The 114,370-nt window shown below is 69.9% G+C and carries 102 protein-coding genes, 1 tRNA gene and 1 pseudogene (2 of these 104 only partly in view); 54 read left to right on the forward strand and 50 right to left on the reverse strand.

The window, feature by feature from the left end:
* The 3 genes from H295_RS0104720 to H295_RS0104730 form a co-directional block, all read right to left on the reverse strand.
* Positions 1–774, reverse strand: the beginning of a protein-coding gene (locus H295_RS0104720; protein ID WP_043217110.1) for a Stp1/IreP family PP2C-type Ser/Thr phosphatase. It extends 792 nt beyond the left edge of the window; the window shows 774 of its 1,566 coding nt (coding positions 1–774); its start codon is at positions 772–774; its stop codon lies off the left edge, out of view.
* A gap of 98 nt (positions 775–872) precedes the next feature.
* Positions 873–1,385 carry an FHA domain-containing protein FhaB/FipA gene (locus tag H295_RS0104725; RefSeq protein ID WP_020134183.1) on the reverse strand — a complete coding sequence of 171 codons (513 nt, stop codon included), beginning with the start codon at positions 1,383–1,385 and terminating at the stop codon, positions 873–875.
* 10 nt (positions 1,386–1,395) lie between these two features.
* The gene (locus H295_RS0104730) at positions 1,396–2,259 is read right to left on the reverse strand and encodes an FhaA domain-containing protein (protein WP_020134184.1); all 864 of its coding nucleotides are present in this window, start codon (positions 2,257–2,259) and stop codon (positions 1,396–1,398) included.
* Between the two features lie 464 nt (positions 2,260–2,723).
* On the opposite strand from H295_RS0104730, the gene H295_RS0104735 reads away from it, so the two are divergent.
* Positions 2,724–2,810, forward strand: a tRNA-Leu gene (locus H295_RS0104735).
* Positions 2,811–2,992: 182 nt separating this feature from the next.
* Here the strand turns inward: H295_RS0104735 and H295_RS0104740 are convergent.
* Together H295_RS0104740 and H295_RS0104745 are read right to left on the reverse strand one after the other, a co-directional pair.
* The gene (locus H295_RS0104740) at positions 2,993–4,789 is read right to left on the reverse strand and encodes a hypothetical protein (protein WP_043217055.1); all 1,797 of its coding nucleotides are present in this window, start codon (positions 4,787–4,789) and stop codon (positions 2,993–2,995) included.
* Positions 4,786–5,709, reverse strand: a complete 924-nt coding sequence (locus H295_RS0104745; RefSeq protein ID WP_063741181.1) for a hypothetical protein — start codon at positions 5,707–5,709, stop codon at positions 4,786–4,788. Before H295_RS0104745 ends, H295_RS0104740 begins: the two co-directional genes overlap by 4 nt.
* Positions 5,710–5,892: 183 nt before the next feature.
* Between H295_RS0104745 and H295_RS0104750 the strand changes: the two genes are divergently transcribed.
* The gene (locus H295_RS0104750) at positions 5,893–6,117 is read left to right on the forward strand and encodes a helix-turn-helix domain-containing protein (protein ID WP_020134187.1); all 225 of its coding nucleotides are present in this window, start codon (positions 5,893–5,895) and stop codon (positions 6,115–6,117) included.
* 251 nt (positions 6,118–6,368) lie between these two features.
* Here the strand turns inward: H295_RS0104750 and H295_RS0104755 are convergent, their stop codons facing one another.
* Positions 6,369–6,821, reverse strand: coding sequence for a hypothetical protein (locus H295_RS0104755; RefSeq protein WP_020134188.1), 453 nt, complete (start codon positions 6,819–6,821; stop codon positions 6,369–6,371).
* Positions 6,822–8,265: 1,444 nt separating this feature from the next.
* Positions 8,266–8,889 (reverse strand): TetR/AcrR family transcriptional regulator, encoded by a 624-nt coding sequence (locus H295_RS0104760; RefSeq protein ID WP_020134189.1) that lies wholly within the window; start codon positions 8,887–8,889, stop codon positions 8,266–8,268.
* Between the two features lie 384 nt (positions 8,890–9,273).
* Between H295_RS0104760 and H295_RS0104765 the strand changes: the two genes are divergently transcribed.
* From H295_RS0104765 to H295_RS0104775, 3 genes are all read left to right on the forward strand, one after another.
* The gene (locus H295_RS0104765) at positions 9,274–10,461 is read left to right on the forward strand and encodes an FAD-dependent monooxygenase (protein WP_020134190.1); all 1,188 of its coding nucleotides are present in this window, start codon (positions 9,274–9,276) and stop codon (positions 10,459–10,461) included.
* Between the two features lie 124 nt (positions 10,462–10,585).
* Positions 10,586–11,521, forward strand: a complete 936-nt coding sequence (locus H295_RS0104770; protein WP_020134191.1) for an alpha/beta fold hydrolase — start codon at positions 10,586–10,588, stop codon at positions 11,519–11,521.
* Positions 11,522–11,804: 283 nt separating this feature from the next.
* Positions 11,805–12,812, forward strand: coding sequence for an NAD(P)H-binding protein (locus tag H295_RS0104775; RefSeq protein WP_020134192.1), 1,008 nt, complete (start codon positions 11,805–11,807; stop codon positions 12,810–12,812).
* Between the two features lie 750 nt (positions 12,813–13,562).
* On the opposite strand, the gene H295_RS0104785 is transcribed toward H295_RS0104775, so the two are convergent.
* Both H295_RS0104785 and H295_RS0104790 read right to left on the reverse strand, forming a co-directional pair.
* Positions 13,563–14,285 (reverse strand): methyltransferase domain-containing protein, encoded by a 723-nt coding sequence (locus tag H295_RS0104785; protein WP_020134194.1) that lies wholly within the window; start codon positions 14,283–14,285, stop codon positions 13,563–13,565.
* A gap of 158 nt (positions 14,286–14,443) precedes the next feature.
* A complete protein-coding gene (locus H295_RS0104790) occupies positions 14,444–15,067 on the reverse strand; it encodes a TetR/AcrR family transcriptional regulator (RefSeq protein ID WP_020134195.1) in 624 nt (207 codons plus the stop codon).
* Between the two features lie 139 nt (positions 15,068–15,206).
* On the opposite strand from H295_RS0104790, the gene H295_RS0104795 reads away from it, so the two are divergent.
* The 8 genes from H295_RS0104795 (at position 15,207) to H295_RS0104835 (ending at position 26,840) form a co-directional block, all read left to right on the forward strand.
* A complete protein-coding gene (locus H295_RS0104795; RefSeq protein WP_028809049.1) occupies positions 15,207–16,022 on the forward strand; it encodes an oxidoreductase in 816 nt (271 codons plus the stop codon).
* 35 nt (positions 16,023–16,057) lie between these two features.
* Positions 16,058–17,776 (forward strand): response regulator, encoded by a 1,719-nt coding sequence (locus H295_RS0104800; protein WP_051135506.1) that lies wholly within the window; start codon positions 16,058–16,060, stop codon positions 17,774–17,776.
* Positions 17,773–19,257, forward strand: coding sequence for an ATP-binding protein (locus H295_RS0104805; RefSeq protein WP_028809051.1), 1,485 nt, complete (start codon positions 17,773–17,775; stop codon positions 19,255–19,257). The genes H295_RS0104800 and H295_RS0104805 overlap by 4 nt, the downstream gene beginning before the upstream one ends.
* On the forward strand, positions 19,254–19,604 hold the full coding sequence (locus H295_RS0104810; protein ID WP_020134199.1) for a UBP-type zinc finger domain-containing protein: 351 nt from the start codon (positions 19,254–19,256) through the stop codon (positions 19,602–19,604). Before H295_RS0104805 ends, H295_RS0104810 begins: the two co-directional genes overlap by 4 nt.
* A 230-nt stretch (positions 19,605–19,834) precedes the next feature.
* The gene (locus H295_RS0104820) at positions 19,835–20,713 is read left to right on the forward strand and encodes an alpha/beta fold hydrolase (RefSeq protein WP_020134201.1); all 879 of its coding nucleotides are present in this window, start codon (positions 19,835–19,837) and stop codon (positions 20,711–20,713) included.
* Positions 20,714–20,794: 81 nt separating this feature from the next.
* The gene (locus tag H295_RS0104825; RefSeq protein ID WP_028809052.1) at positions 20,795–24,565 is read left to right on the forward strand and encodes a PD40 domain-containing protein; all 3,771 of its coding nucleotides are present in this window, start codon (positions 20,795–20,797) and stop codon (positions 24,563–24,565) included.
* A gap of 249 nt (positions 24,566–24,814) precedes the next feature.
* Entirely contained in the window at positions 24,815–25,681 is an 867-nt protein-coding gene (locus tag H295_RS0104830; RefSeq protein ID WP_020134203.1) for a hypothetical protein, read from the forward strand.
* A gap of 181 nt (positions 25,682–25,862) precedes the next feature.
* Positions 25,863–26,840, forward strand: a complete 978-nt coding sequence (locus H295_RS0104835) for a ribosome-inactivating family protein (RefSeq protein ID WP_078616565.1) — start codon at positions 25,863–25,865, stop codon at positions 26,838–26,840.
* 57 nt (positions 26,841–26,897) lie between these two features.
* Here H295_RS0104835 and H295_RS47100 read toward each other — a convergent pair whose 3' ends face one another.
* Together H295_RS47100 and H295_RS47105 are read right to left on the reverse strand one after the other, a co-directional pair.
* Positions 26,898–27,065: a hypothetical protein gene (locus H295_RS47100; RefSeq protein WP_020134205.1), complete on the reverse strand. Its 168-nt coding sequence runs from the start codon at positions 27,063–27,065 to the stop codon at positions 26,898–26,900.
* Positions 27,066–27,295: 230 nt separating this feature from the next.
* Positions 27,296–27,475, reverse strand: coding sequence for a hypothetical protein (locus H295_RS47105; protein WP_158691017.1), 180 nt, complete (start codon positions 27,473–27,475; stop codon positions 27,296–27,298).
* Positions 27,476–27,735: 260 nt separating this feature from the next.
* Between H295_RS47105 and H295_RS0104850 the strand changes: the two genes are divergently transcribed.
* From H295_RS0104850 to H295_RS46540, 3 genes are all read left to right on the forward strand, one after another.
* Entirely contained in the window at positions 27,736–28,716 is a 981-nt protein-coding gene (locus tag H295_RS0104850; RefSeq protein ID WP_020134207.1) for an NAD(P)/FAD-dependent oxidoreductase, read from the forward strand.
* A 91-nt stretch (positions 28,717–28,807) separates the two neighbouring features.
* Positions 28,808–30,307 (forward strand): MFS transporter, encoded by a 1,500-nt coding sequence (locus H295_RS0104855; protein WP_020134208.1) that lies wholly within the window; start codon positions 28,808–28,810, stop codon positions 30,305–30,307.
* Between the two features lie 88 nt (positions 30,308–30,395).
* Positions 30,396–30,527: a hypothetical protein gene (locus H295_RS46540; protein ID WP_324606048.1), complete on the forward strand. Its 132-nt coding sequence runs from the start codon at positions 30,396–30,398 to the stop codon at positions 30,525–30,527.
* 157 nt (positions 30,528–30,684) lie between these two features.
* On the opposite strand, the gene H295_RS0104860 is transcribed toward H295_RS46540, so the two are convergent.
* The gene (locus tag H295_RS0104860) at positions 30,685–31,770 is read right to left on the reverse strand and encodes a TniQ family protein (protein WP_158691018.1); all 1,086 of its coding nucleotides are present in this window, start codon (positions 31,768–31,770) and stop codon (positions 30,685–30,687) included.
* 712 nt (positions 31,771–32,482) lie between these two features.
* On the opposite strand from H295_RS0104860, the gene H295_RS0104875 reads away from it, so the two are divergent.
* Positions 32,483–32,944, forward strand: a complete 462-nt coding sequence (locus H295_RS0104875) for a hypothetical protein (RefSeq protein ID WP_020134210.1) — start codon at positions 32,483–32,485, stop codon at positions 32,942–32,944.
* A gap of 20 nt (positions 32,945–32,964) precedes the next feature.
* Here the strand turns inward: H295_RS0104875 and H295_RS44675 are convergent, their stop codons facing one another.
* The 3 genes from H295_RS44675 to H295_RS0104890 all read right to left on the reverse strand — a co-directional run bounded on the left by H295_RS44675 (position 32,965) and on the right by H295_RS0104890 (position 36,588).
* Positions 32,965–35,211, reverse strand: coding sequence for a protein kinase domain-containing protein (locus H295_RS44675; RefSeq protein ID WP_106960773.1), 2,247 nt, complete (start codon positions 35,209–35,211; stop codon positions 32,965–32,967).
* Positions 35,212–35,649: 438 nt separating this feature from the next.
* A complete protein-coding gene (locus H295_RS0104885; RefSeq protein WP_020134212.1) occupies positions 35,650–36,222 on the reverse strand; it encodes an ImmA/IrrE family metallo-endopeptidase in 573 nt (190 codons plus the stop codon).
* Positions 36,223–36,228: 6 nt separating this feature from the next.
* Entirely contained in the window at positions 36,229–36,588 is a 360-nt protein-coding gene (locus tag H295_RS0104890) for a helix-turn-helix domain-containing protein (protein WP_028809054.1), read from the reverse strand.
* Between the two features lie 106 nt (positions 36,589–36,694).
* On the opposite strand from H295_RS0104890, the gene H295_RS0104895 reads away from it, so the two are divergent.
* From H295_RS0104895 to H295_RS47455, 4 genes and pseudogenes are all read left to right on the forward strand, one after another.
* Positions 36,695–36,973, forward strand: coding sequence for a multiubiquitin domain-containing protein (locus H295_RS0104895; RefSeq protein WP_020134214.1), 279 nt, complete (start codon positions 36,695–36,697; stop codon positions 36,971–36,973).
* A 13-nt stretch (positions 36,974–36,986) separates the two neighbouring features.
* The gene (locus H295_RS0104900; protein ID WP_028809055.1) at positions 36,987–37,367 is read left to right on the forward strand and encodes a hypothetical protein; all 381 of its coding nucleotides are present in this window, start codon (positions 36,987–36,989) and stop codon (positions 37,365–37,367) included.
* On the forward strand, positions 37,349–38,800 hold the full coding sequence (locus H295_RS0104905) for a ThiF family adenylyltransferase (RefSeq protein WP_020134216.1): 1,452 nt from the start codon (positions 37,349–37,351) through the stop codon (positions 38,798–38,800). The genes H295_RS0104900 and H295_RS0104905 overlap by 19 nt, the downstream gene beginning before the upstream one ends.
* A gap of 610 nt (positions 38,801–39,410) precedes the next feature.
* Positions 39,411–39,656, forward strand: a pseudogene (locus H295_RS47455) (DALR domain-containing protein); the annotation flags it as partial.
* A 142-nt stretch (positions 39,657–39,798) separates the two neighbouring features.
* Here the strand turns inward: H295_RS47455 and H295_RS44680 are convergent.
* The 8 genes from H295_RS44680 to H295_RS0104955 form a co-directional block, all read right to left on the reverse strand.
* Positions 39,799–40,626, reverse strand: a complete 828-nt coding sequence (locus H295_RS44680) for an NAD(P)-dependent oxidoreductase (protein ID WP_020134218.1) — start codon at positions 40,624–40,626, stop codon at positions 39,799–39,801.
* The gene (locus H295_RS0104925; RefSeq protein ID WP_020134219.1) at positions 40,623–41,348 is read right to left on the reverse strand and encodes a hypothetical protein; all 726 of its coding nucleotides are present in this window, start codon (positions 41,346–41,348) and stop codon (positions 40,623–40,625) included. Before H295_RS0104925 ends, H295_RS44680 begins: the two co-directional genes overlap by 4 nt.
* A 98-nt stretch (positions 41,349–41,446) precedes the next feature.
* The gene (locus tag H295_RS0104930; RefSeq protein ID WP_028809057.1) at positions 41,447–42,661 is read right to left on the reverse strand and encodes an ATP-grasp domain-containing protein; all 1,215 of its coding nucleotides are present in this window, start codon (positions 42,659–42,661) and stop codon (positions 41,447–41,449) included.
* Positions 42,658–44,151, reverse strand: a complete 1,494-nt coding sequence (locus H295_RS0104935) for a hypothetical protein (protein ID WP_020134221.1) — start codon at positions 44,149–44,151, stop codon at positions 42,658–42,660. The genes H295_RS0104930 and H295_RS0104935 overlap by 4 nt, the downstream gene beginning before the upstream one ends.
* A complete protein-coding gene (locus tag H295_RS0104940; RefSeq protein ID WP_020134222.1) occupies positions 44,148–45,770 on the reverse strand; it encodes a class I adenylate-forming enzyme family protein in 1,623 nt (540 codons plus the stop codon). The genes H295_RS0104935 and H295_RS0104940 overlap by 4 nt, the downstream gene beginning before the upstream one ends.
* A complete protein-coding gene (locus tag H295_RS42785) occupies positions 45,767–46,048 on the reverse strand; it encodes a phosphopantetheine-binding protein (RefSeq protein WP_020134223.1) in 282 nt (93 codons plus the stop codon). Before H295_RS42785 ends, H295_RS0104940 begins: the two co-directional genes overlap by 4 nt.
* 212 nt (positions 46,049–46,260) lie before the next feature.
* Positions 46,261–47,901 carry a pyridoxal phosphate-dependent aminotransferase gene (locus tag H295_RS0104950; RefSeq protein WP_020134224.1) on the reverse strand — a complete coding sequence of 547 codons (1,641 nt, stop codon included), beginning with the start codon at positions 47,899–47,901 and terminating at the stop codon, positions 46,261–46,263.
* Positions 47,898–48,788 carry a TauD/TfdA family dioxygenase gene (locus H295_RS0104955; protein ID WP_158691019.1) on the reverse strand — a complete coding sequence of 297 codons (891 nt, stop codon included), beginning with the start codon at positions 48,786–48,788 and terminating at the stop codon, positions 47,898–47,900. Before H295_RS0104955 ends, H295_RS0104950 begins: the two co-directional genes overlap by 4 nt.
* 377 nt (positions 48,789–49,165) lie before the next feature.
* On the opposite strand from H295_RS0104955, the gene H295_RS42790 reads away from it, so the two are divergent.
* The gene (locus H295_RS42790; protein WP_020134226.1) at positions 49,166–50,092 is read left to right on the forward strand and encodes a 2OG-Fe(II) oxygenase family protein; all 927 of its coding nucleotides are present in this window, start codon (positions 49,166–49,168) and stop codon (positions 50,090–50,092) included.
* On the opposite strand, the gene H295_RS0104965 is transcribed toward H295_RS42790, so the two are convergent.
* A complete protein-coding gene (locus tag H295_RS0104965) occupies positions 50,089–51,081 on the reverse strand; it encodes an LLM class flavin-dependent oxidoreductase (protein ID WP_234021565.1) in 993 nt (330 codons plus the stop codon). The genes H295_RS42790 and H295_RS0104965 overlap by 4 nt on opposite strands.
* 29 nt (positions 51,082–51,110) lie before the next feature.
* Here H295_RS0104965 and H295_RS0104970 point away from each other — a divergent pair, with 29 nt between their 5' ends.
* On the forward strand, positions 51,111–52,106 hold the full coding sequence (locus tag H295_RS0104970) for an aldose epimerase family protein (protein WP_020134228.1): 996 nt from the start codon (positions 51,111–51,113) through the stop codon (positions 52,104–52,106).
* A gap of 6 nt (positions 52,107–52,112) precedes the next feature.
* On the opposite strand, the gene H295_RS0104975 is transcribed toward H295_RS0104970, so the two are convergent.
* Complete coding sequence (locus H295_RS0104975; protein ID WP_028809059.1) at positions 52,113–52,757, reverse strand: Type 1 glutamine amidotransferase-like domain-containing protein; 645 nt, start codon at positions 52,755–52,757, stop codon at positions 52,113–52,115.
* Between the two features lie 25 nt (positions 52,758–52,782).
* On the opposite strand from H295_RS0104975, the gene H295_RS0104980 reads away from it, so the two are divergent.
* Complete coding sequence (locus H295_RS0104980; RefSeq protein ID WP_199788556.1) at positions 52,783–53,604, forward strand: BtpA/SgcQ family protein; 822 nt, start codon at positions 52,783–52,785, stop codon at positions 53,602–53,604.
* Entirely contained in the window at positions 53,601–54,665 is a 1,065-nt protein-coding gene (locus H295_RS0104985; protein WP_020134231.1) for an SIS domain-containing protein, read from the forward strand. Before H295_RS0104980 ends, H295_RS0104985 begins: the two co-directional genes overlap by 4 nt.
* Positions 54,666–54,738: 73 nt before the next feature.
* Here H295_RS0104985 and H295_RS42795 read toward each other — a convergent pair whose 3' ends face one another.
* The 5 genes from H295_RS42795 to H295_RS47110 are packed head-to-tail and all read right to left on the reverse strand — an operon-like array spanning position 54,739 to position 61,250.
* Positions 54,739–56,001 (reverse strand): ATP-grasp domain-containing protein, encoded by a 1,263-nt coding sequence (locus H295_RS42795; protein WP_020134232.1) that lies wholly within the window; start codon positions 55,999–56,001, stop codon positions 54,739–54,741.
* Complete coding sequence (locus H295_RS44685; RefSeq protein ID WP_158691021.1) at positions 55,998–56,960, reverse strand: NAD(P)/FAD-dependent oxidoreductase; 963 nt, start codon at positions 56,958–56,960, stop codon at positions 55,998–56,000. The genes H295_RS42795 and H295_RS44685 overlap by 4 nt, the downstream gene beginning before the upstream one ends.
* A 53-nt stretch (positions 56,961–57,013) precedes the next feature.
* A complete protein-coding gene (locus tag H295_RS0105000) occupies positions 57,014–58,795 on the reverse strand; it encodes an ATP-binding cassette domain-containing protein (protein ID WP_020134234.1) in 1,782 nt (593 codons plus the stop codon).
* On the reverse strand, positions 58,792–60,720 hold the full coding sequence (locus tag H295_RS42805; RefSeq protein ID WP_051135499.1) for an ABC transporter ATP-binding protein: 1,929 nt from the start codon (positions 60,718–60,720) through the stop codon (positions 58,792–58,794). Before H295_RS42805 ends, H295_RS0105000 begins: the two co-directional genes overlap by 4 nt.
* Before the next feature lie 2 nt (positions 60,721–60,722).
* Entirely contained in the window at positions 60,723–61,250 is a 528-nt protein-coding gene (locus H295_RS47110; protein WP_020134236.1) for a hypothetical protein, read from the reverse strand.
* Between the two features lie 521 nt (positions 61,251–61,771).
* On the opposite strand from H295_RS47110, the gene H295_RS42810 reads away from it, so the two are divergent.
* Positions 61,772–62,941, forward strand: a complete 1,170-nt coding sequence (locus H295_RS42810) for a GNAT family N-acetyltransferase (protein WP_020134238.1) — start codon at positions 61,772–61,774, stop codon at positions 62,939–62,941.
* Positions 62,942–63,346: 405 nt separating this feature from the next.
* Positions 63,347–64,255, forward strand: a complete 909-nt coding sequence (locus H295_RS42815; RefSeq protein ID WP_234021574.1) for a ParB/RepB/Spo0J family partition protein — start codon at positions 63,347–63,349, stop codon at positions 64,253–64,255.
* A 238-nt stretch (positions 64,256–64,493) separates the two neighbouring features.
* On the opposite strand, the gene H295_RS0105030 is transcribed toward H295_RS42815, so the two are convergent.
* Positions 64,494–66,941: an FtsX-like permease family protein gene (locus tag H295_RS0105030; protein WP_020134241.1), complete on the reverse strand. Its 2,448-nt coding sequence runs from the start codon at positions 66,939–66,941 to the stop codon at positions 64,494–64,496.
* Complete coding sequence (locus tag H295_RS0105035) at positions 66,935–67,678, reverse strand: ABC transporter ATP-binding protein (RefSeq protein ID WP_020134242.1); 744 nt, start codon at positions 67,676–67,678, stop codon at positions 66,935–66,937. Before H295_RS0105035 ends, H295_RS0105030 begins: the two co-directional genes overlap by 7 nt.
* A gap of 399 nt (positions 67,679–68,077) precedes the next feature.
* Between H295_RS0105035 and H295_RS0105040 the strand changes: the two genes are divergently transcribed.
* From H295_RS0105040 to H295_RS0105060, 5 genes are all read left to right on the forward strand, one after another.
* Positions 68,078–69,358, forward strand: coding sequence for a sensor histidine kinase (locus H295_RS0105040; protein WP_020134243.1), 1,281 nt, complete (start codon positions 68,078–68,080; stop codon positions 69,356–69,358).
* A gap of 17 nt (positions 69,359–69,375) precedes the next feature.
* The gene (locus H295_RS0105045) at positions 69,376–69,990 is read left to right on the forward strand and encodes a response regulator (RefSeq protein ID WP_020134244.1); all 615 of its coding nucleotides are present in this window, start codon (positions 69,376–69,378) and stop codon (positions 69,988–69,990) included.
* A 221-nt stretch (positions 69,991–70,211) separates the two neighbouring features.
* Positions 70,212–71,723 (forward strand): DUF2252 domain-containing protein, encoded by a 1,512-nt coding sequence (locus H295_RS0105050; protein WP_078616571.1) that lies wholly within the window; start codon positions 70,212–70,214, stop codon positions 71,721–71,723.
* Positions 71,724–71,875: 152 nt separating this feature from the next.
* Entirely contained in the window at positions 71,876–72,691 is an 816-nt protein-coding gene (locus tag H295_RS0105055) for a J domain-containing protein (RefSeq protein WP_028809061.1), read from the forward strand.
* Positions 72,692–72,747: 56 nt separating this feature from the next.
* On the forward strand, positions 72,748–73,077 hold the full coding sequence (locus H295_RS0105060; protein ID WP_020134247.1) for a rhodanese-like domain-containing protein: 330 nt from the start codon (positions 72,748–72,750) through the stop codon (positions 73,075–73,077).
* Between the two features lie 77 nt (positions 73,078–73,154).
* On the opposite strand, the gene H295_RS0105065 is transcribed toward H295_RS0105060, so the two are convergent.
* Complete coding sequence (locus H295_RS0105065) at positions 73,155–74,300, reverse strand: acyl-CoA dehydrogenase family protein (protein WP_020134248.1); 1,146 nt, start codon at positions 74,298–74,300, stop codon at positions 73,155–73,157.
* A 359-nt stretch (positions 74,301–74,659) separates the two neighbouring features.
* Between H295_RS0105065 and H295_RS0105070 the strand changes: the two genes are divergently transcribed.
* From H295_RS0105070 to H295_RS0105080, 3 genes are read left to right on the forward strand one after another with little or no spacing between them, the layout of a single operon-like run.
* The gene (locus H295_RS0105070) at positions 74,660–75,538 is read left to right on the forward strand and encodes a DUF5819 family protein (protein WP_020134249.1); all 879 of its coding nucleotides are present in this window, start codon (positions 74,660–74,662) and stop codon (positions 75,536–75,538) included.
* A complete protein-coding gene (locus H295_RS0105075) occupies positions 75,535–76,902 on the forward strand; it encodes an HTTM domain-containing protein (RefSeq protein WP_020134250.1) in 1,368 nt (455 codons plus the stop codon). Before H295_RS0105070 ends, H295_RS0105075 begins: the two co-directional genes overlap by 4 nt.
* Entirely contained in the window at positions 76,899–77,654 is a 756-nt protein-coding gene (locus H295_RS0105080; RefSeq protein ID WP_020134251.1) for a TrmH family RNA methyltransferase, read from the forward strand. Before H295_RS0105075 ends, H295_RS0105080 begins: the two co-directional genes overlap by 4 nt.
* Here H295_RS0105080 and paaN read toward each other — a convergent pair.
* Positions 77,651–79,342: a phenylacetic acid degradation protein PaaN gene (gene paaN, locus H295_RS0105085; protein ID WP_020134252.1), complete on the reverse strand. Its 1,692-nt coding sequence runs from the start codon at positions 79,340–79,342 to the stop codon at positions 77,651–77,653. The two genes, H295_RS0105080 and paaN, sit on opposite strands and share 4 nt — an antisense overlap.
* Before the next feature lie 160 nt (positions 79,343–79,502).
* On the opposite strand from paaN, the gene H295_RS0105090 reads away from it, so the two are divergent.
* From H295_RS0105090 to H295_RS0105100, 3 genes are read left to right on the forward strand one after another with little or no spacing between them, the layout of a single operon-like run.
* Positions 79,503–81,020 carry a 3-hydroxyacyl-CoA dehydrogenase gene (locus tag H295_RS0105090; RefSeq protein ID WP_020134253.1) on the forward strand — a complete coding sequence of 506 codons (1,518 nt, stop codon included), beginning with the start codon at positions 79,503–79,505 and terminating at the stop codon, positions 81,018–81,020.
* A complete protein-coding gene (locus tag H295_RS0105095; RefSeq protein ID WP_020134254.1) occupies positions 81,017–81,607 on the forward strand; it encodes a TetR/AcrR family transcriptional regulator in 591 nt (196 codons plus the stop codon). The genes H295_RS0105090 and H295_RS0105095 overlap by 4 nt, the downstream gene beginning before the upstream one ends.
* Positions 81,608–81,611: 4 nt before the next feature.
* On the forward strand, positions 81,612–81,992 hold the full coding sequence (locus H295_RS0105100; RefSeq protein ID WP_020134255.1) for an SMI1/KNR4 family protein: 381 nt from the start codon (positions 81,612–81,614) through the stop codon (positions 81,990–81,992).
* 3 nt (positions 81,993–81,995) lie between these two features.
* Here H295_RS0105100 and H295_RS0105105 read toward each other — a convergent pair whose 3' ends face one another.
* Positions 81,996–82,481: an Lrp/AsnC family transcriptional regulator gene (locus tag H295_RS0105105; protein ID WP_020134256.1), complete on the reverse strand. Its 486-nt coding sequence runs from the start codon at positions 82,479–82,481 to the stop codon at positions 81,996–81,998.
* Positions 82,482–82,670: 189 nt separating this feature from the next.
* Here H295_RS0105105 and pdhA (H295_RS0105110) point away from each other — a divergent pair, with 189 nt between their 5' ends.
* The 6 genes from pdhA (H295_RS0105110) (at position 82,671) to H295_RS0105135 (ending at position 89,727) form a co-directional block, all read left to right on the forward strand.
* Positions 82,671–83,816, forward strand: coding sequence for a pyruvate dehydrogenase (acetyl-transferring) E1 component subunit alpha (gene pdhA, locus H295_RS0105110; RefSeq protein ID WP_020134257.1), 1,146 nt, complete (start codon positions 82,671–82,673; stop codon positions 83,814–83,816).
* Positions 83,813–84,817: an alpha-ketoacid dehydrogenase subunit beta gene (locus H295_RS0105115; RefSeq protein ID WP_020134258.1), complete on the forward strand. Its 1,005-nt coding sequence runs from the start codon at positions 83,813–83,815 to the stop codon at positions 84,815–84,817. Before pdhA (H295_RS0105110) ends, H295_RS0105115 begins: the two co-directional genes overlap by 4 nt.
* Positions 84,817–86,154 (forward strand): dihydrolipoamide acetyltransferase family protein, encoded by a 1,338-nt coding sequence (locus H295_RS0105120; protein WP_020134259.1) that lies wholly within the window; start codon positions 84,817–84,819, stop codon positions 86,152–86,154. Before H295_RS0105115 ends, H295_RS0105120 begins: the two co-directional genes overlap by 1 nt.
* A gap of 107 nt (positions 86,155–86,261) precedes the next feature.
* A complete protein-coding gene (locus H295_RS0105125) occupies positions 86,262–87,197 on the forward strand; it encodes an NTP transferase domain-containing protein (RefSeq protein ID WP_020134260.1) in 936 nt (311 codons plus the stop codon).
* Positions 87,194–88,624 (forward strand): molybdopterin molybdotransferase MoeA, encoded by a 1,431-nt coding sequence (locus H295_RS0105130; protein ID WP_020134261.1) that lies wholly within the window; start codon positions 87,194–87,196, stop codon positions 88,622–88,624. The genes H295_RS0105125 and H295_RS0105130 overlap by 4 nt, the downstream gene beginning before the upstream one ends.
* The gene (locus tag H295_RS0105135; protein ID WP_020134262.1) at positions 88,621–89,727 is read left to right on the forward strand and encodes an NAD-binding protein; all 1,107 of its coding nucleotides are present in this window, start codon (positions 88,621–88,623) and stop codon (positions 89,725–89,727) included. The genes H295_RS0105130 and H295_RS0105135 overlap by 4 nt, the downstream gene beginning before the upstream one ends.
* 33 nt (positions 89,728–89,760) lie before the next feature.
* On the opposite strand, the gene H295_RS0105140 is transcribed toward H295_RS0105135, so the two are convergent.
* Positions 89,761–90,618, reverse strand: coding sequence for an ABC transporter permease (locus H295_RS0105140; protein WP_020134263.1), 858 nt, complete (start codon positions 90,616–90,618; stop codon positions 89,761–89,763).
* Positions 90,615–91,631 carry an ATP-binding cassette domain-containing protein gene (locus H295_RS0105145; protein WP_020134264.1) on the reverse strand — a complete coding sequence of 339 codons (1,017 nt, stop codon included), beginning with the start codon at positions 91,629–91,631 and terminating at the stop codon, positions 90,615–90,617. The genes H295_RS0105140 and H295_RS0105145 overlap by 4 nt, the downstream gene beginning before the upstream one ends.
* A gap of 172 nt (positions 91,632–91,803) precedes the next feature.
* Here H295_RS0105145 and H295_RS0105150 point away from each other — a divergent pair, with 172 nt between their 5' ends.
* Positions 91,804–92,784, forward strand: coding sequence for an NAD(P)H-quinone oxidoreductase (locus tag H295_RS0105150; protein WP_028809063.1), 981 nt, complete (start codon positions 91,804–91,806; stop codon positions 92,782–92,784).
* Between the two features lie 35 nt (positions 92,785–92,819).
* Here the strand turns inward: H295_RS0105150 and H295_RS0105155 are convergent, their stop codons facing one another.
* A complete protein-coding gene (locus H295_RS0105155) occupies positions 92,820–93,518 on the reverse strand; it encodes a hypothetical protein (RefSeq protein ID WP_020134266.1) in 699 nt (232 codons plus the stop codon).
* 136 nt (positions 93,519–93,654) lie between these two features.
* On the opposite strand from H295_RS0105155, the gene H295_RS0105160 reads away from it, so the two are divergent.
* Entirely contained in the window at positions 93,655–94,197 is a 543-nt protein-coding gene (locus H295_RS0105160) for a bacterial proteasome activator family protein (RefSeq protein WP_020134267.1), read from the forward strand.
* Between the two features lie 398 nt (positions 94,198–94,595).
* Entirely contained in the window at positions 94,596–96,152 is a 1,557-nt protein-coding gene (locus H295_RS0105165) for a protein kinase domain-containing protein (protein WP_028809064.1), read from the forward strand.
* 108 nt (positions 96,153–96,260) lie between these two features.
* On the opposite strand, the gene H295_RS0105170 is transcribed toward H295_RS0105165, so the two are convergent.
* Positions 96,261–97,307, reverse strand: coding sequence for a phosphotransferase (locus H295_RS0105170; protein ID WP_043217058.1), 1,047 nt, complete (start codon positions 97,305–97,307; stop codon positions 96,261–96,263).
* Between the two features lie 472 nt (positions 97,308–97,779).
* On the opposite strand from H295_RS0105170, the gene pdhA (H295_RS0105175) reads away from it, so the two are divergent.
* From pdhA (H295_RS0105175) to H295_RS0105185, 3 genes are read left to right on the forward strand one after another with little or no spacing between them, the layout of a single operon-like run.
* On the forward strand, positions 97,780–98,928 hold the full coding sequence (pdhA, locus tag H295_RS0105175; protein WP_020134270.1) for a pyruvate dehydrogenase (acetyl-transferring) E1 component subunit alpha: 1,149 nt from the start codon (positions 97,780–97,782) through the stop codon (positions 98,926–98,928).
* Positions 98,929–98,930: 2 nt separating this feature from the next.
* Positions 98,931–99,911: an alpha-ketoacid dehydrogenase subunit beta gene (locus H295_RS0105180; protein WP_030320104.1), complete on the forward strand. Its 981-nt coding sequence runs from the start codon at positions 98,931–98,933 to the stop codon at positions 99,909–99,911.
* A gap of 10 nt (positions 99,912–99,921) precedes the next feature.
* A complete protein-coding gene (locus H295_RS0105185; protein ID WP_020134272.1) occupies positions 99,922–101,367 on the forward strand; it encodes a dihydrolipoamide acetyltransferase family protein in 1,446 nt (481 codons plus the stop codon).
* 93 nt (positions 101,368–101,460) lie between these two features.
* Here the strand turns inward: H295_RS0105185 and H295_RS0105190 are convergent, their stop codons facing one another.
* Together H295_RS0105190 and H295_RS0105195 are read right to left on the reverse strand one after the other, a co-directional pair.
* Positions 101,461–102,438, reverse strand: coding sequence for a Bro-N domain-containing protein (locus H295_RS0105190; RefSeq protein ID WP_020134273.1), 978 nt, complete (start codon positions 102,436–102,438; stop codon positions 101,461–101,463).
* A gap of 166 nt (positions 102,439–102,604) precedes the next feature.
* Positions 102,605–103,441: a D-alanyl-D-alanine carboxypeptidase family protein gene (locus H295_RS0105195; protein WP_234021575.1), complete on the reverse strand. Its 837-nt coding sequence runs from the start codon at positions 103,439–103,441 to the stop codon at positions 102,605–102,607.
* A gap of 279 nt (positions 103,442–103,720) precedes the next feature.
* Between H295_RS0105195 and H295_RS0105200 the strand changes: the two genes are divergently transcribed.
* Both H295_RS0105200 and H295_RS0105205 read left to right on the forward strand, forming a co-directional pair.
* Positions 103,721–104,371 carry a GntR family transcriptional regulator gene (locus H295_RS0105200; protein ID WP_028809065.1) on the forward strand — a complete coding sequence of 217 codons (651 nt, stop codon included), beginning with the start codon at positions 103,721–103,723 and terminating at the stop codon, positions 104,369–104,371.
* Positions 104,368–105,666, forward strand: a complete 1,299-nt coding sequence (locus tag H295_RS0105205) for an MFS transporter (RefSeq protein WP_020134276.1) — start codon at positions 104,368–104,370, stop codon at positions 105,664–105,666. Before H295_RS0105200 ends, H295_RS0105205 begins: the two co-directional genes overlap by 4 nt.
* 5 nt (positions 105,667–105,671) lie before the next feature.
* On the opposite strand, the gene H295_RS0105210 is transcribed toward H295_RS0105205, so the two are convergent.
* Positions 105,672–106,451 (reverse strand): SAM-dependent methyltransferase, encoded by a 780-nt coding sequence (locus tag H295_RS0105210; RefSeq protein ID WP_020134277.1) that lies wholly within the window; start codon positions 106,449–106,451, stop codon positions 105,672–105,674.
* A gap of 78 nt (positions 106,452–106,529) precedes the next feature.
* Positions 106,530–107,354, reverse strand: coding sequence for a maleylpyruvate isomerase family mycothiol-dependent enzyme (locus tag H295_RS0105215; protein WP_020134278.1), 825 nt, complete (start codon positions 107,352–107,354; stop codon positions 106,530–106,532).
* A gap of 182 nt (positions 107,355–107,536) precedes the next feature.
* Here H295_RS0105215 and H295_RS0105220 point away from each other — a divergent pair, with 182 nt between their 5' ends.
* A complete protein-coding gene (locus H295_RS0105220; RefSeq protein WP_020134279.1) occupies positions 107,537–108,310 on the forward strand; it encodes a carbon-nitrogen family hydrolase in 774 nt (257 codons plus the stop codon).
* 34 nt (positions 108,311–108,344) lie between these two features.
* Here the strand turns inward: H295_RS0105220 and H295_RS0105225 are convergent, their stop codons facing one another.
* A complete protein-coding gene (locus tag H295_RS0105225) occupies positions 108,345–108,842 on the reverse strand; it encodes an LURP-one-related/scramblase family protein (protein WP_028809066.1) in 498 nt (165 codons plus the stop codon).
* Entirely contained in the window at positions 108,839–109,822 is a 984-nt protein-coding gene (locus H295_RS0105230; protein ID WP_020134281.1) for a GlxA family transcriptional regulator, read from the reverse strand. The genes H295_RS0105225 and H295_RS0105230 overlap by 4 nt, the downstream gene beginning before the upstream one ends.
* Before the next feature lie 52 nt (positions 109,823–109,874).
* Between H295_RS0105230 and H295_RS0105235 the strand changes: the two genes are divergently transcribed.
* Positions 109,875–110,267: a cupin domain-containing protein gene (locus tag H295_RS0105235; protein WP_020134282.1), complete on the forward strand. Its 393-nt coding sequence runs from the start codon at positions 109,875–109,877 to the stop codon at positions 110,265–110,267.
* Positions 110,268–110,326: 59 nt separating this feature from the next.
* On the opposite strand, the gene H295_RS47460 is transcribed toward H295_RS0105235, so the two are convergent.
* The 5 genes from H295_RS47460 to H295_RS0105260 form a co-directional block, all read right to left on the reverse strand.
* Positions 110,327–110,485 carry a hypothetical protein gene (locus tag H295_RS47460; RefSeq protein WP_020134283.1) on the reverse strand — a complete coding sequence of 53 codons (159 nt, stop codon included), beginning with the start codon at positions 110,483–110,485 and terminating at the stop codon, positions 110,327–110,329.
* 18 nt (positions 110,486–110,503) lie between these two features.
* A complete protein-coding gene (locus tag H295_RS0105245; protein WP_020134284.1) occupies positions 110,504–111,544 on the reverse strand; it encodes a glycosyltransferase in 1,041 nt (346 codons plus the stop codon).
* Between the two features lie 288 nt (positions 111,545–111,832).
* On the reverse strand, positions 111,833–112,081 hold the full coding sequence (locus H295_RS0105250; protein ID WP_020134285.1) for a DUF6458 family protein: 249 nt from the start codon (positions 112,079–112,081) through the stop codon (positions 111,833–111,835).
* Positions 112,082–112,169: 88 nt separating this feature from the next.
* Entirely contained in the window at positions 112,170–113,462 is a 1,293-nt protein-coding gene (locus H295_RS0105255) for a M18 family aminopeptidase (protein WP_020134286.1), read from the reverse strand.
* A gap of 668 nt (positions 113,463–114,130) precedes the next feature.
* A protein-coding gene (locus tag H295_RS0105260) for an acyl-CoA dehydrogenase (protein WP_020134287.1) crosses the window boundary here: on the reverse strand, positions 114,131–114,370 show its final stretch. The gene runs 1,587 nt beyond the window's last position; only the last 240 of its 1,827 coding nucleotides appear in the window; the start codon falls outside the window, past its right edge; it ends in the stop codon at positions 114,131–114,133.

Here is a 114,370-nt window from a genome sequence, read left to right on the forward strand (position 1 = left end):
GCCGGCGAGGGTGTCGCCGGTGTCGAGGTCGAGGACGTCGGCGACGATGACGGTGATGTTGTCGGGGCCGCCGCCGCGCAGCGCGAGCTCGATGAGCTGCTGCACGGTCTCCTGGGGCCCCTGGTAGCTGGCGAGGGTGTCCTCGAGGGTCTGGTGGGAGACCACGCCGGACAGGCCGTCGGAGCAGATCAGATAGCGGTCGCCGGCCCGGACCTCGCGGATCGACAGGTCGGGCTCGACATGCTCGCCGCTGCCCAACGCCCGCATCAGCAGGGAGCGTTGGGGGTGGGTGGTGGCCTCTTCCTCGGTGATGCGGCCCTCGTCGACCAGGCGCTGCACCCAGGTGTGGTCCTGGGTGATCTGGGTGAGGACGCCGTCGCGCAGCAGGTAGGCGCGCGAGTCGCCGACGTGGACGAGGCCGAGGCGCTGGCCGGTCCACAGCAGGGCGGTGAGCGTGGTGCCCATGCCTTCGAGCTGGGGGTCCTCCTCGACCATGGAGCGCAGCTGGTCGTTGGCGCGCTGGACGGCGTGGCCGAGGGAGGTGAGGACGTCGGAGCCGGGGACGTCGTCGTCGAGGGCGACGATGGTGGAGATGGCCTCGGAGGAGGCGACCTCGCCGGCGGCGGCGCCGCCCATGCCGTCGGCGATGGCGAGCAGGCGGGGCCCGGCGTATCCGGAGTCCTCGTTGCCCTCCCGGATCATGCCTTTGTGCGATCCGGCGGCGAAGCGCAGTGACAGACTCATGCGCACCTCGCCCGTCGGCTCCGGATACATCCGCACGGTGCCCACCCTCCGGTCGGGAGCGCGCCGGGGCCCGGAGTGGGGGCCCACGCCGCGTGCTCGCTCCGCTCGCGCCTATTCATGATGTAGCACTACTTCCGCAGCTCGATGACGGTCTTGCCGATACGGATCGGCGCGCCCAGCGGAATCGGTGTGGGAGTCGTCAGCCGGCTCCGGTCGAGGTACGTGCCGTTGGTCGAGCCCAGGTCCTCGACGATCCAGTTGCCGTCGCGGTCCGGGTAGATCCTGGCATGCCGGCTGGAGGCGTAGTCGTCGTCCAGCACGATGGTGCTGTCGTGCGCGCGGCCCAGGGTGATGGTCTGGCCCTGGAGCGCGACGGTGGTGCCGGTGAGGGTGCCCTCGGACACGACCAGCTTGGTGGGGGCGTTACGGCGCTGGCGGCCCCCGGCGGCCGGCTGCTGGCGCTGCTGCGGGGGCGCCTGGCGCTGGGCCTGCTGGGCCCGGCCGGCCTCCCGGCGCGAGCCGCGCTGGGTGACGCGCGTACCGAACAGGTCGCTGCGGATGACCTGCACGGCCACGATCACGAACAGCCACAGTACGGCCAGGAAACCCAGCCGCATGACCGTGAGGGTCAGCTCTGACATTGCCCCCGCTTCACCCTTCGGCTTGCCGGTAAATGATGGTGGTGCTGCCCACGACGATCCGCGAGCCGTCGCGGAGCGTAGCGCGGGTGGTGTGCTGCCCGTCCACCACGATGCCGTTGGTGGATCCGAGATCCTGGATCGTCGAGGGCGTTCCGGTCCGGATCTCGCAGTGCCGGCGGGAGACGCCGGGGTCGTCGATCCGCACGTCGGCTTCGGTGCTGCGGCCCAGCACCAGCGTGGCGCGGGAGATCTGGTGGCGGGTGCCGTTGATCTCGATCCAGTGGCGGGTGCGGGAGCCGGGGGCGGGTGCGCCGACCGGGCCGCCCGCGCCGGGGCGCTGTGCCTGGGCGGCCGGCGGGTAGCCGTAGCCGCCGCGGCCGCCGGGCGGCGGGGCGGCGGGCATGGGCGGGGCACCGGCCGGGGCGGGCGGCGGGTAGCCGTACCCGCCGGCTCCGGGACGGCCCGCCGGGGCGGCGGTGCCGGGGGCCTGCTGGTCGGTGGATCCGGCGAGCGTGCGGCTGCGCACCCGGTACAGACCGGTGTCGAGGTCGTCCGCCTTCTCCAGGTTGACCTTGATCGGGCCCATGAAGGTGTAGCGCTGCTGCTTGGCGTAGTCGCGGACCATGCCGGCGAGCTCGTCGCCGAGCTGGCCGGAGTAGGGGCTGAGCCGCTCGAAGTCGGGCGTGCTCAGTTCCACGATGAAGTCATTGGGGACGACCGTGCGGTCGCGGTTCCAGATAGTGGCGTTGTTGTCGCACTCCCGCTGGAGTGCGCCCGCGATCTCCACGGGCTGGACCTCGGACTTGAACACCTTGGCGAAGGTGCCGTTGACCAGACCTTCGAGGCGCTGCTCGAACTTCTTCAGGACTCCCATGAGGCACCTCCTCCGTCCTTGCCGTCCTGGGTACTGCGCCGGCTGCTTGGCTGGTACTGCTTACTGATCGTATCCACGCGCCGGTGAATCGGCTGGTTCCCCCTGTCGGCACGGTCGACGGGTGTCGACGCCTCCGAAGTTCCCTGTGGAGCTCCCCTTCGAACTCCGCTGTCGAACTCCTTCGTCAAGGATCGTAGAGGCGGCCGCAGACAAGTGTCCCGCACCTGACTGTGGACCCCTACCGGCTCCTGGGCGTACGGGGACTACCGGTACGAGGTTGATACGTGATCCGGCACGGGTCGATACGTGGCGGAGGCACCCCGGGTTCGGCGGGTGCGTGCGTACCCGCTGGTGGGCGGCTGCCCGCGGATAAGCGATGTGAACCCACCCCCTCCAGCGTGCTAATGTTCTGCGTGTCGGAAGGCGCCGGACCGCAAGGCGAGGAGCCAGAGGACACACCCAATGCGCGGGTGGCGGAATAGGCAGACGCGCTGGATTCAGGTTCCAGTGCCCGCAAGGGCGTGGGGGTTCAACTCCCCCCTCGCGCACCATGAAGAACCGACGGAACGGGTCTTCACCAGTGACGAAAGTCATGGTGGGGGCCCGTTCCTCGTTGGCGGGTCAGATCTGACCCTCGCAGGGACGTGACAGGGCCCCGGCGGTGAGGTATCTCACGGTCGGGGCCCTGCTTTGTGGTGGTTGTTTTCCGGGTGGGGCTGCGGCGTTGGCCGGCTCAGGCGGCCGACGGCAGATGGCCGGTTGGTGTCCAGGCTCCGCGCTTTTTGATCTTTCGCCTGTGGTGGGTGCGGCGGCGGGGACGCTCGCCCCCGAGCGCGAGGGTCTCAAGCCACTTGGCGATCTTGCGACGGTTCGCGTGGGCGAGCTGGAAGGCCAGGAGGATCGTCTGGGCCGCGATGCCGCGGATGCGGCGGGAGCCGGCGGCCTCGATGGCTTCGGCGAGCGGGTTCTTGGCGTAGCCGTTGTAGCCCTCGACGCTGTTGCGGAGCCGGAAGTAGATCTTCTGCCATTCCGGGCCGCCGTATTCCAGGGCCTGCCACTGCTTGGCGCCGGCTTCCGGGCTGACGGTGATGGCCTTCTGGCGGCAGACCTTGACCGGGCCGACCGGGCTGGGCTCGGGGTCGACGAGGGGGAGGTGGATGCCGCGGCCCAGGGTGTGGGGCTTGATGAGGCACTGGGCCTTGCCCGCCTCGGCGGGGCACATCATCCGCTGATAGCCCTCGGCGTCGGCGTGCTGTTTCGGCATGAGGCGGTATCCGCGGCGAGCGGCGATCAGCCGGACCCACGTCTCACGGTCGATGCGCTCGGCGTACAGGTCGATGGTGGCGTTGATGAGCGGCTCGGGCATGGAAGGGCAGTACCAGCGGCCCTCGACGAGGATCGCTCCCTGAGTTCCGTCCTGCTTGCCGAGCTGGTCCGCGCGGTAGTCGTAGACGGGCTTGTAGCCCATGGCCCGGATGGGGAGCTGCCATTCCGCAGGCTCGGAGTTGTTGTAGGCGCGGTCGCCGGCGAGATAGCCGGGTTTGTATCCCCGCTCCTGGAGCCGGTCGAGGACCTTCAGGCCGTTGTACGCGGGGCGCTGGCCGGGCTTGTCGAGGGCGAGGCCGAGGACGACGACTGGCAGGACGCCGGGGTTCGGGGTGCCGTCGTCGAGGAGCACGGCGTCGTGTTCGGTGTCACGGGTCACGATGAGGTGCGCGTCGTAGCCGTAGAGGTACTTCTTCTTGAGCGACGTCTTCTTGACCAGAGACGTCTTGGCCTTGCCCTTCCTGGCGGGCGGTGCAGGCGGCCGCATGGCGTCGGAGACCAGCGCATCCGGGTCGCGGTGGTCGCCTTCGCGTACGTACCAGCCTGCGTCCGGGTCGGTGGCGAGCTCGGGTCCGTTCGTACGGCGGCCGCGGGAGAAGGTGCGGACGGGGGTGGCGTCGATGCCCAGGGAGACCTCGGCCAGTTCTGCCAGCAGATCGTGGAGGGGGCGTACGGAGGCGTCCAGCACGAACTCGGTGAACAGCGCCAGCCGTCTCTCCCGCTCCGCCAGGTCGTCGACGTCGGCGGCCGCCGTCAGCGCGTTCGCCTCCGCGCGTGAGAGGTGCCCGTTGGAGGGCAGCGGGGAGGGGTTCATCGCGTCCTTCATGGCGTGGAAGATCCGCCGGACGACGGCGTAGGCGGCCTCGAATCCCTGGTCGTGGTCTTCGTACTCGGGTATGCCGAGACGCGTACGCAGTTGGGGGCTGAGGCGGAAGTACAGGATGTCCGTGACCCGTTCCAGGACGATCTTTCCGCCGGTGTCCTGGGTGCAGAGATGAAGGCCGACCAGGAGACTTCTGAGGTGCAGGGAGCGGTGCCGGCCTCGCGGGAGGTGCACGAACTCCTCCAGCAGAGGGACGAGTTGGCTTTCGTCGACCTCCTCGATCGCTGTCTCGACGTCGGCGTCGTCGAAGAATCTGCGACTGGCGCGCATCGACAGGAGACGCTCGTGGCGATCGCTGGACAGGCTGCGAGGAGCGGTCATTTGCTGCCTCGCAGCAGGTGGGCGGCTTCCTCGGCGGGGACCGCGGTCAGAAACGGCAGGATGCGGGAGAGGCCGTGCAGGGTGTCGACGCCGGCCGCTGCCACGATGACGGTGATGGGAAGCCGCTCTTCGAAGAGCTCGACCAGCCATGTGGATCTGAGACGGCCCATGACCAGGCGAGGGACATTTGGACTGAGCGGGGCGCGTGCCAGGAAGTTCGTGACGGTGTTGGTGCCGCGGCTGTGGGAGTTGGGGCGGAACAGATACTGGGCGGCGCCCGTGGTGTCGAGACGGTCGGCGGCGGAGGCCAGAACCCCTTCCCAGGAACGGCGGCAGAGGATCTCCCGCTTCCTGGACCCGCGCGTTACCACGACGACCGGACCGGCACCTGCCGAGGATCTGCGGATGTCGTGGACACGAACCCGGATGACCTCCGGTGAGTCGAGGCCGACACCGAGCCCGAGCGCCATGAGCGTCTTGCAGCCCCAGCGAAGCTCTTCGGTGGGCAGGCCACCGACCCAGCCCCACAGGTCGGCGAGCTCGGTCCGGGTGTAGGGACTGTTGGGAACCGAGGCCGACAGCTTGGCTGGTTTCCCGGTACGGCATTCGCCGCCCAGGACGATCTCGCTGAGCCGCAGGAGCCTGGTCCTGTAGTTGCCGCGGGTGCTCTCCCGCACGTTGGGGCAGCCGACCGCGATGAACCTTTCGATGACCTCCCGGGAGAGCCACACCTCGGCTTTCCCGGGTAGGCCCTCGCCGTTGCAGAAGAGCGCCAACTGGGCCAGCGCGGAGAGTAGTTCGCGGGCCCTGTAGGACGTCAGGGGATCCGCGAGCCGGACGACACGGCGCACTTCGTCGCCGACGCGGCTCCACCCCGCGGGGGAGCCGGACGGGCCGTAGGAATCAATCCGCTGACTCATCACATGTCGCCAAACCAACACCCCAGCCGGAGGGATGCTATTCGAATAACATGTAGCTGTGGCAGCAGCCGCGCGCGACCGGGGAGGACCGGATGGGTCAGACTTCACCTCATGCCCCAAGGAGATGCCCGCCGACTGCCGCCGCGCGCGTACTGCGCCGGCGGCGCGTGGCCTGAGGCCGTCATGGAGGAGCACCACGGGGCGCGGGTCGCCCAGGCCATGGCTGCTCGGCTCAGGGCTGCGCTCGACGGGCGGGGCTGGTCCGTCGCTCAGTTGTCGCGAGAAAGTGGCGTGGCCCGCTTCACGATCGCCAAAGCGCTCGCCGGTGAGGCGTGGCCCGACCTGCTGACCATTGCCAATCTCGAAAAGGCGCTGGACTGCGATCTCTGGCCCGGCCGGGAAGTGTGAAGCGGGCCGCTGCGGGGAGCCGCCGGTATACGGACATGGGGCACGGAATGGCTGTTCGAAACCGAACTTGCGGGCGGTCATCCCTTCGGGCGAAGGGCGGGACCATATTTCGTCGTGCGCTACCGGCGGCCCTCGGCCGCTCGTAAAATGCAACGTGACGAACTGATCCGGCACTGTGGAAGGTTCTAGGTGGGTTCGTCGCCGTTGGCCGTCACCTTGGACTGGACTCCTTGGTGGCGGCCTTCTTTTGTTTAAGGCTGCTGGGGTGGTGCGTACTGGTAGAAGGCATTCGGCAGCTTGATCAAAGATCCGGCTTTGGCCAGTTCATCCGCTGCCACGCGAACGCTTTTGATCTTGTCGGCTTCGTTGAGTGCGTTGGCCACTTCGAGGGCTTTCCACTGCCGCAGTGGATCCTGCGCCATCAGCCGCAAGATACGGGTCTTGCGGGGCACGGCCTGGAAGCCGCCGGTTGCCGTTGCCGGCTCGGCGTCGTCGGAGTCTGTGTCGGACTGTCGCTGTTCAGGGATGCCCGATGTCCGCCACTCGTCTGCGATCTGCATCTGCTTCTTTACCTGACGTACGAGGCGAAGCTCCTGGCGGACCTTGAAAATATCGCGCTGCAGTTCGACCTCCTTCTCCTCCAAGAGCTGGATGTACTTGTCGGGATTACCGGCTACTTCTTCCCATGGAAGGGTTTCGATCATTGCAGAACCCTACCTATGAGAATGCATAAGTTACCCCTCTCGCAAGGGGTGCTTCACTCGAAGTAGCGACAAGGTCAATTACCTGTCGGGTTGCCTGTCCGAACGGTATCGAAAATTCACGTTTTGCTATCCAGGGCCTGTCCGGGGTGGAGGAACGTTTCGCTGTCTCGCTTGAAAGGAAGGGCTGTTCAATCGGGCTTGTATTCCCTGCCCCGTGGTGTCGGGGTAATTTCTGAAAGAGAGGTGATCTTTTGCTTCATGGTTCTCTCTTCTTCGAGCCGGTAACCCCTGTTCGTTCTGTTGTGTATGGAGGGGTAGCCCTGTCGTGTGGGCTTTTACCTTGAGCGCCGCCCAGGGGGGAGTTTCTCTGTCAGGAGATAGGGGCGTCGGATAGGGGCACGTGCGCTTGTCTTGGCAATGGGTAACTGATCAGGAGTCCTTGGGTACGGAGGATTGGCGCCTGGGAACAGGTAGGGGCGCTTCGGGGCAGGACCCGCTGGCGGGGCAGAGGTTCTGTCCTGAACCACACATGTATTTCCTGGGTTGAACGGAGGGAGCAGGGCGTCCGAGGCAGCGACGGAACCGGGAGGGTCGCCGTAAGTCATGGCCTGGGACCACGGGACCGCCCCTTGGCGCGCAGTAGGTGGCGGACGACGGAGACAGGGCTGTGCAAGGAAGGCTGGTACGAATGGCGACGATTCTGAGGGGCGTTGGTGCCTGCAAGGCAGGGGAAGTAGCAGGGCTCAGCAGCACAGGGATGGGTGTCGGTTGTGGTGCCTCAGGTCCTCCGCGGTACCTCGTGGCGAGCGGGTTCTGCCCGTCTGTGGCGCCGCGGCAGGCACAGGGACAGTCGGCAAGGAGGCATACCGTGACACGAGGCCAGCATCCCTGTATTACCCCTGCTCAAGTTTGATGGCGGGGCAGGCGGACAGAGCGCCCAGCGGCCGTGACCCGCCCGTGAGCGTGGCACGCGAAAGTGGGAGTGGATGCCTCAAACGGAGGTCGCGGACCTGACGCGGCTGCGTCTTCGAGGCGTTTCTGCGGATGTCCGGCCCTCGGTGACCGCGGTGCGACGAGGCAGCCCGGCAGGACCGTGTCCACGGGTGACGGGTGTCCCGGGCAGATGGTGGATGCGTTGGCACCCATCGGTCTTCGAAGGCGGGTCACTGAACGTGGAGGCAGTGCTCTCAACGGCGGGCAACGTGCAGTCGCCCTCGGCGGCCCGGGAGTTTGTGGAGGTGTACGGCAGCCGGGCGTACCCGGGCCGCCAACTGGTATCGCGGGGACCGTGGCGGTTGTGGTGGCAGTTGTCGTGTGCCGCGAGCGCCGGGTGACGCTGCCGGAATCGAGCGCAGTTCTTCGCCGACTGCCCAGGCGACCGCCCGGTGGCGCGTGAACCTGCGGGCCATCGGATGCCTGTGCAGCGAGGCCGGCCGTGTCCTTCTCAGGTACGGCGCGGACGAGGCAGCAGGGCGAAGGCGCCCTCCGCGATCGAGGTCAGGCGGTCGGGGCTGTGGTCATTGGCGCCTACCACCTCGCTGCCGCGGATGACGGTCAGCAGAACGTACGCGAGGTCGTCGGGGTCTGCGTCGGGGTGGAGGTCGCCGTTGCGCTGCGCCGCTCGCACACAATCGGCCACGGCCGCCCGGACGACGGAGAAGCAGTCGTTGGCCAGGCGTTTCACCTCGGGGTCGGAGGCGCCGATCTCCAGGGCCATCTTGGCGGCGAAGCAGGCCGCCCCCGCCTGGTCGGGAGCGGGTGGTACGTCCGCGGCGAGTGGCACCCCGTGGACGGCGCGGAGCAAGTACTGGTGCAGTCGTTCCAGGGCGCCCTCGTCCGGTCCGTCGAGCGCCTCCGGCGCAAACTGCCCCAGCCGACCGAAGTAGCCGGTCATCGCTTCCAGCAGCACGCCGTGCTTGCCGTCGAACGCGCCGTAGAGGCTGCCGCGGCCCAGGCCGGTGGCGGCGCTGATGGCGTCGATGCTCGTGCCGTTGTAGCCCGAGGTGCGGAACTGTCGCTCGGCGGCATGCAGGACTTGGTCGCGGTCGAAGCTTCGTGGTCTTGCCATGTGCCGAAGGTAGAGCCGACGCATCGTATTTGACAACCCAGTACAGAACTATCTAAGTTTCGGACTGTTCAGTAAATAACTGTGCTGAGCTCATCGGGCCGGCTTGGTCCGGGCGTGCAGGACCGTGACGGCGCGGACGCGGTTTGGAGGTTGAACTCATGACACCGATCAGTTTCCAACCGGTCTCAGTCATGCCCAGCAAGCAAGCAGCAGGAGCGTCCCGCTGAGGCAACGCCCCGCTCCTCGACGTCCTCGCCCGTCTCGACGACTCCACATCCTCGGCTTCCTGAACGGCCGCCCCCATCCCCCCACCAGATGGAGAACACGACAATGTCGGAGCTCAATCCCATGGACAGGAACACGACATCGCGACCGCGGGCCCTGGTGGTCGGCCTCGGGATCAGCGGGATCGCCTCCGCGCTGCGACTGCATCGCGCGGGCTGGGACGTGGTGGTGCTGGAGAAGGCCCCCGAGCGGCGCCGCGGCGGATACTTCATCGCCCTGTTCGGGACCGGGCTCGCCGCCGCCGAACGGCTGGGCTTCGCCGATGCGGTGCCGAATCGCGTCTCTCCGGAAAGCGTGAGCTACGACGTCGACCGCACGGGCCGGCGCCGCCGCGGATTGAGCTACGCCGATGTGTTCGGCGGGTCTCGACTGGTGGTGCGGGGCGACATCGAAGACGCGGCCTTCACCGCCCTGCCCGACGAGGTCGAGATCCGGTACTCGAACGTGCCGATCGCGCTGGACCAGGACCTCGGCGGGGTGGACGTCGAGATCCGCGACCTGACGACGGAGACGACGACCGTCGAACGGTTCGACCTGGTGGTCGGGGCAGACGGACTGCGCTCGACGGTGCGCCGGCTTGCGTTCGAGCCCGAGCAGAGCCCGATCCGTCGGCTGAACTACATGATCGCCGTGTTCAGCCTGCCCGAGCCGATACCCGGCTACCGCCCAAAGGACGGGCTGACCATGGCCGAGGCGGGCCGATCGGTGTGGGTGTTCCCGTTCGCCGACCGTCCGCCGTCGGTGCTGTTCTCCTACCGCACTGACGACGCGGACGCCGAGTTCACCCGGCCGGCCATCGACTCGCTGCGCGCCGCCTACGGCCCCGAGCCCACCGGCTCCACGCTCGGTTGGCTGCTCGACCAGTTCGAGAAGGCCCCGGACCACCTGTTCGACTCCGCCGAGCAGGTGCACCTCGACCACTGGCACCGCGGTCGAGTCGTGCTCGTCGGCGACGCCGCGTGGTGCCTGACCGTTTACTCCGCCATGGGGGCATCCACCGGCCTGGCCGGGGCGGACCTGCTCGGCACCATGCTGGAACGCCACCCGCACGACGTGCCACGAGCGCTGCAGGACTGGGAGGACCACCTGCGCCCGTTCATCGACCACCACCGCGGCAGCGCTGTGAGCCAGCGCGGTTTCTTCACCCCGGGCAACCGCGCCGAGTTGCTGCTTCGGTCCGTGATGATCCGCCTCGCCCGGCTGCCGATCGCCGGCCGGCTGCTCGCCAAGACGAGGTCCAACAGTGCGCGGATGAAAAGTCTGGATATCGCCGCCGCTGCAGCGTGAGTGGAGTTCCTCGAACACGAGCGGGAGAACGAGGTCGTCCGGGCCCGCAACTCGCCGCTTACTTGCTACTTGGTCCGGGCTTGCCGGACCGCGACGCCGCGAAGGCGGCTTGGGGGTTGAACTCATGACACAGATGACCCAGCGACCGCCCTTTGGCGAGGACTCCCCGGCCAGGGGGTCCCAGGCGAGCGACCGGGTCCGGCATCGGACGGTTCAGGCAGCCGGACTGGAGGTGCCGATCCTTGAGGCCGGCAGCGGGCCGCTCGTTGTGTGCCTCCACGGGTTTCCCGACCATGCGGCCAGCTGGGCAGGGATCCTCGACCGCCTTGCGCAGGAAGGGTACTGGGCGGTCGCGCCCGCACAGCGCGGATACTGGCCCGGCGGCGCGGCCCCCGACGGCTCCTACCGCGTTGCCTCGACCGGCCAGGACGTCCTGACCCTGATCGAAGCGCTCGGGCGCGAGCAGGCGGATATCGTCGGCCACGACTTCGGAGCCGCGGCGGCGTACGGGGCAGCGAGCCTCGACGCGAGGCGTGTCCGCAAGCTTGTCACCATGGCGGCTCCCCATGGCCGGCAACTGATGAACGCATTGGTCACCGACGGCGACCAGCAGCGACGCAGCTGGTACATGTTCTTCTTCCAGACAGCCCTGGCGGAGGCGGCCGTCGCGCACGACGACTTCGCCTTCATCGACCGGCTCTGGCGGGAATGGTCACCCGGCTACGAGCTGCCGGACGCGGAGCGTGCCGCGCTCAAGGAAACCCTGGGTGCTCCAGGAGTCCTGACCGAGGTCCTGGGCTACTACCGCCAGTTGTTCACGCCCCCCGCGGACGAGGCGACCCAGTCCCTGCAAGCCCGGGCCTTCGGCGCCATCACCGTCCCGTCGCTCTACCTCCACGGCGCCGACGACAACTGCTTTGCCGTGGAGTTGAGCGACGGCATGGACGACCTGTTCACGAACGGCTTCGAACGCATCGTCATACCCGGCGCGGGGCACTTCCCGCACGTCGAACAGCCCAAGGCGGTCACCGATCGCATCGTGGGCTTCCTGAACAGCTGACCCTCCTCCGACCCGCCCAGGTCGAGGCCTCCGCAGCGGGCGGCGCACTGGCCGGCGCCGACATCAACAAGGTGCTGGTCCTCGCGGACACCGACGCGGCCCTCCGGAAGACCGCCGAAGCAAGCCCCGAAGCGGCCACACGATGATCTTGAAGCCCTGAGCTCCCAGCCCGCCACCCACTCGGCCAATGCCGCACTCCTCGACTTCCTCGCCCGCCTGGACGACTTCACATCTTCGGCCTCCTGAACGGCCGACTCACCCCTACCAGATGGAGGACACAACAATGTCGGAGCGCAATCCCATTCTGATCACCGGCGCCGGCGGTCACGTTGGTGGCGTGAGCAGGGTGATGATCGACATGCTGCTCGAACAGGGCCACCCGGTGCGCGCGTTCGTGCGACGGGACGACGAACGCGCGCAGTCGCTGCGCGAGGCCGGGGCCGAGGTCTTCGTCGGTGACCTGTTCAAACTCGCGGACGTGGCCGCCGCACTGAAGGGTGTCAAGCGCATCTACTTCAGCATGACCCCGCAGCCGTACTACGTCGATGCCCTCACCTTGATGGCCACGGCGGCGCGTGCCCAGGGCGACATCGAGGCCTTCGTGCACCTGTCCAACCACGAGCAGTCGTACATGACGTTCGAGAAGATGACCGCACCGGATGAGGAGCGGCGTTCCTGGCTCGGCGGACTGGTCACGGACTGGTCACCGCAGCAGCGGGCGCACTGGGTTTGCGAGCGGGTGCTGGAGTGGTCCGGCCTCCCGACCGTCAACGTGCGTGCGACCCTGTTCGCAGAGAACCCCCATCTGACCTGGATGCTGGCGGGCCCGCTGAGCAACGGTGAACTGCGCCTGCCCTTCGGCAACCAGCGGCTCGCGCCCATCGCCGTGCACGACGTGGCAGAGGTGTGCGTGAAGGCGCTGGTCGACCCCGCACCGCACATCTCGAAGTCCTACGCGCTCACCGGCCCGGAGCTGAAGGACATGTACGGGTTCGCTGAGGACTACGCAGCCGTGCTGGGACGCCAGGTCGTCTACATCCCTGAGGAGTTGGAGGCATGGCAGGATGCCTTCCTTGACGAGACCGCCCTACAGAAGGACCTGGGTGATCCGGGTACGGCCCGGCACGTGGCGGCGCACCTGAGGATCCAGACCAGTCTGATCGCCGGCGGGCGGTACGACGAAGTCTCCGACCAACTGGAAACCCTGCTCGGGCGCGCACCGCGGACCTTGCGGTGGGTGCTGCAGAACAACACTCGCCTGCCTGAACTGGTGGGTGCCCCGAGCCAGTGAGCGCTCCGGAGCAGAACTGACAAGTAACCCCTGAGTGACTTTCGGAGCCGGAACTTCCTCGTCGGACTGATCGTGGCCCTCGTCCTCGCCGGGATCGGGCGTGCGGCCGAACGGGCCGATCTGGGCAGGGCGTTCGGCTCAGAGTGCCCGGGGGCCCTTCGCACGGTGCGACGCCCAGGGGATCACGCGTGCTCCCCTGGGCGTCGGGCATGCGCGAGCAGCGCGGCCACGACGTCGTTCGCCTGGTCCTCGGTCTGTTCAACGACCGTGCCCACCGCGTCGGTGGCGTCGCTTCCGGGCCCGGTGAGCTCCACGCGGCTCGGCCGGCGCGGGGCGATGATCTCCGGCCCGGCCGGGGCGCCGGTCTCCTCGGCTTCGGCGAGCGCGCGCGGCAGACGGAGCTGACCGAGGGGTGCTGTCCTGCGTTCTTACCGGTCTTGCTGGACAGCTTCGCGATCTCGGGGACGGGGACGCCTTTGTCCTTCACTGCGCGGGCGACGGTGACCAGTCGGCGGGGGTGACCACGCGGTACTCGTCGTCGGCGACCGACGCGGAGGCCAGGTCGTGCCACTGCTCGTGCGGATCGGGATCGTCGCCGTCGTACTCGACGAACAGGCGGAGGCTCGCCGTGAACTCGCCGAGCTGACCGGCCGTTCGACGGGGCCGGTGACGTTCGCCGCGTTCTCCTCGGGCATCTGGTCACCGTTCCCCGGTCAAGCGGATTCCCGCAGCCCGTGCTCCATCTGCTCTCTAGGCGGAGGCGGCAGCCACGAAGAACGGAATGGCGATGAGGAAGCGGCCGGCCTCGGCGCGTCGGCGCTGTTCGGCGACCCACTCATCGGCCTGGTCACGGCCGACCGCACCGCTCGTGCAGGCCCCCTCGGAGAGCATGGTGGCCAACGACAGCATCGCGGGATCGGTGAACACGCTCGTGTGCACCTCGACGGTGACGTCGTCGAAGCTGCCGTCCAGGAGCAGGTTGCGGTACTGGCGCCCGGCGCGGGGCGTGCCCAGGAGGTCGGCACGGCCGTGCACGATCGTGCGGGTGAGTGCCGCGTCATCAGAGTCGACCATGATGGCGTCCCAGTCCTGCCCGACCAGGACGATCCTGCCGCCCGGGCAGAGGACGCGCCGCGCTTCCGCCACCGCGCGCCACGGCTCCTGAAGAAATTGGAAGACCTTGTCGGCACGGTAGCCGCGCACACTTCCGTCGGCGAACGGCAGATCCTCCGCCCCCGCCTCCCAGAACTCGGCCCCCGGCCACCGCTCCCGGGCCGCGGCCAGAATCCACGGATCGGGATCCACGCCCACCGCGTGGACGCCACGCTCTACCAGCTCGCCGACGGCCCGCCCGGCACCGCAGCCGACGTCCACGACAGACGAGCCCGGGACAAGAGACAGCAGTTCATAGGAGCGGGCCCGCAGCAGGCTTGCGCTCGGCATCTGGTCCATCGCGTCGAGCAGGGCCAGCATGGCCTCGGTGTCTCGGTGCTTTTCCACAGCTTCCTTCTTGCGGCACGGTTGGGTCTCGCACGCACGTCCTGCGGTACGGGGAGTTGATGGGCCTGCTGCACCGCGTACGGGACACAGGCTGACGCCGTCGCTACGGCGCGGACGGCGCCGTGCCCTTGTCAGTGGTGCTGCGGGCGAGGCAGCAGGGCGAACGCGCTCTCCGCTATCGAGGTCAGGCGCTCGGGGCTGTGGCCGTACGCTCCCACGACATCGCTGCCGCGGATGACGGTCAGCAGAAGGTACGCGAGGTCGTCGGCGTCCGCGTCGGGGTCGAGGTCGCCGTTGCGCTGCGCCGCTCGCACACAATCGGCCACCGCCGCCCGGACGACGGAGAAGCACTCGTTGGCCAGGCGTTTCACCTCGGGGTCGGAGGCGCCGACCTCCAGGGCCATCTTGGCGGCGAAGCAGGCCGCCCCCGCCCGGTCGGAGGCGGGGGGTACGTCCGCGGCGAGTGGCACCCCGTGGACGGCGCGGAGCAAGTACTGGTGCAGTCGTTCCAGGGCGCCCTCGTCCGGTCCGTCGAGCATCTTGCGCGGACCCTGCGCCAGCCGGCCGAAGTAGCCGGTCATCGCTTCCATCAGCACGCCGTGCTTGCCGTCGAACGCACCGTAGAGGCTGCCCCGGCCCAGGCCGGTGGCTGCGCTGATGTCGTCGACGCTCGTGCCGTTGTAGCCGGCGGTGCGGAACTGCCGCTCGGCGGCATGCAGGACGTGGTCGCGGTCGAAGCTGCGTGGTCTGGCCATACAAAGAAGGTAAAGCCGACCTACACTTCTTGACAAGCCAGTACAGAACTGCATAGGTTCCGGACTGTTCAGTAAACAACCGTGCTGAACTCACCGGACAGTGCCCGACGAAGCCATGCCGACAACCCGAGGAACCACCATGCAGACAGCTCACCGAGTGGCCCTCGTGACGGGCGCCTCCTCCGGGATCGGGCGGGCGGCTGCGCTCGCCCTGGTGGGCGCCGGCTTCGCGGTGGTCGGCACGAGCCGCAACGCAGCGAAAGCGGAGCCGCTCGCCGGGGTGACGTTCCTCGATCTCGACGTGGCCAGCGACGAGTCGGTCCGCGCCCTGGTAGGGGAGGTGATCGCTCGGTTCGGTCGGATCGACGTCCTGGTCAACAACGCGGGCGTGGGCGCGGTCGGCGCCGGCGAGGAGAGCTCGATCAGCCAGGCGAAGGAGGTGTTCGACATCAACGTCTTCGGCCTGATGCGGATGACCAAAGCGGTGTTGCCCCACATGCGCGCCCAGGGCAGTGGTCGCGTGCTCAACGTCTCCTCGGTCCTCGGTCTGATCCCGGCCCCCTTCATGGCCGTCTACGCCGCTACCAAGCATGCGGTCGAGGGCTACTCCGAGTCCGTCGACCACGAGCTGCGCGAGCACGGCGTCCGGATGCTGCTGGTCGAGCCCGCCTACACGAGCACGAGTTTCGAGGCGAGCAGCATGGCACCCGACTCGCCCCTGCCCATCTACGCCGCACAGCGGGAGATCTCCCGGGACGTGCTGGCCACGGCCGTGCGCAACGCCGACGGCCCGGACGTTGTGGCGAAGGTGATCGTCGCGGCCGCCACCGATTCCAAGCCCAAGCTCCGGTACACCGCCGGCCCGATGGCCAAACGCGTCAGCCTCCTGCGCCGGATCGTGCCCTCGAGCGCCTTCGACGGACAGATCCGCAAGCTCAACCGACTGGCCGGATGACCCCGCTGTACGGGGCGGCGCCCGAGGAGACACACATGTCCGAACCAGAGACACCGAAGCCGGCATCAGCATCTCTCGGCCGACCGCTGTTGGACGCTGCGCGGACCGTGATCATGACCGTGGACGACGACCCCGGGGTGTCCCGTGCCGTCGCCCGTGACCTGCGGCGGCGCTACGGCGCCTCGTACCGGATCGTGCGTGCGGAGTCCGGCGAGTCTGCGCTGGAGGCGCTGCGGGAGCTGAAGCTGCGCGGCGACCTCGTGGCGGTGATCCTGGCCGACTACCGCATGCCGCAGATGAACGGCATCGAGTTCCTCGAACAGGCCCTGGACCTGTATCCGGGGGCCCGGCGCGTGCTGCTGACGGCGTACGCGGACTCGAACGCGGCGATCGACGCGATCAACGTCGTCGACCTCGACCACTACCTCCTCAAGCCCTGGGACCCGCCGGAGGAGAAGCTCTATCCGGTGCTCGACGACCTGCTGGAGGCGTGGCGGTGCACTGACTTCCGGCCGGTGCCGAGCACGAAGGTCGTCGGTCACCGGTGGTCGGCGCGCTCGTCGGAGGTACGGGAGTTTTTGGCCCGCAACCAGGTGCCGTACCGCTGGTACTCCACCGAGGAACCCGAGGGGCAGCGCCTTCTCGCGGCGGCCGGGGCGGACGGGGAGCGGCTGCCGGTGGTGATCACGGCGGACGGTACGGCGCTCGTCGAGCCGGAGGTGCCCGAACTGGCCGCGCACGTGGGGCTGGCGACGACACCCACGGCCGACTTCTACGACCTTGTCGTGATCGGCGGCGGTCCGGCCGGGCTGGGCGCGGCCGTGTACGGGGCCTCGGAGGGGCTGCGTACGGTGCTGGTGGAGCGGTCGGCGACCGGCGGACAGGCCGGACAGAGTTCGCGGATCGAGAACTATCTGGGCTTCCCGGACGGGGTGTCCGGTGGCCAGCTCACCGACCGGGCGCGACGCCAGGCCACGAAGTTCGGCGCCGAGATCCTCTCCGCGCGGGAGGTGACCGGTCTGGAGAGCAGTGGGGCGGCGCGGCTCGTGCGGTTCGCGGACGGGTCGCAGATCGCGGCGCACAGCGTGATCCTGGCGACCGGTGTGTCGTACCGGCAGCTTCAGGCGCCGGGTGCCGACGAGTTGTCGGGCCGCGGGGTGTTCTACGGCTCCGCGCTCACCGAGGCTGCCGCCTGCCAGGGGCACGACGTGTACATCGTCGGCGGCGCCAACTCGGCCGGGCAGGCGGCGATGTACCTGGCCAGGGGCGCCAAGTCGGTCACGCTGCTGGTGCGCGGCGCGGACCTCACCGCGTCCATGTCGCACTACCTCATCCAGCAGATCGCCGAGGCACCGAACATCTCGGTACGGGCCCACACGGTCGTCGAGGCCGCGCACGGCGAAAACCAACTGGAACAGCTGACATTGCGCAACACGACGAGCGGTCAGACCGAGCGGGTCGACGCCCAGTGGCTGTTCGTGTTCATCGGCGCGGCCCCGCTGACCGACTGGCTGGAGGGCACCGTGTTGCGGGACGAGCGCGGGTTCATCCTGGCCGGGCCCGACCTCAGCCCCGACGGGCGACCGCCGGCCAACTGGGAGCTGGATCGGCCGCCGTACCACCTGGAGACCAACATCCCCGGTGTGTTCGTCGCCGGGGACGCGCGCGCGGAGTCCGCGAAGCGGGTCGCGTCCGCCGTCGGAGAGGGAGCCATGGCCGTGATGCTCGTCCACCGGTATCGGGAGCAGTCATGAGCGGGCAGTTGATGCCGTGCAGCGCGGCGGAGATCAGCTCACTGTTCCTCTTCGAGAAGCTCAGCGCCGAGCAGATCGACAGGCTGTGCAGCGAGGGCCGGGTCGAACTGTTCGACCCCGGACCGGTGTTCACCGAAGGTGACCCGGCGGCCTGCTTCTACGTGATGATCGAGGGCGCGGTCGTCATGTCGCGCCGGGTAGGCAGCGACGACATCGAGGTGAGCCGCACGTCCCAGCCAGGGGTGTACGCGGGGGCCGTGATGGCGTACGTCGGGGAGGGGAAACCGCAGCGGTACGTGAACTCGCTGCGGGTGACCGAGCCGACCAGGTTCTTCGTGCTGCCCGCCGAATCGTTCGCGAGCTTCATGCACGAGTGGTTTCCGATGGCGATCCATCTCCTGGAGGGGCTCTTCCTCGGTTCGCAGACCTTTCAGCGGGCCGTCGGGCAGCGCGAACGGCTGCTGGCGCTGGGTTCGCTGTCCGCGGGTCTCACCCATGAGCTCAACAACCCGGCCGCGGCGGCCGTACGGGCCACCGCATCGCTCAGGGACCGGGTCGCGCACATGCGCACCAAGCTCGGCGTCATCGCGTCGGGCGACTATCACGGCGACGCCCTGAAGGCCCTGGTCGACCTCCAGGAGCGTACGGCCGAGCGGGTCTCCAAGGCGCCGGCACTCGGCCCGCTCGAAGCGTCCGACCGGGAGGACGAACTCGCCGACTGGCTCGACGACCACGGTGTCCCGAACGGCTGGCAGATCGCGCCGACCTTCGTGCAGGGCGGTCTCGACGTCGAGTGGCTGGAGCAGATCGCGGCGGCATGCGACCAGGAGGAGATCCTGCAGAGTGCCATCGGGTGGCTCACCTACACGGTCGAGGCCGAGCTGTTGATGTCCGAGATCGAGGAGTCCACGACCCGTATCTCGCACCTCGTCGACGCCGCCAAGCAGTACTCGCAGCTGGACCGCGCGCCCTACCAGGTCGCCGATGTCCACGAACTCCTCGACAGCACACTGCTGATGCTGTCGGGAAAGATCGGCCCCCAGGTCAAGGTCGTGAAGGAGTACGACCGCTCGGTACCGAGGATTCCGGCCTACCCGGCCGAACTGAACCAGGTGTGGACCAACCTGATCGACAACGCGGTCTTCGCCATCAAGAGCGCGGGCGGCGAAGGGACGTTGACCGTCCGGACCGCCCTCGAACACGACCGGCTGCTCGTGGAGTTCCGGGACACCGGACCCGGAGTGCCGCCGGACATCAGGGGACGGATCTTCGATCCCTTCTTCACCACCAAGCCGGTGGGTGAGGGCACGGGGCTGGGGCTGGACATCTCCTGGCGGATCGTCGTCAACAAGCACCACGGCGACCTGAAAGTCGAGTCCGTCCCCGGCGACACCCGCTTCCAGGTGCTACTCCCCCTCACCGCCACCGAGCCCGATGCCGAGCCCGATGCCGTCCCCGACCCGGCCCAGGAGCCCTCATGACCAAGGACACCGGAATCGACCCCAGCGTCCCGCCCAGCGGTGCCCGATGCGTCGAGTGCGACGCCGACGGCGGCTGGTGGTTCCATCTGCGGCGCTGCGCCCAGTGCGGTCACATCGGCTGCTGCGACGACTCACCCGCAAAGCACGCCACTGGCCACTTCCGGGACACCGGCCATCCGGTGATCCGCAGTTACGAGCCGGGGGAGACCTGGTTCTGGAACTTCGAGACGTCCGAGCTGTACGAGTCCGGTCCGGACCTGGCTCCCCCGGACGCCCACCCTGCCGACCAGCCCGCGCCGGGACCGGCGGGGCGTGTGCCGGCGAACTGGGCGGACACGCTGCGCTGAGCCTGGCCGACCAGGGCCTCTTGCAGAACATCCGCGCCGGGCTGCGGGTCATGGCCGAGCAGCGCTACCGGCCGACGCTCCGCCGGATCACCGGCACGGCCCTCGCGGGCCGCTGAGACAGGACACTTCGGGCGACCGCACCTCTTTGCGCCCTGATCAACTTCACAGATCAAAGAAATGAGCGGGTTGACCGCATTGCGGCATTCTCCTCGCCTGAAAGGAACAGAACCATGGAGCGCAACGAGTCTCCCGACGCGACGTACGCGAGAACCTGGAGCGACGGCCGCGGCGAGATGCGGTTCTTCACCCGGGCCGACGGTTCGCGGCTGCGCTACTACACGGTGGGCACCGGCCCCGCCCTCGTGCTGATGCACACTGTGCGCGGTCAGCTCGACTACTTCCAGCGCGTGATCCCGCTGTTGTGGGACCACTACACGGTCTACGCGCTGGATCTGCCCGGGATGGGATGGTCCGACATCGTCCCCGGCGCCCAGTACGAGGAGCCGCAACTGCGGGCCGCGGTCGTCGAGTTCGTCCGCGGACTGGACCTTCACGACGTCACCCTGTCGGGCGAATCGCTCGGCGGCGCCCTGTCCCTGCAGGCATCGATCGACCTGAAGGACCGGGTCAGCCGGGTCGTGGCCTTCAACAGCTACGACTACCCCCAAGGAGGCGAACGCGGAAACTTGATCGCCCGCCTCATCATCTCCAGCGTGCGGATGCCCGTGCTGGGCCCCTTCTTCGCCACCCAGGAGCCGCGGCCGATCTTCCGGGCCATTCTGCAGGGCGGCTACGTCGACAAGACCAAGCTGCCCGAGGACTTCATCACCGAGCTGCTGAGGAGCGGCCGCCGCCAGGGCTACGACAAGGTGGGCCGAGGGATCTTCCGCAGCCTCAAGGGATTCGACCGGGCCCGCGAGCGCTACCCGCGCGTGTCGGCACCCGTCACCCTCGTCTACAGCGAGAACGACTGGTCCAAGCCCGCCGAACGAGACCGCGTGGCCGACGCGCTGACGGACGTCCACCGCATCACCGTGCCCCGCACCGGCCACTTCTCCGCCTTGGAGCGTCCCGACGAGATGGCGCGGATCCTGCTCGACGCGGCCTGACCCCAAAACGTCCGGCACCCGCGCCCATTCCCGTCAGGACATGAGGAAGCGCCATGTGCGAGGCGAGTGAACGGAGCGGTTATGGGACGCCCTGAGCGACCGGTGGATCCTCGGGCCGGTGCTCTGCAGCGTCTCGCTCATGAGTTGCGGGTGCTGCGCGAGGCGGCCGGGAAGCCGACGTACCGGGTGATGGCCGGGCGGACGGACTTCTCGGTGAGCGTGCTGGCGCAGGCGGCGTCGGGTGAGCGGCTGCCGTCGCTGGCGGTGGTGCTGGCGTACGCGCAGGCGTGCGGGGCGGACTCGGCCAAGTGGGAGCTGCGGTGGAAGGCCGCGGCCGAGGAAGCAGCGGACGAGGAGGCGGCAGCACGCGAGGAGGAGAAGGAGCAGCAGGCGCCCTACCGGGGGCTGGTGCGGTTCGAGCCCGGTGACCACGGGCTGTTCTTCGGCCGCGACCGGCTTGTGGCGCAGTTGTCGGATCTGGTGCATGAGCACCGGTTCGCGGTGGTGTTCGGTGCGTCCGGCAGCGGGAAGTCCTCGCTGTTGCGGGCCGGGTTGATACCGCTGCTTCAGCGGACCGTGCGGGAGCTGGGCGGCACGGCCGTACTCCGGGTGCTCACCCCGGGGGCCACTCCGGCGGCGACGCATGGCCGGCTGCTGACCCCGCAGGAGGGCGAGCCGGACAGCTGGGTCGTCGTCGACCAGTTCGAGGAGATATTCACGCTGTGCCGGGACCGGGCCGAGCGGGCCCGGTTTCTCGATCTGCTCCTGGCCGCCCGGGAGCCGGGCAGCCGGTTGCGGGTGGTCATCGCGGTGCGGGCGGACTTCTACGGGCGGTGCGCCGAACACCGGGGGCTCGTGGACGCGCTGCGAGACGCCCAACTGCTGGTCGGGCCAATGACACCGGCGGAGCTGCGGGAGGCGGTCGTCAAGCCGGCCGCGGCCGCCGGGCTGCTGGTGGAGCGGGCGCTGACCGCCAGGCTCGTCGAAGAGGTCGCCGATCAGCCCGGCGGGCTGCCGATGCTCTCGCACGCCCTGCTGGAGACCTGGCGGCGGCGCCGGGGCCGGACCTTGACGATGGCCGCCTACGAAGCGGTCGGCGGCGTGCACGGCGCGATCGCCGCCACCGCCGAGCAGGTCTACGGACAGCTGTCGCCCGCCCAGGCAAGGACGGCCCGGCAGGTGCTGCTCCGGCTCATCGAACCCGGACAGGACGCCGCGGACACACGCCGCCCGGTCAAGCGTGCCGAACTGGAGGAGTGGGCGGACCCCGAGGTGCCCGCGGTCGTCGAGGAACTGGCCCGCGCCCGGCTGGTGACCGCGGACGCGGACGGCGTGGAACTCGCCCATGAGGCCCTGATCAGCTGCTGGCCGCGGCTGCGCGGCTGGATCGACGAGGACCGCGAGCGGCTGCGCCACCACCGGCGCCTCACCGAGGCCGCCCGCACCTGGCAGGAACTCGGCCGCGACCCCGGAACCCTGTACCGGGGCACCCACCTGGTACGCGCTGAGGAGTTCTTCGGGGGGCCCGGGCAGCACGGCGAGCTGACCTCCTCCGAGCGGGCGTTCCTCACCGCCGCGCTCGATGCCCGCGAAGCCGAACGCCGGGCCGCCACCCGGACCACCCGTAGGGCACGTCGCCTCGTCGCCGCGCTCTCCGCCACCCTGGCTGTGGCGCTGATCGCCGGCCTGGTCGCCTGGCAGCAGCACCGGACCAGCCGGCAGGAAGCGACCGACACGGCGGCCCGCCGGGTCGCCGCGGTGGCCGACGCGACGCGGACGACCGACCCCAGGACCGCCATGCTGCTCAGCGTCGCCGCCTGGCGGATCGCCCCTCTCCCCGAAACCCGTTCGGCTCTGCTCGGCGCCGCCGCCCAGACCGAACTGGACGCCTTCACCGACTCCGGGTTCGGCAGCGGAGCCGTGCGCCTGCTCGTCGATTCCGGCCGTACGCTGCTCAGTTCGAACGGCCGGGAGTGGCGGACCTGGGACGTGGTCACGCACCGCCGTATCGCCTCGGGGCTACTGCCGGACGGCCAGGTGACAGGGGCCAGTCCGGATGGCCGGGTGCTGGCCGTCGATGTGGACAGCGGCGCGGGCCTGTGGGACGTGTCGGCCGGGAAGTGGACCGGTACCGGGCAGCGTCTGCCGTCGTCGGACATTCCCAGCTTCGGTTCCAGCAACCGCAGTTACCTGGTGAGCCACCTCGAAGACGATCAGGTGCAGATGCGTTCCGTCGCGGACGGCCGGGTGCTGTTCCGGACGGCGGCGGCCGACCCGACGAACGTGGCCCTCAGCTCGGACGGTCGGCTGGTGGCCGTCTGCCCCCAAGGCGGTCCGATGACGGTCCGGGACATCGTCCGCCACCGCAGCCTCCCCGGCGGCTGGCAAAGTCCCGGAGCGAACCACTGTGACGACGACGACTCGTGGCTCGCGTTCGATGACGGCGGCGCCCGGCTCGCCGCCGTCTCGTCCGCGGGCGTGCGCGTCTGGGACACCGCTTCCGGACGGCAATTCGCCGATATCGCTGAACCGGACATCCAGAACATCGCCTTCAGCCACGACGGGGCATTCCTGGCGGTCTCAGGACATGACGAGATCATGGCGTGGCGGCTGTCTGCCCCCAATGCCCCGGTGTTCCGCCATCCTCTGAACGGCCAGCTGCTCCGCGGCGGTCTCGCCTGGGATCCCGGTCGGCCGATTCTGCGCTACCTCGAAGGCAGCACCGTCCACTCCCTCGACCTCGGGGCGGCCCTCACCGCCCCGTGGAGCAGCCACCCCCTGGAAAACGCGCTGCTCAGCCCGGACGGCGGCACGCTCGCGACCGCCGAGCGGTCCGGGAGCGGCTACCGGTTCCAGTTGCGCGACACCCGTGACGGGCACCTGATCCGTACGCTGCCCTCGCTCCCGTTGCCCGCGTCGCTCGATCCCGCCGAGCCGGCCGTGGAGTTGGACACACAGGACACCATGTCGCTGATGGCCTTCAGCCCCGACAGCACGGCCTTCACCTACAGCGTCTCCGCCACGGGCCGCGAAACCTCCCCCCAGCGGTTTGTCATCTGGGACCTGATCCGCAACCGCGAACGGACCACGCTGGACCTGGCGCACCAGTCATCCACCGAAGCGGTCCTCACGGTCGTGCTCGGTCCCGGCGGCCGGACACTGCTGGCCTCCAGGACGCGCGGCATCGGTCGTGTGAGCGGCGAGGTGTGGAACACCGCACGCCGCAGCAGAGCGGCCATGCTCTACGACCTCGGCAGTGTCCACCTGGCCGTTCGCCCCGACGGCCGGCTGCTCGCGGGAGACGTGGACTTCACCGAGCTGCCGTCCGGCCCGGTCACCCGGCGCACCCTCAGTCAGGGCGAGCAGATCAACGCCGTGGCCTTCAGCCCGGACGGCTCCCGCATGGCGGCGGGTGACATGACCGGCCGCGTGGCGCTGTGGGACGGAACTCTCCACCACCGCACGGGCGTCCTGCCGAACCTCTTCCCGGCGGCGCTCGGTGACACCCCTGAAGCGGTCAACGCCCTTGCCTTCAGCCCCGATGGCAGGACCCTCGCTGTCGCCGGCGACTCCGGCACCCTCCAGCTGTGGGACACCGCCACCCAACAACCCCTCGGCGGCAACCTGCCCACCCCCGGCGAGCCGATCCGCTCCCTCGCCTTCAGCCCCGACAGCGCCACCCTCTACGCCACCAGCGACCACACCCCGCTCCAGCGGTACCGCATCACCCCCTCCCACGCCATCACCCAGGCCTGCGCACGCACCGGCACCACTTTCACCGCGGCCCAATGGCACCTGTACATCCCCGACGCGCCCTACCACCCTGTCTGCGACACACCCCGTCCACAGTGACCACTGCATTCCCTGACGGCTGGCGTTCCCTGACCGTGGCGTGGCGTGACACGTATGCCGTTCCAGCTCCCGCGATCGCGCGCGTGACACGACGGGCCGGATTCCAGGGAACGCGTCGCTGACCTGTTTGTTTACGCCCATGAACCGGGTTGCCGGACAACTCACGGCCGCTAAAGATCACTCTCACCCGCACTGATCATCACCTCTCGATCTCACGCACGGTTGGTCACCGAGCTAAGGAATTCGAAAATGATCCGCACCCCTGTCAAGAAGTGGTTGCTCACCGTCGCAGCCTGCGGCCTGGCGTTCAGTGGCCTGGGCCTGGCCTCCGCCACGCCCGCGAGCGCGGCCAACGAGACGGACCTCAACGGGAAATGGGACAACCTGCTCCCGAGCATCTGCCAGGACGGCTCCAACCGGGGCGGCCAGAGCGTCTGGTTCTACAACACCGCCACGCACGAGCTCTACGACAAGAGCTACCAGTACAGGTCCCCGGTCTACGACCAGGTCGGCCCGGCTCGATCGATCAAGTACTACCTGAACCCGAACTGGAAGATTCTCAAGGGCCACTGCTACTACCCCCAGTCGTCCTCCTGGACGAAAGAGGGGGACGAAACAGCCTGGTCCGAGACGGCAAGCAACTGCGACAACGGCGGCCCCCTCAACTACAACGTCTCCCAGAGCTACACCACCACGACGATCACCACCAAGACGGTGGGCGGCTCCATCGTTGGCGAGCGCTCCATCGGCAAGCTGTTTGATGTCGGCGCCGGCGCCGAGTTCTCGTACTCGTGGTCCTACGGCAAGTCCGTCGGCTGGTCGCGCACTGTCGGCATGAGCGTCCCGGCTGGCAGGACGGAATGGTTCGGCGCGAGGCCCATCATGCGCGTGGTGCGGGTCAACCCGCACTTCTGGCTGGACAGCTTCACATGGAACACCGTCAAGGACGGCAACGGCTACCACACCTCCCAGGTGTGGGGCGGCTACGGTTACCGGGCCCTCGTGGACCACGACTACTACTACGACGGCACGGCGAACGTCCTCAACAGCAGCAAGCAGCCGCAGTTCCGCTTCATCCTCCACGGGCGTGCCAACAAGTACAGCGACTGCCACTGACCCGTGGCGGCACCCCTGAGATCCGAAGTGCCCGCCGGCCCGACGCCGGCGGGCACTTCGCTGTGCCCCCGGATTGTTCTGGGTGTTGGAAGGGGCTCGCCGGACAACATTCCGGCCCTGACGATCGACAGGAATCCGGAATTCCGGAACCCGTCCCTCTCTCACGTAACGGAGACCTCCCATGGCCTCTCGTCTGTTGCAGCGCGTGGGCACGTCGCTCGCCGTGCCCGCTCTCGTGGTCGGCGCGTTCGCGCTGGCCGACCCCTCGCATACGCACTCGACGTCCTCGAAGGCGTCCAGCACTCTCAACCTGAGCACCAAGGACACCGAACTCTCGGCCTCGACCTGGTACCTCGCCCACTGGGACGTCGACGCCAGCGGGGAGGGCTACGCCCACACGATCAGCCACCTGCGGTCCATCATCGACGCGCACGGCGGTCACCGGGTGAACGTCCAGCGGGGCGGCCGTAACCTCGCCGTCGACGTCACCCCGGGCGCCGGCGCTGACCACGCGTACATCGACCTCACGGTGACGACAGCCGGTGCGACCATCCACCTGATCATCAGAGTCAGCGACATGTACGTCGTCGGGTGGCACTTCTATTCGCCCCAGGCCGGCAATGTGTACATCCCGCTCAGCCGCGACCACCCCGAGGACATACCCGCGGCCGTCCTGAGCCCCACGCAGAACGGATTTACGCAGTACGGCGACATGAACGGCCACGAGAACTACAACGACCTCGCCAGATCGGCCAACACGTCGCTGGAGGACCTCAGCCTGAGCCACCAGAACCTCCGGCAGGCCGTCTTCGACCTGCATCAGAACCCGTCGCATGCGCCGGCGAACTACGTGAGGAACAAGTCGGCCGGCATCCTCCGCCTGATCATGGCCATCTCTGAGGGCACCCGCTTCCGCCCGATCGCCGCCGACCTCGGCCATCAGCTCACCACCGGCGGCCAGACCCGCATGGCCCGCTACATCGAGCTGATCCGCAACTGGCGCGGCATCAGCCGGGTCTTCACCAACCCCGGCGGCGCCTTGAACTGGGTGCACACGGTCGGCTGGGGCGACATCCGCGACCGCTCGGCCGCTGCCGCCGTCCTGATGGTCGCGCTCGCCATCCGACCCGTTACTTCCAACATCAAGGACGAACTGTGAGGCCCACGGCTCACCGCCGTCGCCGCCTCGTCCCTTGACCCGGCTTCGCCTCTCACCTCAGCGCCCACCCCGCCCGCTACAGCGGGCGGGGTGGGCGGCGCTCACTGCGAGGTTCTCACCGCCGACGTTCATCCGTCCCTGGCCCCTCGACGAGCCCCAGACGATCTTGGTCCAGGAGAACTTGGCGAGGTAGCGGCGGTTGTCGCGGCCGCCGAAGCCCCCCATGGCCTCGCCTGGCCCTGCTGAACATGCCGAGGTGGCGGGCGGTGACCGGGGCTTCGGCATGTGGGTGTGTGCGGGTTGCCCACTTGTAGATGAGCTTCCGCACGAAGGCGTCCAGGACCCGAAGGCGGCTGGCTGGCCCGGATGGGCGGGGCCGTACTGGAGCGTGAGTTGGGGAGGCCGACCGTCGCCCCCCGGGCCATGCTGCACCGCCTGCTCCGCGCAGCTTGGATTCAGTCGGCACCGCCGCGGCACTTGATCGGGTACTCGGCACGGCGCTCCAGCACCAGCTGAGTCTCGATCAGAGCGTGGCCCTGCGGTCTTCTGCTGTTCGCCCCGGCGAAGACTCCGCCGGCATCTACGGGCCCGTAGCCATCGAGCGCCCCGATCGGCGCCTTACCGCTGTTGGCCAAGCCCGCGATCACTCAGAGGTCCAAACTCGACATTCCGGGCATCATCGTGGCGAACGAGGGGCGACCTGCCTTACTTGACATCTCAGTACAGAACCGCTTAGGTTTCTGACAGTCCAGTACACAACGGTCCTGAGCTCACCGAATGGGCTGCGTGCCCGCCTGTTTCCTGGACTTCCTGAACAGCTGGCCCCTGCAAACCACCCGGAACTCGAAGGGTTGAGCGAACCATGACCGAAAAGGAAAAGCAGGAGGCGACAGCTATGACGACTTCTGCGTACGCGAGCGACGCCCTGGCCGAGGGGACCGTCGACGCGGTGGTGATCGGCGGGGGCGCCGCGGGGCTGAACGGTGCACTGATCCTGGCCCGCTCCCGCCGCTCGGTCGTCGTGATCGACAGTGGCTCCCCTCGCAACGCGCCCGCCGATGCCGTGCACGGCCTCATCGCCCTCGACGGCACCCCACCGTCCGAGATCCTTCGACGGGGCCGGGAGCAGGTGCGCCAGTACGGGGGACGCGTCGTCCACGGCAAGGTGGTCTCGGCCGAGCCTGCCGCCCCGGCGGCAGACGGGGACCTGCGGTTCACCGTCACCCTGGCCGACGGCCGTGGCATCACCGCCCGCCGCGTCCTGGTGGCCACCGGCCTGAAGGATGTGCTTCCGGAGGTGCCCGGGCTCGCCAAGCACTGGGGGCACAGTGTGCTGCACTGCCCCTACTGCCACGGCTGGGAGGTGCGCGACCAGCCCATCGGTATCCTCGCCACCAGCCCGGCTTCCATCGGCCCCGCGTTGTTGTTCCGGCAGTTGACTGAGGACCTCACCTACTTCACCCACGGCACCGACCTGGACGAGGACACCCGCGCCCGCTTCGCCGCCCGCGGCATCCGCGTCATCGACACCCCGGTCACCGAGATCGTCGACGACGCGGACGGCGCCCTCGCCGGGGTGCGCCTGGCTGACGGCCAGGTCGTGGCCCGCCGCGTCCTCGCGGTCGTCCCGCAGATGCAGGCCCGAACCCAGGGCCTGGAAGGACTGGGCCTGCCGGTGCGGGACCTGCCGAATGTGGGCCGCGCTTTCGCCTCCGGCCCGGACGGCACCACCGAGGTGCCGGGTGTGTGGGTGGCCGGCAACGTCACCGATCCGGTCGCCCAGGTCGGTGCCTCCGCAGCGGCCGGAGCACTGGCAGGCATCGACATCAACAAGAAGCTGGCCATCGCGGACACCGACGCGGCCCTCCAGGGCTGAAATCCCCAGCCACCACCCTCACCTTCACCGGCGAGGAAACCCATCAGATTCCAGACGGCTTTCAGTCATGCCCACCAAGCAAGGGAAGAAAATGAGTACCAGCATCGACCACGAGGCGCCCGCCTCCGGGAAGAAAGACTCGGGCCTTCGCGGCTCACATGCCGTGCGCTGGTGGGTGCTGGCCGTCATAGGCATGGCACAGCTCATGGTCATGCTCGACGCGACCGTCGTGAACATCGCGCTGCCCGAGGCGCAGCAGGATCTTGGCTTCAGCGACGGCAGCCGGCAGTGGGTCATCACGGGTTACGCTCTGGCGTTCGGCAGCCTGCTGCTCCTCGGCGGCCGACTGGGTGACCTGTTGGGCCGACGTACCCTCTTCGTGATCGGCCTGGCAGGTTTCGGGGCCGCGTCCGTCGTCGGCGGCTCGGCCGGCAGCTTCGAGATCCTCGTCGCGGCACGTGTGGCCCAGGGTCTCTTCGCCGCACTGCTCGCGCCCGCGGCGCTCTCCCTGCTCAGCGTGACCTTCACCGAACCGTCCGAAAGGGCGAAGGCCTTCGGTATCTTCAGTGCCTTGGGCGGGGCGGGCGGCGCGGTCGGGCTGCTGGTCGGCGGCATGCTCACCGAATGGGCGTCGTGGCGCTGGGTGATGTACGTGAACGTCGTCTTCGCGGTCCCCGCCCTGATCGGTGCCTTGCTGCTGCTGGCCAAGCCCGCGATCACCAAGAAGCCCAAACTCGACATTCCTGGCATCCTGGTGGTGAGTGCCGCGCTGTTCGCCGTCGTCTACGGGTTCGCGCACGTCGAGTCCACCAGCTGGACCGACCCGGTAGCGCTCGGCTCCATGATCACCGGCGCGGTGCTGCTCGCGGTGTTCGTCTGGCTGGAGACCAGGGTCGCGCATCCGCTGCTGCCGCTGCGCGTCGTGCTGGACCGGACCCGCGGTGGTTCGTTCATGGCGGTGTTCGTCATCGGCATGGGGATGTTCTCGATCTTCCTGTTCCTGACCTACTACTTCGCGGCCAGCCTCGGCTACTCGCCGATCAAGACCGGTCTGGTGTACCTGCCGATGGTCGCGGCCGTCGTCGCCTCGTCGACCACCATGCCTGTGCTGGTGCTGCCCAGGGTCGGCCCTAAGATCGTGATCACCGCCGGCTTCCTGGTCGCCGCAGTCGGTATGGCCATGCTGACCCAGATCGAGTTGGACAGCACCTACGCCGCCCACATCATGCCCGGCATGATCCTGATGGGTCTCGGCATCGGCGCGGTGATGACCACCGCGTTCCAGGGGGCGACCTCAGGCCTGCACCACGAGGACTCGGGTGTCGCCTCGGCGCTGATCAACACCGGTCAGCAGGTGGGCGGCTCGATCAGTACGGCGCTGCTGACCACCGTTGCCTCGTCGGCCGCGACCGACTACCTGACGTCGCACAAGCCCAGCGCGCTGGCCGCGGCGCAGGCCGGGGTCGAGGGCTACACGGCCACCCTGGCCTGGGGCTCCGGATTCTTCGTGGTCGGTGCGGTGATCGCCGCGCTCCTGATCCCGAACCGGGCCCTGGAGCCGTCCGAGGGCGAGCCCGTGATGGCCCACTGAGCCTGGATCCACCCTGGAGATGCCCTCCTTTCCTGCGATGACTGCTGTTCTCACGACACGCATCAGCGCAGGAAAGGAGGGCATCTCCATGCTTCCACCGCGACTTCTCGCCCTGCGCATCCACAACGGGCCCTTCTCCGCGATCGACCTCTCCGCCCGCCGCCCGCACACCGGAGAACTGCTGTCCACGGTGGGGGGTGGCGGAGGCCGCGGGCCTTGAGCAACGGCAACCGCGCTTACATCAGCGGCCACCTTGTTGTTACGTGCTCAGGACCGACCCCGGTGCGCCCGCGCCACCACCGGCTGGCAGCGGTGCGTACGACGGCGTCCGGCCGCTGTACTGACAGCCGTTCGCCGAAGCTGCGGCGCTGGTCCGATCAGAGCCAGCCGCCGACAGTGATCAGCCCGCGACGCACCAGCGGCTCGACGAAGGGATTGGGCCGCAACCCAGGCCCGTACGCCAGCTCCGCGATGTCGATGCGCCATGGTCTCCGCCGGTGATCGATAAGGCGGAGGTCGAAGATCCGGTCAGCGATGTAGTCGGCTGCACATCCGCGGTCCAGAAGCTGGTCTGCCGCATACACCGAAGCCGCCACCCGAAGCGAATCGGTCCACGGCCTTTTGCCGTTCCTCTTGTGCTGTGCGGTGCCCCGCGGTGAGCGCACTGCATATCGCAGTAGGGGATCACCGCGGCGCACCATCGACGGCGAAAGGAGTGGGATCAGTACGGCCGCGAGCGCTACGAGCTGTCTGTCGTCATGCGTGGGTGTTCCGTCGAGCCACGAGTTGACGCGTTCCTGCAAGGTCAAGACGGAGGCGTCGCTGACGGGCGCCGGCTGGCACATGGCCAGCGAGTGTCCGCAAGGTTCCCTGAGGTCGTAAGTCCATTCGCCCTCGTCGGTCATGTTGTCGCAGTTTCGCGGGGGTGGCGCGTCGTGCCGGAAATCGACGGTGTCCCAGCAGGACTGGCATTCGGTCACCATGTAGACGGCGTGATCAACGCACGCGAACGACCAGGGCAGCTTCCAGCGCAGGAGCCAGCGCGAGCTACTGCCGTTGCGCAGGCACCTGGGGCACCAGCGTGCCTGCGAACGGTGGAGCCACGCCCCTTTTTGCCACTGCTGAACTGCCACGCCGTCAGAAGCGAACAGCGGTAGATGCGGCAGAGCGTTGCCGGCGTAGCGTGCGAGGGTCATCGCGTGCAGGCGCTCGGCGTCGATCCCGGTCAGCTTCTCCATCCGCCGGACCACAGGATCGGACAACCGCGTTTCGGCCCCGGCGAGCCCACCCAGCCTGTCGAGGTGAAGTTCCCGCAGGAGCGGCTTCATCTCGACATCCTGTTGACGGGCCAGCTCACCCACCCAGCTGGTCAGCGACTCCCCGGGGATCGGTTGAACCACTGGTCCTGTCAGCGTCGGGCGCGGTGGGCGACGCTTCTGCACGGTCTTCTTCACGGTGCTCACGTCGCGAATCCTGTGGCAGATGCGCTCTGTCGAACCGTGGCTTGAGGGCGGACCACCAGTGTGAGTGACCGAGGCATGTCGGCGTTTACTCATCCCGGCCGGGGGCGTGTCACCCGTCAGGACGCTTCCATTGTGTTATTCGAATAGCACCATGGAAACGTTGGAGCATGAACGACACCCAGCTGGATGACTACGACGTAGTACGCCCCGTCGTCATCGACTCCTCGAAGCGCACGCTCCTGCTGATCCCGTACGGACCCGACGAGGAGAACTGCTGGACCCTGCCGACGGTCCCCATGCGTTCCGGCGAGACTTGCCGTCGGTCGGCAACTCGCCATCTGCGGAAGGTCGCGCACCTTCCGCCACTGCGAATCTCGCCGCTCATTGGCCGGCTCGCCCGCAGGGACGCACCCCGCGGGATCCAGTACGTCCTCGTAGTCCGCTCTGCCGTGGACAGCTGGCCGCCATCCGTCCGCTTTGCACTCGCCCCGGAGGCTTGCTGGTGGACAACGGCCGAGTTGCGGTAAGCCGACGCGGTGGTCGAACCCGCCGAACTGCTCGACTTCATGGACGGCTACTGGGAGGGGTGGCTGCCGGACGGAGAGATCTCGCTCGAGTAGTGGTCTGACTCGACCGTGGCCTTCGGGCCCGGACAGCGCGACCAGGGGCCAAGCCATCTCGCACGTCTGAACCCCGGCAGGGAGAGCGACCAGTGACCGTGCACGCCATCGAGATCACCCTGACCCACACCGTCGATGCCGCCGAACTCAGGGCCGCACAGCAGGAAAGTGACTTGCTGCTGGCGGCTGCCGACGATCGGAAACGGCTCGTCGTGCTGGTGACCGCCAAGGACGAACGTGGAGCCGTGAGAAAGATCTGGAGACGGCTGGAGGACGCCCTCCCCATCGATGTGCTCTGCACCCTCTATCCGGGGCCCGACGGGAAGTACCTCATGAGCATCCCGATGAGCGAGGAAGTGCATGGGCAGGTTCAGAGGCTGGCGGCCGCCGAGCAGCGAACGCCGGAGGTCTGCTTGGAGCAGGCGATTGCAGAGGCTCTGGCTCGTGACCGGTCCACTCGCCGAGCACAGTTGGACTGCGCACTTAACAAGCTGCTGCGAACCTACAGCCCCGGAGAGATCACCGGGGCTGCTGCTCGGAGGATCACGGGATGACGCGCCCGTTCATGCATCCCTTACGGCTGTTGCGTCTCCACAGCCACACGAATCGCCTCCCGAATGCGAAGATCCACGGTTCCGTCCTGTGCCAAGCCGGAAAAGTGCCGCGCAGAGCGCGGGTGATCGCGTAGAACCGCTGCTACGAGTTGGGCTGCCTGGCCCGACAGTGAGCGCAGCCACGGTGCGATCCGGTCTTGGGCATTCCACTGGTCCCACGCGGCGTCCCAGGTGCACATCGTGCGAGTGGACTCGTCAAGGAGGTCCCAGTCGTCCTTCGCTGCGGCGAAATTCGCAATGGTGTGAAGCCACATCGCGGCTCGGGCAGCTTCAACGAACTGGACCCGTCGTGTTCCTGGGCCATCGGCATGGTCGGCCATGGCCTTGAAGAGGCGTTCGCTTCCTTGGACGTTGCGGGACAGCCAGGGACCTGCCTGTTCGGCCGGGAGACCAGTCAGCGTTTTGAGGTACAGCTCATAGTCTTCTGGATGGTCCGCGATCAGTTCGAGCAGGGACGTCACCGCTGCCGGGTCACCGGCGCGTGTCCGTTCCCACAGCCGCTTTGCTCGTTCTGTCGGCGGTTCCGCTGGTTCAGTGAGCTCCCGGTTGATCAGTTCGCGGAGATCCTGGACGGTCTGGGACCTCTGCTTGGGGTCGGGATGGGTGGCGACTCGAGTCACGTTCCTCCACGGGCCCGGGGGAGGCAGGAGCTGCACATTCGTCTGTGGGTACTTGCCTGTAAGCGCCCACGCAATGACGCGTCCGATGCCATAGATGTCGGCGGCTGGTGTTGCTTCGTGGGCGGCAACGAAGAGTTCAGGTGCTGCGAAGCCCTCTGTGCCGATCTCGAAGCGGGTACGTCCGGCCTTTGTGGTCTGGCCTCTCGGCCGCCGGACGATCCCCCAGTCGGCAAGAGTCCATCTGCTGTCCAGTAGCAGAATGTTCGACGGTTTGACGTCGCGGTGGAGCCAGTCGTGAGTGTGAGCAAGTTCCAGTACGTCCATCAGCGCCTCGATCAGAGCACGCAGTTGTGCAGGGTCCTTGAGGTCGTCGCGTCGGTCCTCGGCAGTCGCCTGTGCCATTGGCATGACGAGCCATCCGTCTTCCGGGTTGGAGTCGAGGATGGGCATGTAGTGGGGATGCCGACCGAGGAGCTGGGAAATCTCGATCTCTCGGCGCATCCGTGCGGCGGGTGTTTCACGTTCTGAGCTCCGACGTTTGAAAGCGACTTCGGCTTCGGTCGGCTTGTGTACAGCACGGAAGACTTGTGCTTGTCCGCCTTCCTCCATAGGAAGGCGATCGAGGCGGTAGTCCTTCCGGTCGCCGCGGGCTTGAGCGCGTACCAAGTCGTACGGCGAAGTGCCCATCTCAGCCGCAGACGTGGGGTTGGCCGTCGGCTGGGACGGGCTAAGGATCATGGGCCGCGCCTGTACGGGAATGCGGCGCCCACCGTAGATGGGGTGACCGCTGATGGAGTCGACAGGGACGAGCGTGTAACCGTCTCGGGCCAACAGGGTGTTGAACAGTTCCTGCAGCTCTCGCAGCTCGTCCGCGTCAGCCCGCACAACAGGGTGCAGCATTTCGGAGAGGAAGCGCAGAAGGACGGTGTCTGGTCCGCTGCTCAGTCCGAATCGCTCGTCGGTGAAGACCCAGTCCGCTTCCCAGTCGTCATTGTTAGAGCGGTGCTGATAAATGTCGCCTTCAGCCGTTTTGAATCGTGAGTCGTAGCTTGCAAACGCATCCAAAGCGAAGATTCGTTTGAGGAACTCTGCTTCTTCCAACCTTCCGGCCCAGTCGACATTCTGCAGTCGAAGGGTGTCGAAGAGCCGCATACGGGTGACCTCGGTGATGCGAGCTCGTTGGCCCTCGGCCATGCGTATGTCCTGCGGCTGGAGGAGCGCCGACGCCTGTCCTCCTTCCAACGCTTGCCGCCAGTGCTCGTTCGGGGCAGGAAGAGATGGCTTGACCAGGATGCGGTCGATGTCCGGTCGGCCGTTCTGACTGGCCACTTCAGCGATCGTTGGAAGCAAGTGGTCCAGGACCTCGTCGCCGAAGCTGGGGAAGTCCACCGGGTCGATGTAGAAGACTGCAGCCCAGTAGTAGTCGTGCCAGTTGGTGGCCGTTGTATACCCGTCCTCCGTCTGCTCGAAATCCAACTTCTCAACCGCGCGGAGCAACTCCGTCGCACCGATGTCCGAGCGAGAAGAGAAAATCGCGGCAGCCTGTGCCAATACGCGCTCCCCGCGCTGCCCCTGTCCACTTTCCATCACCTATGCCCCCTTGCACGCAGTCGGACATGGCCCGCACCCGAGTCTGCGCATTGCACCGGCGCGGCCAGCCGACGTCCTCCCCCACAACAAGCCCCTCCACGCCAAGCGGAGGAGAAGCCAGCCTAGTGACCCTTGCGAAGCTACACAGGCAAGAACTCGGCAGCTTCACCAGAGATGCCTGGACATTGCCGCTCGCCGACGCTGCAATCACGGTTTGAAGGTCTGGGGGAGGGAAGCGATGGGCTTGTTGGGTCCGCTCTGTTGGCAGAGGCTGCCGAGCGCGGTTGAACGAAGCGGCACGGCACGCCACGGTGCATGTCCTGGTTACGCTCAGCGGCAGGACGAACTTCGCCTCGGCGCCACGGTACTTCGGCGGGTTCGCGACATGCGCTCATGGTCGCCGGGGCAACGTCGATGCGGACAGCCAACTCGTCCTTAGCGGAATCGGTGGCCGGCCCCGCGGGCACGGTTGACTCGGCTGACAGCTCCAGTGATGTTCAACCGGTACTGGATCATCTGCTCGCTGACGCCGAAGCGTGCCGCAGCCTCGGGCTTTGTGAATCGTCCCCTTGCGATGGCGAGGGCCGCGTCTTCCGGGACCAGGAGGACCCCGGAGAGGAACTGTGCCTCGTCCTCGATGTCCTGATCCCAGAGGCGACAACCTCGGTCGTCCAAAGCCGGAGTAGGGCGGTGGTGCAGGAGCCCGTGCGAGGCTTCGTGAGTGATGTTGCTGCTGATCCTGCCGTTGGAGTGGCTGTCGTTGTGCACGATGGTCCGCTTGGATCCAGCGAAGACGGTGACCGCTGAGAAGGCGTCGGGATCCTCGTTGAGCAAATGGTTGGCGCCCCGTGATGCTGCGGCCATGGTGGAGAGCGCGAGGACAGGAATCGCTAGGTGATCTGCAAGGACGAAGGGGTCGAGCCGGTCGAGAGCTCCGAGGCGGAGCTCTGACCGAACTTCGAGGGCGAGAGAGTTGGCTTCGGTTTTGAAGCCCCGTCGAAACGCCATGTTGCCTTAGTCCTTTTGACGCAGCCGTTCGTAAGTGATCTTGATGACTTCCTCCAGCGCTGCAGCCGACTCCGGGGAGAGGTTGCGGTCGCTGCGGAGATAGGTGGAGATCATTGCCAGCGGGTCCGCCGTTGGCCTGTCCTCGCCCTCGGAACGGACGAAGTCGTCCGCGTCGAGACCGGACCACGCGCACAGCGCTGCAAGCCCATCCACGTCTGGCCTCTTGCCCTGGGCCATTCGGGTCAGCGTGGAGGCGCTCACTCCTGAACCTGCAGCCACCTGCTTCCAGTTGAGGCCTCGCGCGAGCCGCGCGGCGTCCAGGGCCGCATAGAAGCCTTCAGCATCAAACCATCCCTTTTTGCTCATGGAGTCTCCAGCTGATTGCAATCTCGCAATCGAGCGTCTATGTTGGCACTGTTCGACTCTAGCAATTGAGAGTCGTTCCTGCAATTGTGATCAAGGAGAGTGGAGTATGGGCAGCACAGTAGAGCAGGCGGATGTGCAGTCTTCTGGCAAGGGACACTCGGTCGCCATCACGGTCAATAACAAGGCCGTGGCGATCATCGGCCCCAGAGTCACCGGCCTCCAGATCAAGGAGGCCGCGATCGCCCAGGGTGTGGAGATCGAGCTGGACTTCCAGCTCTCTCAGGAGCTGCCCTCAGGCGAAACCCGCATCATCGGCGACACCGATGTGGTGACCGTGAACAAGAAGTCCGTCTTCACCGCCGTCGCCGGCGACGACAACTCCTGAGGACGGGCACAGCGTGACCCCCGCAGTGAGCAAGGCCGTCGATGAGGTGCGCGCCGCCTTCCCGGACGCGGCAATCCGCGTCCGGGAAGAGCCGGACGGCGGTGCGGTCGTCCTCGTCGAGGATGTCGATCCCGGCGCGCAGTACGAGCAGCGGTCCACCTGGATCGGCTTCCGGATCACGTTCCAGTACCCGTACTCGGACGTCTACCCCCACTTCGTACGCGGGGACCTCGCTCGCGTTGATGGAGCTCCCCTTGGAGAGGCCATGACCTCGACCAGCTTCGAGGAACGCCCCGCGGTTCAGATCTCCAGGCGTTCCAACCGCCTCAACCCCGCCACGGACACCGCCGTCATCAAACTGCACAAGGTGCTGACATGGCTCCGCAGCCGATGACCGGCCCCTGGACGCTGCGCATGCCGGCCGCCATGGCTGCCACACTCCGCGCGCACCTATTCCCCGGAGATGGCGATGAGCACGGCGCAGTGATCGGAGCGAGTGTCGTCACCACCGCTCGCGGCACCCGCCTGCTCGGACACAGGCTGTACCTGGCCGAGGACGGTGTCGACTACGTGCCCGGACAGCGCGGTTACCGGATGCTGACCGCCACGTTCGTGCGTGACCGCGTCCGAGACTGCCGATCCCAGGGCCTGGCCTACCTGGCAGTCCACTGCCACGGCGGAATCACACGCGTTGCCTTCTCGGGCACAGACCTTGCCTCTCACGAACGCGGATACCCAGCCCTGCGCGACATCCTCGGCTCGACGCCCGCCGGCGGCCTGGTTTTCGCCACCGATGCGGTCGCCGGTGACCTGTGGCTCCCCGACGGCGGACGGACGGAACTCGAACGAGCCGTGATCACCGGATGGCCGATCAAGACCCTGTATCCCGAACCCCCACCACCCCCGACGTCGGACCCGACCTACGACCGTCAGAGCCGCGTCTTCGGAGACCGAGGGCAGGCCATCCTCGCGGCACAAAAGGTGGCCGTCATCGGCGCCGGAGGGGCTGGATCCCTGATCGTCGAATACCTCGCCCGTCTCGGAGTCGGCGAACTTGTGGTCATCGATCCCGACCGGGTCGAAGTGACCAACCTCCCCCGCCTCGCCGGAGCCCGCGCCCGTGACGCCCACACATGGCTGACGGACCCCGCCAGGCCACGATGGCTCCAGTCGTTGGGGCACCGGTACGCAACCCCCAAGGTGAGGGTCGCCCGTCGCTTGGCGCGACAGGCCAATGGCCGCATCCGCGTCCACGCGCTGCAGGCAGACGTCACTCAGAGCGCCATCGCCGCGAACCTCGTCGACTGCGACTACATCTTTCTTGCCGCCGACTCGATGCAGGCGCGTCTGGTCGTCAACGCGCTCATCCACCAATACCTCATCCCGGGCGTACAGGTCGGCGCGAAGGTCCAGGTCGGTCCTGGAGGCGATGTCACCGACGTCTTCAGCGTTGTGCGGCCGCTGGCCCCCGGTTTCGGCTGCCTCTGGTGCAACGGATTGATCAGCCCAGCCAAGCTCCAGGAAGAGGCGCTGACGACTGAACAGCTACGACAGCAGCGGTACGTTCAAGACGAAACGGTCCACGCCCCCAGTGTCATCAGCCTCAACGCCGTTGCTTCCGCCCATGCAGTCGATGACTACCTCCACTCCGTGACCGGACTTCTGCCAACTGAGTACGAGCCGCGCTGGCGCCGATTCCATCCACTGGTACCAAAGGGACCGCAACGAGTCCGATGCGACGTTCCCCGAGCCGAGGCGGACTGTACTGAGTGCTCGGATACAGGCCGTCTCGGCCAGGGGCACAACGCTTCGCTGCCTACCAGGTAGAGGAATTTGTCGCAGGCCGAATGCTCGCGGGCGGCGAGCCTCTGCGATAGGCGGACGACGATCACGATGGGTTCTCGTTCACGCGGGAGCAGCCTGGTCCTGTGCAACCCATCTGCATAGTGGGAAACGATCTTCAGAGAGCCGGGAAATGATCTTCACGTGGTCGATGTAGTACCTGACCAGCTCATTCCGTCGGTTCCCCACCATGAAGAGCACTGACGTTGAGTGCTTCTGAGCAGCGACGAAACGGTCGTCATCGTAATTACGATGGCGGCCGTTTTGCTTTGCTGGTGGTGCGCGGGGGATCCAGCGGTGCGGGCGCGCGTCCGGTTGGCCCGGGCTGTGGGGGCGCCGGGGTTGTTGGCGGTGTGATTTTCCTTTCGGTGTGAGGTCTCTCTCACCGGCCGCCGCGACACTTGGATCACTGGGGGCGGACGCCGTCGTCGGTCAGGCTCACCAGCCGCATGACCGTGAGGGTCATCGTCCTTGCCGGCCCGTGGCCCCGACGCGGCCCTGGCCGAGCAGCACGGCGCCCGTGTCCCAGGCCCTCACCAGCCGCCTCGCCGGCAGCCTGCGCGAGCGCGGCCTCAGCGCCAAGCGCCTTGCCGTGCCCGCCTTCGCCGAGGCGATGGACGACGACTTCGGCGTTCCACAGGCGCTCGCCGTCGTTCACACCACGGTCCGGCAGGGGAACGCCGCGCTGTCCGCCGACGACAAGGAGGCGGCGACGGCAGGCCTCGCCGGGGTGCGGGCGATGCGCCGGGTGCTCGGCCTGGACCCACTGGACGAGCAGTGAACCGGGGCCGACGACCGGGTGGAGGAGTCCCACGGGGTGATCGACAGGCTCGTGCGCCTTGACCAACTGCAGCACTCCGGGAACGGCTACACCGGGTACACAGCGACAGCCGCACCAGGAAAGGTGCCTCGCATCTGCGCCGAAAGCCGCTGATGCGAGGCATCCCTGGACCTGGGTGACCGACCACGGAGACACCTGTCGCCTACTTCGCCGGCCGCTTTGCCTTCGCCAGCCGGGTGAAGTTCTCCTCACCGTGTCCGGAGTCGACGAGTTCCTGCAGACGCTCCTCGACCATGGACGCGACAGGGAGGTCGGGCGACAGCCGCAGAGCGTTGCCGATGTCCTTGCGTGCCAGCTGTGCGCTGAACTGGCGCGGATACAGGTCACTCAACATCTGCTGACCGAACCGCTCCAGCATGCGGCTCGAACCCGATGACGCCTTCAGTGCCTCCAGAACGGTTTCAGGCGCAAGTCCCAGCTGATCCGCCAGATCGAAGCCCTCACCCAGGACCAGCACGTTACCCAGATGGATGACCTGGTTGACCAGCTTCATCGCCTGCCCCTGGCCGAGGCCGCCGGTCCAGAACACGTTGCTGCACAGGCTCTCGACGAAATCACGGACATCCTCCGTGACGTCGTCCGTGTGCGCTCCGAGGTATCCCGTCAGACGCCCGTCGCGAGCGAGCTCCACGCTCCCCGACACCGGGCAGTCGACGTATCCGATCCCACGATCGCGCAACAGCTCGGCCGCCTTCCTGGCGGACAGCGGGTCGTGCGAGGAGAAGTCCACCACGCACGACGCCGTCTCGAGGTCTCCGACGACGTCCAGGACCTCGGTGGCCGACGGCAGACAGAGCGCCACGATCGGACGACCCCGGACCTCCGCCGTGGACCGCAAGCCGCCGGCCTCGACGAACGCGGCGACCTGGCCGCGCTCTCCTCCCGCGCGGACCGTGTAACCGGACGCGACAGCGCGACACGCCATCGGCAGTCCGAAGACTCCGAGGCCGTACCAGTCGACCGCTGTCATCGGCGCAGCTCTCCGCCACAGTCCTCGACCGCGGGGAAGGAGTCCGACAGGAATACCGTCTGCGCCATCATGCGCAGCCCAGACATCTTCTCCCGGAAGGCCTCGATCGTCTCTTCCGGATGGATCGTGTCGATCACCGCGTTGTCCCCGAAGGAATTGAACTGATGCGAAGTACCGCGCGGGATCTGCATGTCGACGATCGATGATTCCGGCACCCAGAAGCTGTACCGGTTGCGAGTACTGTCCGGCATTTTGTCGCACTCCACCTCCAGCTTGAAAGGTGTTACTCCATCGACATAGGTGTAGTGGAAGGGCGAGAGCGCGGACACACGAATGGTCGTGTCCTCGCCTGTGATCAGCCGCACCATCCGCGCACCCGTGTGGTAGTGCATCCGCGAACAGGCGCCCCGATCACCGACGTTGAACAGGTCCATGACGTAGCGGCTTGCGGAGTACCCGTCCATGGGCTTGGCCAGCATGTAGACGAGACCCTCTTCGAAGTACTGTGCGCGGACCACCCCGTCGTTGTCCGGAGTCAACGCCGGTTCCGCTGCATGGCCGTTTCGGACGACCTGCGCCATCGCGCTCACCAGGGCGTTCGCGGCTATCGCCGGCAGCGATGCGACCGGCGTGACGATACAGGACCCCGCATCCTCGAACCTGTCGAGGTCATGGACCTCGTTCTCGTCGTCGGGATTGTTCTTCAGAGTTTCGGAAGCCATGAGTTCTCCACTTTTTTGGACTGATGCAGGCTGAAGACGGCAGGCGCCAAGAGAAGAAGGCCCGGGGCGCCCTGCGGAGCGGGGTGCGATGCCGCGGTTCAGAGCGGCTCCCCCTCGACCACGACGGCTGCCTCGACCGCGGCGCGGCGCGTGAGGCACTCCGCCCGGTCCGCACCGGTGATCACCGCGTAACCGACCCGGGAACGGAAGCTGTTCGGCGGGAGCCGGACCTGCCGGCCCTCCGGCACGATGGTCTCGAATCGCTCCAGGCCGGGGAGATCGCCGGGATCCCTGTCGAGCCGCAGCCGCCGAAACGTCATGTCGTGGGGCGGATAGATCATGTGGACGGCAGCCACCCGGGAACGGTCCGCAGCAAGCCGCGGTTCCCGTCCGACAGCGATGTCGGCGGTGGCCGCCGACAGGTCGACGCCGGTGGCCAGCTTGCCGAGGTGAGGAATCAGGTCGCCGCCGAGGCGGACGTTGATCTCGATGATGCGCGGGCCGCGGCTGGTCAGCCGGAACTCGGTGTGAGTCGCCAGGTCGTCGAGGCCGGCCGCGCGGTGTGCCTCGCGCACCAGGCGCAGGGCCTCGTCCACGCCCGGGTGGGGTGCGGCCGGCACGATGTGACCGACCTCCTCGAAGTACGGCGCGAGCCCCAGGACCTTCTCCGCCACGAACAGGGGGTGGGTGACACCCCGCCAGGTGAGACAGTCGACACTGAACTCGGGTCCGTCCAGGTACTCCTCGACCAGCACACCGGCAGGTCCGTCGATCTCACTGAACCGGGCCCGGGTGCCGGCCGTCATGGCGTACCCGGCGAGGAGCTGCTCCTTGTCGTCCGCCCGTACGACGCCGATGCTTCCGCCCAGATCCCGGGGCTTGAGCACGACGGGGTAACCGATGTCCTCGGCGGCGGCGAGAGCTTCCTGTTCGTCCGTCACGACCGCGAACCGCACCGGTCCGATACCGGCCGCGTCGAGGCAGGTCCGCAGTGCCGCCTTGTCCTTGCAACGCCGTACGGCAGCGGGCGTGGCCTGGGGAAGTCCCAGTTCTGCGGCCAGGTCCGCCACCATCTCGACCAGCGCGTCGTCGTAGGTGACGAGACCGTCTGGTGTCTCCGCACGTGCGATTGCGGAGACGGCGACCGGATCCCGGGGATCGGCCTGACAGAACCGGCTGACGTACGGCTGCTGCCAGGAGAGATCCCTGTCGTCGACGAGGATCAGGTCCACGACCGCACTCATGTCGGCCAGGATGTACTCGCGGAAGGGCCGTCCCGTGCTCGCGATCATCATGAGGCGTTTTCTGGTCATGTGTGTGTCTTTCTCTCTGCCGGAACGGGGCTGCCCTGGCGCAGAGCCCAGGTCGAGTCGCTGCCGGCGTCGCTGACCTCGATGCCCATCCGGGACAGCTGCGCGCGGATGGTGTCGGCCCGTTCCCAGTCCTTGCGGGCGCGGGCGGCGGTGCGGTCGGCGACCAGCCGGTCGATGACGTGCTGCTGCCCGAGGGGCAATTCACCGGTGTGCGGCTGGTGGGCGAGTTCTGCGGGGTCCAGCGTGGTGAGGCGCAGTCCGAGGAGGGCGTCCGCGGCGGAGAGGACGACGTGCAGGCCGCGGTCGGTGATGTCCGGGCTGCGGACGGCCTGCTGGAGCTGGGCCAACACCTGTGCCGTGTTCAGGTCCGCGCAGATCGCGCTGTCCATGCCGTCGAGAATTCGGCGGGCGGCCGGGTCGTCGGCGGGCAGCAGCCGTCCGGCGTCCTGGTAGGTCTCGATGGGCGGGTGGTGCGTCTCGCCGCGCGGGTGCGGGATGGTGGGCCGGCGCCGGGCCAGCAGTCGGCGCAGCGTGGCCTGGGCGGCGACCACACCGTCGTGGGTGTAGGCCAGGTCCCGGTGGTAGTGGCCCCGCAGCAGCAGGAGGCGGAACGCCATGGCGTTGAGCCCCGCGGCGGTCAGGTCGCCCAGGTGAGGTGCCCGGTGTCTGACCATGGGCTGGTCGGCGGCGGTCAGTGCGCCGTGGTGCAGCCAGTGCCTGACCCAGGGGCGTGCGTCGGCCAGGTGGGCCTCGCTCTGCGCGATCTCGTTGACGTGATGCAGGGAGCGGTGGTGCCGGCCCCCGGTGTGGATGTCGGGGTGCGGGCCCAGTAGTGCCATGCTCGCCGCGCTGCAGGGCAGATGGCTGCCCGGCAGGCCGCGGCCCCACGGCGAGTCCCAGCTCTGGCCGGTGCCCGCCGTTTCCGCGTCAGGACCGGTCAGCCGCCACAGTGCGAAGTCGTTCTTGTTGCGCCGGCCCCGGATGCTCTCCGCCCGGACGCCGTCGCGCTGGGCGTCCAGGTCCATCCCGGCGAGCTCTCCGTAGCCCGGTGAGCGGGAGGTGTCGAAGTACAGTCCCGAGTCGAGCCGGTAGGCCAGGCCGCGTCGCTCCAACTCGGCCGCCATGCCGATCATTTCGCCGATGTGATTCGACGCCCGGGGGTAGTGGGCGGCGGGCAGGACGTTCAGGGCCGCCAGGCTGTCGAGGAATTCCTTGATGTGGACCTCGGGGTCCGTGCCCTGCGGTACTCGGGCCCGGACCACATCGGTGATCATCATGGCCTGCCGGACGGAGTGCCCCTTCCAGCGCAACGCCCGCCGCAACAGGTCCACGCACACAAAGCCGCGCAGGATGCCCAGGTGGGCGGAGGCGAACGCGACCGGTCCGCAGCTGTACATGCGCACCTGGTCGCCCTCGGACCCGGACGGCTGGAACACCTCGAGCCGGCGGCTCAGCGAGTTGTACAGGCGAAGCTCCGCCCCGGTGCTCACGGGCGCTCCCCTTGATCCCTGTCCACCTCTTCGGCGAGCCGCCGTCGGATGATCTTCCCCGTGCTCGTCCTGGGGACCCGGTCGGCGAAGACGATCCGCCGGGGCAGCGCGTTGGCGGAGAAGGCGGTCTTCAGGTGCTGGAAGACCTCGCTCCGACTGCGCTGCGGCGACACCACGACCGCGGTGACGGCCTCCCCGTCCACGGAGTCGGGGACAGCGACGCAGGCGGCGTCCACCACGCCGTCGAGCCGTAGCAGGGCGCGCTCCATCTCCTCCAGGGAGACCGCCTCGCCCCGCACCTTCGCCATGTTCTTGGTACGGCCCGTGATGACGAGAAGGTTGCCGGGGCTCTCGGCGGACACCACCTCGTAGCCCAGGTCGCCCGAGTGGAACCAGCCGCCCCGGAAGGCCTCTTCGGTGGCTTCGGGGTTTCCCGCGTACCGGGACATGACGTTGTGGCCGCGCATCCGGATCTCGCCGATCTCGCCCGGCCGGGCACGGTCGCCGGAATCCGTGAACACCGCGACCTCGTTGCCGTACACGGCGGTGCCGATCGAGGGAATGTCGGTGTCGAGCATGAGACGCCGGTACTCGTCCTCCGAGAGGTCGAGCGGCACCGTGGTGGAGAAGTTGGTCGTCTCGGTCAACCCGTACCCCTGGACGATCCGGACGCCGAACGCGCGCCGCACCTCGGCACACGTCCCGGCGGACAGCGGCGCGGCCGCGGTCAGGAAGTACTCGAAGTCCGAGGGGAGCTGAGGCTCGCGCCAGGTCTGCAGCAGCGAGTCGAGAACACTGGGCACCGCACTGGCGAACCGCGGGCGGTACCGCTCGACAAGACCCGGGTACTGGAAGGGGCTGAACGAGCCGGCCAGCACCGTGTGGGCGCCCGAGAACAGCGGGGAGAACAGAGTGGTGTGCACGCCGTTGGCGTGGTGGATCGGCAGGAAGCCCAGGATGCGCTCGCCGGGGCGGACCCGGTGGTGGCGCCGGAAAGCCTCGGCGTTGGCGGCGCCGTTGCGGTGGGTCTGCGCCACGATCTTGGACGCCGCCGTGGAACCGGACGTGCCGAAGAGCAGTGCGTCGGCGGCGGCCCGCACCTCGGGGAGGTCACGCCCGCCCGTGTCGGCCGGGACGTCCGGCAGAAGGGACGGGGCCGGCACGGTGACAGCGCCCGGCAGCGGATCCCTGTCGCGCAGTACCGCCGGCGGGCACAGCACCGTCACCACCGACTGACTGCCGCTCTGCTGGAGCGCACGCTCGGCCGGATCGCCGGGGTTGAGCAGCAGACAGGCGGCACCCGCGCGCAGAACGCCGAAGAGGGTGGCGATGGAGACCGGCTCGTTGAGCGGCATGAGCGCGACCACGTCGCCCGGAGCGATGGCGAGCTCACGCCGCAGCCACCCCGCCAGCCGGGCGCTCCACAGGTCGAGCAGCCCGAAGGTCAGTACGGTCTCGGTGCCGTCGGCGGCGACGGCGGTCAGATAGGGCGCGTCGGGCATGTCGCGGACACGGGCCGCCAGCGCCGCCAGCACTGTGGAGTGGCGGTCGGCGTACTGGGCCGAGGGCACGCCCTGATAGGTGTGGACGGCGGCCTGATCCTGCTCGGCGCCGGTCATGCGTCGTCCCGACGCCGGTTCTCGACCGCGCCGTCGTCGGTGAGGCCGCGGACGGCGGCGGCCACCGTGCGCACGGACACGAACGTGTCGTGCGTGATCAGACCGGAGGGGAAGCGGACGCCGAAGGTCCGCTCGATGTCCATGATCAGTGCGGCGATGGTCAGCGAGTCCACGCCGCGGGCCGTCAGCGGGGTGTCGAGGTCCGCGGGCTCCTCTGCGTCTCCTGCCTTGAGGCGTCGGATGACCAGCTCCTCGACCGTCTGCGTCACGTCGTTCATCCGTGCGCTCTCTTCCTCTCTCGGGATACCTGTCTGTGTCTGTGTGAAGCGGGCGTGCCCCGCGACTCCTGCGGGAGCCGCCGGGCACCTTGCGGCATCGCCGCTTTCCCGCCGTACGAAGGCTGCTTCAGCTGCCGCCGGGCCGTCCGGTCCTCGACGGCCGGGTTCGCCAGGGCTCGGTCCCCGCAGCGCATCCGTCGGAGGAGGGAACGTCAGCCATGGGCGTGCCCTCGCGGTTGCCGAAGACTGTTCGACTGCGGCTCCGGTGCGGTCGAACGCCTGGTGCTCCGGGTGCGGTTCTGGTGGACCGTCAGCCGGTCGAGGGCCACGGAGAGTTCCTCCCAGCGGCGGGCGCTGGTGATGCGCACGGTGCCGCCCGACAGACCGAAGGTCAGCAGGCCCGGGAAGACGGACACGCCCGTCTCCCGGAGCAGATCGCGGAAGCAGAGGTAGGAGTCGGCGTAGTCGTCGAAGCTCAGGGCCAGGTTGATGGAGTACGCGGCGGGCATGACCGAGACGCCCGGCAGATCGAGGCCGCCGGTCACCGCGTCGCGCAGCGCCGTCAGAGATTCCTGCCGGGCCAGCCGGTCGGAGCGGTAGGCGCTGTAGGCGGCGGCCAGGGCGCGTGGCTGGACACCGTAGCCCGTCTCGAACTCACCGCACTGCTCTGTGCCCGGCTCCTCGACTCCCGTGACGATCCAGCGCTCCATCCGCGCCAGCACCTCGACGAGGGTGTAGAAGAACGAAGGCGGTCCGCCGAAGGTTGTGGACGCGTACTCGTAGTACTCGTCGACGAAGGCGCGGTCGGCGATGATCCAGCCCACCTTGAGGCCGGGGGCGGACCAGTTCTTCGACAGGCTGCTCACCCTGATGACATTGGGCGCGGCGCGCAGTTTGGACAGGGAGACCGGTCGGCCGAGCCACTCGTGGCACTCGTCCAGCACGATGGCCGTGTTCGGAGACGCCGCCTGGATCAGTTCGTCGAGTTCCTCCTCGGAGACCAGCGCGCCGGTGGGGTTCGCCGCGGTCTGCAGCAGCACCAGCGGTGTGTCCGGGCGCAGTTGGTCGATCAGCGGGCGCAGCGACGTCGTGCCGTCCCGGGCGGGCAGCGGCACCAGCTTCGTGTCGGCGCGCCGGGCCACGGACTCGACGAGCGGCGGGTAGTTGGGCAGGGCGCACAGGGCGGGCGCGGTGCCGGTGCCGCCGAGCAGCAGGAAGTCGGCGAGGGTGCTGATGGCGAAGGTCGCCCCCATCGTCAGGGCGATGTTCTCCGCCCCGTACGCGGAAAAGCCCATCCGAGCCGACTCGTACCTGGCGACCGCCTCGCGCGACGCTTCCCGGCCGCGGGAATCGGAGTAGCCGTACCAGTCACGTGTGAGTGCGTAGCTGACGCACTCCTTGAGGACCCCGGGCAGCCCCCATGCCTCCTCGTCCACTGCGCCGCCGGAGAGGATCACGTCGGCAGTGGGGCGCAGATCGCCGTAGAGGTCGTCGCGGAAGTAGTAGTTGAACATCTCCTTGACGAAACGGACCGTGGCCCGCGAGGACAGGATCTCCTCGCTGCCGAACTGGCGGCGGACCGTCGATTCCCGCCAGCGGACGGCGAGTTCGGGTCGTGTGCTGTGCCGGCCGAGCTCGGCCTCCAGCCGGCCGAGGTACAGGTCGCGCAGTTCCATGGGGTCCGCCGGATCGGCGGCCCGCCGGAAGATCTCGGTCATCCGGTCGTCCGGCGAGGGGTCCATGACCACCCCCGTGGACGGCACCACGGTGCCGGCTCTGCGGGCGATCTCCTCGGGCACCGCGAGAGGTGCGCCGGTCGCCATGCCGGAGAACAGCCCCGATCCCATGGTCATCGCTCCCCCGTGTGCCGTGCGGTCCTGATCCGGAGCCGCTTCAGGTGGCGGCGGGATCCGGGCTGATGGGCCGCGCCGGATGTGCGGCCGTGGAAGAAGCAGGTGTTGTCGATGGCGGCGACGGTGCCGTGCGCCCAGTGGACGGCACCGGCCGGCTCATGCGCGTACATGGCGGCGAGCAGGGCGCGGAAGGCGTCGTTCACCTCGTACTCGGTGGCCCCACGGGCGTCGCTGACCCAGTGCAGTTCCGCCGTTCCGAAGTCGCGGAAGGAGAAGACGGGCCGGCCGTCGACCTCGCGCAGCACGGTGGGTACGGACTGACTGGTGAAATAGCGGGTGACGCGCAGGATGTCGCGTTCCGCCGGGGTCAACGCCTCGTGCACGTCGGCCATCGGCACCAGCACGGTCTGCGCCGGGACGAGTTCACGGCCGTCCGCGGTGACGGCGGGCTTTCCGGGGTCGCAGCACATCAGCACGATGTACCGGGGCTGGCCGGCGACCGGACGGCCGCTGCCCTCCGAGTGCAGGGTCAGCGCACCGGTCGCGAAGGGCTGCAGCGACGCGTCGTCGGTCTCGGGGTGGACACTGACCAGGTTGAGCAGGACCTCCTGGGACACATGGTCCTGCACCGCTGGATCCGTCTCCGGTATCAGTTCCCCCAGGGTCTTGCCGAGAGCGATGAAGTCGTCGTCCGCGGGGGTGGTGTCGAGGGCGCCGAGGAAGAGGCCGTCCGCGTCCAGTCGGCGGGCGGTCTCGGCGACCAGTTCGCCGGGCGGCACCCGGGGCACCGTCTCGCGCGGCGAGGGCAGCCGTCGGCCGCCGTTCAGCAGGGAGTCGCGCAGGGCGACATGGGGATCGGAGTCCCGTTCGACAAAGGTGCCTCGCACCGTCACTCCAGGTTCCCGCCGGGCACGGGCGCGTGGCCGCGGCCCGGGGCCGTCAGGCCGGCCGGGGAGCCGGTGGCGATCCCGGCGGTGCGGCGGTTCGCACCTCCGTCCCACCGGATGCGACTACACACGTAATCAAAAAATTCCCTGTCATTCAGGGAGTCCGAACGAGTCACAGGAAAGCCTCCGCAGCCTCGGAAAAGAATCACCTCTTACTGGACCGGCGAGAAAGCGTATGGGCCATTTCCGGGAGTGACAACGGGGACGGGTGTTCGCTCGAACAGCCGAAAGCAGCGGTGATGGACTCAAACACGACGTGTGGCTTACCGTCTGACACCGAGATCTGCAGGCCGGACCTTTGGGGAGAGTTGGAGGCCATGCACGTAGCGACCATTGAATACACCAACCCGCACGCACCGGCCGAGTTCGCCGCGTCCATGCATGCGACCGGTTTCGGAGTCGTCGTCAACCATCCGCTGGCCGCGACGGGTCTGCCCGAACAGATCCAAGAGGAATGGGCGAGATTCTTCGCCACCGACGCCAAGGTGAAGTACGCGAATTCCGGAGGGCAGGACGGATTTTTTCCGTCACCGGTGAACGGTGGTCCCGACGCACCGAAACTCGATCGCAAAGAATTCTTTCAGGTCATGCGGGACGGCAGATATCCGGAAGAGGTGTCGGATTCCGCGCTGCGGTACTTCGACGAGGCCAGGCACCTTGCGGCCATGCTTCTCGGCTGGCTCGGCGACGCCGTGCCGACCAGTGTCTCGCGCCGGTTCGCCATGCCGCTGCCGCGCATGCTGGAGGGCTCCTTCAGTACGACCCTGCGGATCCAGCGCTACCTTCCGGCGACCGGCGAGGAGACCCCGGACTCCCTGCGCGGGCTGTCCCACACCGATCTGAACCTGATCACGGTGCTGCCCGCCCCTCGGGAACCAGGACTGCAGGTGCGTGACAGCGCGGGCGAGTGGCACGACGTGCCCTGCGATGCCGGAGCCTTCGTGATCAATGCGGGGGAGATGCTCGAGCAGATCACCGGCGGGTACTACCGGGCCACCGAGCACCGGGTACGGTTCCCCGCCGGCGGGGACGGCGGGCGCTCGCGCTTCTCCATGCCGATGTTCCTGCATCCCGCCGGCGACATCCGGCTGAACGAGCAGTACACGGCGGCCTCCTTCCTGCGCAAGCGGATCGACGACCTGCGCAGGATGGGCTGGCGCCCGGCACCGGGCGGACAGGCGGACGACGGCGACGAGGCAGTCGGCGCAGGAGCGGATGGCGGCCGAGTGCCCACCCGGCCCTAGCTTCCGGTGCGCAGTGCGGGGATCACCTCGGTCGCGAACAGCTCGATGGTCCGCCAGTCCAGTGGAGGCCGGGAGCCCAGCAGGAAGTCCCGCACACCGAGTTCAAGATAGGGCTTCAGCCGCTCCACGCACTCCTCGGGAGTGCCGAACACCAGGTACTCCGACCACAACGGCGAGTCCGGCGGCAGGATCCGGGCGACGGCCCTTCTCCGCTCCTCGACTTGCTGCCTGTCCTCGCCGAGGACGGCACGGAAGGTCATCGACTGCCGGATCTCGCCAGGGTCCCGGCCCACGGCGGCGGCATGATCGGCCAGTGCACCGAGCCTGCGTCGGTACGTCTCCGGCTCGGCCACGAGCGTGTTCCAGATGTCGGCGTGTTCGGCGACGATGCGCAGCATGCGTTTCACGCCCTCGCCGCCGATGACGAGGGGAAGCCGCTGCTGCAAGGGTTTGGGCTCCAGGTGCGCGGCGGAGAGCCTGAAGTGCTTCCCCGTGAAGTCCGTTACTTCCTCGTCCCACAGCCCGCGCAGGACCCGGCACGCTTCGTCCAGCATGTCCAGCCGCTGTCCGGCCGGCGGGAAGGGTATCCCGTACTGCTCGTAGCCGAGATCGTCACCGGCGGCACCGATACCGAACTCCAGACGCCCGCCGGACACGTGGTCGATGGTGGCGGCGGCGGCAGCAGCCACCGCGGGGTGCCGCCAGGTGACCGCCGAGACGAGCATGGCGCAGCGTATACGACTCGTGCGCGCGGCCAGCGCGGACAGCAGCGTGGTGCCCTCGAAACAGGGGCCGCCGGGGCCGCCGATGGGTGGGCGGAAATGATCGAAACAGGAAATCCAATCGTAGCCCAATTCCTCCACCCGCTGCCACAGGTCGACCATTTCCGGAAAGGACGTGTACTGCTGGCCTGAATGAATTCCGAACCGGATTGATTCTCCGTATACACGCATACGTCGAGTGCTCCCGAGGGTCTCGCTGAACATCATGTGTCGCAATATATTCCGTGGAGGGAACCTTGAAAATCCAGAGACAGCTTGTCGGACGGACGAACACCCCGCAGGGAGCCGACCTGCCGGTCGACGCATACACCCTCGACAACGGCGACGATCTGGCTGTCACCGTCTGGACCTACGGCGCCACCCTGGTCGAGGTCCGCACGCCCGGCCGGGACAACCGGACCGACAACGTGGTCGTGCGGCTGCCCGGGCTCGGCGACTACGAGGACCGCGGGCGCAATGCGTACGTCGGGGCGACGGTGGGGCGGTACTGCCGCTGTGTCCGGGACGGCCGGATGGTCCTCGACGGTGTGCCGCACCAGCTGGCGCGCAACGAGGGGCCGCACCATGTGCACGGCGGCAGCGAAGGCTTCGACCGGAGGGTGTGGGCGGCCGAGGCGGGCCGTGACGGCGACGACCTGGTGCTGCGGCTGTGTCTTGACAGCCCCGACGGCGACCAGGGCTATCCCGGCGCGGTCAGGGCGGAGACGGTCTACCGGGTCGACCGTGAGACCGGACTGACCATCGAGTTCAGTGGTACGACGACGGCGCCGACCGTCTTCGGCCTCACCAATCACGCCTTCTGGAATCTGGCCGGACACGGCACGATCGACGGGCACGAGCTGGCAGTCAACGCGAGCAGCAGCGTGCTCTTCGACGGCGAGCTGCCGCTCGCCGGGCCGCCCGCGGACATCCGGGGAACCCGGCTGGACTACCAGGACGCGCGCAGGATCGGAGACGAAGCGCTCGACAACTTCTTTGTGCTCGACGACCCCTGGCTGTGGGCCGCGCAACTGCACGATCCGGGCAGCGGCAGGTTGCTCGAGGTCCGCACCGAGGGGCCGGGGATGGGCGTGTACTCGGGTGACAAGATGCTCACCCCGCGGGCTGGGCTGGCCCTGGAACCGGGTTGTTTCCCGGACGCGCCCAACCGCCCCGACTACCCGTCGGCGCGGCTGGACCCGGGTCAGACGCGCACCGAGAGCACGATCTACCGCTTCTCGGTCGCTCCCTAGAGCCGGTCAGCCGACGACCCGTACATCGCCGTCGACGACGATCACCTCGCCGTCCCGCAGCGCCACGAACGGCTCATGGTGGTCGATGTAGTACTGGACGGTGTGCTCGATCTCGTCGGTCTCGGGGTGGTCGGAGCGGTAGTGCGGTGCGACCGCGAAGGGCAGCAGGCCGAGCCCGTCCCACAGCGGAGGACCCGCGGGGTAGCCGGCCGGGACGTGGTCCGGGTCGTCCACATGGCCGGCGATCCCGCGCAGGGTGGTGCCGGCGACGGCCGCGGCGGCGCTGTAGCCGCCGAGGACCAGGGAGTCGGCGGCCAGGAACTCCTGGAGCAGCTCGTCGGCACCGCTGTGCAGGAGGGCACGGCGCAGGACGAACGTGTTTCCGCCCCGCACATACACCAGATCGAAGTTTTTCAGAGTTTTCCGGAGAGAGCGGTCACCACTGAAATAGTCGCGGAGGTCGAGTTCCTCCGGATCCAGCCCTACCGATTGCAGTTCCGTGACCTCTCGCTCCAGGGAAGCGTTTCGGGAGTCCACGTCCTGGAAGTCATACGCATTCATCACGAGTGCCGTGCGCGTGCGCCCGTCGAGCAGGCGTAGCAACTCCTCAGGACGATTCCCGATGCGAAAAGAAGAAAGATAAAGACGCATAACGCGCAGTATACGAGGTGATCCCTTGAGTCAGGTTGAGAAGCACAGGGCGGCAGGCGGTCGGCCGGGCAAGGTGTGCCTCGGTGTCGTCCACCTCGATCCGCTGCCCGGCACCCCCTTCCACGAGGACGGGTCCTTCGGCCGGATCCTCGACGACGCCATGGCGTCCGTGCGGGCGCTGTACGAGGGCGGCGCGCACGGTGCCCTCCTGCAGACCGTCGACCGCGTCTACACCACCCGCGACGAGTCCGACCCGGCCCGGATCGCCGCGATGAGCGTGATCACCCGGGCGGCCCGGGAGGCCACCGGCGACGGCTTCCGGATCGGGGTGCAGCTCATGCGGCACGCCACGAAGGCGTCGCTCGCGGTGGCGAAGGTCTGCGGAGGCGACTTCGTGCGGGCGACCGCGATCGTGGGCGCCACCGTCAGCACCCACGGCCTGGTGCAGGCGGACCCGCTCGACGTGATGGAGTACCGGCGGAAGATCGACGCGTGGGACGTCCAGGTCATCGCCGACGTGGACTCGATGCACTTCCAGTGGCTCGGCGGTGGCGTACCGACGGAGTCGATAGCCCGTCAGGCCGCGTTCGTCGGCGCGGACGCGGTGTGCCTGGGCAGCCCGGACGAGGAGCGGACGCTCGCGGCCGTCGCGGCGGTCCGGCGGACGGCGCCCGACGTGCCGGTCTTCCTCGCGGGTCACACCGACCACGAGAACGCGGCGCGGCTCATGGCTCACGCCGACGGGGCGTTCGTGAGCAGCTGCCTCAACGGCTGGAAGGGCCGGATCCAGGTGGAGAAGGTCGCCGCCTACATGGACATCCTGTGCTCCCTGGAGGACGCCGAGTGACCGCACGTCAGGCTTACACGACCGAGGAGATGCGTCGCCAGGCCCGGTCCCTGGCGGCGGAGCTCACCCGGGTGGTCGACCACCTCGCCCGGACGACCGCGGACGGGGCGCTGGACCGGGCGGCCCGCGGAATACGCCGGGTGGTGCTCACCGGCAACGGGGACTCCTATCACGCGGCGCGAGCGGCGGAGCTGGCCTTCGCGAGCTTCACCGGTCTCCTCTGCGAGCCGCTGAACGCCCAGCGGTTCCTCGACTACGGCGCCGTCGGGCCCGGCGGCGACGGGCGGGACACCCTGGTTGTCGGGATCTCCGCGTCCGGTGGCAGCAGGGCCGTGACCCGTGCGCTGGAGGAAGCAGCGCACCGGGGTTCGCCGACCGTCGCGGTGACCGTGTCGGCGGGCAGTCCGGTGACGGGGGCGGCGGACATCGGTGTGATCGCCCCGACCGGTCCGAGGCAGGCGTCGCCGGGCATCGTCACCTACCAGGCCTGCCTGACCGCGCTTCTCGTCGTCGCCGTGCGGCTCGGTGCCGCACGGCAGCCCGTGCGGCCGCTGCTGGACGAGCTGCGTGCCGCCGCCGACGCCGTGTCGGCGACCGTCGACGCACTGGAGGCACCGTGTCATGAGCTGGCTCAGGAGGTGGCGGCGGATCCCGGCCCGCTGGTGGTGACGGGTACCGGACCACAGGCGGGCACCGCCAAGTACGCGGCGGCGAAGGTGGTGGAGGCGTGCGGGCTGCCCGCGTTCGCCCAGGACCTGGAGGAGTGGTGGCACGTGGAGCGCTTCGCGTTCCCCGGCGACAGCCCGTTGCTCGTGCTGGCCCCGCCCGGCCGCAGTCATGCGCGCGCTGTCGACCTGGTCGTACGCGGAACGGAGCTCGGGCGCCGGGTCGTCGCCGTCGCCCGGCACGACGACGGCGCCATGGGCGTCGCGCATCGGGTGCTGCCGACGCACGGCGTGCTGCGCGAGGAGTGGAGCCCGCTGGTCGACCACGTCTTCGCGGGCCTGTTCGGTGCCGCGCTCGCGGACGCACTGGGCCGGGTCCCGTTCTCGGGTCGCTGAGGCGACGGCCACCCGTCCCGGACCGCCTCCGGTGCCCGCCCAGGACCTGGGCGGGCACCGGAGGCCCGGTGGGCTACTCGACCTCGACCGGGTGAGCCTCCGCCAGTTCGGTACCGGTCTTCAGTAGATCGTCCTCGCTGTCGGCGCCGTAGATGACCATGACGCAGACGCTGGCGGAGGACTGCCCCAGGGTCACCTCCGAACCGACGCCGGGGCCGATGGAGACATCGAGAACGTGGTCGTGGGCGAGCAGTTCGTCACGGGTCGGCATACGGGTCACGCGGCCGGAGCGGAGCGGCGTGATGTTGAGCATGCCGACGTACCGGAACGGGCTCTTGCGAAGCGGCAGTTCGGAGAGGGCGCCGTCGAGCATCTCGTGCGCGGCGATCTCCCGCTCGTCGACGCCGACGGCGGCTCCGACCAGCTGGGCCACGGTGAGGCCGCCGAGGCGGCTGGCGATTTCGGAGAACACCAGCCGACCCGTGCCGTGCTCGCGGAAGAACTCCAGGTGCGTCGGGCCCCGGGTCAGGCCGAGCTGTTCGTTGAGCCGCCGGTGCAGTTCCCGGACCTCCGCGTACAGGCCGGCGTGGTCCTCCTCGTCGAGCAGGACCGACAGGCCGGGTCCCGCGCCCTCGCGCAGTTGCAGTGGCGGGGTGACGTAACGGCTGACGCAGAAGACCCACGGTTCGCCGTCCCGCCAGACGGCGTCGACGTGGAATTCCTCGCCGTCGATGTACTCCTCGGCGAGCAGGTGCTGGGAGCGCAGCTCAGGCGCGTACCGGAAGTCCTTGAGGGCGGCCCGGAGTTCCTCGCGGTCGCGGGCGACCGTCGTGGACACGGTGCCCCAGCCGTTGGCGGGCTTGACGACAGCCGGGTAGCCGACGGCGTTCTCCAGCTCCGCGAGGGCGTCGTCACCTTCGTCCACGAAGGACGCCGGGTCGGGCACGGAGCAGGTGCGGGCGGTGTGCAGCCCGGCCGCACGGGCCTGCCGTTTCATCAGCCGCTTGTCGCGCGTGGCCAGCACCACGGAGGACGAGGGCTGGTCCGCGGAGAGCAGATGGGCAAGGTGGGCGGCCGCGTACTGGCTGAACTCGTTGGAGGACATCACCTTGTCGATGTCGACGCCCTCGCTGATGAGGTCCGCCGCGACGGCGCTGAGTTCCTCGAGCGCGTCGAAGGAGGAGACGTAGTAGACCTTCTCGAAGCGTGCCAGGGCATCGGCGCCGAGCCCCTGCGGGGTCCGCTCGTGCACGACGTAGAGGGCGACGTCGTCGCGGTCGAGCACGGGAGCCGCCCAGTACGGGCTGTACCTCACCAACAGTACGTTCATCGTCATGCCTTCTGTCCCTGTTCGCCGGGAGTCTTCTTCAACTGGGACCAGTACGAGTCGAGGAGCGGCCCGAACGCGATGTCCTCGCAGATCGAGCGGGCCGCGTTGATGCCGCTGGCGGCCGCCCCGGTCCACATGAAGTACGGCCCGTTGCCGGATCCGTTGCCGGCGCACCACACGCGGGGATTCGAGGTCTGGCCGAGCGTCGTCGTACTGATGCCGCCGTTCTCGTTCAGTTCGAGGCCGAGCTGGGGAACGAAGCGGAGGTTGTGCTTCTTCACGCCGGGAATGAGCACGGCTCCGGCGGCCACCTCGGCACCTCCCTTGGTGTGCAGGGTCATCGAGCCTTCCGCGTCCCGGTCGGCCCCGGTGACCTCGTCGACCAGGACGATCCCGCCGGCTTGGCGCAGCCGTTCGGCCATGGCGGTCCCGGCGGCGTCCTCGTCCGAGACGACGGCGGTCATGGTCGTCGCGTACTGGATGGACATCAGCGCCATGCCGATGGCCTCCAGCCCCCTGCCGACCGACGCGAAGGGCTTTCCGTCGTGCTCGTGGGTGTGGCAGAAGGGGCATTCGAAGGCCGTCTTGCCCCAGACGCCCTCGGGCAGCCAGGCGGGCAGCTCGTCGATCGGCCCGGTCGCGAGCAGCAGACGGTGGGCGGTGTGGCGGCCACCGCCACGGGTCCGTACGACCACGCCGGCGTCGTCCGCCTCGGCTTCGAGGACCTCGTCCCACACGAGGTCGACGCCGTACTCCCGGGCGGTCTCCTCCATCGAGCCGTACAGCTGCGCCGGTGGGACCCCTTCCGCGTAGGGCACGTTGTGCACCGCGTCGACGCACGAATTGCGACGGTTCTCCGTCGACACCACCAGCACCCGCAGCTTGGCGCGGGCGAGCATGACCGACGCGGTCAGACCCGCGGCTCCGGCACCGACGACCACCACATCATGGGGAGGGGACGACACGATTCTCCTTCTGTAGCCTGCGCGGGCGATCGGCACGGCCCGCAGCCCGTTCATCAGTTCCGGTAGGCGACCGCCTGCATGCGGAACAGGTCCGCGTACACGCCGCCCAGCGCCATCAGTTCCTTGTGGTCGCCCATCTCCGCCACGGAGCCGCCCTCGACGACGACGATCAGATCCGCCATCTGAACGGTGGAGAACCGGTGGGAGACCACCAGGGTGACCGTTCCGCAACGCTCGCCGAGGGTCTTCGCCAGCGCCATCTGCCTCCGGTAGACCGCGTACTCGCTGCGCGGGTCCAGGGAGGCGGTCGGCTCGTCGATGACGCACAGCAGCGGTGCGGTCCGCATGTGGGCGCGACTCAGGGCCACCCGCTGCCACTGGCCGGTCGACAGTTCCTTCCCGTCGAACACGCGGCCGAGCTGGGTGTCGAGACCGTCCGGGAGTCCGGCGACGATCTCCTCCGCGTCCCCGTCCGCGATCGCCCGGGCCAGCCGGTCGGGCTGGTCGGCTGCGGTGAGGTCACCCACGCCGACCGACTCGCGCACGAGGAACAGGAACCGTGCGAAGTCCTGGAAGTTGGCGGTCGTACGGGACCACCAGTGCCTGGCGGGGATGTCATTCAGCCGGACGCCGTCGACGAGGACGGCGCCCTCGGTCGGTTCGTAGAACTTGGCCAGCAGCTTGACGATGCTGGTTTTCCCCGCCCCGTGCTCCCCGACGACGGCGACGGTTGCTCCGGCCGGCAGATGCAGGTCGATCCCCTTGAGCACCCACGTGTCCGTGCCCGGGTACCGGAACGACACTCCGTCCAGCGTGATGCCGTCGGTCAGCCGGTCCGGCACGCGGGCCTCCGCCACGCCGGTGCGGTAGGCCGCCGCGTGGTCCTCCAGCCACAGGAAGGCGTCCAGCGCACTCATGCCGTCGGTCGTGCGCTGCAAGGACCGTACGACGCCCTCGGCCTGGGCGCGGAGCGTGTTGGTGAGGGTGACCAGCAGCAGTACGTCACCGGGCTGCGCCCGCCCGGAGGACACGTCCCGCACGATGAGCAGCAGGGCGGTCACGTATCCCAACGAGAAGACCGCCCACCCGGCGATGCCCAGCCCGGCACTCACCCACTGGGCCCGAGCCTGTGTGCGGATGATCCGGTCCCACACGTCCCGCCCCTGGCTCCGCAGCCGCGGCCCTGCCCCGGCGATGCGTACCTCCATGTTCGGCGTCGCCTCGGTCAGCAGGGCCTGTATGTGCTCCGCCTGACGGACATCCTGCGCGACCGCGACAGCCGCCTTCCGGATCCCGTGCTGCCCTCGGCGCGGCAACCACAGCGCCGGTACGAGCAGCAGCGCGAGGACGAGCAGGACCGGTGCCGTCATCGCCAGGATGGCGAGCACCACGCACAGCCTGACCAGCATCGTCACGCCGTCCAGAAGCACCCATCCGCACCGGGCGATGACGTCCCCGCTGCCGCGCACCATGGCTATCCGGTCCGCGTACTCGGGGCGTTCGAGGTGCTCGATGCCGTCCAGTCCGGCGATGAGACCCAGGATCCGCTCGTCCAGGTCCACCCCGATGGCCTCGTCGAGCAGATTGACGACGTTCAGCCGGGCGGAGGCCCCGACCACGGTCACCGCATAGCTGAGCGCGGCGCCCGCCGTGGCGATCAGCGCGTCCCGCATGTGCTCGTCCAGCGCGCTCTGGATCAGCATCCGCAAGGTGAGCGCGAAGGTTCCGGTGGCCAGTACATCGGCCGCCGCGAGGACGGCGAACGCGACGACCCAGCCACGGTGCCGCTGCCACGAGAGCCCGAGGAGCCAGCGCAGCGCCTGTCCGCGGGTCATGGGGAGGTCACCTCGTTGTCGTGATCGGGGGGCTCGGTCAGGGCGTCGTCGGCGGCGAACCGGGCGGCCTGCAGGCGGAACATGCCGGCGTACTGGCCGTCGAGGGCCAGCAGTTCGTCGTGCGTGCCCGTCTCGACCACCCGACCGCCGTCGAGCACGGCGATCCGGTCGGCCCTGCGTACGGTGGACAGCCGGTGGGAGATCAGCAGGACGCTCGCTCCCCTGGCGTGTTTCATCACCCGGGAGAAGACGTCGAGTTCGGCGCGGACGTCGAGGTGCGCGGTCGGCTCGTCGAGGACGAGCAGCCGGGCACCGCACGCGGTCGCGTACAGAGCCCTTGCCAGCGCGACACGCTGCCACTGTCCGCCGGAGAGGTCGATGCCGTTCGTGTATCCGCGCGCCAGCGGCGTGTCCCAGCCCAGCGGGGCTCGTGCAACGAGGCCGGTGATGCCCGCCTGGTGCGCGATGTCCTCCAGCAGCCGGGCCGGCGCGGGGTACCCGGGTGCGCCCTGGACCACGTTGTCCCGCAGGGACATCTCGTAGCGCGTGAACTCCTGGAAGACGACGGTGATCTGCTGTCGCCAGGCTTCCGGGTCCAGTTTCGTCAGCGGCACCCCGTCGACCGTGACCGCTCCCGCCGTGGGCTGGTACATGCCGGCCAGCAGTTTGGTCAGCGTGGTCTTCCCCGCGCCGTTGACGCCGACCAGGGCCAGGAGCTCGCCGGGCCTGATCACGAGATCAAGGCCGCGCAGGGTCCTGCGTTCGCTGCCCTCGTAGCGGAAGTCCACTTCTTCGAACCGCACCAGAGGCGGCGGGGCGGACGGGGCCTCCTGCGGGTCCACGGCATCGCGGGGCACCGGCTGTGCGGGTGCGGGCGTGGCCGGTGAGCCGTCCCGCGCCGTGAACCGCTCGGCGAGCCGGTCGGCCGCCTGGAGCGCCGGCATACCGGCGAACTCCACGTCGTACGCCTCCGTGTCCCAGCGGCTGACCGCGAGGACACCCCAGAACGCGCCGAGGTGGACGGCGAGTTGGCCGGCAGAGATGCGTCCGGACGCCGCCGAGAGTCCGAGCTGGGCGAGTCCGGCCGCCGTGGCGACGGTGAGCAGCACGAAGTGCCACCGCAGTCGCAGCAGAAGGCCGCGGCGCACTGACGCCGTCCCGTCCACGCGGTCGCCTGTGACCTTGTGGTACCGGCCGATCGCCCATTCGGCGAGACCGAAGACGCGCAGTTCCTTCGCGGCCCATGGAGCCGCGGCGACCTGGGTGAAGTAGTCCTCCCGGCGCATCTCGGGCGCCCACCCGCGCACCTCGGCGTGCTGCTTCATCCACTGCCGACGGGTGGAGGCCCGTACGTACAGCGAGACCGTCAGCATGCACAGCGCCAGCGGCCAGGAGAAGAACGCGAGGACACCTGCCGCGACGCAGGCTCCGACCGTCCGGGTCATGATCGTGAGCTGGCCGGCCGCCCCCGTGCCCACGGTGTAGAACACCCAGTTCGGCAGCCCTTTCATCACAGCCAGGGTGAGATCGTCCTGTGTGGCGGGGTCCTCCAGGCGTGCGATGCCCTCGGACCGGGTCACCAGGTCCCCCATCCGCAGCCGCTGGTGGGCGTTCACTCGTTGGGCCGCCACGACGCGCAGCGCCGAGTGCAGGAACTCGAACGCCTGCGAGGCGAAGATCAGCGCGCCCACGGCCAGGGTCAGCAGGGTGAGTGTGTGTCCGTCGCCCGGATCGGACACGAGACGGGAGACCAGGGTGCCTGTCATCAGGCCCGTGGCCGTGGGGAGCAGCGCGAGCGAGAGGTCCACGAAGGTCAGTGCGGCGAAGGCGGGCAGGCCCGCCGCACGGAGCATTCCCGCCAGACGCCAACGGTCCCGCAGCGTGACCGCAGCGTCCCGAACCGCCTTCGGTCGGCACTGTTCCATCGCTACTGCCGTATCCCGAGGTCGTTCTGGAGATAGATACGGCGCACGCCGCCGTGGGCGAGGACGGGACCGTAGGGACGAAACCCGAATTGCTCGATGAGGAGCACGGTGTTCGTGAGATCAGGATTGGTTTCGGCCCGAATCGCCGTCGCCCCGTATTCGAGTGCAACCTCCATCGCCCGGCGCACGCACATCAGGCCCGTCAATTCCCCGCCTGCGACCCGGGCCGGGAGCACGGCCATCCGCTGCATGTAGATCGGCCTGTCCGTATCGGGGAAGATGTCCGTACCAGTGGTGAACGGCGGTGCCCACGTCAAGGTGAACATGCCTGTCGCCACGCCGCCCTGCCGGAGAAGATGTACGGCACCCGCGGACACCAGCCCATCGGTGCTCTTCCGGTTTCGCTGTGGCACCGGAGTTCCGTATTTCGCTGCGATAAAGACGTCCGACGCGCAGAGCAATTCGTGTACTTCAGCTGCTTCAGCGGCGATTGACCACCCGTCGGACAACTCGGTGCCCTGCTTCGTCATGGCGCTCAATATGCGGCACGGGGCCAGGGGCTGTCCATGTTCGCCGACACGCGAACGCGGCAGGAGGTGTTCGACTGCGGACGGTTCACAGTCGAACAGTGGAACGGCCATATGACGGAGCAACGGAACAGACATTGTGCCGTGTTCGAGTCGTCCGGGCCGGACGGAGACCGGGTACGCGTGTACGGTGACGCACCGGATGCGTCCCCCCTCGACCACCTGGGCATTCAGGTCCCCGCGCACGGAGCTGTAGCGCTGCCTCCTCCGGCCGGGGCACCACGTCCCGATGCCCGGTCGCCGCGGGGCTCTGCGCCGGTGAACCGTCATGCGGACAAGGGCACATCGTCGACCGACCAGTCCTCGGCCGCATCGCTGCACGCGCCCGTTGGGGGGAGGGTACGGGCCGCCACCATCTGCTCGCGGCCGTCCTGGACGGGCATCCAGGCCACCGGCGCCGGCAGCCACTCGACCTGGGCCCCGCGCCGGGACGGCCACGTCTCGGCGGAGAGAAGGACACACACATGGCCGGAAATGACCTCGCCGCGATCGACGGCACCGCGCCCGTACGGCATGTCCGCGGACCGGACGACCTCCCGGGCTGGGACGCCCTCGTAGAAGGCTCCTCCTTCTACCTCTCCTCCAACTGGCTCCGCTTCGTCGACACCAGCCCCACCGGCGAACCGCACTACTTCGCGCTGCGGGAGGGAACCGACGTGGTCGCCGGCCTGCCCGCGCACTGGAACCCGCGAGACCCGCACGCCGGTTACCAACCTGCGGCCTTGCTACGGCGCGAGGGCGTCGGCCCAGCCCTGACGGTCGGCGGTCGGCGGGGCTACTGCTCCGCGGTGCCGGTCCCGCCGGGCCGGTCGCGGACCACGGCGGCGCAGCACACCGCGAAACTGCTGGCTCACGCCCTGGAGGAGCTGCCTCAGGCCGAGGGCCGCTGGTGGTGGCCCTATCTCACCCCGGACTCGGTGGACACCGCCGTCGCCGCCGCCCGTCTCCTGGGACCGCTCACGGCGGAGGAGGTCCATCTGGTGGGCGCGGACTGCGTCGTCGACCTGGTGGGCGACAGTCCGGAGGACTTGCGCAGCTCACTGCCCGCCAGGCAACGCCGGACCAACTGGCAGCGTGAAGTAAGGCGGTTCGCGGAGAGTGGTCTGCGGATCCGCCGTACCCGGCTGTCCGAGGTCTGCGACGAAGGAGCACCCCTTCTCGCCCAGGTGCAGTGGAAATACGGCCACGACGAGACCGTCGAGCAGCAGCGCTCCTCCTTGCGGCGGCAGGCCGAGTACCTCGACGACCTCTCCGTCGTCTTCGAGGCCAGGGACGCCGAGGGGCGCCTGGCCGGCTTCTCCCTCTGTTACGACTGGGGTACCGAACTGAGCCTGCGCCTGGTGGGTTTCGACTACGCCACAGCGTCCGACTCCGCGACGTATGCCCAGGTCATGCTGCACGCCCCGCTCCAGTACTGTTACGAGCGGGGCCTGCGCCGCCTGCACCTGGGCACGGAGTCGTACGAGGCGAAGTGCCGCCGAGGGGCTCGTGTCCGTCCTTTGTGGGCCGTCGCCCCGGGAGTGCCGGTCCAAAGGAGTGCCCTGCTCGACCAGGCGACCCGGCTGGCCGCGGCCCTGCCTGCCGGTGAGGCGGCCCGGTTCGTCGAGACGGTACGGACGAGCCCGGCTTCTTGATGTCGCCGATAGCCCGATTTGCAATTATTTGCGCGATATGAGCGATATGCGTGCTGTGCATGATACGGCGAAAGGTATCCCGCTTTTCACGTCCTTTCCGATCCACTTTCACCATGCATGCACATTTCGGGAAGGTGTCCGGTCGCAGCGGTCGCTTATTTTTGTCCAAAAAGCGTGGTGGTCGGTTGCGCGCCAGGGGTGGCCGTGATCAGATTTTACGGGTGCATGTCCGGGCCGCCTGGTCGCCCGGACATCTGCGGCTGAATGACTGAAACTGTGCGCCGCAAGGACGGGGAAACGGCCTTGATATTTCACGAAGACGACGTACGACTGACTGCACTCCTGGAACGGAACCCAGTCGTACGAATCCCTATCAGTTCCATCCTCCCCGCGGATTCACCGCGCCTGGACGGCGAACGTCCCGACCACATTCGATTGCTCGTAGAATCCGATGTGCATTTCCCCCCCATTGTTGTGCACCGGGCCACCATGCGTGTAATCGACGGAATGCACAGACTCCGCGCCGCGGCATTGCGAGGAGACAAATCCGTAGACGTCCGATTCTTCGACGGTGCTGCGGAGGACGCCTTCGTTGTCGCGGTCGAGATGAATGTGCGGCATGGATTACCTCTCTCCCTGTCCGACCGGAAAGCGGCAGCCGCGCGCATTGTCACCGAGCATCCCGAACTTTCGGACCGGGCCATATCGCCCATCACCGGACTGTCTGCACGGTCGGTGAGAGCGGTGAGAGACCAACTGGCCGACAACAACGAGCGGGATTCCTCGTCGAGGGTGGGGCGCGACGGCCGGGTTCGTCCGTTGAACAGCGCCAGCGGGCGCGAGCTGGCCGCGGCGTTGCTGCTCGAGAACCCTGATGCGTCGCTGCGCGAGATAGCAAGGGCCGCGGGACTGGCTCCGTCAACCGTGATGGACGTGCGGGACAGATTGCGCTACGGGCAGGATCCGGTGCCGTCCAGCCAGCGCCGGGCGAAGAAGAACGCAGCAAGAGCGCAGAAAGCAGTCGCCCCCAATGCGGCCCGTGCGGTCAGCACGAAGGACCCCGTGGCGGACGCGACCGCACTGCAAAGACTCCGCAAGGACCCGTCTCTGCGGTTCAGCGAGATGGGGCGCGTGCTGCTGAACTGGTTGAGCAGCCAGCCGGAGCGGGAGAACTGGCAGGCGTTGCTCGGTAGCATTCCGCCCCATTGTGTGGAGAGCGTCCTGCAGGTGGCGCAGGCGAACGCAAGGGCATGGGAGGAGTTCACCGAACAGCTGAAGGGAGTGCGCGGCGAGAGCCGCGCGGCGATCGGATAGAGGTCGACGGGACGGGCCGTCTGCAACTCGGCATCCTGGCCCCGGACGCGCACCTGGGTCGTCGGGGCCAGGTCTTCGAGCTATCGGTGAGCTGTGGGCGACGTGGACGGCGCCACCGAGGCGGTCTTGGTCCCCGATGTTTCACGTGAAACACGCGCTGTACTGCCGTAGAGGCACGGCCAGTTGGGGTGGCGCCGACCGGGACGGGGAGGGTACCGACCGGCGTCGGTCAGGGGGGTCACTCCTGCATGCCGGCCAGTTCCACGGCACGTCGCCGCATGGCCAGCCCGGCGGGAGCCACGGAGAACACCACCGCGAGCACGGCACAGGCACTCACGGTCGCGCCCAGCTCCGCCCACGGCATCTCCACCGGGCCCCACACCGACAGCAGGCTGAGCGCGCTCCACAGGCCCGCCAGATTGAGCACCGCGACCAGGAGTCCGAGGACTCCGCCGACCGTGACGACCATCAGTGCCTCCCCGGCGACCAGCCGCAGCACCTGCCACCGGGTGGCCCCGGCCAGCCGTAGGACGGCCAGGTCGCGCACCCGGTCGGAGGTCGCCATGACCATGGTGTTGGCCAGGGAGATCCCGGTGTAGAGCAGGGCGATGCCGAGGACCAGGGCGAAGCCGTAGCGGCTGGTTCGGTCGGTGCCCGTCCCGTGGTGACTGGCCTGTACCCACTGGTCCTTGGTGAGGACGTGTCCGCCGGCCTTCGTCAGCGCGGCGGACACGGCGGCCGGGTCGGCGCCGTCGGTGAGCGAGACGTCCACCCGGTCGACGCTTGCGCCGGGGGCGTTGGCGGGGGTGACCCAGACCCCGTTGTTGCCGGTGCCGGTCGTCATCACCGCGGCGATCCGCAGCGACTTCTTCGTGCCGTCCCCGAGCCACACGTCGACGTGCTGTCCGACGGTGTGCTTCTCCCACTCCTCGTTGACGATGATCGAGTCGTCGTCGAGGTCGCTCACCTTCCCGGCGGCCAGCGGCAGACGCACGGTCGCGGCGAGCGGACCCGCATCGGCCGCGCGGGCCTCGGACTTGACGAGGGCGACACCGTCCTCCAGGACGTACACGGCACTCGACGAGGTCGCCGAGACCACGGCACCCCTGACCGCTTCGAACTTCTTCACGGTCGCCGCGTCGAACCCGGCGTCCCCGGCCGGGGTGACCACGAAGGAGGCGGCCGTCTGCTCGCGCGTCTCGGTGGCCTTCGCCTCGTTCAGCGTGGCCGTGGCGCCCAGCAGCGAGCCCGCGAGAGCGACGGTGACCAGGATGGGCGCCGCGATCGCCGCCGTACGACGGATGCCGGCGGCCGCGTTCTCCCGCACCAGCATGCCGCCCGCGCCGGGCAGTTGGGCCGGCAGCCAGGCGGTCAGCCGGACGAGGGGACGCACCAGCACCGGCGCGAGCAGCGCGATCGCGGTGATCAGCAGCATCGGACGGCTGACGTAGGTCTTGCGGTGCAGCAGCTCACCGGGGTCGGAGACCAGGGCGAGCCCCAGCGTCACCGCCGCGGTCACCAGCAGCCCCGTCCCGAACAGCCGGCGGCCCCAGGTCATCGCCTTGGTGTCCACGGACGCCTCGTGCAGCGCCTGGGTGGGCCCGATGCGGCCGGCCCGCCAGGACGCGGCGATCACCCCGAGCAGGGCGACGAGCAGACCGGTCCAGAAGGCCATGTGGTACGGCCAGGTGAAGTCGCCGATGGTGAACCAGCTGGGCGCGAGACCGCCGTCGACCACCCACGCGGCGAGCTTCGGGGCGCCGTACGCGCCGAGCACACAGCCCGTCGCCGACGCCGGCACGCCGACCACCAGGGCCTCGGCGAAGACCATCCGGCGGACCTGGCCGGGGGTGGCGCCCGCGGTGCGCAGCAGGCCGAACTCCCGGCGCCGCTGGGCGACCGCGAAGGCGAACGTGGACGCCACCACGAACACCGACACGAAGGCGGTGACCCCGCCCGCGGTGCCGAACAGGGCGTTCATCGCGGTGAGCGCCTCGCTGTCGCGGTCCGGATCGGCGTCGGCGAGACGGCGGTCGGTGCCGGTGAGGACTTGGAGGTCCTGGCCCTCGACGGCCGCGCGCACGTCCGCCGCGTCCGCCTTCACCACCAACTGGGTGCTGGTCGGGGACAGTTCCGCGGCCTGGCCGTCGGTGTAGAAGACGGCGTCCTCGAAGCCGCGTGAGGCGACGGTGCCGACGACCGTGACGGTGCCGCGGTCGGTCGTGACCCGCTCACCGGGCCGTGCCCAGTCGCCGGTGACGACGACCTCGCCCGCGGCCCGGGGAGCACGGCCCGCGTCGATCGCGTAGGGCGCGAAGGCGGCCGTGGACCAGGGGTGCCCGACCAGGTCGCCGGGAGCCTGCGCGGCCCGTACGGCGAACGACCGGTCCGCGACGACCGTGCCGAGCGCGCGGAGCCTGCCCATGGTCGCCTCGGGCACCACGCGCGGGTGGACGAGCTTCTGGGTGCGGTCGCCGATCGGGGGCGGCACGGTCAGGGTGTCCTGCCCCTGGACGACGACCGGCGCCGCGGCGAACCGCTCCGGCTGCCGCTCGGGCGCGTCCAGGGAGGAGGCGAGGGCCAGACCCATCACGGCGAGCAGGGCGACACCCAGCGAGAGGGCGACGAAGCTGCCGACGAAGGTGACCCAGCGGGTGCGCAGGGTGCGCAGGGCGACGCTCAGCACGGCACGGTCTCCAGCCTGGTCATCCGGGCCGCGATGTCGTCCGCGCTCGCGCCGACCAGTTCGCCGTTGACGCGGCCGTCGACGAGGAGGACCACGCGGTCGGCGTAGGAGGCGGCGATCGGGTCGTGGGTGACCATGATGATCGTCTGGCCCTCCCGGTCGACCATCGAGCGCAGCAGGGCCAGCACCTCACGGCTGGTCTGCGAGTCCAGGGCGCCGGTCGGCTCGTCGCCGAAGAGCACCTCGGGGCGGGTGATCAGGGCGCGGGCCAGGGCGACGCGCTGCTGCTGGCCGCCGGACATCTCGGTCGGCCGGTGCCGGGCGCGCTCGCCGAGCCCGACCTGCTGGAGCACCTCGCGCACCCGGGACTTCGCGACCCGCTTGCCGGCCAGCCGCAGCGGCAGGGCGACGTTCTGCTCCGCGGTCAGCGCGGGCAGCAGGTTGAACGCCTGGAACACGAACCCGATGCGCTCGCGGCGCAGCAGCGTCAGCTTGGTCTCGCTGAGCTCGGTCAGCTCGGTGCCGCCCACCGAGACCGAGCCCGAGGTGGGGCGGTCCAGGCCCGCGGCGCACTGGAGCAGGGTCGACTTGCCGGAGCCGGAGGGGCCCATGACGGCGGTGAAGGTACCGCGCGGGAAGGAGAGGGAGACCTGGTCGAGGGCGGTGACGGCGCTGTCGCCCGCCTTGTAGCTCCTGCTGACGGAGCGCAGCTGGACGGCGTGGTTGTCGGTGTTCATCTGTCCCCACTTGGTGGCGGAATGGTCGGGGTGGCCGTGGTCCGTGGGGCCATGGCTGTTGCGGGCGTGTTGGGGGCGGCCGTGGCTAATGCGTGTGGGCACGGAGGGCGCGGGCTGATGCGTGTGGGCATGGCTGGTGAGAACTGATGCGTGTGGGCATGGCCGGTGCGGGCTGATGCGTGTGGGTACGGCCGGTGCGGGCTGATCTCTGTGGGCATGGCCGGTGCGGCTGAGTGGTGGCTCCACCAAACCGCGCGGGGCGGTCGCCACGCAGTGCGGCAGGGGCGAGAGTCGGGGTATGGCAGGGCCTACCCCCGACCCGCCCCCTGGCCCCATGGCCCAGGCACCGGCCGCCCTCCTACGGTGATGCGCATGCACCCTCGCAATGTGTGGCGGGCCATGTCCCGGCCGGGCTTCCTGCTGTCGGCGTGGCCCTGGCGTGCGGGCGGATATCTGCTGAGCGGCGCGGTCGCCGGTGTCTTCGCCCTGGTCGCCCTGGTGACGCTGGCGGCCGTCGGCGGTGTGCTGGCCGTGATCCTGGTCGGGCTGCCGCTGCTGCTCCTGCTCGCGCTCGCCGGCCTCCCGGTGGGCAGGGTCGAGCGGCACAGGCTGCGCCTGGTCGACCGGGACCCGGTGCCCGACTTTCACCGGACACCGGCCGCTCCGGGACTGCGGTCGTGGCTCAGGACCCGGCTCAGGGAGCAGCTGACCTGGCGCGAACTCGCGTACACCGTGCTGTTCGCGGCCCTGCTGTGGCCGCTGGACGCGCTGGTGGTCACGGTCGCGCTGTTCTTCCCGCTCTCCATGGTCGCCACCCCGCTCCTCATGGCCACGGTCGGGGGCGGCCACGAGACGAAGGTGCTCAAGCAGTGGACGGTCACCACCTGGCCGACCGCGTTCGGGGTCGCCGTGCTCGGTGTGCTGCTGCTGGCCCTCGGCGCCTACGTCCTGGGCGTCGCGGCCGGCGCCCGCGCCGAGCTGACCCGGCTGCTGATCGCCGACCGGGACGGCGACCTGGGCGCCAAGGTCGTCGAACTGAGCCGGTCCCGGGTGCGGTTGGTGGACGCCTTCGAGGCGGAGCGCCGGCGCATCGAGCGCGACCTGCACGACGGTGCCCAGCAACGCCTGGTCGCCCTCACGATGACCCTCGGCCTGGCCCGCCTCGACGCCCCGCCGGGACCGCTCGCCGACCAGCTCGCCAAGGCCCACGACGAGGCGGGCCAGGCCCTCGCCGAACTGCGCGAACTCATCCACGGCATCCATCCGAAGGTCCTCGCGGACTACGGCATCGAGGCCGCCGTCGCCGACGCGGCGGACCGTTCCGTGGTCCCGGTGGACGTGGACCTCCGCCTTCCGGGACGGTTCGACCAGGCGGTGGAGGCCGCCGCGTACTTCGTCGTCTGCGAGGCCCTCGCCAACATCGCCCGGCACAGCGGGGCGAGCCGCGCCGAGGTGCGCGGCGGGTACACGGCCGGCCGGCTGCTGCTGGAGGTCGGGGACGACGGCCGCGGTGGCGCCGACGCCTCGGCGGGCAGCGGACTGACCGGACTCGCGGACCGGGTGTCGGTCCTCGATGGCAGACTCTCGCTGTCCAGCCCGCCGGGCGGACCGACCCTGCTGCGTGTGGAGTTCCCTTGCGAGGCGACCGAGTTGAGCGAGGCGGCCGATCGCTTCGCGTAGTCCTGGCCGAGGACAGCGTGCTGCTGCGCGAGGGCCTCACAGGCCTGCTCGGCCGCTGCGGCCACGAGGTCGTCGCCGCCGTCGGCGACGCGCGGGCGCTGATCGCGGCGGTCGAGGAGCACGCCCCGGACATCGTCGTCACCGACGTCCGGATGCCGCCTGGCTTCCAGGACGAGGGCCTGCACGCGGCGGTCCGCCTGCGCGAGAGCCGCCCCGCCCTGCCGGTGCTGGTGCTCAGCCAGTACGTGCAGCGCACCTACGCCTCCGAACTCCTCGACTCCGGCGACGGCACCGGCATCGGCTACCTGCTCAAGGACCGGGTCGGCCAGGTCGAGGAGTTCGTCGACGCCCTGGCCGAGGTGGCGGCCGGCGGCACCGTGGTCGATCCCGAAGTCGTACGGCAGCTGCTGCGCCGCCGCCGCGATCCGCTGGAGCGGCTCACCCCGCGCGAGCGGGAGGTCCTCGCGCTGATGGCGGAGGGCAAGTCGAACGGGGCCATCGCCCGCGAACTGGTGGTCTCCGACGCGGCGGTGGGCAAGCACATCGGGGGCATCCTGACCAAGCTGGACCTGCCGCCGGCGGACGAGACGCATCGCCGGGTGCTGGCCGTGCTGGCGTATTTGCGGGCGTGACCGGGCCGACGCGTGCCACGCCGGCCGCCTGGACCCACGACCGGGCTGTGGACAAGGGCCCACGACCGGGCTGTGGACAAGGTCGGCTGACAGTCGCCCGGTTGTCCACAGGGTCTGACGCGTTTCGGCCGGTGGCTGTACGGTCTGCACCAGTTGATGATCCTGACGCGCGGACCGGACGGCGGACCGGCGCGGAGCAAGGTGCGGGGGAGGCGGTCGGGATGACCGAGACCGGTGCGGGGGCACAGGGCGGTGGCGCGGCGGCGGAGTCCGCAGCGAGTGGGTCCGCAGGGAGTGCGTCCGTCGGAACTGGGTCCGGGAATGCGTCCGTCGGAAGTGCGGCGCGGCGGCCTGTCGTGCGCGGTTTCGCCCGGTGGCCCGCGGAACCGCACAAGGACTCGCCCAAGAAGCAGGGCAAGGCGCTGCGCGAGAGCGTCCCGCGCAGTGCTCATGCCGCGCTCGACCTCGACATCTCCCGCCCGGGTGCGGTCGAGGCGGTCGAGGAGTCGAGCCGTGGCCGCATCCCCGAGCTGACCCCGCTGCGGGTCGGGCGGATGGCGGCCACACCCTTCGCCTTCCTGCGCGGCTCGGCGGGCCTCATGGCCTACGACCTCGCCCGCACGCCGATGACCAGGATCGGCGCCCAGATCTGCGGCGACGCCCACGCGGCCAACTTCGGCCTGTACGGCGACGCCCGCGGCGGACTGGTCATCGACCTGAACGACTTCGACGAGACGGTGCACGGCCCCTGGGAGTGGGACCTCAAGCGGCTCGCCGCGTCCCTGGTCCTCGCGGGCCGGGAGACCGGTGCCGACGAGGACACCTGCCGTGCGGCGGCCCACGGCGCGGTCGGCGCGTACCGGCGCACCATGCGGCTGCTGGCCAAGCTGCCGGTACTGGACGCGTGGAACGCCATCGCGGACGAGGAACTCGTCTCCCACACCGACGCCCACGACCTCGTCGGCACCCTGGAGCGCGTCTCGGAGAAGGCGCGGGCCAACACCAGCGGGCGCTTCGCCGCCAAGTCGACCGAGCCCACCGAGGACGGCGGCCGGCGGTTCGTGGAGGCTCTGCCGGTGCTCCGCCGGGTGCCCGACGCGGAGGCCGCGGCGGTGGCCACGTCCCTGGAGCACTACCTGACCACGCTCTCCGAGGACCGCCTGCCGCTGCTGGCCCGGCACGCGGTGCACGACGTGGCGTTCCGGGTCGTCGGCACGGGCAGCGTGGGCACCCGCTCCTACGTCGTCCTGCTCCTCGACCACCGTGGCGAACCGCTCGTCCTCCAGGTCAAGGAGGCCAGGCCCTCGGCCCTCGTGCCCCACCTGGTCACCGCGGGCTTCGAGGCCCCGGAGGTCGGTCACGAGGGCCGCCGGGTGGTGCTGGGCCAGAAGCGGATGCAGGTCGTCAGCGACAACCTGCTGGGCTGGACGACCGTCGAGGGCCGCCCCTTCCAGGTACGGCAGTTCCGCAACCGCAAGGGCAGCGTCGACCCCGCCGCCCTGTCCGCCGACCAGATAGACGACTACGGCCGCATGACCGGCGCCCTCCTGGCCCGCGCCCACTCCCACAGCGTCGACCCCCGTCTGGTCTCCGGCTACTGCGGCAAGAACGACGAACTCGACGAGGCGATCGCCACGTTCGCCGTCACCTACGCGGACCGCACGGAGGCGGACCACGGCGAGCTGGTGGCCGGGATCCGGTCGGGGAGGGTGGCGGCGGAGACGGGCGTGTGAGGAGGCGAGGGCATCCTGACGGCCCTGCCTGCAACCACCCGAGGGGCGCGGGGAACTGCGCGATCAACCCCCACCGGCCGATGCTCGCTCGACCACCTGACTCGGCACCCCGGATGGCGTCCCCGTCACACCGACACGGTTACGCTGTCCGGATGACGTCCCCGGAACCCGACGGCACAACCGCCGCAGGCACAGGCACCGCGCGGCTGGAGCGAGCCGTGCGGGCCGCCGAGCAGGCGCTCATCGAGTACGAGATCGCGGTGGAGACCTTCCGCATCGAGGTCGAGAACTTCTCCCGCCTGCACCACCAGCGGCTCGGCCCGGTCTATGCCCGCCTCGACGAGCTGGAGGCGCGGATCGCCGAGGCCCGGGCCGCCCGTACCGGCGATCCCGAGGACCTGCGCAAGGCGGAGGAGGCCCGCGCCCGGGTGCTGCCGATGCCCGGGGTGGAGGAGCTGTTCCACGGCTGGATGGACGGGGAGGGTCTCTTCCCGGAGGCCGCCGCCATGCTCACCGACCAGCCGGTGCGGCCTCCGCAGCGGGTGCGCCCCAGCGACGAGGCCCGCAAGCTCTATCGCGAGCTGGCCCGCAAGGCCCACCCGGACCTCGCCCAGGACGACACCGAGCGGGCCCGGCGCGAGGAGTTCATCACCCGGGTCAATGCGGCCTACTCCCGCGGCGACGAGGCGCTTCTGCGGGAACTGTCCGAGGAGTGGGCCGCCGGGCCCAAGCTCCCGGAGCAGGGACCCACGCCCAGCGAGGAGCTCTACGCCCGCCTCGAATGGCTTTCCCAGCGCAAGGAAATGCTGTCCGTGGTCGCGCGGGAGCTGGAGGAGAGCGCGATCGGCTCGATGCTCCGGATGGCTCCGGACGACCCCGACCAGCTTCTCGAGGAGATCGCCGAGCAGCTCCTGGCCGACGTCTCCGCGCGCGAGACGGAGCTCGCGGAGCTGCTCGCGCAGGAGTGACCGGCAGGGCGCCGAGGGCGTCGGGTAGCGTCGGCACCATGAATTTCGGTGGTGGTGTGCCCACGGTCCAGGTCACGGACCTCAAGGACGACGATTTCCTGCTGGACGTCCGCGAGGACGACGAATGGCAGGCGGGGCATGCCGAAGGCGCGCTGCACATCCCCATCAGCGAGTTCGTGGCCCGCTACGGCGAACTGACCGAGGCCGCCCCGCAGGACGGCCGGGTGCATGTGATCTGCCGTTCCGGCGGGCGTTCGGCCCAGGTCACCATGTACCTGGCCCAGCAGGGCATCGACGCCGTGAACGTCGACGGCGGCATGCAGCTGTGGGCCGAGACCGGCCGCCCCGTGGTCACGGACGACGGCCGCCCGGGCTTCGTGCTCTAGCCTCCGGCGAGTACGGGGTCTCGGCCTCCGAACGGGCACGGGGTCTCGGCCTCCGGCGGGCACGGGGCACGCGCCGGTCACAGAGAATGCGCCGCCAGCAGGTCCCCCAACGCCTCCTCGTGGGCCGCTGCCGGGCCCAGGGACAGTTCCAGGTGCTTGGCCCAGGCGTGGTAGCGGTGCAGCGGGTAGTCGACGTCCGCGCCGAAGCCGCCGTGCAGATGCTGTGCCGTCTGCACCACCCGCCGCACGCCCTCCGAGGCCCAGATCTTCGCCACGGCGACGTCACCCGAGACCGGCAGCACGCCGCGTGCCCCGGAGGAGAGCCGCCACGCGGCCTGCCACAGCGTGACCTCCATCGCGCGCAGGTCGATGTACCGGTCGGCGGCCTGCACGGCGACGGCCTGGAAGGTGGCGACCGGGAACCCGAACTGCTCGCGCCCGCTGGTGTATTCACTGCTCATCCGCAGCACCCGCTCGCCCAGACCGAGCGCCAGCGCGCAGGTCCCCGTGGTCAGCAGGTCCCGCAGCCACTCCCACGCCCCCTCCGCGTCGATCACGTCCCGCGCGCCGATCCGCACCGAGTCCAGCCGCAGCTCGCCCAGCCGTTCCCCGCTGGTGGAGAACTGCTCGCCGAGCGCGACCCCGTCATGGTCCCGGGGCACCAGCGCGAGGACGGCCCGGTCCGCGGCGGTGTGCGCGGGGACGACGACGAAGTCCGCGTCGTACACCCACGGCACCGCCGTCTGCACCCCGTCCAGGACCCAGCCGGCACCCTCGCCCTCGCCCTCCGCCTGCCGAGCGGTGACGGCGAGTTCGGCGGGGTCGTGTCCCGTGCGGCCGCTCGCGGCGACGGTCAGCACGACCTCCCCGCGCCCGGCCCGCTCCAGCAGGTCCGTCCTCAACTCCTGGCCGCCGTAAGCCTGTACGGCGGCCAGGGCCGCGCTGTTCTCCAGCAGCGGCACCCGGGCCAGCACCTTCGCCGACTCGCGCAGCACCAGGCAGAGCGCGACCGCGTCCAGGCCCGCCCCGCCGTACTCCTCCGCCACCAGCAGGCTCAGCAGGTCCGCCTCGGCGAGCCTCGCCCACAGCGCGCGGTCGAACTCGTCGGCCACGGCGCCCGTGGTGAGGGCCGGGGACGGCACCGCGTCCGGTGCCACGTCGGCGAACACCCCCCGTGCCGCCTCGGCCGCCGCCTGCTGCTCCTCGCTGAAGGTGAAGTCCACGGTCCCTGTCCTTCCGACGGGTCGGCAGATCGGGTCAGCTGATCTGACGGTCCGTCAAGATAGAACAGGTTCTAGAAGAAGGGAACGGCCGGCGGACCCGCGGGCGGACCGGACGCCGACCGATCGTTCGGTACAGGTGATCCATGGTGGGTGAGGCGCCGTAAGGTGTCCACCGCTGTGGAAAACCCTCGGCCGTCCCCTGTGGAAAACGGGGCCGGACGTGAGGACGGCCACGCCGGGGCCTTTCGACAAGGGCTGTGCGGAGCGGTCGGGCCTGAGTACCGTGCCCGTGCGAGCCACCGCGGCACCCCACGGGCCAGGGCGGCCGCGGAACGGACCGGAATCGGGAACGGGGCGGAATGGACGCGCACGACAGAGGCTCGACCCCCCGTCACGACGACCTGGGCACCCGTCACGACGACCCGGGCACCCGTCACGACGACCCGGGCACCCCGAGCGATCCGACCCCCGGCCCTGAACCGGCCCCTGCGAGCGGGCCGACCGAACCTCCCGGGCCCACGCCGTCCCCCGACCCCGACCCCCGCACCGCGATATCCACCCCCCTCCCGGCGTCCCCCGACCCCGGCCCCCGGACCGGGGTGGCCGCCCTCTCCCTCCGCCACCAGATCGGGGTCGCCCTGGCGCTCGCCCTAGTCGCCATCGCCGTCTGTGTGCACATCGGGATGGTGTTCCTGCACGTCGCGCCGGTGAACACGGTGACCAGGCAGCACGGCGGGGCGGTCGACGACTGGATCTACCCGGAGTTCGAGCAGAACTGGAAACTGTTCGCCCCGAACCCGTTGCAGCAGAATGTCGCGGTGCAGGTGAGGGCCCGGATCCGGGGGGTGGACGGGGGCAGCCGTACGACGGGCTGGTACGACCTGTCCGCCCAGGACGGCCGGGCCATCGACGGCAATCCGCTGCCCAGCCACACCCAGCAGAACGAGTTGCGCCGCTCCTGGGACCTCTTCGTCGCCACCCACGACGCGAACAACCGTCCGATCGGTCTGCGCGGCTCCCTGTCCGAGACGTATCTGCGCCGCATCGCGGTGCTCCGCATGGGGCGCGAGGACGCTCTCGCGCGCGGTGACGTGCTCGTGAGCGTCCAGGTGCGCTCCCGGACCTCCAACGTCCCGCCGCCGAAGTGGAGCGACGAGAAGGTCTCGGTGCAGCCGGTCTTCCGGGAGCTGTCCTGGTGGCCCGTGACGGCCGACGACACCGAGGGGAGCGTCCGGTGAACCGATTCGTCCTCGCGGTGTCGAACGCGATCGCCCGGGTCACCGAGGCCGCCCTCGGTCCCTACCAGAGCGCGATGATCCGCATCGGCTTCAGCGCGACCTGGCTGCTGTTCCTGCTGCGCGAGCTCCCGCACCGCCAGGAGCTGTACGGTCCCGACGGCCCCTGGAGCTGGAACCTCGCTGAGCAGCTGGTCTCGGCCAACGGCGCGTTCAGCGCCCTGATGTGGTCGGACGGACAGTTCTGGTTCGAGACCGTCTATGTGCTCGCCGTCCTGTCGAGCCTCCTGCTGCTGCTCGGCTGGCACACCCGTGCGATGTCGGTGCTGTTCATGGTCGGTGTGCTCTCGCTCCAGAACCGCAGCGTCTTCATGGGCGACGGCGGCGACAACGTCCTGCACCTGATGTCGATCTACCTGGTTTTCACGCGGTGCGGCCAGGTCTGGTCGCTCGACGAGCGGCGGGCCCGTCGCACCCGCGAGGCACAGGCGCATGGGGGGCACGTCGTCGACCGGGCCGGCCCGGCCCTGTGGGGCGTCCTCGGGCTGGTGCTGGTGTCGGTGACCTTCCTGGGCAAGCTGGACGGCGATCCGGTCGTGCCGGTGCTGCTGTGGGTCCTGTGGCTGGCGCAGGCCCTGTGGTGGGCCGTCGGACGCTTCGGGCGGTCCGGTCAGTCGCGGATCATGCTCGACGTCATCGGCAACATCGTCCACAACGGCGCGCTGCTGGTGATCATGGCGGAGGCCTGTCTGATCTACGCGACCGCGGGCTGGTACAAGATCCAGGGCTCCCGCTGGCAGGACGGCACCGCCGTCTACTACCCGCTGCACCTGGAGTCCTTCTCGCCCTGGCCCGCCGTCGCCGACCTGCTGTCGGCCAACGGCCTCATGGTGATGCTGGTGACGTACGGCACGGTCGCCGTCCAGGTCGCCTTTCCCTTCACCCTGTTCAACCGCCGGGTCAAGAACGTCCTGCTGGCAGCCATGATCACCGAGCACGCGGTGATCGCGGTCGTTCTCGGCCTGCCGTTCTTCTCGCTGGCGATGATCGCCGCCGACTCGGTCTTCCTGCCGACGCCGTTCCTGCGTCGCCTCGGCGAGGGAGCCGCACGCGCGCGTGGCCGACTGCGCACCCGGTTCCGGAAGCGGCTCGCGGGCGGTGCGGACGCCCCCGTGCAGCGGCCACCGAAGCAGCGGCCACCGAAGCAGCGCACACCGAGCGAACCGGGGCCCGCCGACAGCGTCCCTCCGCAGCCGGCCGGTGAAGGCAGCATCCCTCCGCAGCAGGCCGACGGCGGCGGGGACGGTGGTCCGGGGCGGGAGAACCCCGAGAACCCGGATTCCACGCACGTAGGCTTCCCCGCATGACCGGTACCGATCCGCTGAGCCTGTGGCGCCGGCTCGCCGACACCTGCGTCCTGCTCGACGGCTTCCACGCCCTCAAGCACGCCCTGCGCTTCGGGGCCGAGATCCCGGTGGCGGTCACCGCCGACCGCGGTGCCGCGCTCACCCTGGCCGACGAGCTCGCCGCGGACGTACGGCCGTCCCTGGACGCGCTGCTGACGGAGGTCCCGGAGGCGGCGTACCGGACGCTCGTGCCGCGCCCGCATCCCACCGCGGTGGCGGCCCTGGCCGTACGGCCGTCCCGGGCCGCGCACCTCGAACAGCTGGCGCGCACCCCGCGCACCACCCCCGTGGTGGTCCTGGACCAGCCCCGCAACCTCGGCAACGCGGGGGCCGTGATCCGCCTGGCCGCCGGTTTCGGGGCGACCGGAGTGGTCACCACGGGCCCGCTCGACCCCTGGCATCCGACGGTCGTGCGCGGCGGGGCGGGGCTGCACTTCGCGACCGCCGTGGAGCGTCTGACGGCCGCCGAGCTGCCGCCGGGGCCGCTGTTCGCGCTGGACCCCGAGGGCGACGACATCCGGGGCCTGAAGCTCCCGGACGACGCCGTCCTCGCCTTCGGCTCGGAGCGCAGCGGACTGTCATCCGACGTACGCGCGCGTGCCGATCATCTGGTGGCCCTCCCGATGCGGTCCCAGGTCTCCAGCTACAACCTGGCCACGAGTGTGGCGATGACGCTCTACCACTGGAGCCTCGGGAGTTCCGCCGGCTCCTAGGCCTCCCGGCGCACCTCGACGACCCGGAACCGGTTCGCGACGAACGCGCCGTCGCACAGCGCGGAGTTCGCCGCCGGGTTGCCGCCGGAGCCGTGGAAGTCGGAGAACGCGGCCGTCTGGTTGACGTACACCCCGCCGACGAGGTTCAGCGACAGCTGGGCCGCCTCCTCCAGGCAGACCTCCTGGACGGCCTGTTCGACCTCCTCGTCGGTGGTGTAGGCGCCGACCGTCATCGCGCCCTTCTCGCGGATCGTCCGGCGCAGCAGCTCGACCCCGTCGGTGGCCGAGTCGACCGCCACGGCGAAGGAAACCGGGCCGAAGCACTCGCTCATGTAGGCGGCCTCGTCGTCCGGCTTGGCGCCGTCCAGCTTGACGAGGACGGGGGTGCGCACGACGGCGCCCGGGAACTCCGGGTTGGTGACCTCGCGGGAGGCGAGGGCGACTTCGCCGAGCCCCGCCGCGGCCTCCACGCGTGCCTTCACGTCGGGGTTGACGATCGCGCCCAGCAGGGCGTTGGCGCGTGCGTCGTCGCCGAGGAGGCCGTCGACCGCGCGGGCGATGTCGGCGACGACCTCGTCGTAGGTCTTGGGGCCCTCGTCGGTGCGGATGCCGTCGCGGGGGATCAGCAGGTTCTGCGGGGTGGTGCACATCTGGCCGCTGTAGAGGGACAGCGAGAAGGCCAGGTTGGCGAGCATGCCCTTGTAGTCGCCGGCCGACTCGACGAACACCGAGTTGACGCCGGCCTTCTCGGTGTAGACCTGCGCCTGGCGGGCGTTGGCCTCCAGCCAGTCGCCGAACTCCGTCGAGCCGGTGTAGTCGATGATGCGGATCTCCGGGCGGGTGGCGAGGGTCTTCGCGATGCCCTCGCCGGGGCGCTCGGCGGCGAGCGCGACCAGGTTCGGGTCGAAGCCCGCCTCGGCGAGCACGGAGCGCGCCACCTGGACGGTGAGCGCGAGCGGCAGCACCGCGCGCGGGTGCGGCTTGACCAGGACGGCGTTGCCGGTGGCGAGGGAGGCGAACAGGCCCGGGTAGCCGTTCCACGTCGGGAAGGTGTTGCAGCCGATGACCAGCCCGATTCCGCGCGGGACCGGAGTGAACCGCTTGGTGAGCGCGAGCGGGTCGCGCTTGCCCTGCGGCTTGGTCCACTCCGCGGTGTCGGGGGTGCGGACCTGCTCCACGTACGCGTACGCCACCGCTTCCAGGCCGCGGTCCTGCGCGTGCGGGCCGCCCGCCTGGAACGCCATCATGAACGCCTGGCCGCTGGTGTGCATGACCGCGTGCGCGAACTCGTGGGTCCGGTCGCTGATCCGCTTGAGGATCTCCAGGCAGACCACCGCGCGGATCTCCGCACCCGCGTCCCGCCAGGCCTTCTGCCCCGCCTTCATCGCGGGCAGCAGCACGTCCAGGTCCGCGTGCGGGTACTCGACGCCCAGCTCGATGCCGTACGGCGACACCTCGCCGCCCACCCAGTCGTCGGTGCCGGGCTGGCCGAGGTCGAGGCGGCTGCCGAGGAGGGCGTCGAAGGCGGCCCTGCCCGCGGCCATGTCGAGGCTGCCGTTCTCCCCGTAGGCCTTCGGGTGCTCCGGGTGCGGGGACCAGTACGCGCGGGTGCGGATCGCCTCAAGTGCCTGGTCGAGGGTGGGCCGGTGCGCGGCGATCAGCTCGTGGGCGGTCAGTTCGGCGGGCATGCGGGACCAACTCCTCGTCTTTCGAACTCTTCGTCGAGTCCATGACCTGGGCAGAAACAGGGGCGGGAACAGCCAGTCAGAGTTAGAGTAACCGAACGATCGGTCGGGACAAGGGGGTCCGCCGCATCTGTGGAAAACCCCGTGCGGGAGGATCGCGCACATGACAGGACTCGACCTCAGCAGCCCCGTGGCCGTCGTCGGCACCGGCACCATGGGCCAGGGCATCGCCCAGGTCGCGCTGGTCGCCGGGCATCCCGTGCGGCTCTACGACGCCGTCCCCGGCCGGGCCCGCGAGGCGGCCGACGTGATCGGCGCCCGCCTGGACCGGCTCGTCGAGAAGGGCCGGCTCACCGCCGCCGCCCGTGACGCCGCCCGCACCCGCCTGGTGGCCGCCGAGCAGCCGGCCGACCTCGCGGACTGCGGCCTGGTCGTCGAGGCCGTCCTGGAGCGGCTGGATGTCAAGCAGGAGCTGTTCCGGCAGCTCGAGGACATCGTGGACGAGGACTGTCTGCTCGCCACCAACACCTCGTCCCTGTCGGTGACCGCCATCGGCGGCGCCCTGCGCCACCCGGGCCGGTTCGTGGGCCTGCACTTCTTCAACCCCGCCCCGCTGCTGCCGCTGGTCGAGGTCGTCTCCGGGTTCGCCACCGACGTCTCCTCGGCCACGCGCGCGTACGAGACGGCCCGCGCCTGGGGCAAGACGCCGGTCGCCTGCGCCGACACCCCCGGCTTCATCGTCAACCGCATCGCACGGCCCTTCTACGCCGAGGCGTTCGCGATCCACGAGGCCCAGGGCGCCGAGCCCGCCACCATCGACGCCGTGCTGCGCGAGTGCGGCGGCTTCAAGATGGGCGCGTTCGAGCTGACCGACCTGATCGGGCAGGACGTCAACGAGTCCGTCACGCACTCGGTGTGGCGCGCCTTCTTCCAGGACGTGCGCTTCACGCCCTCCCTCGCCCAGCAGCGCCTGGTCGAGTCGGGCCGGCTCGGCCGCAAGAGCGGACAGGGCTGGTACGACTACGCGGAGGGCGCCGAGCGCGACGAGCCGCACACCGCGGAACCGGCCCCCGCGCCCGCCTACGTCGTCGTCGAGGGCGACCTGGGCCCCGCGTCCGAACTGCTCGCGCTGATCCGCGAGGCGGGCATCCCGGTCCGCGAGGACGAGGAGGACCACGGCACCCGGCTGGTCCTGCCGAGCGGCGGACAGCTCGCGCTCGCCGACGGGCAGACCTCGGTGGAGTTCCGGGACGTCGTCTACTTCGACCTCGCCCTGGACTACCGCAAGGCCACCCGCATCGCCCTGTCGGCCTCCCAGGACACCGCGCAGCAGACCCTCTCCGAGGCCGTCGGGCTCTTCCAGGCGCTCGGCAAGGACGTCAGCGTCATCGGGGACGTGCCCGGCATGATCGTCGCCCGCACGGTCGCCCGGATCGTGGACCTCGCGCACGACGCCGTCGCCAAGGGCGTGGCCACCGAGGAGGACATCGACACCGCGATGCGGCTCGGGGTGAACTACCCGCTCGGCCCCTTCGAGTGGAGCCGCAGGCTCGGCCGCAACTGGGCCTACAGCCTCCTCGACGACCTGCACCTGCGCGACCCCTCGGGGCGGTACGCGCCCTCGCTCGCGCTGTACCGGCACGCCTACGCCTCCGACAAGCGGGAGGGCAGCACCTCATGACGACCGCCAAGCGGGACACGTACACCCCCGAGACGCTGCTGTCCGTCGCCGTCCAGGTCTTCATCGAGCGCGGCTACGACGGCACCTCCATGGAGCACCTCTCCAAGGCCGCAGGCATCTCCAAGTCGTCGATCTACCACCACGTGACCGGCAAGGAGGAGCTGCTGCGCCGGGCCGTCAGCCGGGCCCTGGACGGTCTGTTCGGCATCCTCGACGAGGAGCACGCGCGCGTGGGCCGCGCCTCGGACCGCCTGGAGTACGTGGTGCGGCGCATGGTCGAGGTGCTGATCGCCGAGCTGCCGTACGTCACCCTGCTGCTGCGGGTGCGCGGCAACACCGGCACCGAGCGCTGGGCGCTGGAGCGCCGCCGGGACTTCGACCACCGGGTCGCCGAGCTCCTGAAGGCGGCCGCCGCGGACGGCGACGTGCGCGGGGACGTGGAGGTGCGGCTGGCGACCCGCCTGGTCTTCGGGATGATCAACTCGATCGTGGAGTGGTACCGCCCCGACGGCCGCGGCATGAACGAACGCGAAGTCGCGGACGCGGTGGCCCAGTTGATCTTCGGGGGACTGCGAAGGGCCGGCTGACGGCGTGAGTGCCGACGACCTCCTCGCGAGGGCCGAGCGCCGCTTCGGCGTCCGGTTCCCGCAGGACTACCGGGACTTCCTGGCCGCGGAGGGGAGCATGAGCCGTTTCGTCCCTCCCGCGGGCGACTTTCTCGTGATCGACCCCGTCGAGGACCTGGTCCCCGTGAACGAGGCCGGCGAGATCCAGGACCGGTTCCCCGGCGGGGTCGTCATCGGCGGGGACGGGGGCCGGGAGCTGCTCACCTTCGACTTCCGGCAGGAGCCGCCGGCCCTCGTCCTGCTCGACGTCTCGGCCCCGGACTGGTCGTCCGCCCTTCCCCAGGCGAGCTCGCTGTCCGAACTGCTGGCGCGGTTCCCCGTCGACGGATGGGACTTCGGCGCCTGAGCGTCAGCCCTGCGGCTCCAGGTCCTCCTCCTCGAAGACCAGCAGGGTGCGGGTGCTCAGCACCTCCGGGATGGCCTGGAGCCGGGTGAGGACCAGCTCGCGCAGGGATCTGTTGTCCGGGGTGTGGACGAGCAGCAGCACGTCGAAGTCGCCGCCGACCAGCGCGATGTGGGAGGCCCCGGGCAGCTGTCTGAGCTGCTCCCGGACCGTGCGCCAGGAGTTCTGGACGATCTTCAGGGTGATGTAGGCCGAGGTGCCCTGGCCCGCGCGCTCGTGGTTGACGCGGGCGCCGAAACCGCGGATGACGCCGTCCTCGACGAGGCGGTTGATGCGGGCGTAGGCGTTGGCGCGGGAGACGTGCACCCGTTCGGCGACCGACCTTATCGACGCGCGGCCGTCCGCCTGGAGCATCTGGAGGATGTCCTGATCGATGGCGTCGAGCGGACGAGGGGGAGAAAGGGGGACCCCGTCCTCCGGGCTTTCGGCCATTTGTTCAGGTGCCATGTCCCCCTGCCTCCCTAGCATGGACGTACTGCGTCCATCTCAGGCTGTGGAGAACCGTTTGTCCACAGCCTGAGGGGCCCTGTAGCCAAAATGTGCCGACGACCGAACAATCGGTAGGTGAGGCGCCTCACATCCGTGATGCGCCGAAGCCGTCTCCCACGAGGAGGTGCCGTCATGACGGTCATGGAGCAGCGGGGCGCGTACCGGCCATCGCCGCCGCCCGCCTGGCAGCCCCGCACGGACCCCGCGCCCCTGCTGCCCGACCCGGAGCCCCGGCGCGTCCTCGGCACCGACGCGGCCGCCGAGGCCGACCCGGCCCTGCTGCGCCGCCTGCACGCCGAGCTGGTCCGCGGCCGCCGCTACAACACGCAGGCGACCGCCCTCACCAAGCAGGGCCGTCTCGCCGTCTACCCCTCCAGCACCGGCCAGGAGGCCTGCGAGGTCGCCGCCGCACTCGCGCTGGAGGACCGCGACTGGCTCTTCCCCAGCTACCGCGACACCCTCGCCGCCGTCGCCCGGGGCCTCGACCCCGTCCAGGCGCTCACGCTCCTGCGCGGCGACTGGCACACCGGCTACGACCCGCGCGAACACCGCGTGGCCCCCCTGTGCACCCCGCTCGCCACCCAGCTCCCGCACGCCGTCGGCCTCGCCCACGCGGCCCGCCTCAAGGGTGACGACGTGGTCGCGCTCGCCATGGTCGGCGACGGCGGCACCAGCGAGGGCGACTTCCACGAGGCACTGAACTTCGCCGCCGTCTGGCAGGCCCCGGTGGTCTTCCTGGTCCAGAACAACGGCTTCGCGATCTCCGTCCCGCTCGACAAGCAGACCGCGGCCCCGTCGCTGGCCCACAAGGCCGTCGGCTACGGCATGCCGGGCCGGCTGGTCGACGGCAACGACGCGGTCGCCGTCCACGAGGTCCTCACCGCCGCCGTACGCCACGCCCGCGCGGGCGGCGGACCCACCCTGGTCGAGGCGATCACCTACCGCGTGGACGCCCACACCAACGCCGACGACGCGACCCGCTACCGCGGCGACGCCGAGGTCGAGACCTGGCGCGGACACGACCCGATCGCCCTCCTGGAGCACGAACTGACCGAGCGCGGGCTGATCGACGAAGCCGGCCTGGAAGCCGTACGCCAGGACGCCGAGGCCTTCGCCGCCGCGCTGCGCGACGGCATGAACCAGGACCCGGTCCTCGACCCCATGGACCTGTTCGCCCACGTCTACGCCGAGCCCACCCCGCAACTGCGCGAGCAGCAGGCACAGTTGCGCGCCGAGCTGGACGCCGAGCACGACTCCCACGGGGGTGCGCACCGATGACCACCGTCGCCCTCAAACCGGCCACCATGGCGCAGGCCCTCACGCGCGCGCTGCGCGACGCGATGGCCGCCGACCCCACCGTGCATGTCATGGGTGAGGACGTCGGCACCCTCGGCGGGGTCTTCCGGGTCACCGACGGACTCGCCAAGGAGTTCGGCGAGGACCGCTGCACGGACACCCCGCTCGCCGAGGCCGGCATCCTCGGCACCGCGGTCGGCATGGCGATGTACGGGCTCCGCCCGGTCGTGGAGATGCAGTTCGACGCCTTCGCCTACCCGGCGTTCGAGCAGCTGATCAGCCATGTCGCGAAGATGCGCAACCGCACCCGCGGGGCGATGCCGCTCCCGATCACCATCCGGGTCCCCTACGGCGGCGGCATCGGCGGTGTCGAGCACCACAGCGACTCCTCCGAGGCGTACTACATGGCGACCCCCGGTCTCCAGGTCGTCACCCCCGCGACCGTCGCCGACGCCTACGGACTGCTGCGCGCGGCGATCGCCTGCGACGACCCCGTCGTCGTCCTGGAGCCCAAGCGCCTGTACTGGTCCAAGGACACCTGGAACCCGGACGACCCGCAGCCGGTCGAACCCATCGGCCGCGCGGTGGTGCGGCGCCCGGGCCGCAGCGCCACCCTCATCACCTACGGCCCGTCCGTGCCCGTGTGCCTCGAAGCCGCCGAAGCCGCGCGCGAGGAGGGCTGGGACCTCGAAGTGGTCGACCTGCGCTCCCTGGTGCCGTTCGACGACGAGACGGTCGCGGCCTCCGTACGGCGGACCGGACGCGCGGTCGTCGTGCACGAGTCGGGCGGGTTCGGCGGACCGGGCGGAGAGATCGCCGCCAGGGTCACCGAGCGCTGCTTCCACCACCTGGAGGCGCCGGTGCTGCGGGTGGCCGGGTTCGACATCCCCTACCCGCCGCCGATGCTGGAGCGTCACCACCTGCCCGGCGTCGACCGGATCCTGGACGCGGTGGGGCGGCTGCAATGGGAGGCGGAGAACTGATGGCGCAGGTGCTGGAGTTCAAACTGCCCGACCTCGGCGAGGGTCTGACCGAGGCGGAGATCGTCCGCTGGCTGGTCGAGGTCGGCGACGTCGTCGCGGTCGACCAGCCGGTCGTCGAGGTGGAGACCGCCAAGGCGATGGTCGACGTCCCCTGCCCCTACGCGGGCGTCGTCACGGCCCGCTACGGCGAGGAGGGCAGCGAGCTTCCCGTCGGAGCACCGCTGATCACGGTGGCCGTGGGAGCGCCGGCCTCCGGCGGCCCGGCCGAGGTCGCGGAGACCGAGGCCCCCAAGACCGAGGGCTCGGGGAACGTCCTCGTCGGCTACGGCACGTCGGACGCGCCCGCGCGCAGGCGCAGGGTGCGACGGGAGCAGCAGGTGCTCGCGCCGGTGAACGGCCGGCCGGCACCTGAGACCCCCGAGTTGGTTCGCGCGGCACCCGAAGCCGCCGAGGCGGTCCAGGGCCCCGTCGCCGTGATCTCGCCGCTCGTCCGCCGCCTCGCCCGCGAGAACGGCCTCGACCTCAGGGCACTCACCGGCTCCGGCCCCGACGGACTGATCCTGCGGGCCGACGTCGAGCACGCCCTGCGGGCCGCCGCCGCACCGGCACGGGCCACCACCGCGGTGACGGCCACCGCGACGGCCCCCGCAGGCACCCGCGTCCCCCTCAAGGGCGTCCGGGGCGCGGTCGCCGACAAGCTCTCCCGCAGCCGGACCGAGATCCCCGACGCCACCTGCTGGGTGGACGCCGACGCCACGGAACTCATGCGGGCCCGCACCGCGATGAACGCCGCCGGAGGGCCGAAGATCTCCCTGCTCGCGCTGCTCGCTCGGATCTGCACCGCCGCGCTCGCCCGGTTCCCCGAGCTCAACTCCACCGTCGACACGGCCGCCCGGGAGATCGTGCGGCTGGATGCCGTCCACCTCGGGTTCGCCGCGCAGACCGAGCGGGGCCTGGTCGTGCCGGTCGTGAAGGACGCACACAGCCGGGACGCCGAGTCGCTGTCCGCGGAGTTCGCCCGGCTCACCGAGTCGGCCCGCACCGGCAGCCTCACCCCGGCCGAACTCACCGGCGGCACCTTCACGTTGAACAACTACGGCGTGTTCGGCGTCGACGGCTCCACGCCGATCATCAACCACCCCGAGGCGGCCATGCTCGGCGTCGGCCGGATCATCCCCAAGCCGTGGGTGCACGAGGGCGAACTGGCGGTGCGTCAGGTCGTCCAGCTCTCGCTCACCTTCGACCACCGGGTCTGCGACGGCGGCACCGCGGGCGGCTTCCTGCGGTACGTGGCCGACTGCGTGGAACAGCCCGCGGTCCTGCTGCGCACCCTGTGAGCGCGCGCCTCTCGCACACCCTGTGAGTGCGTCCCGGCGGCCGTACACGCGGATCGCTGCGCCGCCCGATCGTTCCCTGTGATCGCGGCGGCACGCATACTCGGGGGGTGACCGCGTACCAGCCCCCGGACGCCCAGGACCCCCAGGGCACACCGGGCACCCCCGGGACCGCAGCCGCGTACGACGTGGTCGTGCTCGCCGGGGGCGCCGCCCGGCGGCTCGGCGGCGCCGACAAGCCCGGTGTGCGGGTGGGCGGACGGCCCCTCCTCGACCGGGTCCTCGCCGCCTGCGCCGACGCCCGCACCACCGTCGTCGTCGCCGATCCCCGCCCCACGGTCCGGGAGATCACCTGGGCCCGCGAGGACCCGCCCGGCGGCGGCCCGCTGGCCGCCCTCGACGCCGGTCTGCGGCACACCGGCGCCGGGCACGTCCTGGTGCTCTCCGCGGACCTGCCCTTCCTCCGGGAGGGCACCGTCCGGCTGCTGCTGACCGTCCTGCGCACGGGCGGCGCCGACGGCGTGCTGCTCACCGACGCCGACGGCCGCGACCAGCCACTGGTGGCCGCGTACCGCGCACCCTCGCTGCGCCATGAACTCGCCGCGCTCACCAAGGAGCACGGCACCCTCGCCGGCCTCCCCCTGCGCCGGCTCACCGGCGCGCTCGACCTCACCCGCGTCCCCGACCCCGTCGCGTCCTTCGACTGCGACACCTGGGACGACATCGCCACCGCCAGGGCACGCATCAGGGAGCATGAGCACGTGTTGGATGAATGGATTTCCGCAGTCAAGGACGAGCTGGGCATCGACCTCGACGTCGACACCAAGGTGCTGCTCGACCTCGCCCGGGACGCCGCGCACGGCGTGGCCAGGCCCGCGGCCCCGCTGACCACCTTCCTCGTCGGCTACGCGGCCGCCCGGGCGGGCGGTGACCCCGAGGCGGTCGCCGAGGCCTCCCGCAAGGCCGCCGCCCTGGCCCTGCGCTGGGCCGAGGAGACCGAAGCGAACACCGACGCCGCCCCCGGCACCCGCCCGGACGCCGGATGACCGCCCGGTCCCTGCGCACCGGAGAGAACACCGGGCCCGCCGAGGACGCCGACGAACTCGACGTCGAGGAGGCGCTGGCCCTCGTGAGGAACGACCACGACCGCGCCCCGGGCGACCACCCGCCCGCAGCGGGCGGCACAGCCGCCGGGCACGGGCCGCGGCACACACCGGGACACGGGAGCCGCCCGCCGACCGCACACCGCCCCGACGCCCACCACAAGGCCACCCCGTGGCCCGAGGCCCGCGCCACCGCCGCCCGGGCCGCCCGCACGGTCACCCGCGGCGCCCGCCGCGCCCCCGTGTCCGTACGGCTCGACGACGCCCTCGGCCTCACCCTGGCCGCCCCCCTGGACGCCCTCACCGACCTCCCCTCCTTCGACACCTCCGCCATGGACGGCTGGGCCGTCTCCGGACCCGGCCCCTGGTCCGTCCGGGACGAGGGAGTCCTGGCCGGACACGCCGAACCGGCCCCCCTGGCCGACGGCGAGGCCGCCCGGATCGCCACCGGCGCCCGTATCCCGGCGGACACCACCGGCGTCCTGCGCAGCGAGCACGGACAGCTGGACGAGAAGGGCCGGCTGCACGCGACCCGCAAGGTGGCGCACGGCCAGGACATCCGCCCGCGCGGCCAGGAGTGCCGCAGCGGCGACCAGCTCCTGCCGCCCGGCACCCTCGTCACCCCGGCCGTCCTGGGCCTGGCCGCGGCCGCCGGTTACGACACCCTCACCGCCGTCCCCCGCCCCCGCGTCGACGTCCTCGTCCTCGGCGACGAGCTGCTCACCGAGGGCACCCCGCGGGGCGGCCTGATCCGGGACGCCCTCGGCCCGATGCTCCCGCCCTGGCTGCGCGCACTCGGCGCCGAGGTGACCGCCGTACGGCGGCTCGGTGACTCCGCGGAGGCCCTGCACCAGGCGGTCAGCGGTTCCACGGCCGACGTGATCGTCACGACCGGCGGCACCGCGGCCGGCCCCGTCGACCACGTCCACCCCACCCTGGAGCGCATCGGCGCCGAGCTTCTGGTCGACGGGGTGAAGGTGCGTCCGGGCCACCCCATGCTGCTGGCCCGCACCAAGGAGAACCAGCACCTCGTCGGGCTGCCCGGCAACCCCCTGGCGGCCGTCTCCGGCCTGCTCACGCTCGCCGAGCCGCTGCTGCGCACCCTGGCCGCCCGGCCGGCCCCGGAGCCGTACACGCTGCCCCTGCGGGACGAGGCGCACGGCCACCCGTACGACACCCGGCTCGTGCCGGTGGTCCTGCGCGGCGACAGCGCGGTCCCGCTGCACTACAACGGTCCGGCGATGCTGCGGGGCATCGCGGCCGCCGACGCCCTGGCCGTCGTACCGCCCGGGGGCGCGCGGCCGGGGCAGGAGGCCGAACTGCTCGATCTGCCCTGGGCGTCCGCCGGAATCGGGGTGTGTTTCACGTGAAACTTCCGGGCCATGACGCCATCGCCCGCCAGGCGGACGAGCATCTCGTGACCCACAAGGTGAAGTTGCCGCGCAAGGTGGTGGAGCATCCGTTCCGCCAGGTCGCCAAGCGGGTGCTGATGGCCCTGCTGGTGCTCGCGGCGACCGCCCTGATCGTCTATTTCGACCGCGACGGCTACAACGACAACTCCGACCAGTCCGTCGACTTCCTCGACTCCTGGTACTACGCGACCGTCACGCTCTCCACGACCGGGTACGGCGACATCACCCCGGTCAGCGACGCCGCCCGGCTCACCAACATCTTCGTCATCACGCCCCTGCGTGTGCTGTTCCTGATCATCCTGGTCGGCACCACGCTGGAGGTTCTCACCGAACGCACCCGGGAGGCATGGCGACTCGACCGCTGGAGGTCCACCTTGCGCGACCACACCGTAGTGATCGGCTTCGGAACCAAGGGCCGTTCCGCGATCCAGACCGTCTGCGCGACGGGCCTGAAGAAGGAGCAGGTCGTGGTGGTCGACCCCAGCGGCAAGGCCATCGAGGCCGCGACCGCCGAGGGCTACGCGGGGGTCATGGGGGACGCGACCCGCAGCGAGGTGCTGAAACGGGCCGAGGTGCACAAGGCCCGGAAGATCATCATCGCCACCCAGCGGGACGACACGGCGGTCCTGGTGACGCTGACGGCCCGGCAGCTCAACAAGGCCGCGAAGATCGTGGCCGCGGTGCGCGAGGAGGAGAACGCGCCGCTGCTCAAGCAGTCCGGGGCCGACGCGGTCATCACGAGCGCCAGCGCGGCCGGCCGTCTCCTCGGTCTGTCGGTGCTCAGCCCCGCGGCCGGCATGGTGATGGAGGACCTGATCCATCAGGGCAGCGGGCTCGACATCGTGGAACGACCGGTCATAAAGGCTGAGGTGGGCCGGACCGCACGGCAGACGGACGACCTGGTGGTGAGCGTGCTGCGCGGGCACCGGGTGCTCGGCTACGACGATCCGGCCATCGGGACGCTGGAGCTGACGGACCGGCTGATCACCATCGTGCGGGTGTCGCCGGGTGCCCAGGTGACACCCGACGCGCGCCCGCTGCCCCCGATGCCGTCCAGCTGATCACCGGCGCCTTCCAGGGGATCTTCGAGCCGGTCACTTGCGGTTGTACAGGCGCATGGTGACCGGCCCGAAGACCGCGACGAACAGGCCCGCCCACCCCAGCGACCAGGCGATCTCGTCGGTGGGCCAGTCGCCCGCCATCAGTTCGCGCACCGCCGAGGCCAGATGGCTGACGGGGCTGTTGTTGACGAAGGCCTGGAGCCAGCCCGGCATGGTCCTCGGGTCGACGAAGACGTTGGACAGGAAGGTCAGCGGGAAGATCACCATCATGCTGACGCCCATGACCGACTTCTCGGTGCGCAGCAGCAGCCCGAACATCGTCCAGATCCACGAGAACGCGAACGAGAAGACGACCAGGAGCGCGATCCCGGCGAGCACACCGCCGACTCCGCCGTCCGGGCGGTAGCCCAGGATCACTCCGACAGTGAGCATCACGACCGACGCGATGGTGTAGCGCAGGGCGTCGCCGAGCAGGTAGCCGACCATCGTCGACGGCCGCCAGATGGGCAGCGAGCGGAACCGGTCGAAGACGCCCTTCTCGATGTCGGTGTTGACCGAGATACCGGTGTACATCGTGATCATCACGACCGACATGACGAGGATGCCGGGCAGCAGGAACTGGATGTACTCCTTCGGGGAGCCGGCCAGTGCGCCCCCGAACAGGTACGTGTACATCAGCACCATCATGATCGGAAACGCGGTGACGTCGAAGAGCTGCTCCGGCACGTGCTTGATCTTGAGGATCGCCCGCCAGCCGAAGGTCAGCGAGGCCGACAGCGCGCTCGGGCGCGGCGGCCGCTCCCCGGTGACCAGCAGCGCGGCCAGCGACTCGGCGCTGACGGGTGCGAGGTCCTTCGCTGCCCTGTCGTGAGGCTGGGTCACGGTGCTCATGCCGCCATCTCCTCGGCGTCGGTGTCGTCACTGTCGTCGGTGTTGCCGGTGGGGCGTCCGGTGAGGGCGAGGAACACCTCGTCCAGGCTGGGCTGGCCCAGCGAGAAGTTGTCGACGGTGATGCCGGTGCGGGCCAGTTCCGCGAGGGCCCGGGAGGCCTGCTCGGCGGCCGTGTCACCGGTCTCCGAACCGAGACGGGCCGACAGGGCGACCGGGTCCGGTTCCAGTTGCACCCGGGCGTCCAGGGCCCGCCGCAGGATCTCCGCCGCCTCGGGGCGCCGCCCGCTCTCGCGCAGGCGCAGATGGACGGTCCCGGCGCCCACGGACGCCTTCAGCTCGCCCTTGGTGCCCTCGGCGATCACCTTGCCGTGGTCGATGACGGCGATCCGGGAGGCCAGCTGGTCCGCCTCGTCCAGGTACTGCGTGGTCAGCAGGACGGTGGTGCCCTGGGCGACGACCGCGCGCACGATGTCCCAGACCTGGTTGCGGGAGCGCGGGTCGAGCCCGGTGGTGGGCTCGTCGAGGAAGAGCAGGTCAGGGGTGTTCAGGATGGACGCGGCGATGTCGATACGGCGCCGCATGCCGCCCGAGTAGTGCTTGACCTGCTTGGCCGCGGCCTCCGACAGCCCGAACGCCTCCAGAAGCCGGCCGGCGCGCTCACGGGCGGCCTTCTTGTGGTGGCCGAGGAGACGGCCCAGCAGAACCAGGTTCTCGGTGCCGGTGAGGTCCTCGTCGACGGAGGCGTACTGGCCGGTGAGACTGACCCGGCCGCGGACCTCGTCGGCCTCGCGGACGACGTCGTGGCCGAAGACATGGGCCTCGCCGCCGTCCGGCCGCAGCAGGGTGGCGAGCATCTTCACGGTCGTGGTCTTGCCGGCGCCGTTCGGGCCGAGGACGCCGTAGACCGTGCCGGCCGGCACCGCCAGGTCGACCCCGTCGACGGCCCTGGTCTCACCGAACGTCTTCACGAGGCCCGCGGTCTCGATCGCCAGGGCTGACGTGTGCTGGCTCATGGGCGGGTTCCTTCCGCGTGCTTGGGCTACGCACTTGAGCTACGCATGGGAAGACCTTTACCGTCGCGCGAACTCATCGGTGACGCACGGGGTTTTTCGGAGCGGGCGCCATCCGGGTGCCGGGGAGGGTGGTCAGGCGGGTGCGGCGCCGCGTGCGGGTAGCGTCGGTGTCATGTATGCGATCACGATTCCTGAACCCGGTGGGCCCGAGGCGCTGGTGTGGAGCGAGGTTTCCGATCCTGTCGCCGGCGAAGGTGAGGTGCTGGTCGATGTGGTGGCCGGGGCCGTCAACCGTGCCGACATCCTCCAGCGCCAGGGCTTCTACGACCCGCCGCCCGGCGCCTCCCCCTACCCCGGCCTGGAGTGCTCCGGGCGGATCGCCGCGCTGGGCCCCGGGGTCACCGGCTGGGCCATCGGTGACGAGGTCTGCGCCCTGCTCGGGGGCGGCGGCTACGCCGAGAAGGTCGCCGTACCGGCCGGGCAGCTGCTGCCGGTGCCCAAGGGCCTCGACGTGACGCGGGCGGCCGCGCTGCCCGAGGTGGTCTGCACGGTCTGGTCGAACGTGTTCATGGTCGCCCACCTGCGCCCCGGCGAGACGCTCCTCGTGCACGGCGGCTCCAGCGGCATCGGCACGATGGCGATCCAGCTCGCGAAGGCCGTGGGCGCCAAGGTCGCGGTGACCGCGGGCACGCGGGCCAAGCTGGACCGCTGTGCCGAACTCGGCGCGGACATCCTGATCAACTACCGGGAGCAGGACTTCGTCGAGGAGATCAGGAAGGCGACCGACGGCGCCGGGGCCGACGTCATCCTCGACAACATGGGCGCCAAGTACCTCGACCGCAACATCCAGGCGCTCGCCGTCAACGGGCGGCTCGCGATCATCGGCATGCAGGGCGGCATCAAGGGCGAACTGAACATCGCCGCGCTGCTGAACAAGCGGGCCGCGATCAGCGCGACCTCGCTGCGGGCCCGGCCGACGTCCGAGAAGACGGCGATCGTGGCGGCCGTACGGGAGCATGTATGGCCGCTGCTGGACGCCGGGCACGTCCGTCCCGTCGTCGACCGGGAACTGCCGATGAGCGACGCGGCCGCCGCGCACCGGGTCGTCGAGGAGAGCGGCCACATCGGCAAGGTCCTGCTGGTCACGCCTTGACCACAGGTCCATTGGTCACGCCCTGACCGCAGGTCCTAACCGCGGCGCAACCGCAGGGCGAACAGGGCGAGGCCGATCCCCAGACCGATCAGCACCAGCCCGGTGCCCAGCGGCAGGATGAACACCTTGGCCGCGGTCTGTGCCGCACCCCGCGGCGCGGTCGCGGCGGCGGTCTCGCGCGGCGGCTCCGAGACGGCGGTGAGGTCACCGTCATCGGTGCCGGTCCCCGTGGCGTCGGTGGCGTCGGTGGGGTCGTCGTCCTCCGGCGGCGGCTCCTCCCGGCGCCCGGGCCGCTCCCGCCCCTCGCCGGCCAGGCTGCCGGCGCGGGAGGGGGTGGCGGCCGAGGGAGCGGGTGCGAGGGAGGGTGAGGGGGAGGCGCGGTGGGGGCCGTGGGCCTGTGCGGAGTCGGCGGGGTGCGAGGGGGGCGGGCTGTTCCTCGGCTCGTGGTCCGACAGCGGGGCCGACGCCGTGCGCGAGGGGGAGGCGCTCGGGCCGGGCACAGCCGTGACCGGCGTCCGTCGATGAGTCGGCCCGTGAGTCGGCGCGGAGAGCCCCAGGGGCGAGAACGGCCGCTGCAAGGCCCCCGGCGAGGCCGCGCCGACGGCGGACAGCAGGGGCCGGGGCCCGGCGTCGTACGGCTGGATCGTGCCCGTGGGCCATCCCCCGGACGGCAGGACGGCCGTGCTCGACCCCACCACGAGCGCCAGTACCGTCGCGTGCAGCCAAGGAGTCACGGGACAAGACTGGCATTCAGTCCGTTGACCGGCATTCCGGACGAGGCACAGGTGTCGATCGGCGGCCGGAACGGTGGACCAGCCCGCACCGGGGGCACCGCACCGGGGAGAGGTACGGGTGCGAGAGAATGGCTGCATGGAGATGCCGAGGAACGAAGGTTCGCCGGAAAGCCCCCAGATCCTGGTCGTGGGTCAGGACGGGATGGCACTGGGCGGCGGGGGTGACGACGACTCCCGCGAGGTTCCGGTCACGGAGATGGTCGAGCAGCCCGCGAAGGTCATGCGGATCGGCAGCATGATCAAGCAGCTGCTCGAAGAGGTGCGCGCGGCTCCCCTCGACGAGGCCAGCCGGGCCCGCCTCAAGGAGATCCATTCCAGCTCGGTCAAGGAGCTGGAGGACGGTCTGGCCCCGGAGCTCGTGGAGGAGCTGGAGCGGCTCTCCCTGCCCTTCAACGAGGACGCGACCCCGAGCGACGCGGAACTGCGTATCGCGCAGGCCCAGTTGGTGGGCTGGCTGGAGGGACTCTTCCACGGGATCCAGACCACCCTGTTCGCCCAGCAGATGGCCGCGCGGGCCCAGCTGGAGTCGATGCGTCGCGCCCTCCCGCCGGGCGTCGGCGGCCACGAGGAGGGCGGCGACCCGCGCGCGGGCGGCCGCTCGGGCGGACCGTACCTGTAGACGCGGACCGTACCCGTAGACGTCGAACGACCAGGGGCCCGGCAGCGTCGGCTGCCGGGCCCTTCCTGTCAGGCCGGGCGCCGGAAGCGCTCGTTCGGGTTCTTCTTCCGTGACCTTGGACACGGAGCCCGGCCGGTGACAGGGTCCACCGGATCGTCGGGCGTGGTGCCCGTTCCGTGGCCGTACGGGAAAGATGGGTCGCGCGGGCGTTACAGGTGGCCCACCACCGGTACACAGGATTTGCACGCCGAGACGTAGTACAGGTTTGATGACCGGTCCGTCTCGGGCCGGTCCCCGGGCTCATCCCGGACCGGCGGCTTGCGCGAAGGCTGTAGCGTGGCCGACGGAGACCGTAACAACACCGCGCGCACCGCGGGCAGAAACGACGGCGAGGACCGATGGCACAGCAGCAGCGCGCTCAGGGCCCGTCCGACCCCGAGGCGACTGGCGGCGGAATGTCAGATGCGCCGGAGCTGTGGGGGAACGGCGGACTGGTCGGGGACGGCCGGTACCGGCTGACCCGCAGACTCGGCCGGGGCGGAATGGCCGAGGTGTTCGCGGCCGAGGACGTACGGCTCGGACGCACCGTGGCGGTCAAGCTGCTCCGCGCCGACCTCGCCGAGGACCCGACCTCCAAGGCCCGCTTCACGCGCGAGGCCCAGTCCGTGGCCGGCCTCAACCACCACGCGATCGTCGCCGTGTACGACTCCGGCGAGGACTACGTGGGCGGCCAGTCGGTGCCGTACATCGTCATGGAGATCGTCGAAGGACGGACGATCCGCGACCTGCTGCTCAACGCCGAGGCGCCCGGGCCCGAGCAGGCCCTGATCATCGTCTCCGGGGTCCTGGAGGCGCTCGCCTACTCGCACCAGCACGGCATCGTGCACCGTGACATCAAGCCGGCGAACGTGATCATCACGCACAACGGCGCGGTCAAGGTGATGGACTTCGGCATCGCCCGCGCCCTGCACGGCGCGTCCACCACGATGACGCAGACCGGCATGGTCATGGGCACCCCGCAGTACCTCTCCCCCGAGCAGGCCCTCGGCAAGGCCGTCGACCACCGCTCCGACCTGTACGCGACGGGCTGTCTCCTCTACGAACTCCTCGCCCTCAGGCCCCCGTTCACCGGCGAGACCCCGCTGTCCGTCGTCTACCAGCACGTCCAGGACATCCCGACGCCGCCCTCCCAGGTCTCCCAGTCGGTCCCGCCGGAGCTGGACGGCCTGGTCATGCGCTCGCTCGCCAAGGAGCCGGACGACCGCTTCCAGACGGCCGAGGAGATGCGCGGGCTGGTCCAGTACGGCCTCCAGATGCTGTACGACCAGGGCGGCCACACCGGCACCTGGAACACCGGCCCCGTGACGGCGCACGACGGCCGCGGCACGCCCCCCGCGGGCTTCGCGAGCACCAGCGTGCTCCCGCACCCCGGCGCCGCCTCCGGCACCACCCAGATCCCGCAGCCGATCCTGCCGGGCGGCTACGGCGGCGGGGACGACGGCGGCTTCGAGGGCCACGGCAACCGGGGCAGCGGCCGCGGCAAGCTGTGGATACTGGCCGTCCTGGCGGTGATCGCGGTCGCGGCGGGTGTCGCGCTGGCGCTCAACGGCGGCGGCAAGGGCAGCGGCGGCACCGAGACCAGCCCCACGGCGACCACCTCGAAGTCCACCGACGACCAGTCGGCCAGCGAGACGCCCAGCGAGGCGCAGACGGACGACTCGACCGACACGTCCACCGACGACAGCGGCTCGGGCGGCTCCAACTACACGCCCTCCTACACCCCGTCGTACACACGCTCCTACTCGCCGTCGCCCACGCCCACCGAGCCGACGGCTACGGCGACGGAGCCCACGGAGACGGCGGAGCCGACGGAGACGGCGGAGCCCTCCGACACGGCGGCGCCGACCGGTGGTGGGGGCGTCATCTCGGGGCCGACCGGCGGCGACGACTCCTGATCCGCTGAAGCGATCCGCTGAAGTCCTCCCCGCGCGCGTGGGTCCATGAACGGACCCGCGCGCGCGTGCCGTTGACGGGCCGTAGGCGCAGGCCGTACGACGCCGCCCTCAGCCGGCGAACGCGTCGCACACTGCGTCGTACTCCCGTGTCCACCACACGACCAGCGCGGAGGCCGCCGGGAACTGGGGGTCCGCGCGGGTGTCTCCGCGCTCGTAGTGCCAGCGCAGCATCCAGAAGTCGTTGAGGCGCTCCCACCACACCCGGTGCACGGCCGCCGCGAGTTCCGAGGGCGTGGCTCCCGCCGTGCGCCGGTACGCGCGCGCGTACGCCCGGACCTTCGGCAGGTCGAGGGCTCCCGCCGGCCGTACGAAGAAGATCGCGGCGGCGCGTACGGCCTCCTCGGCGCGCGGCTTCACTCCGAGCCGGTCCCAGTCGACGATCGCGGCGGGCGCGTCGCCCCGGTAGAGCAGGTTGAAGGGGTGGAAGTCCCCGTGCACCCAGCCCACGGGGCCGCCGTGCGGAGGCCGCCGCCCCATGTGCTGCTCCAGCAGGGTCCGCCGCTCCAGCAGCCGGTGCCGGGCCAGCTCGTCGAAGGAGTCGGCGGGCCGGTGCCGGTGCACGCGCGCGAGGAGGTCGTCGATGACGGTGAAGGTCACCTCGGGGTCGGCGGCCGGGGCGGAGGCAGGGGCGGCGCGGTGGGCCGGTGCGGTGCGGCCGGTCGGCATCACGCGCTCCAGGCTCGCGTGCACCACCCCCAGCAACGCTCCCAGGCGGCCGCACTGGGTGGGGGTGAGCTGCGCGCCGTGGCGGTGGCGTCCTTCGATCCAGGGGTGCAGGGCGTAGGCGTGGCCGCCGACGACCGCGACCGTACGGCCGTCGTGGGCGGGCAGCGGCGGGGCGACCGGGACGCCGAGGTCGGCCAGGCGCTGGGTGGCCCGGTGCTGGCGGGCGATGGCCTCCGGGGCGGCGGTCTCGGGGTCGAAGTGGTGCTTGAGGAAGTAGCGGCCGCGGGTCGTGCACAACCGGTAGCCGCGGTTCAGGAGCCCCTGGTCGACGGGGTCGCAGGTGAGGGCGGATCCGGCGGAGTACCGGCGGAGGAGAGCGCCCAGCGGGGGCGCGTGAAACACCGGGGGTGGTACAGAAGAGCGCGGCACGCGCCAGATGCTAGGGCACGGGACACCCCGCTGAGCTGGGCGTTGTCACAGACAGTCATATTCGTTCAGGGTGGGTACAGGAAGTGACGCTCGGGGCCGCGTGCGGCCGTCCTGGTGGAATTCCATGATTTCCACCCCTTCGTGCACTCCGGAAGTCGGACACGGAAAGTCTTCCGGTGACCTGGGTAGACGGGATAACGTGCCGTTGCTCCGGCCTCCTGCAAGGCTGTGACCAGCACCCCTTCGGCCCTTTCCCGATTTACTTGGAAATCCAAGCAAAATCGCAGGTCAAAGGGGGTTTCACAGAAATGTGGAGCACTGGGTAACGTGATTCTTGCAGGGCGCTCGCCGGGGCACCTGTCACGCCTGTTCCGGCCGAGTGGCACCCACCCCGTGGCACGGGAGTCGGGAACAGGTGAGCCGCACTGGTACACCCGGCAACCCCGGGGGCCGGACCGACGGAGGAGCACACGTGACCGTGGAGAGCACTGCCGCGCGCAAGCCGCGACGCAGCGCCGGGACGAGGAAGTCCCCGAGCACCAAGCCCGAACTGGTTCAGCTGCTGACGCCCGAGGGCAAGCGCGTCAAGAACGCCACGTACGACAAGTACGTCGCCGACATCACCCCCGAAGAGCTCCGCGGTCTGTATCGCGACATGGTGCTCACCCGTCGCTTCGACGCCGAGGCCACGTCCCTCCAGCGCCAGGGCGAGCTGGGCCTGTGGGCCTCGCTGCTCGGCCAGGAGGCCGCCCAGATCGGCTCCGGCCGCGCGCTGCGCGACGACGACTACGTCTTCCCCACCTACCGCGAGCACGGCGTCGCCTGGTGCCGCGGGGTCGACCCGACCAACCTGCTCGGCATGTTCCGGGGTGTGAACAACGGCGGCTGGGACCCCAACAGCAACAACTTCCACCTGTACACGATCGTCATCGGCTCCCAGACGCTGCACGCCACCGGCTACGCGATGGGCGTCGCCAAGGACGGCGCGGACAGCGCCGTGATCGCCTACTTCGGCGACGGCGCCTCCAGCCAGGGCGACGTGGCGGAATCGTTCACCTTCTCCGCCGTCTACAACGCCCCGGTCGTGTTCTTCTGCCAGAACAACCAGTGGGCCATCTCCGAGCCGACCGAGAAGCAGACCCGCGTCCCGCTCTACCAGCGCGCGCAGGGCTTCGGCTTCCCCGGCGTACGGGTCGACGGCAACGACGTCCTCGCCTCCCTGGCCGTCACCAAGTGGGCCCTGGAGCGGGCCCGCGCGGGTGAGGGGCCGACGCTCGTCGAGGCGTACACCTACCGCATGGGTGCCCACACCACCTCCGACGACCCCAGCAAGTACCGGGCCGACGAGGAGCGCGAGGCCTGGGAGGCGAAGGACCCGATCCTGCGCCTGCGCCGGTACCTGGAGTCCTCAAACCACGCGGACGAGGGATTCTTCGCGGAACTGGAGACCGAGTCCGAGGCGTTGGGCAGGCGAGTGCGTGAGGTGGTGCGGGCCATGCCGGATCCGGACCGCTTCGCGATCTTCGAGCACGCGTACGCGGACGGGCATGCGCTCGTCGACGAGGAGCGGGCCGGGTTCGCCGCCTACCAGGCGTCGTTCGCGGATGGGGAAGGGGCCTGATCATGGCAGCGGAAAAGATGGCTCTGGCCAAGGCGATCAACGAATCGCTGCGGCGTGCCCTGGACACCGACCCGAAGGTCCTCGTCATGGGCGAGGACGTCGGCAAGCTCGGCGGTGTGTTCCGGGTGACCGACGGGCTGCAGAAGGACTTCGGCGAGGACCGGGTCATCGACACCCCGCTCGCCGAGTCGGGCATCGTCGGCACCGCGATCGGACTGGCCCTGCGCGGCTACCGCCCGGTGGTGGAGATCCAGTTCGACGGCTTCGTCTTCCCGGCCTACGACCAGATCGTCACCCAGCTGGCCAAGATGCACGCGCGTTCGCTGGGCAAGGTCAAGATGCCGGTGGTCGTCCGCATCCCCTACGGCGGCGGCATCGGCGCGGTCGAGCACCACTCGGAGTCGCCCGAGGCGCTGTTCGCGCATGTGGCGGGCCTGAAGGTGGTCTCGCCGTCCAACGCGTCGGACGCCTACTGGATGATGCAGCAGGCCATCCAGAGCGACGACCCGGTGATCTTCTTCGAGCCCAAGCGCAGGTACTGGGACAAGGGCGAGGTCAACACCGAGGCCATCCCCGGCCCCCTGCACAAGGCGCAGGTCGTGCGGGAGGGCACCGATCTGACGCTGGTCGCCTACGGCCCGATGGTGAAGCTGTGCCAGGAGGTGGCCGACGCGGCCGCCGAGGAGGGCAGGTCGCTGGAGGTCGTGGACCTCAGGTCGGTCTCGCCGCTGGACTTCGACTCGATCCAGGCGTCGGTGGAGAAGACCCGCCGTCTGGTGGTGGTGCACGAGGCGCCGGTGTTCTTCGGCTCGGGCGCGGAGATCGCGGCCCGGATCACCGAGCGCTGCTTCTACCACCTGGAGGCACCGGTGCTGCGGGTGGGCGGCTACCACGCCCCGTATCCGCCGGCGCGGCTGGAGGAGGAGTACCTGCCCGGCCTGGACCGGGTGCTGGACGCCGTCGACCGCGCCCTGGCGTACTGAGGAGAGGGTCGTGACGACGATGACGGATGCGTCCGTACGCGAGTTCAAGATGCCCGACGTGGGCGAGGGCCTGACCGAGGCCGAGATCCTGACCTGGTACGTCAAGCCCGGCGACACCGTGACCGACGGTCAGGTGGTGTGCGAGGTGGAGACGGCCAAGGCGGCCGTCGAACTGCCCATCCCCTACGACGGGGTGGTGCGCGAACTGCGCTTCCCCGCGGGCACCACGGTGGACGTGGGCACGGCGATCATCGCGGTCGACGTGGCGGGTGGGGCACCCACGGCCGCGGAGCCCGTGGTCGCGGAGCCTGTGGTCGTGGAGCCCGCGGCTGCTGAGGCCGCTCCGGCGGAGAAGGAGCCCAAGCCGGCGGGTTCGGGCCGTCAACCGGTCCTGGTCGGCTACGGCGTGGCCACCTCCTCCACCAAACGCCGCCCCCGCAAGGGCCCCGAGGTCCCCTTCCAGCAGGCCCCGGCGGTCGTGGCGGTCCAGGCCGAGCTGAACGGCCACGCTCCGGCGCCCACCGCGCCGGCTGCCGGGCAGTCCCGTCCGCTGGCCAAGCCGCCGGTGCGCAAGCTGGCCAAGGACCTGGGCGTCGACCTCGCCACGGTGATTCCGTCCGGCCCGGACGGCATCATCACGCGTGAGGACGTGCACGCGGCGGTCACGCCGACGGAGGCACCTGCGACGGCGCCGGTGCAGGCCCCGGCCCAGGCCCAGGTGGTCCCGGCGGCGCCCGCCGCCTCCTACGACGCGGCGCGTGAGACCCGTGTCCCGGTCAAGGGTGTCCGCAAGGCGACGGCCGCGGCGATGGTCGGTTCCGCGTTCACCGCCCCGCATGTCACCGAGTTCGTGACGGTGGACGTCACCCGGACCCTCAAGCTCGTCGAGGAACTCAAGCAGGACAAGGACCTCCAGGGCCTCAGGGTCAACCCGCTGCTGCTGATCGCGAAGGCCCTGCTGGTCGCGATCAAGCGCCACCCGGACATCAACGCCTCCTGGGACGAGGCGAACCAGGAGATCGTGGTCAAGCACTACGTCAACCTGGGCATCGCCGCGGCCACGCCCCGGGGCCTGATCGTCCCGAACATCAAGGACGCCCACGCCAAGACGCTGCCGCAACTCGCGGAGTCGCTGGGCGAGCTGGTGGCCACGGCCAAGGAGGGCAGGACCTCCCCGGCCGCGATGCAGGGCGGCACCGTCACCATCACCAACGTCGGCGTCTTCGGCGTCGACACCGGCACGCCGATCCTGCCGCCCGGCGAGTCCGCGATCCTCGCCGTCGGCGCGATCCGACTCCAGCCGTGGGTCCACAAGGGCAAGGTCAAGCCCCGCCAGGTCACCACGCTGGCCTTGAGCTTCGACCACCGCCTGGTGGACGGCGAACTGGGCTCCAAGGTCCTGGCCGACGTGGCGGCGATCCTGGAACAACCGAAGAAACTGATCACCTGGGCGTGACCTGTCCCGAGCGGGTCAGGTTGTCCAACAGTGAAGGGACGGCCGCAACTTCGGATTGCGACCGCCCCTTCACCCATTTCTACGCAGGGTGGCTCAGGACCGGTTGAGCACGTACACCGGAGCGCCGGCCTCCGTGGCTCCCTGAGACCTGATGCAGGCGTGCTTGCGCAGGAGCCGCAGGCATTCGTTGACGCGGTGCACAGTCAGTCCGGTCCGGGCCGCGATCGATTCGAGCGGCTGCCGCAGCTCACCCTCCTCGACGAGCACAGGAGCGATGACGACAGCCACGGTCCAGACGTCCTCGGTCACGGACAATCGCCGCCGCCAGTCGGCCAGGACGGATTCCGTGGTCGGCGGTGTGGACAAGTCCTGGGTGTGTGCAGGCCGTTCGAGAGCGAGGGCGTCGAGCCGGTCCGCGATGCGCTCCATAGCCAGGGCGATGGCCTGTTGGGCGGCGAGAGCGGCTCGCTGCGTCTCGAGCATTTCTCGCTGTGACTCCACGATCGCCTCTTGCAGCGCGATCGACTTGTGCTGGGCGACTGCGAGTTGTTCGTCCGCCTGGAGATTGCGTTCCTCAAGCCGGACGATGGCCTCGGCGACCTGTTCCGGCATCGCGTAGGCGATGGGGGCTCCCGGCTCGGAAGGCTGCACCTCGGCTTCTTCGAGGGTGTAGGAGCCCTCTCGCTGGACGGTCTCGATCACCTCTGCGGCCCACTGTTTGAAGGGGGCGCAGGAGGGCTTGGTGCAGGCGTTGACGAGCAGGATCAGCCCCTGGAGAGAGATGACGTTCAAGTCTCGCCGCCACTCTCTACCTGCGGGAACGCTGAGACCGTAACCTCCAGTTAGGGTCTCGAGGATGTCTCGCTGGTCTGTCGGGACATGGTCTGCGAGAGCCTTCTGCGGATTCGTGTGCCCCAGTTGCCTGCACACATCCACCGCCGGAAACCAATGGTTCCCGTCCGGCATGGTCAGCCTCCGGATCCGGTGTCCGGTCGCCGCGTAGACGAAGTCGCTGACGTCGATCGCGTCCCGCCTCTTGCCCGCCTCGGGCCGCTTGCTGGGTTCGTTCACGTGAACCACCTCCGCAGCGGAACCTAGGGCGAAGGAAAGCGAATATGCCAATTTACATAATGATATTCACCAATGCGAGGTAAATACCCCTGATTTCGCTTGCGTGAAGACATGGCAAAGGGGCCCGCCGTAGATCCAGTGGCAGGCCCCTTGGCAGGTGCAGGTGTCAGCCGGCCGTTGCGAAGCCGTAGTTGAGGAGCTTCTTCGCGTCCGCCTCGCGCTGGGCGATCGAGGTGGAGGCGAGGACCGTGCCGATGATGGTCTTGCCGTTGCGGGTGGCGGCGAAGACGAGGCAGTACTTGGCCTCGGGGCCGGAGCCGGTCTTCACGCCGATGGTGCCGCTGTAGCTGCTGAGCAGGCCGTTGGTGTTGGTCCAGGCGGCCATCGTGCGGGTGGAGCCCGTCTTGGTGATCGTCTTCGCCGTGTACTTCTTCGTCTTCACGATCGTGCGGAACGTGGAGTTCTTCATCGCGCTGCTGGCGATCTTCGTCAGGTCGCGCGGCGTCGAGTAGTTGTTGCCGTTGCCGATGCCGTCGAACGAGTCGAACTTCGTGTTGCGCAGGCCGAGGTCCGTGGCGGCCTTGTTCATCTTGCCGATGAACGACTTCACGCGCGCGGCACGGGTCGAGCCGGAGCCGTAGGTGTCGGCGAGCGCGTACGCGGCGTCGCAGCCCGACGGCAGCATCAGCCCGTACAGCAGCTGACGGACGGTGACCTTGTCGCCGACGATGAGGTGGGCCTGCGAGGCGTTGTTCGCGACGACGTAGTCGCTGTACGCCTTCTGGATCGTGACCTTCTTGTCCAGGTTCAGGTTCGACTGCGCGAGCACGACCTTCGCGGTCATGATCTTGGTCGTGGAACCCGTGGAACGCTTGGTGTCGGCCGCCTTGGTGTACAGCGTCTTCGCGGTCGAGTTGTTCATGACGTAGCCGCCCTTGGCCACGATCGAGGGCGCGGTGGCGGCCTGCGCCGGCACGGCGGCCAGGGCGCCGGTGGCGAGCATGGCGCCGGCGGTGACGCTGACCGTGGCGGCGCGGCGGAGACGGCTGCCCTTGGTGCCGGTGATGGCGGTAATCAACTGGAATACCCCGATTGTGTTGAATGCCCCTGAGGTGCGGCCGAGTTGGAGGGGAAGAAAGGGGGCCGCACGCATGAGACACGTATCTAGCACGAATGGTTGTGGGGTGAAGCGGTCAGGGGTGCCTTCTGTGACACCGTTGGTACACAGGTCCGCATCGTGGACGGATATTCCATGCGTACGTGTTGTATCTAAGCTGTGGGCATGACCCTGGCAGTGAAACAGCCCCCCGCCGCCGACCGCGTCTACACCCACGTCAAGCAGGGTGTGCTGGACCGCCGTTACGAGGGCGGGAGTCTGCTCACCGAGGGCGAGCTCGCCGAGGCCGTCGGCGTTTCTCGTACGCCTGTGCGGGAAGCGCTGCTGCGGCTGGAGGTCGAAGGGCTGATCAAGCTTTACCCGAAAAAGGGAGCGCTGGTCCTGCCCGTCTCCGCGCAGGAGATCGCGGACGTCGTCGAGACCCGCCAGCTGGTCGAGACGCACGCCGTCCGCAAGGCCGTACCGGCCTCCCCGCAACTCATCGCCCGGCTCGAGGAACTGCTCGCCCAGCAGAAGGCGCAGGCCGCCGCCGGAGACCTGGCCGGCGCGGCCGTCACCGACCGCTGTTTCCACGCCGAGATCGTCCGCAGCGGCGGCAACGAGATCCTCAACCGCCTCTACGACCAGCTCCGTGACCGTCAGCTCAGGATGGGGGTCGCCGTCATGCACGCCCACCCGGACCGCATCACCAAGACGCTCGCCGAGCACGAGCAGATCCTGCGGGCCCTGCGCTCCGGCGACACGGAGGCGGTCACGAGCCTGATCCACGGTCATGTCGAGTGGTTCTCCCACCTGGCGCGCGGGGAGGTGCGATGAGCCGCCCCGCGGTTCTTCCGGGCGACCCTCCGGGCGGCCGGCGCGCGATGGCCGTCTGGGGCATCGGCGTCTCCGTGTACTTCGTCGCGGTCATCTTCCGAACGTCCCTCGGGGTCGCCGGACTCGACGCGGCCGACCGCTTCCATGTGAACGCCTCGGCCCTGTCGACCTTCTCGATCCTCCAGCTCCTCGTCTACGCGGGCATGCAGATACCCGTCGGCCTGCTCGTGGACCGGCTCGGCACCAAGAAGGTGCTCACCCTGGGCGTGGTGCTGTTCACCGCGGGACAGCTCGGCTTCGCGTTCTCCCCGTCGTACGGCACCGCGCTCGCCTCGCGCGCCCTGCTCGGCTGCGGCGACGCGATGACCTTCATCAGCGTGCTGCGCCTGGGCACCCGTTGGTTCCCGGCCCGGCGCGGACCCCTGGTCGCCCAGCTCGCCGGACTCGTCGGCATGGCGGGCAACCTGGTCTCCACGCTGGTCCTGGCCCGTCTGCTGCACGGGGTCGGCTGGACCGCCGCGTTCGCGGGCAGCGCGCTCGCCGGAGTCGTCGTGCTCGTCCTGCTGCTGCTCTTCCTCAAGGACCACCCCGAGGGCCACGAGCCGGCGCCCTTCCCGCACCGCGGGGCGGCCTACGTACGGCGTCAGATCGCCGCGTCCTGGCGCGAGCCCGGCACCCGGCTCGGCCTGTGGGTGCACTTCACGACCCAGTTCCCGGCGATGGTGTTCCTGCTGCTGTGGGGCCTGCCGTTCCTCGTCCAGGCACAGGGGCTGTCCCGGGCGACGGCGGGTGAACTGCTCACTCTCGTCGTGCTGTCCAACATGGTCGTCGGTCTCGTCTACGGCCAGGTCGTCGCCCGGCATCACGGGGCGCGGCTGCCGCTCGCGCTCGGCACGGTGGGCGTGACGGCGCTGCTGTGGGCGGCCACGCTGGCCTACCCCGGCGAGCGCGCGCCGATGTGGCTGCTGATCGTGCTGTGCGTGGTGCTCGGTTCCTGCGGACCCGCGTCGATGCTCGGCTTCGACTTCGCGCGCCCGGCGAACCCGCCGGAGCGGCAGGGCACCGCGTCCGGCATCACGAACATGGGCGGCTTCGTCGCCTCGATGACCACCCTGCTCGCCGTGGGGGTGCTGCTGGACGCGACGGACGACAACTACAGCGTCGCCTTCTCCTCCGTCTTCGTGCTCCAGGCCCTCGGCGTCAGCCAGATCCTGCGGCTGCGCGGACGGGCGGCCCGTCGGGAACGCGAACGGCTGGTGGCGAGCCGCGTGGAGACGGTGCACGTGCCCGCCTGAGCGGGTCAGCGCACGGGCACGAGCGTGAGGTACGCCAGTCCCAGCAGGCCCCGGTAGGCCGACCACTGGGCGCGGTGCCGGTCGAGGCGCTCGCGGGTCGCCGCCGCCAGCGGATGGTCTCCGTGATCCGCGAGCCACACCTCGGCGTCCGCCTGGTAGCCGGACTCGAACTCCTCCCACTCGTCCAGGCTCGCCGTCTCCGTCCACTCGGGCCGGAACCCGGCCGCCACGGCGAGGTCGACGAGGGACGCGAGCGCGGGCTGGTCGTCCACGGAGGCACCCGGCCACATGCCGGACAGCTCGGCCGACGTGGGCGTGCGCTGCCAGAAGGTCTCACCGAGCAGCACGCGGCCGCCGTCACGGACCAGCCGGCGCAGTTCCCGCAGGGCCGCGGGCAGATGGTGCGGCGGCTCCCCAGCAGTGAGGGCGTGGCTCGAACCGACGCACAGGACCACGTCGGCGGGCCCTCGCGAGGACCCCACGGCGGACTCCTCCACGAACGCCATCCGGCCCGCAAGTCCCCGCGCCTCGGCGGCGGCCCGCCCCCGGTCCAGGTCCTCCGCGTTGACGTCCACCCCGGTTCCCGTGGCGCCGGGCACGGCCGCGAGCACCCGCAGCGTCAACTCGCCCCAGCCGCAGCCGAGATCCAGCACGCTTGTCGGCTCCGCGAGCGCGAGGCGCCGTACGAGAGCGTCCGCCCGGGGCTCGGAGAGCGGGCCGTGGAAGGTCAGCCGGGTGAGCCGGGGCGGGCCGTCGGCCGCCGTGTCGTGCCGTGTGTCGTCCATGGCCGCAAGCTAACGACCGGGCTCGCCCCACGACATCGAATATCGGCCCGGGCCAGTCGGCGGACCCAGGCCGGTCCGCTACTGCGTGACCGTGAAGTTCCGCAGGATCGCCCCCGTCAGTTCCGGGTCGCCCTCCGCCTTCACACGGTCCGCCACCGCCTCCGGGGTCACGCGGCCGCAGGCCAGACGGACGTAGGTCTCCCAGTCGAGGGTGAGGGTGGCGGCCGGGCCGAGGGCGGGGGCGGTCTCCAGGGTGCCGCGGCCCTGGATGTCGACGCGGATGGTCCGCAGGAACTCCACGGGGCCGTGGACGTCGAAGACGATCGCCGAGCTGCGGGGGGCGTCGGCCTTGACGGCCACCACGTCGGGCAGCGCGTCGAGGAGGACGTCACGGGCGACCTGGGCGCCGGGGGAGTCGAGGTTGCCGGGCCGGCCGAGGGCGGTGCGCAGGTCCTGTTCGTGCACCCAGACGTCGAAGGCGTGCCGGGGCATGGACTCCGCGAGCGTCAGTTCGGATCCCAGCGGGCCGCGGACCTTGGTGCCGGGGTCGCGGGACTCGTTCCGCAGCTGCCGGTTGCGGCGGATGATGACGTACTCCAGCTCGGAGGTCATCTCCGGCGCGGTGTGGTGGCGGCGGACGTCGACCTGCATCTCCATGTACCGCTGGATGTCGTTGGTGACGTGGTACAGGTCGCGCGGGAGGGTGTGGATGGGGCGCGGGTCGCCGAGCATCTCGCAGTCCAGGCCGATCACATGAGACACCACGTCCCTGACGGACCAGCCCGGGCAGGGGGTACGGCGGTTCCACTCGCCCTCCACCAGCGGGGTCACCAGCTCGGATATCGCTTCGATGGAATGGGTCCAGGCGTCGGCGTAGGGCTGGAGGGTGGGATGCAGACTCACGGAACGGGACCCCTCGGCGGTCGGAGCACGGGCTGGTGATGGCGTCGTTGCCAGTGGAGGCGGTGGCTGTCGGCGGGTGTCTTGGAACGCTAAGTTACGCTGCTGTGAGGCACCCCGGCAGTGCTTTCGTGTGACGATCGTAGGCCCGTAAGGGACGGCTCGAATGCCAGGACGGTGGTAGTGTGCGCGCCTCTCTGATCCAGATCGCCGTGGATGAGGACGAATCGGTCGAATCCCGTCGCGGTCGGGTGGCCGCACTGGTACGGGAGCAGTCCGGTGCCGACCTCGTCGTGCTGCCGGAGCTGTGGACCACGGGGGCGTTCGCCTTCGAGGAGTTCGGGCGCGCGGCCGAGCCGCTGGAAGGGCCGACGTACGAGGCCATGGCGAAGGCGGCGAGCGACACGGGCGTGTGGCTGCACGCGGGTTCGATCCCCGAGCGGGACGCTGACGGCACCCTCTACAACACCTCCCTCGTCTTCTCCCCCTCCGGTGAACTGGCCGCCGGCTACCGCAAAATCCACCGCTTCGGCTTCGACAAGGGCGAGGCCGTGCTGATGGGCCGGGGCGAGGACCTGGTGACGGTCCGGCTGCCCGGCACGACCGTCGGTGTGGCCACCTGCTACGACCTCCGTTTCCCCGAACTCTTCCGCGGTCTCGTCGATGCGGGCGCCGAGACCCTGGTGATCCCGGCGGGCTGGCCGGAGCGCCGCCGGGCGCACTGGACGCTGCTGGCCCAGGCGCGGGCGGTCGAGAACCAGGCGTTCGTGCTTGCCTGCGGAACGGCCGGGACGCACGCGGGAGTTCCGCAGGCCGGTCACTCGATCGTGGTGGATCCGTGGGGCGAGGTGCTGGCCGAGGCGGGCGCCGGCGAGGAGGTCCTCACCGTGGAGTTCGACCCCGGGAAGGTGGCCGTGACCCGGGAGCAGTTCCCGGCCCTCAAGGACCGGGTGCTCTGACCTCGGGGGCGCCGGGAGACGCCGGGGCGGGGGTTCAGTCGTCCTCCCGCTCCTTCTCCGCGAGGTGGATCACGCACACCGCCACCGCGATGAGCAGCGCCGGGTCCGCGTCCTCCCGGACGATGTCGACGCCGTAGGTCTCGCGGACGTGCAGCCACCGCCGCGAGACCACCGCGAGCAGCTCACCGTCGTACTCGACGGCGAACTCCCGGTCGAGGATCTTGCCGCTGATGTCGAGTTCGGTACGGCCGTCGGCGAGCGCCACCCGGTAGTGGTTGCGCAGCAGCGACAGCCGCTTGCGGCGGATCGTGGCCAGCGGCTCGCCGTCCCGCTCGATCAGCATGGTGTCGCGCAGGGCGAACATCTTCTGGCGGATGTCGATCAGGACCCGCCCCTGGGTGTCCTTCAGCTCGAAGGTGTCCCGCAGCCGCATGGCCTTGCCGTCGACCAGGAACACCTTGTTTCCGTGGTCGTCCTCGATCCAGTAGTCCTCACCGAAGCCGAGGAGCCGGTCGCGCACGAGAAATCTCATACCCTTACCGCTTCCCCGGCGCCCGGTCCGAAACGCCGCCGGTAGGCCGACGGACTGAGTCCCGTCTCGTGCCGCACCCGCGCGCGGAGGTTGGCCGCCGTGCCGAGCCCGCTCCTGGCGGCTACCACGTCGAGCCGTTCCTCTCCGCGTTCGATGAGCCGACAGGCGAGCGCCACCCGTTCCGCCGTCAGCCAGGCGAGAGGCGTCGTCCCCAGCTGGGACTGGAAGCGCCGGTGCAGGGTGGCAGGGGAGACGGCCGCGCGGTCGGCCAGGTCGGCCACCGTCAGCGTCTCCCCCAGCCGCTCCTGCGCCCATGCGAGCAGCGGGCCGAGCGACTCGTCCCGTACGTCGGGCAGGGGACGCTCCACGAACTGCCGTTGCCCGCCGTCGCGGTGGGCGGCGAAGACCAGCCTGCGGGAGACGTGGTTGGCGATCTCGGCCCCGTGGTCCCGGCGGACGAGATGCAGCCCCAGGTCGAGCGCCGAGGCGCTGCCGGACGCCGTGAGGATGTCACCGTCGTCGACGAAGAGGACGTCGGGCTCCAGCAGGACGCCCGGGAATCGGGCCCGGAACGAGTCGGTCCACATCCAGTGGCAGGCCGCCCGCCGTCCCTCCAGCAGACCGGCCTCCGCCAGGGTGAAAGCGCCCGAGCAGAAGCCGACCAGCCGGGCGCCGCGTGCGTGTGCCCGGCGTACGGCGTCCAGCACGCGGGGCGAGCGCGGGGTGTCGGTGTCGGGCCGGTTCGGCACGATCAGCGTGTCCGCCGACTCCGCCGCCTCCAGGCCCGGCACCCCGGTGAGGGTGAAGAACCCGTCCCGCATCCGGGTCTCCGGTGCGGCGGCGCACAGCGTGAAGTCGTAGAGTTCACGGCCGAGTTCGGGCCGTCGCAGCCCGAAGACCTCGATGGCGCAGCTCATCTCGAAGGGGTTCGAGTTCTCGTCCACGACCAGGACGACACGGTGCGAGGATCCTTGCGGCATGTGCGATTCCTAGCACTCGTACGCCGCCCGGACCAGCCCGCACGATGGCGCCATGGCAACCGAACCCGTCTCCCTGCCCACCGCCCTGGCCTCCTTCACCGAGCAGTGGAGCCCCCGCATCGTCACCGCCGTCAACGACTACGACGTCCGCGTCACCCACGTCGAGGGCGAGCACCTCTGGCACGTGCACGACGACACCGACGAGTTCTTCCTGGTCCTCGACGGCGAACTGCACATCGCGCTGCGCGAGGCGGCGGGCGAACGCACGGTCGTCCTGCCGAGACTGTCCGTCTTCACCGTCCCCAAGGGCGTCGAGCACAAGCCGTACGCCCCCGTCCCGACCGACATCCTCCTGCTCGAACCGACCGGCACCTCCACGGTCGGCGACCGCCACGACGAGGTCCCGGCGCATGTGGAGGTGACGACGGGTCACGCGCTGGGGTGACGGACGCTGAACGACGTCGAGGGTGCCGGGGACATGGCTCCCCCGCACCCTCGACGTGACTACCGCCGGCGCGGGGCCAGCTTGAACACGGCTACGCCCGCGGCGACCAGCGTCGTGGCGGCCACCAGCATCGCCATGCTGTTCAGCCACATCCCGGTCGCGGCCAGCGTGGCGCCTCCGGCCCCGGTCGTGCCGGCGCCGATCACTCGTCCGTACATCGTGTCTCTCCTAGAGGGTTATGTTGCGACCCACTTCTCCTCGCTGCGGCGCAACAGCCCCCACAGCGAGGAGAAGTAGACGGCGTGCTGGAACAGGTCGTAGAGCATCTCGGGGATCATCAGGGCCGCCACCAGCACCGCGCGGGGCCCCGCCCGCCGTACCGAGACCGTCTTCTCGACCAGGAAGATCAGTCCGATCGCGGTCCAGAAGGGCGAGAAGCCGGGCCAGCCGTACAGCGTGGTGTACGTGACCATGTAGGTGAGGTAGACGAGGAAGGACAGCGCGCCGAAGCCCATCAGGAACTGCTGCATGAAGTAGCGGGCGGTGACACGTGTCCAGCCGTAGTCCCGCAGGTTCTCCAGGGCTCCGCGCTGCCACCGCAGCCGCTGGTGCCAGAGCTTGCCCAGGGTGGGCATGACCTCGGTGGTGACCTCGCAGCCGGCCGGGGACATGGCCCGGTAGCCGAGGGTCTTGACCGCCTTGGTCATCTCGTCGTCCTCGGTGAGCGAGGCGAGGCTGTAGTAGGCGGTGCCGCCGCCGAGCACCCCGCCGCGGCGGGCGGCGCGCACCTCGCGCAGGACGCGGGCGCGGAACATGGTGCCGGTGCCGGTGAGCACCTGGGCCTTGCCGCCGGTGCGCTCCAGCTCCCAGGCGTAGCGGTGGAACTCCATGCGCTGGAGCAGCCCGAGGAGACCGCCGCCCTCCTCGCCGTAGAAGACCCCGCCGACGGCGCCGACCTTGCGGTTGAAGGTGCCGATGGCCGTCTCGCTGAACCAGGGGTTGAGGACGGTGTCGGCGTCCTGCACCAACAGCAGGTCGCGGTCCTCGAGATGGGGCAGTACCCAGGCGATGGCCTGGTTGAGGGCGCCGGCCTTCTTGTGGGTGTTGCCCTGGGTGGCGAAGACCTGCGCGCCGTGCGCGACGGCGATCTCGGCGGTGGCGTCGGTGCAGTTGTCGGCGACCACGACGATCAGGTCGGGCCGACGGGTCTGCCGCCACAGGCCCTGTATCGCCTCGGCGATGCGGTCCTGTTCGTTGTGGGCCGGTATCAGCGCCACCAGCCGCAGCGGGCCGTCGAGTTCCTCGGGTGCGGCGTGCGCGCGCCGGGCGGCATGCCGACGGGGGCGCGGAGGGCTCGCGGCGGGGGCCGCGAGCGTCGTCGCAGGGTGGTGCACGGAGAGCCCCCGGGTGTGCTGATGGGCCACGCCCGGCTACTGCCAACCCCCCGGGCTCTCGAGAGCCTCAGCATTCACTATTTCCACACAAGCGGACAAGACAACCGTGATTACGGATTGCTCACGGTTGTCTGTCGTCGCCCTGTGCGTCCTTGGTTCCGCTGATGTCCCTTACACGCCGTATCCGTCGGAGTAGCCGTCGCGGCGTCCGTGCGGCTCCTCGACCACGGTCTGCGTGGTGGGCGGAACCACCACGCGCCGCCGCCGGGCGATGCTGCTGAACGTCGTCACGCCGATCAGCCCCACGATCATGAGGATCACACCGACCAGATCGAGGTTGACCCCCTGCATGTGCCAGTCGGTGGCGAACGTGAGGATTGCTCCCACGGCGATGAGGATGATGCATCCGCCGAGGCCCATGAGTGTCGCCTCCCTGTCCGGTCCGGTCGTTCCGGTCCGGAACCCCGGGTACCCCCACTTTCCGCGAATACCCGTCGGGGAGTCCGAACTACCCTTCGAGGAATGCCACCAGAGCGTTCGCCAGCAGGTGCGGGTCGTCCGCGCCGCACAACTCCCTGACGCTGTGCATCGAGAGGATCGCCACGCCGATGTCGACGGTCTTGATGCCGTGCCGGGCCGCGGTGATCGGGCCGATCGTGGTGCCGCAGGGCATGGAGTTGTTGGAGACGAAGGACTGGAACGGCACCCCCGCCTTCTCGCAGGCCGCGGCCCACACGGCCCGCCCCGAACCGTCCGTGGCGTAGCGGTTGTTGACGTTGACCTTGAGGATCGGACCGCCGTTGACCCGCGGGTGGTGCGTCGGGTCGTGCCGCTCGGCGTAGTTGGGGTGCACCGCGTGCCCGGTGTCGGAGGACAGACAGACCGTCCCCGCGAAGGCCCGCGCCCGGTCCTCGTACGAGCCGCCGCGCGCGAACACCGAACGCTCCAGCACCCCGCCGAGCAGCGGCCCGTCGGCGCCGGTGTCCGACTGGGAGCCGTTCTCCTCGTGGTCGAAGGCGGCGAGGACCGGGATGTACGGCAGGTCACCGGAGGACACCGCGGTCAGCGCGGCCACGCCCGCGTGCACGGACAGCAGGTTGTCCATCCGGGGGCCGGCCAGCAGCTCCTTGTCCCGGCCCAGGTAGGCCGGTGCCTCCACGGAGTGCGTCATCAGGTCCCAGCCGGTCACCTCGCCCGCGCCGAGCCCCAGTTCCTCCTCCAGGAACGCGATCAGGTCACCGTCGCGCACGTCGTCGCCGAGTCCCCAGATGGGCTGGAGGTGCCGCTGCTTGTCGAGCTTGAGGCCGTCCGAGGACACCGCGCGGTCCAGGTGGATGGCGAGCTGCGGCACCCGCAGCAGCGGGCGGTCCACGTTCACCAGCCGCGTCGAGCCGTCCCGCAGGGTCAGCCGGCCGGCCAGCCCGAGGTCACGGTCGAGCCAGGAGTTCATCAGGGGGCCGCCGTAGATCTCGACGGCGACCTGGCGCCAGCCGTGCGCCCCGCTGTCCGGCAGCGGCTTGACCCGCAGGTTCGGGGAGTCGGTGTGCGCGCCGATGATGCGGTACGGCGTGTGGGGCGCCGCGCCCTCGGGGACGTACCAGGCGATGATCGCGCCGCCGCGCAGCACGTACTTTCCGCCGCTCGACCCTTCCCAGGCGTCCGTCTCCGAGACCTGGCGGAAACCTGCCTTCTCCAGCCGCTCGGCGGCGTTCGCCACGGCGTGGTACGGCGTGGGGCTCGCCGCCAGGAAGGACATGAGGTCGTCGGTGTGGCCGCGGTCGAGGCGGTGGGGTGCGCTCATGGGGTTCACCTTAACGACGTACGAGGACCCACTCCCGAGCGATGGGAACGGGCCCTCGTGAGGACTGAGTACAGCTGTACGGGTGTGTCCTAGAACGTGGCGCTGCGGGGGTGGGGACGGGGTCTTGTCGGGATGGCGGCGCGGCTTCGTCGAAAGGAGGCCGCGATCACGTGGGGGCGGCGACGCGGTTCTGTGGGGGGCGGGGCCGGGAACGTACCCGGTCGGCGATGCGGTCTCGGCGGGATGGGGTTGGGGCCCTGCCGGGACGGGGGCGCGGCTTCGTCGGGAGGGGACCGGGGCCGCGACTCCGGTCTGGCCGGGGTGGGACTGCGGCCTTGTCGGACGGGACCGGGACCGGGGCCTTGCCGGGGCGGCGGCGCGGTGTCCCCAACGGGACGGCGGCGCGGCTCTGTGAGGAAGGGGCCGGCGCCTCGCCAGGACGTGGCTCCGGCTGCGCGCGACCCGCGCCTCGCGGGAACGGGACCTTGGCCCCGCCGAGACGAAAACGCCGTCCCCATGAACGAGCCGCGCCCCGGTCGGAACCGGGGCGCGGCCTCGTCGGACTGGAACACGGCTCTCGCCGGATCGGACCGGGGTCCTCGTCGGGTTGGCACGTGGCTCTCGCCGGATCGGACCGTGGCCCGGACCGGCCCGCCGCCCCCGTCCCCCTAGAACGCCGTCTCGTCCAGATCCATCAGGTCCAGCTCGACGCCCTCGGCGATCTTGCGGGCCAGGGTGACGCCGGGGAGGACGTTGGTCGCGAAGAACTTCGCCGCCGCGATCTTGCCGGTGTAGAAGGGCCTGTCCTTGGCCGCGGCCGTCTCCAGCTTCTCGGCGGCGATCGCGGCGCCCTTGAGGAGCAGGTAGCCGACGACCACGTCACCGGAGGCCATCAGCAGGCGGGTGGT

Origin of the sequence: Streptomyces sp. 351MFTsu5.1 (assembly GCF_000383655.1) — a bacterium.
GTDB lineage: Bacteria > Actinomycetota > Actinomycetes > Streptomycetales > Streptomycetaceae > Streptomyces > Streptomyces griseorubiginosus.

Excerpts from the sequence above, each read along its gene's own strand:
- H295_RS44675 (WP_106960773.1), bottom strand. The coding sequence starts at position 35,211 with ATGGAAAGTGGACAGGGGCAGCGCGGGGAGCGCGTATTGGCACAGGCT.
- H295_RS0104890 (WP_028809054.1), bottom strand. The coding sequence starts at position 36,588 with ATGAGCAAAAAGGGATGGTTTGATGCTGAAGGCTTCTATGCGGCCCTG.
- pdhA (WP_020134257.1), top strand. The coding sequence starts at position 82,671 with ATGACGGTCATGGAGCAGCGGGGCGCGTACCGGCCATCGCCGCCGCCC.
- H295_RS0105120 (WP_020134259.1), top strand. The coding sequence starts at position 84,817 with ATGGCGCAGGTGCTGGAGTTCAAACTGCCCGACCTCGGCGAGGGTCTG.
- H295_RS0104790 (WP_020134195.1), bottom strand. The coding sequence starts at position 15,067 with ATGGCCAGACCACGCAGCTTCGACCGCGACCACGTCCTGCATGCCGCC.
- H295_RS0104885 (WP_020134212.1), bottom strand. The coding sequence starts at position 36,222 with ATGGCGTTTCGACGGGGCTTCAAAACCGAAGCCAACTCTCTCGCCCTC.
- H295_RS47100 (WP_020134205.1), bottom strand. The coding sequence starts at position 27,065 with ATGGGGGGCTTCGGCGGCCGCGACAACCGCCGCTACCTCGCCAAGTTC.
- H295_RS44680 (WP_020134218.1), bottom strand. The coding sequence starts at position 40,626 with ATGACAGCGGTCGACTGGTACGGCCTCGGAGTCTTCGGACTGCCGATG.
- H295_RS0104730 (WP_020134184.1), bottom strand. The coding sequence starts at position 2,259 with ATGGGAGTCCTGAAGAAGTTCGAGCAGCGCCTCGAAGGTCTGGTCAAC.
- H295_RS0105205 (WP_020134276.1), top strand. The coding sequence starts at position 104,368 with ATGAGCCGCCCCGCGGTTCTTCCGGGCGACCCTCCGGGCGGCCGGCGC.
- H295_RS0105165 (WP_028809064.1), top strand. The coding sequence starts at position 94,596 with ATGGCACAGCAGCAGCGCGCTCAGGGCCCGTCCGACCCCGAGGCGACT.
- H295_RS42810 (WP_020134238.1), top strand. The coding sequence starts at position 61,772 with ATGGCCGGAAATGACCTCGCCGCGATCGACGGCACCGCGCCCGTACGG.
- H295_RS0105130 (WP_020134261.1), top strand. The coding sequence starts at position 87,194 with ATGACCGCCCGGTCCCTGCGCACCGGAGAGAACACCGGGCCCGCCGAG.
- H295_RS0104940 (WP_020134222.1), bottom strand. The coding sequence starts at position 45,770 with ATGACCGGCGCCGAGCAGGATCAGGCCGCCGTCCACACCTATCAGGGC.
- H295_RS0105145 (WP_020134264.1), bottom strand. The coding sequence starts at position 91,631 with ATGAGCCAGCACACGTCAGCCCTGGCGATCGAGACCGCGGGCCTCGTG.
- H295_RS0105160 (WP_020134267.1), top strand. The coding sequence starts at position 93,655 with ATGGAGATGCCGAGGAACGAAGGTTCGCCGGAAAGCCCCCAGATCCTG.
- H295_RS47110 (WP_020134236.1), bottom strand. The coding sequence starts at position 61,250 with ATGACGAAGCAGGGCACCGAGTTGTCCGACGGGTGGTCAATCGCCGCT.
- H295_RS47460 (WP_020134283.1), bottom strand. The coding sequence starts at position 110,485 with ATGTACGGACGAGTGATCGGCGCCGGCACGACCGGGGCCGGAGGCGCC.
- H295_RS42805 (WP_051135499.1), bottom strand. The coding sequence starts at position 60,720 with ATGGAACAGTGCCGACCGAAGGCGGTTCGGGACGCTGCGGTCACGCTG.
- H295_RS0105035 (WP_020134242.1), bottom strand. The coding sequence starts at position 67,678 with ATGAACACCGACAACCACGCCGTCCAGCTGCGCTCCGTCAGCAGGAGC.
- H295_RS0105150 (WP_028809063.1), top strand. The coding sequence starts at position 91,804 with ATGTATGCGATCACGATTCCTGAACCCGGTGGGCCCGAGGCGCTGGTG.
- H295_RS0104930 (WP_028809057.1), bottom strand. The coding sequence starts at position 42,661 with ATGACCAGAAAACGCCTCATGATGATCGCGAGCACGGGACGGCCCTTC.
- H295_RS0105210 (WP_020134277.1), bottom strand. The coding sequence starts at position 106,451 with ATGGACGACACACGGCACGACACGGCGGCCGACGGCCCGCCCCGGCTC.
- H295_RS0105105 (WP_020134256.1), bottom strand. The coding sequence starts at position 82,481 with ATGGCCGAAAGCCCGGAGGACGGGGTCCCCCTTTCTCCCCCTCGTCCG.
- H295_RS46540 (WP_324606048.1), top strand. The coding sequence starts at position 30,396 with ATGCTTCCACCGCGACTTCTCGCCCTGCGCATCCACAACGGGCCCTTC.
- H295_RS0105055 (WP_028809061.1), top strand. The coding sequence starts at position 71,876 with ATGACGTCCCCGGAACCCGACGGCACAACCGCCGCAGGCACAGGCACC.
- H295_RS0105235 (WP_020134282.1), top strand. The coding sequence starts at position 109,875 with ATGGCAACCGAACCCGTCTCCCTGCCCACCGCCCTGGCCTCCTTCACC.
- H295_RS0105000 (WP_020134234.1), bottom strand. The coding sequence starts at position 58,795 with ATGACCCGCGGACAGGCGCTGCGCTGGCTCCTCGGGCTCTCGTGGCAG.
- H295_RS0104820 (WP_020134201.1), top strand. The coding sequence starts at position 19,835 with ATGGAGCGCAACGAGTCTCCCGACGCGACGTACGCGAGAACCTGGAGC.
- H295_RS0104800 (WP_051135506.1), top strand. The coding sequence starts at position 16,058 with ATGTCCGAACCAGAGACACCGAAGCCGGCATCAGCATCTCTCGGCCGA.
- H295_RS0104755 (WP_020134188.1), bottom strand. The coding sequence starts at position 6,821 with ATGATCGAAACCCTTCCATGGGAAGAAGTAGCCGGTAATCCCGACAAG.
- H295_RS0105200 (WP_028809065.1), top strand. The coding sequence starts at position 103,721 with ATGACCCTGGCAGTGAAACAGCCCCCCGCCGCCGACCGCGTCTACACC.
- H295_RS0105050 (WP_078616571.1), top strand. The coding sequence starts at position 70,212 with ATGACCGAGACCGGTGCGGGGGCACAGGGCGGTGGCGCGGCGGCGGAG.
- H295_RS0104740 (WP_043217055.1), bottom strand. The coding sequence starts at position 4,789 with ATGACCGCTCCTCGCAGCCTGTCCAGCGATCGCCACGAGCGTCTCCTG.
- H295_RS0105090 (WP_020134253.1), top strand. The coding sequence starts at position 79,503 with ATGACAGGACTCGACCTCAGCAGCCCCGTGGCCGTCGTCGGCACCGGC.
- H295_RS0105080 (WP_020134251.1), top strand. The coding sequence starts at position 76,899 with ATGACCGGTACCGATCCGCTGAGCCTGTGGCGCCGGCTCGCCGACACC.
- H295_RS0105230 (WP_020134281.1), bottom strand. The coding sequence starts at position 109,822 with ATGCCGCAAGGATCCTCGCACCGTGTCGTCCTGGTCGTGGACGAGAAC.
- H295_RS42790 (WP_020134226.1), top strand. The coding sequence starts at position 49,166 with ATGCACGTAGCGACCATTGAATACACCAACCCGCACGCACCGGCCGAG.
- H295_RS0104750 (WP_020134187.1), top strand. The coding sequence starts at position 5,893 with ATGGAGGAGCACCACGGGGCGCGGGTCGCCCAGGCCATGGCTGCTCGG.
- paaN (WP_020134252.1), bottom strand. The coding sequence starts at position 79,342 with ATGCCCGCCGAACTGACCGCCCACGAGCTGATCGCCGCGCACCGGCCC.
- H295_RS0104785 (WP_020134194.1), bottom strand. The coding sequence starts at position 14,285 with ATGCTGGCCCTGCTCGACGCGATGGACCAGATGCCGAGCGCAAGCCTG.
- H295_RS0105070 (WP_020134249.1), top strand. The coding sequence starts at position 74,660 with ATGGACGCGCACGACAGAGGCTCGACCCCCCGTCACGACGACCTGGGC.
- H295_RS0104805 (WP_028809051.1), top strand. The coding sequence starts at position 17,773 with ATGAGCGGGCAGTTGATGCCGTGCAGCGCGGCGGAGATCAGCTCACTG.
- H295_RS0104905 (WP_020134216.1), top strand. The coding sequence starts at position 37,349 with ATGGCTCCGCAGCCGATGACCGGCCCCTGGACGCTGCGCATGCCGGCC.
- H295_RS42795 (WP_020134232.1), bottom strand. The coding sequence starts at position 56,001 with ATGACGATGAACGTACTGTTGGTGAGGTACAGCCCGTACTGGGCGGCT.
- H295_RS0104810 (WP_020134199.1), top strand. The coding sequence starts at position 19,254 with ATGACCAAGGACACCGGAATCGACCCCAGCGTCCCGCCCAGCGGTGCC.
- H295_RS0104760 (WP_020134189.1), bottom strand. The coding sequence starts at position 8,889 with ATGGCAAGACCACGAAGCTTCGACCGCGACCAAGTCCTGCATGCCGCC.
- H295_RS0105250 (WP_020134285.1), bottom strand. The coding sequence starts at position 112,081 with ATGGGCCTCGGCGGATGCATCATCCTCATCGCCGTGGGAGCAATCCTC.
- H295_RS0105040 (WP_020134243.1), top strand. The coding sequence starts at position 68,078 with ATGTCCCGGCCGGGCTTCCTGCTGTCGGCGTGGCCCTGGCGTGCGGGC.
- H295_RS0104855 (WP_020134208.1), top strand. The coding sequence starts at position 28,808 with ATGAGTACCAGCATCGACCACGAGGCGCCCGCCTCCGGGAAGAAAGAC.
- H295_RS0105115 (WP_020134258.1), top strand. The coding sequence starts at position 83,813 with ATGACCACCGTCGCCCTCAAACCGGCCACCATGGCGCAGGCCCTCACG.
- H295_RS0105255 (WP_020134286.1), bottom strand. The coding sequence starts at position 113,462 with ATGAGCGCACCCCACCGCCTCGACCGCGGCCACACCGACGACCTCATG.
- H295_RS0105140 (WP_020134263.1), bottom strand. The coding sequence starts at position 90,618 with ATGAGCACCGTGACCCAGCCTCACGACAGGGCAGCGAAGGACCTCGCA.
- H295_RS0105095 (WP_020134254.1), top strand. The coding sequence starts at position 81,017 with ATGACGACCGCCAAGCGGGACACGTACACCCCCGAGACGCTGCTGTCC.
- H295_RS0104950 (WP_020134224.1), bottom strand. The coding sequence starts at position 47,901 with ATGACCATGGGATCGGGGCTGTTCTCCGGCATGGCGACCGGCGCACCT.
- H295_RS0104745 (WP_063741181.1), bottom strand. The coding sequence starts at position 5,709 with ATGAGTCAGCGGATTGATTCCTACGGCCCGTCCGGCTCCCCCGCGGGG.
- H295_RS0104775 (WP_020134192.1), top strand. The coding sequence starts at position 11,805 with ATGTCGGAGCGCAATCCCATTCTGATCACCGGCGCCGGCGGTCACGTT.
- H295_RS0104850 (WP_020134207.1), top strand. The coding sequence starts at position 27,736 with ATGACGACTTCTGCGTACGCGAGCGACGCCCTGGCCGAGGGGACCGTC.
- H295_RS0104975 (WP_028809059.1), bottom strand. The coding sequence starts at position 52,757 with ATGCGTCTTTATCTTTCTTCTTTTCGCATCGGGAATCGTCCTGAGGAG.
- H295_RS0104830 (WP_020134203.1), top strand. The coding sequence starts at position 24,815 with ATGATCCGCACCCCTGTCAAGAAGTGGTTGCTCACCGTCGCAGCCTGC.
- H295_RS0104835 (WP_078616565.1), top strand. The coding sequence starts at position 25,863 with ATGGCCTCTCGTCTGTTGCAGCGCGTGGGCACGTCGCTCGCCGTGCCC.
- H295_RS0105180 (WP_030320104.1), top strand. The coding sequence starts at position 98,931 with ATGGCAGCGGAAAAGATGGCTCTGGCCAAGGCGATCAACGAATCGCTG.
- H295_RS0104725 (WP_020134183.1), bottom strand. The coding sequence starts at position 1,385 with ATGTCAGAGCTGACCCTCACGGTCATGCGGCTGGGTTTCCTGGCCGTA.
- H295_RS0104825 (WP_028809052.1), top strand. The coding sequence starts at position 20,795 with ATGGGACGCCCTGAGCGACCGGTGGATCCTCGGGCCGGTGCTCTGCAG.
- H295_RS0104795 (WP_028809049.1), top strand. The coding sequence starts at position 15,207 with ATGCAGACAGCTCACCGAGTGGCCCTCGTGACGGGCGCCTCCTCCGGG.
- H295_RS42785 (WP_020134223.1), bottom strand. The coding sequence starts at position 46,048 with ATGAACGACGTGACGCAGACGGTCGAGGAGCTGGTCATCCGACGCCTC.
- H295_RS0104925 (WP_020134219.1), bottom strand. The coding sequence starts at position 41,348 with ATGGCTTCCGAAACTCTGAAGAACAATCCCGACGACGAGAACGAGGTC.
- H295_RS0105195 (WP_234021575.1), bottom strand. The coding sequence starts at position 103,441 with ATGCTCGCCACCGGCGCCCTGGCCGCCGTGCCGGCGCAGGCCGCCACC.
- H295_RS0104965 (WP_234021565.1), bottom strand. The coding sequence starts at position 51,081 with ATGATGTTCAGCGAGACCCTCGGGAGCACTCGACGTATGCGTGTATAC.
- H295_RS0105225 (WP_028809066.1), bottom strand. The coding sequence starts at position 108,842 with ATGAGATTTCTCGTGCGCGACCGGCTCCTCGGCTTCGGTGAGGACTAC.
- H295_RS0104770 (WP_020134191.1), top strand. The coding sequence starts at position 10,586 with ATGACACAGATGACCCAGCGACCGCCCTTTGGCGAGGACTCCCCGGCC.
- H295_RS0104895 (WP_020134214.1), top strand. The coding sequence starts at position 36,695 with ATGGGCAGCACAGTAGAGCAGGCGGATGTGCAGTCTTCTGGCAAGGGA.